The following is a 115,343-nucleotide window of genomic DNA, read 5'->3' on the forward strand; positions in this document are numbered from 1 at the left end:
CTCCGGCGATGGCACCACCGTCCGCTGGATGGCCGAACGGCTCGGCATGTTCGACGGCCTCGACCGCCCGGCGTCCGGGCGGCAGGCCGCCGACCAGGACTCGCCGCCGGCCCCCGGCCCGCTCCCCGGCCTGAGGATCCGCCCGCCGTCACCGTCCCCGAACTGGACGACGACATCCCCGGCGAGCTGCGCGAGCGGCGGGAGCCCGATCCGGCCATGGTCGCCGCCATCCTGGCCCGGCCGGAGGGCGAAGGTCCGAAGGGCGTCTTCCCCTGGACCGTCAACGAGTACGAGGAATTCCCCAACCTCAACCCCGGCCCGGTCAGCCGCCGCGCCGCCGGTCCCTTCTCCCACCCGCGCTGACGGCTCCGCCGGCCGGTGCGACATCCGCCCAATCCTGTTCCACGCCGTTCCACCCCCGGATGAGGCCGCCGATAAGCCCACCCTGACCGGCCCCGCCGGACTGTCCGACCGGGATGCTTGATCGCGCCGCCGATCTGTCCGACCCTGCGTGTCCGTTCGAACACCCGAGGATCACGCGATGACCGCCGGCCCCGCCTCCACCCCAGGCTTCACCTGTGTGCTCGACGCCCGTGCCAAGCTGGGGGAGGGGCCGGTCTGGTCGGTGGACGATCAGGCGCTCTATTGGGTCGACATCAAGGGCCGGGCGCTGAACCGCTTCGATCCGGCCAGCGGGACCAATCTTGCGATGGCCCTGCCGGAGGAGATCGGCTGCGTCGCCCCGCGCAAGGGCGGCGGCTTCATCGCCGGCCTGCGCTCCGGCCTGTGGCAGCTGGACGGGGAGGGGGGATTGGTCACCTGCCTCGCCGCCAATCCGGAGGACCAGGGCGCCAGCCGCTTCAACGACGGCAAGACCGATCCCACCGGCCGCTATCTGGCCGGCACGCTGGACGAGCCCAAGGCCGGCGGCAAGGCGCATCTCTACCGCTACGACCGGCGCGGGCTGGCGGTGCTGGCCGGCGGGCTGCTGACCTCCAACGGTCTGGCCTTCAGCCCGGACGGGCGAACCCTGTACCATTCCGACACCCCGACCTTCACCGTCTACCGCTACCGCTACGATCCCGCCACCGGCGCCGTCTCCGACCGCGAGGTCTTCGTCCGGCTGGAGCCGAAGGACGGCGACCGCGGCCGGCCGGACGGGGCGGCGGTGGATGCCGATGGCTGCTATTGGTCGGCGCTGTACGAGGGCGGGCGGGTCGCGCGCTTCTCCCCCGAAGGCCGGCTGCTGTCGGAGCATCCGGTGCCGGCGCGCTGCCCGACCATGGTGGCCTTCGGCGGTCCCGACCTGCGCACCCTCTACGTCACCAGCGCCAGCGCCGGCCGCCCCGCCGACGAGCTGGAGCGCCTGCCGCAGTCCGGCGGCCTGTTCGCCATGACGGTCGATGTGCCGGGCCTGCCGGTCCCGCCCTTCGACCCGGACGCCTGAGCATGTTCCGGAAGTTCGTCTATCTGCTGGCCCTGGCGCGCGAGAAGCATTTCGGCCGCGCGGCGGAAAGCTGCCACGTCTCGCAGCCGACCCTCTCCAACGCCATCCGCCAGCTGGAGGAGGAGCTTCAGGTCCCCATCGTCGAGCGCGGCCAGAAGTTCGAAGGCTTCACGCCGGAGGGGCTGAAGGTCCTCGAATACGCCCGCCGCATCGTCGGCGAGCGCGACAACCTGCGGCACGAGCTGCTGGCGCTCGCCCAGGGCGTCACCGGCCATCTGCGGGTGGGGGCGATTCCCTCCGCCCTGCCGGTGGTGCCCCATGTGCTGACGCCCTTCACCACCCGCTTCCCGCACATCCGCTCCACCGTCGTCTCGCTCAGTTCGCGCGAGATCCAGCGCGGCCTCGACGAATTCGAACTCGACGCCGCCATCACCTATCTCGACAACGAACCGCTGAACAACGTCCGCACCCTGCCGCTCTACACCGAGCGCTACCACCTGCTGGCCCACCGCGAGGCGTTGGCGGAGGAGCTGATCGCCCAGGGTGCCGTGACCTGGGAAACGGCGGCCGGTCTCCGGCTCTGCCTGCTGACCCCGGACATGCAGAACCGCCGCATCGCCGACACCGCCTTCCGCATGACCGGGCGGACGGTGCAGCCGGCGATGGAGACCAACTCCATCGTCACCCTCTACACCATCGTCCGCGCCGGCAGCTGCGCCAGCATCGTCCCCGGCCAGATGCTGACCTTCGTCCCCCCGCACCCGGACATCGTCGCCCTGCCGCTGGTCGACCCGGAGCTGAGCCACGTCGTCGGCCTCGCCTACGCCGACCGCGACCCGCCGCCGCCGCTGGCCAAGGCGCTGGCGGTGGCGGCATCCGACGCCGACATCGCCCAGCGCGTGGCGATCAGCGTCGCCGAGGCGATGATCCCCTGGCGGGTGGCGATCCGCTGACGGGCCGCTCTTGATAGCCAAAAGCTATTAGCCAATCGGAAAATACAATTTGCTGGCATTCCGTATCCTCCGCCACTCTGACGGTGCCGGGCGCTGAGAGACGCCCGGAAAAAGCCAACAGAGCCAAGCCAGAACGACGCCCACCTCAAGTGCGGCGCGGACGATCGCAAGGAGGGACACCCGTGAACGCTAGCCATCCGTGGAGCGCTGAGCGCGCCAGGACGATTGTCGAAGACAATCGGCATCTGCGCGGCGCCCTGCTGCCGATCCTTCACGCCCTGCAGGAAGAGTTCGGCTATATCGACGAGGAAGCCATCCCCCTGCTGGCGACGGAGCTGAACCTCTCGCGCGCCGACGTGTATGGCGTGGTGTCCTTCTATCACGAATTCCGCCGCGAAAAGCCCGGCCGCCACATCATCAAGGTCTGCCGGGCCGAGGCCTGCCAGTCGATGGGCGCCAACGCCCTGGTCGACCACATCAAGAGGCGGCTCCAGGTCGATTTCCACGGCACCACCGCCGACGGCGCCTTCACGCTGGAACCGGTCTTCTGCCTGGGCAACTGCGCCCTCTCCCCCGCCGTCATGATCGACGAGAACCTGCACGGCCGGGTCTCCCCCGACCGCTTCGACGAGCTGGCGGCAGAGACGCGGACCAACCCGCACGCCCATCAGCAGATCCCCCGCGCCCTCAGCCATAAGGGTCACGCGCAATGATCGGCCATCTGATCACCGTCTTCGTCCCGCGCGACTCCGCCGCCCTGTCCGTCGGCGCCGACGCGGTCGCCGCCGCTATCCGCGCCGAGGCCGCCAAGCGCGACCTGCCGGTGCGCATCGTCCGCAACGGCTCCCGCGGCATGCTCTACCTGGAACCGCTGGTCGAGGTGGAGACCCCGGAAGGCCGCGTCGCCTACGGCCCGGTCACCCCCGCCGACGTGCCCGCCCTGTTCGACGCCGGCTTCCTGACCGGCGGGGAGCATACGCTCGGCCACGGCCTGACCGAGGAAATCCCCTATTTCAAGAAGCAGGAGCGGCTGACCTTCGCCCGCTGCGGCATCATCGATCCGCTGTCGGTCGAGGATTACCGCGCTCATGGCGGCTTCCGCGGTCTGGAGAACGCGCTGGCGATGTCCCAGGCGGAGATCGTCAAGGTGGTGACCGACAGCGGCCTGCGCGGTCGCGGCGGTGCCGGCTTCCCCACCGGCATCAAGTGGAACACGGTGATGCAGGCCAAGGCGGACGAGAAGTTCGTCTGCTGCAATGCCGACGAGGGCGACAGCGGCACCTTCGCCGACCGCATGATCATCGAAGGCGACCCCTTCTGCCTGATCGAGGGCATGACCATCGCCGCCATCGCGGTGGGCGCCACCTCCGGCTACGTCTACATGCGCTCGGAATACCCGCACGCCACGGCGACCCTTCGCCATGCCATCAAGCTGGCCTATGACGAGGGCTGGCTCGGCGACAACATCCACGGCACCAACCGTACCTTCCATCTCGACGTCCGCGTCGGCGCCGGCGCCTACATCTGCGGCGAAGAGACTGCGATGCTGGAAAGCCTGGAGGGCAAGCGCGGCATGGTCCGCGCCAAGCCGCCGCTGCCGGCGCTGGAGGGCCTGTTCGGCAAGCCGACCGTGGTCAATAACGTGCTGTCGCTCTGCTCAGTGCCGATCATCCTCGACAAGGGCGGCGAGTATTACCGCGACTTCGGTGTCGGCCGCTCGCGCGGCACGCTGCCCTTCCAGCTCGCCGGCATCATCCGCCAAGGCGGCATCGTCGAGAAGGCCTTCGGCATCACCCTGCACGAGCTTCTGTACGACTTCGGCGGCGGCACCATCACCGGCCGGCCGATCCGCGCGGTGCAGGTCGGCGGCCCGCTCGGTGCCTATTTGCCGCCCTCGCAGTTCGACCTGCCCAAGGATTACGAGGCCTTCGCGGCTCAGGAAGCAATGGTCGGCCATGGCGGCATCGTCGTCTTCGACGACAGCGTCGACATGGCCCAGCAGGCCCGCTTCGCCATGGAGTTCTGCGTCGCCGAATCCTGCGGCAAGTGCACCCCCTGCCGCATCGGCTCGACCCGCGGGATGGAGACGCTGGACAAGATCATCGCCGGCAAGAACGTCGACGCGAACCTGGAACTGCTCGCCGACCTCTGCGACGTGATGGTGGACGGCTCGCTCTGCGCCATGGGCGGCATGACGCCCTATCCGGTGCGCAGCGCGGTGAAGCACTTCCCGGAAGACTTCCGCAAGAAGCAGCACGCCGTCCGCGTCACCCACATCGCCGCCGAATAACGAGCGACCCAGGAGCACCCGAGATGACCCTCATCCACGAGACCGACTACGGCACTCCCGCCCGCGTCTCCGAGACCCTGGTGACGCTGGAGATTGACGGCCGCGCCATCACCGTTCCCGAAGGCACCTCCGTGATGCGCGCCGCGATGGACGCCGGCATCACGGTGCCGAAGCTCTGCGCCACCGACAGCCTGGAGCCCTTCGGCTCCTGCCGCCTCTGCGCGGTGGAGATCGAGGGACGCCGCGGCACCCCGGCCTCCTGCACCACCCCCGTCGCTCCCGGCATGAAGGTCCACACCCAGACCGACAAGCTGGCCAAGCTGCGCCGCGGCGTGATGGAGCTGTACATCTCCGACCATCCGCTCGACTGCCTGACCTGTGCCGCCAACGGCGATTGCGAGTTGCAGGACATGGCGGGTGCCGTGGGGCTGCGCAACGTCCGGTACGGTTTCGACGGCGAAAACCATCGCGCCGCCGCCAAGGACGAAAGCAACCCGTACTTCACCTTCGATGCCTCCAAATGCATCGTCTGCTCGCGTTGCGTCCGTGCCTGCCAGGAGACCCAGGGCACCTTCGCGCTGACCATCGACGGGCGCGGCTTCGCCTCGTCGGTGTCGCCGGGCGCCAAGGAGAGCTTCATGGACAGCGAGTGCGTGTCCTGCGGCGCCTGCGTCCAGGCCTGCCCGACCGCGACCCTGACCGAGAAGTCGATCATCGAGCACGGCCAGCCCGAACACAGCGTCATCACCACCTGCGCCTATTGCGGCGTCGGCTGCTCCTTCAAGGCCGAGCTTCAGGGCACCACGGTGGTCCGCATGACCCCGTGGAAGAATGGCGGCGCCAACGAGGGCCATAGCTGCGTCAAGGGCCGCTTCGCCTGGGGCTACGCCACCCACAAGGACCGCATCATGAAGCCCATGGTGCGCGAGCGGATCACCGACCCGTGGCGTGAAGTCTCGTGGGAGGAGGCCATCGCCTATGCCGCCGAGCGGCTGAGGGCGGTACAGGCCAAGTATGGTCGGGGCTCCATCGGCGGCATCACCTCGTCGCGCTGCACGAATGAAGAGGTCTATGTCGTCCAGAAGATGATCCGGGCTGCCTTCGGCACCAACAACATCGACACCTGCGCCCGCGTCTGCCATTCGCCGACCGGCTACGGCCTGTCGCAGACCTTCGGCACCTCGGCCGGCACCCAGGACTTCCGCAGCGTCGACAAGTCCGACGTCATCCTGGTCATCGGCGCCAACCCGACGGACGGTCACCCGGTGTTCGGCTCGCGCATGAAGAAGCGGCTGCGCGCCGGGGCCAAGCTGATCGTCATCGACCCGCGCCGCATCGATCTGGTGCGCAGCCCGCACGTCAAGGCCGAGTACCATCTCCAGCTCCAGCCCGGCACCAACGTCGCCGTGGTGAACGCCATCGCCCACACCATCGTCACCGAGGGGCTGGTCAACCGCGCCTTCGTCGAGGAGCGTTGCGACCCGAAGGAGTTCGCGAAGTGGGAGGCGTTCATCGCCGAGCACCGCAACTCGCCGGAATATCTGGAATCGCGCACCGGCGTCCCGGCCGATCAGGTCCGCGCCGCCGCCCGCCTCTATGCCACCGGCGGCAACGCCGCGATCTACTACGGCCTGGGCGTGACCGAGCACAGCCAGGGCTCCAGCACGGTGATGGCGATCGCCAACCTCGCGATGGCGACCGGCAACATCGGCCGCGAGGGCGTCGGCGTAAACCCGCTGCGCGGCCAGAACAACGTGCAGGGCTCCTGCGACATGGGCTCCTTCCCGCACGAGCTGCCGGGCTACCGCCATGTGTCGGATGACGCCGTCCGCCAGGAGTTCGAGGCCGCCTGGGGCGTCACGCTGGACCCGGAACCCGGCCTGCGCATCCCCAACATGTTCGACAGCGCGCATGACGGCAGCTTCCGCGGCCTGTTCGTGCAGGGCGAGGACATCGTCCAGTCCGATCCCAACACCACCCACGTCACCTCGGCGCTGGAATCGCTGGACATCGTCATCGTCCAGGACCTGTTCCTGAACGAGACGGCGGCTTTTGCTCACGTCTTCTTCCCCGGCACCTCCTTCCTGGAGAAGGACGGCACCTTCACCAACGCCGAGCGCCGCATCAACCGCGTCCGCAAGGCTATGCCGTCCAAGGTCGGCAAGGACGAGCATTGGGTCGCCTGCGCGCTGGCGACGGCGATGGGCTACCCGATGCATTACAACAGCACGTCGGAGATCATGGACGAGATCGCCCGGCTGACACCGACCTTCCGCGGCGTCAGCTTCGAGAAGCTCGACCGCGTCGGCAGCGTCCAGTGGCCCTGCACCGGGCTGGAGGACGACGACACCGGCATGGCGATCATGCATGGCGAGAGCTTCGCCCGCGGTCTCGGCCGCTTCGTGATCACCGAATATGTGCCGACCGACGAGCGGACCACGCGGATGTACCCGCTGGTGCTGACCACCGGGCGCATCCTCGCCCACTACAATGTCGGTGCCCAGACCCGCCGCACCGCCAACGTCGCTTGGCATCCGGAAGACGTGCTGGAGATCAACGCGGTGGACGCCGAACTCCGGGGCGTCAAGGATGGCGACATGGTGTCGCTCGCCAGCCGCATGGGGGCGACGACGCTGCGCGCCGTCATTTCCGACCGCATGCCGGCCGGCGTCGTCTACACCACCTTCCACCACCCGGTGACCGGCGCCAATGTCATCACCACCGAGAATTCGGACTGGGCGACCAACTGCCCCGAATACAAGGTGACGGCGGTGCAGGTCGCCCGCAGCAACCAGCCGTCGGATTGGCAGGTCGACTACGCGAAGAACGACGTCGAGCGCAAGCGCATCGCCGCCGCCAACGTCCTCGCTGCCGAATAACGTCCTGGGGAGTGGGAAGCATGACCGCGATGCCTTCGGGTTCCATCCGTCCTGACGACAGCCTCATGTGCTCCATCGCCGTCACCGGCACCGGCTTTCCCGCCGGTGTCGGGGCGGAGGAGGGTGCGGACGTCGAATGGCAGGTGCCGGAGGAAACCGCGGTCGCCTTCGAATACAACGGCCGGTCCCATGCCGTGATGATGGCGACCCCCGCCGATCTGGAGGACTTCGCGCTGGGCTTCAGCCTTGCCGAGGAGATCGTCGGGTCCGCCGCCGATATCGAAAAAATTTCCGTGCGGGAAACGCCGCTGGGCTTCGTCGTCAACCTGACCGTCGACCCGCTGCGGCTCCTGCGCGGAAGCCTTCGCAGCCGCTCCATGGAGGGGCGGAGCGGCTGTGGCCTGTGCGGCGTGGACAGTCTTGTCCACGCCGTTCGGGAGCCCCGCAAGATCGAAACCGCGCTGGAGGTCGACCCGGCCGCCGTGGCCGCCGCCTTCCGCGCCCTGCCGGACCATCAGCCGATGAACCGGGCCAACCGCTCGGTCCATGCCGCAGCGTGGTGTGCGCCCGACGGCGCTATCCGGCTGGCCCGCGAGGATGTCGGTCGCCACAACGCGCTGGACAAGCTGATCGGCGCCATCTCCGGTTCGGGTGCCGACCCGGCGACCGGCTTCGTGGTGATGACCAGCCGCTGCAGCTTCGAACTGGTGCAGAAGACCGCCGCGGTGGGCATCCCGCTGCTGGCGACCATCTCAGCCCCGACGGCGCTGGCGCTGGAACTGGCGCGCAACGCCAACCTGACCCTGGGTGCCCTGTCGCGCCGCGACACCGTCATCCTGTTCCGCTGAAATCAATCAATCCGGAGACACCGATGAGCCACACGAACCATGCCAAGGATCTGGTCCGGATGGCGAACCAGATCGCCGTCCATTTCGCCACCTACCCGCATGAGGAGGCGGTGACGGAAACTGCGACCCACATCCGCAAATTCTGGGATCCGCGCATGCGCGCCGGCCTGTTCGCCCATGTCCAGGCCGGCGGCGAAGCCGACCTGCACGAGGTGGCGCGCGGTGCAGTGGGGGTGCTTCAGGCACGGTGAGGGGACAACGCCCTCAGACGTAATTGGCGATCTCGACCAGATTGTCGTCGGGGTCGCGGATGTAGACGGACCTGATCGGCCCGGTGGCGCCCGTGCGGCTCACCGGGCCTTCCTCTATGGCGATGCCGTGGGTCTGGAGTTCGGCGATCACCTGCTCCAGTGGGGTGTCGGAGATCAGGCAGAAATCGCCGCTGCCGGCGGTGGGCCGGGCGGCCTTCGGTTCGAACTCCCGCCCGACTTCGTGCAGGTTGATCTTCTGCGCGCCGAAAGACAGGGCGCGGCGGCCGCCGGCGAAGGTGACGACCTCCATTCCCAGAATGTCGCGGTAGAAGGCGCAGGTCACCTCGATGGAGGCGACCGTTAGCACGAAATGGTCGATGCGGTTGATCCGCAATCCGGCCTCACATGCCCGTCGACGCCGGCAACGGCTTGGCCGGTGCCGGGACGGAGGCCGACGACAGCGGCGTCGGCGCATGGGCGGCCGGGACCGGCAGCGGCGCCGGCTTGGACAGCGGGCGCGGCGTCGACACCGGGGTCGCGGCAGTGCCGCCGGCCGGATTGGCCGACATCGCCGGAGCCGCCGAACCGGACTGGCCGGCCGGGGTGGAGAGGGTGGGCGGATCCTCGTAGATGTCGGGATGGACGCGCACCACGCCGGCGGTGTCGACCGACGCGTTCCAGTAGACGAAGCGCACCGGGATGGCGTTCGGCAGCCGGATCGTCTTGGTCTCTCCGGTGTCGAGCTGCTGGCCGATGCTGGCCGGCGTCATCTTCGCCGCACCCAGCAGCGTCTCCGCCATCATCCGGGCATCCTCAAGCCGGACGCAGCCGGAGCTGGCGGCGCGCAGATCGCGGCTGAACAGGCGCGGGTCGTTGGTGCCGTGCAGGAAGATGCCGTCGCCATTGGTCAGGTTGAAGCGGAAGCGGCCCAGCGCGTTGTCGTCGCCCGGCTTCTGGACGATGCGGACGCGGCCGGGATCGACCCCCCACCAGTTGACCGACTGCGTGTTGACGACCTCCGTGCCGTCCAGATAGACGGCGGCGTTCTTGATGCCGGTGGTGCCCTTCTTGCGCAGGGCCGGCAGCTTGTCCTCGCTCAGCACCGTCGGCGGGACGGTCCAGGTCGGGTTGATGGTGACGCTGGTGACCTTATCCTGCAGCAGCGGAGTCTTGCGCGACGGCCGGCCGACCACAGCCCGCATGGTGAAGCTCGGGCGGCCATGCTCGATCAAGGTGACGGACTGGCCGGGCAGGTTGACCAGGATGGTGGTCTCGGGGATGGAGGCCTGCTGCGCCCGCATCGCGGCGGCGGCGCGGCGCAGCAGCGCCACGGTTTGGGCCGGCGTGCGGTCCATCGCCTGGCGGGTCACCTCGCCCACCTTGCCGTCGGGCTGCAGCCCTTCGGCCAGCTGGAAGGCACGCACGGCGGTCTCGACATCGTCGTTGAAGCTGTCGGTCCACTTGTCGGCGGGCAGGAAGCCCAGCTCGATCAGGCGGCGCGACACCCGGCCGACGCGGTCGGCCAGCGGCGAGCGCACGGTGATGACCACCGGCGGGGCGGGCTCCACCGGCTCCAGGCCGGGCAGGGTGGGGGCCTGGGCCTGCTGGACCTCCGCCGGCGGCAGGTCCACCGCCGGGGCGACGCTCTCGATCATGCCGCCGTCGCCCTTCTTGACGACGGCGCCATATCCGACGCGGGTGGCCTGCACCTTGGGCGCGTTCTGGATCTCCAGCGCGCGCTGTTCCAGCGCCGCGGCCCAGCCGGCGACCAGCGGAGGCTTGGCGGCATGCGCCGCATCCTTCTGCGGTGCGGCCAGCGACGGACCGCTCAGGATGACGCCGGCCAGCCCGCCGACCATCAGAAGAGCGGCGGAGCGGCGGGAGATCAGGCGGCGGTTGTCATGCATGGCGATGGGACCGGAACGTGAACGGATAGGATCGAGCGCTGTATCCTTCAGCCAGCCATCGGGGATCCGCAAGCGACATTTGGTGTCGGCAGCTCTGCTGTTCACACTGTTGCTCCCGTGCATCGCCGCGTCACTCGCGGGCGCCCGTCGTCGTTACACGCGTTCATCAGAAAGTGGACGCCGCAGCACCGGTTTTATTCCGGACCTTCGCCGGTGGTACCGCCGGATAAGCCCGGCCGTGGCCGTATGTGTCATTTGACGTAGATACGGCTTTTCGCATGCGCGGTAGCCTTCCTTCCGACGATGTGGCGAAGCCCCGGAGCAACCGGGGCGCCAAAGGAAGGGGGCAACTTCATGCGGACCAAGCAACTGACGTCGAGCTTCGGGATCAGCGCGCTGGCCGGTCTGGCCATGGGCGCGATGGCTGCGATGTCCGCGCCGGCGATGGCGCAGGACACGATCAAGGTGGGCATCCTGCACTCCCTGTCCGGCACGATGGCGATCAGCGAGACGACGCTCAAGGACGTCATGCTGATGCTGATCGACGAGCAGAACAAGAAGGGCGGCCTGCTGGGCAAGAAGCTGGAGCCGGTGGTGGTCGACCCCGCCTCCAACTGGCCGCTGTTCGCCGAGAAGGCGCGCGAGCTGATCAGCAAGGACAAGGTGTCGGCCGTGTTCGGCTGCTGGACCTCGGTCAGCCGCAAGTCGGTGCTGCCGGTGTTCGAGGAGCTGAACAACATCCTCTTCTACCCGGTCCAGTATGAGGGCGAGGAGTCCTCCCGCAACGTCTTCTACACCGGCGCCGCCCCGAACCAGCAGGCGATCCCGGCCGTCGATTACCTGATGCAGAAGGAAAAGGTTCAGCGCTGGGTGCTGGCCGGCACCGACTACGTCTATCCGCGCACGACCAACAAGATCCTTGAAGCCTACCTGAAGAGCAAGGGCGTCAAGCCCGAAGACATCATGATCAACTACACGCCGTTCGGTCATTCCGACTGGCAGTCGATCGTGGCGGACATCAAGAAGTTCGGGTCGGCCGGCAAGAAGACCGCCGTCGTCTCCACCATAAACGGCGACGCCAACGTTCCCTTCTACAAGGAACTGGGCAACCAGGGCGTGAAGGCCCAGGACATCCCGGTCGTCGCCTTCTCGGTCGGCGAGGAAGAGCTGGCCGGCATCGACACCAAGCCGCTGCTGGGCCATCTGGCCGCCTGGAACTACTTCCAGTCGGTCGAGACGCCGTCGAACAGCGACTTCATCAAGGCCTGGAAGGCCTACACCAAGAACGACAAGCGCGTCACCAACGACCCGATGGAAGCCCACTACATCGGCTTCAACATGTGGGTGAAGGCGGTCGAGGCGGCCGGCACCACCGAGCCGGACAAGGTCATCGACGCCATGATCGGCGTGGCCGTTCCCAACCTGACCGGCGGCTATTCGGCGATGCTGCCGAACCACCACATCACCAAGCCGGTGCTGATCGGCGAAGTGCAGGAGAACGGCCAGTTCGACGTCGTCTCCAAGACCTCGGGCCTCGTCCCGGGCGACGAGTGGTCGGACTATCTGCCGGACAGCAAGGACCTGATCGCCGACTGGCGCAAGCCGATGTCCTGCGGGAACTTCAACGTGAAGACCGGCAAGTGCGGCGGCAAGGGGTCGTGAGGGTTAGCGTTCCCTCGCTGATCTGAGTGGTTGCGACGCTTGCCCTTTCCCCTTTCCCGCCGGGCGGGGAGGGGAGAGAGCAAGCGTTTCGCGTTGTTAGCACCCCCTGCACCGAAGGACCCGCGATGCGACGCGCTCTCCGCTGGCTGATGGCGCTCTGTGTGGTGGTCGCCACATCGACCGCCGCATTCGCCGCCGATCTCCGCCCGCTTGTCCAGGCCCTGGGCAGCGGCGGCTATTCCGGAACCGAAAAGGCCCTGGCGCAACTGTCGGAGGCCGGCGACCCGGCCGCCGTGCCGGTGATCGAGGCGCTTCAGGCCGGCGACCTCTATGTGCGCAAGGCCGACGGCACCGTCGTCATCGCCCGCAAGGCCGGCGACGCTTTCACCCTGACCGACCCGCTGACCCGCGCCGCGCTGGGCGACGCGCCGGCCGCCGCGGTCGAGAAAATTCGCATCAACAATGCGCTCCGCCGCGCCATCAGCGCCTCGCTGGGTGCCCTCACCCTGATGAGCCCCGATGCCGGCGTCCGCCGCTCCGCCGCCGACGCGGTGTTCAAGAGCCGCGACGCCTCCGCGCTGGAGACGCTGAACGCCGCCATCGCCAAGGAGCAGGACAAGGCCGTGCGCGCCGCCATGGAGCAGGCGCGCGCCGCCATCCTGCTGACCGGCGAGGCGGCGTCGAAGATGACCGACGCCGATGTCCAGGCGGCGGTGGATACGCTGACCGCCCGCGGCGACCGCGACGCGCTGGTCCTGCTGAACATGGTCGCTGGCACCAGCGCGGCCGAGGTGACGAAGAAGCTGGCGGCCTCCGCCGCCGCGACGGTGGAGCAGAAGCTGGCCTTCTGGGCCGCGCTGCAAAATCTCTGGTACGGGCTGTCGCTGGGCTCGGTGCTGCTGCTGGCCGCCATTGGCCTCGCCGTCACCTTCGGCGTGATGGGCGTCATCAACATGGCCCATGGCGAGATGGTGATGATCGGCGCCTACACCACCTTCCTGGTGCAGGAGTTCTTCCGCGCCTACGCCCCCGGCCTGTTCGACCTGTCGATCCTGGTGGCGCTGCCCGCCGCCTTCATCGTCTCCGGCGGCGTTGGCATCGTCATCGAGCGCAGCGTGATCCGCTGGCTCTACGGCCGTCCGCTGGAAACGCTGCTCGCCACCTGGGGCCTGTCGCTGGCGCTGCAGCAGGCTGTCCGCTCCATCTTCGGCCCGACCAACCGCGAGGTGGGGGCACCCAGCTGGATGTCCGGCGCCTTCGAACTGGGCGGCCTGACCATCACCTATGGCCGGCTGTGGATCGTCATCTTCGCCTTCGCCGTCTTCGCGGCCCTGCTGGTGGCGCTGAAGCGCACCTGGTTCGGCCTGTCGATCCGCGCGGTGACGCAGAACCGGCCGATGGCCAACGCCATGGGCATCCGCACCGCGCGGGTGGACGCGCTGACCTTCGGTCTGGGATCCGGCATCGCCGGTCTGGCCGGGGTGGCGCTGAGCCAGATCGACAATGTCAGCCCGAACCTCGGCCAGGGCTACATCATCGACAGCTTCATGGTCGTGGTGTTCGGCGGCGTGGGCAACCTGTGGGGCACGCTGGTCGGCGCGCTGACGCTGGGCTCCATCAACAAATTCCTCGAACCCTACGCCGGTGCGGTGCTGGGCAAGATCCTGGTGCTGATCTTCATCATCCTGTTCATCCAACGGCGTCCGCGCGGCCTGTTCGCGCTGAAGGGCCGCGCGGTGGAGGCCTGATCCGATGCTGCTGCGCTTTTTCCTGATGGGGCTGGACCGCAAGGCCGGGATCGTCCTGACGATCCTCGCCATCCTGGCGGTGGCGGTTCCGGTGATGACGCTGTGGGTGCCGGCGGATTCGCCCTTCCACCTGTCGGTCTTCACCGTCTCGCTGCTGGGCAAATACCTGTGCTTCGCGCTGCTGGCGCTGGCGCTGGACCTTGTGTGGGGTTATTGCGGCATCCTGTCGCTCGGCCATGCCGCCTTCTTCGCGCTGGGCGGCTATGCCATGGGCATGTACCTGATGCGGCAGATCGGCCCGCGCGGCGTCTATGGCAATCCGGAACTGCCGGACTTCATGGTGTTCCTGAACTGGACGGAGCTGCCCTGGTACTGGTGGGGCTTCGACCAGTTCTGGTTCGCGGCGCTGATGGTGCTGGCGGTGCCGGGCGCCCTGGCCTTCGCCTTCGGCTGGTTCGCCTTCCGCAGCCGCGTCACCGGCGTCTACCTGTCGATCATCACCCAGGCGCTGACCTTCGCCCTGCTGCTGGCCTTCTTCCGCAACGACATGGGCTTCGGCGGCAACAACGGCCTGACCGACTTCAAGGACATCCTCGGCTACGACATCCAGGCCGACACCACCCGCGTCGCGCTGTTCGTGGCGACGGTGGCGGCGCTGGCACTGTCCTACATGATCGCCTCCGGCGTCATCGCGTCCAAGCTGGGCAAGGTGCTGGTGGCGTTGCGCGACGCCGAAAGCCGCGTGCGCTTCATGGGCTACGACACCGAAAGCTACAAGCTGTTCGCCTGGACGCTGTCGGCCTGCATGGCCGGCGTGGCGGGCGCCCTCTATGTCCCGCAGGTCGGCATCATCAACCCGTCGGAATTCGCACCGGCCAGCTCGATCGAGGCGGTGATCTGGGTCGCCGTCGGCGGGCGCGGCACGCTGGCCGGCGGCATCCTGGGTGCCGTCCTGGTCAACATGGGCAAGAGCTATTTCACCGGCGCCCTGCCGGAGCTGTGGCTGTTCGCTCTCGGCGGCCTGTTCGTGGCGGTGACGCTGTTCCTGCCCAAGGGCCTGCTCGGCCTGTGGGGCCAGCTGACCGCGAAGCTGCCCCGCCGCAACAAGACCCCATCCCTTCCCAACGCCCAACCTGCAAACCAGACCGCCGGCCAGAAGGGAGCCTGACCCATGAGCGCGGAATCGACCCTTCTCTATCTCGACGGCGTGTCGGTCAGCTTCGACGGCTTCAAGGCGCTGAACAGCCTGTCGCTGGTGATGATGCCGGGCGAGATGCGGGCGATCATCGGCCCCAACGGTGCCGGCAAGACCACCATGATGGACGTCATCACCGGCAAGACCCGCCCCGACACCGGCACCATCCTGTTCGAGGGCGACACCGACCTGACGAAGCTGCGCGAGGCGGCCATCGCCAATCTCGGCATCGGCCGCAAGTTCCAGCGCCCGACCGTCTTCGAACCGCACACGGTGTGGGACAACATCGAACTGGCGCTGAAGGCGCCGCGCCGGCCGCTGAAGACGCTGACCTACGCCATCAGCCGCGACGACCGCGCCCGCATCGAGGAGATCCTGGACATCACCCGCCTGTCGGCCCTGCGCAGCCGCCAGGCCGGCAGCCTGTCGCACGGGCAGAAGCAGTGGCTGGAGATCGGCATGCTGCTGGCCCAGGATCCCAAGCTTCTGCTGGTCGACGAGCCGGTGGCCGGCATGACCGACGCCGAGACTGAACAGACCGCCGAACTGCTGTGCAGCATCGCCGGCAAGCATTCGGTGATCGTGGTGGAGCATGACATGAGCTTCGTCCGCGCGCTCGGCGTCAAGGTGACGGTGCTGGCCGAGGGCTCCGTGCTGGCCGAAGGCTCGCTGGACGCGGTCAGCGCCAATCAACAGGTCATCGACACCTATCTCGGCCGCTGACGGGAGACCCCATGATGCTCGACGTTCGCTCTCTCGATCTGCATTACGGTGCCGCCCAGGCCCTGCGCGGCGTTTCCATGAAGGCCGAAATCGGCAAGGTCACCTGTCTGGTCGGCCGCAACGGCGTCGGCAAATCCAGCTTGCTGCGCGCCATCGTCGGGTTGAAGCCGGTGTCCGGCGGCTCCATCGGCTGGGACGGCGCCGACGTGACCAAGTTGGCCCCGGCCGACCGAGCGCGGCGCGGCATCGCCTATGTGCCGCAGGGGCGCGAGATCTTCCCGCTGCTCACGGTGCGGGAAAACCTGCTGACCGGCTACGCCCCGCTGCCGCGCGCCCAGCGCTCGATCCCCGACGAGGTGTTCGAGCTGTTCCCGGTGCTGAAATCCATGCTGGAGCGCCGCGGTGGCGACCTGTCGGGCGGCCAGCAGCAGCAGCTCGCCATCGGCCGCGCCCTGGTGACGCGCCCGCGCCTCCTGGTTCTGGACGAGCCGACCGAAGGCATCCAGCCATCGATCATCAAGGACATCGGCCGCGCCATCTCCTATCTGCGCGACAAGGGCACCATGGCGATCCTGCTGGTGGAGCAGTATTTCGACTTCGCCCGCGACCTTGCCGACGACTGGGTTGTGATGGAGCGCGGCGAGGTGATGCTGTCTGGTCCGCGCAGCGGCCTGGACGAGCAGGAGGTGCGCAAATACCTGACGGTATGATGCCGCTGGCGGCGATCTCCTATCGGTGACCCGCGGAATAACCGCGTCTCCATTGCGTCCTTCATCCATCGGGTTCGCCGTCCGGCGGACCGGTTTTGGGGAGCAACCACGCAATGAAGTCCGCACTCCGTGCCACCGCCGCCGTCGTCGGCCTGGGCGCCATCCTGTTCGGCGCTCCGGCCATCGCCCAGGACAAGGAGCCGGCCATGGCGGGGCAGACCGCGATGGGTCCCGTCCTGACCGACGCGAAGGGCATGACGCTCTACGTCTTCGACAAGGACACGGCCGGCAAGTCGGCCTGCAACGGGCCCTGCGCGACGAACTGGCCGCCGCTGATGGCTCCCTCCGCCGCCAAGCCGATGGGCAAATACAGCGTCGTCACCCGCGACGACGGAAGCCGGCAATGGGCTTATGACGGCAAGCCGCTCTACACCTGGGTCAAGGACGCCAAGCCCGGCGACACCACCGGTGACGGGGTGAACAACGTCTGGCACGTCGCGAAGCCATAACGTCCGTTCCATTGCTGCGTCGCGGCACCTGCCGTTCAGTGCCGCGACGCCGCTTTCGCCGGCAGTATACTTATCCGGTCGAGGTAATGCGCAAACGTCGTCTTCGCAGGCGGCGCTCTTTAAAGGTCGTTAAGGATCGAAGCCGCATGATGGCCTCACCGTCATCTTGCTCATGGAGCAGCAGGCCATGTCGATCTACAACGCCACCTCTTTCGAAGCCGCCCCGTCCGCCGAGCCGAAGGTCCGCAAGATGCGCGGATTGCCGCGTCTGGCCGTGTGGGCGGTGATGATCGCCGCGCCGTGGGTGGTGATCGTGGAGGCGGTGCGCCTGATCTTCTGAGATGTGATCGTCTCAGACCGGCGCACCCTCCCCACCAGCCGGTTCCTTACTGGGCGGGCGCCACCCAGGGTTCCAGCGCACCGATCTTCTTGGCCCGCTTCTCGTCGGCCGAGAGCTTGAAATTATGGCCGTAGGGCGCGCTCTCGAACGAGCCGTATCCGGGATTGGCCAGCATCAGCCAGTCGCGCCCGAATCGCTCCTTCGCCGCTTCATAAGCCTTCAGCCGCTCCGCCTCGCTGCCGTTGTAGGCGTCGGAGAAGTCGCCGAAATTGTCGCCGAACAGCAGGACGATCCGGTAATCCTTGGCGATGTGGGCGCGCCGCGTGCTCTTCGCCGAACCCCAGTCGGGCTTCTCCTTAGACATCAGGAAGGTGTCGACGTTGCCGCCCATCGGGAAGCCCAGCGCCTGCGCGTTGCGGCGGGTCGGCTCTTCCTGGTCGGCGCTGCGGTTGGTGACGTAGAAGACCTTGACGCCCTTCGACTCGGCATACTGGGTGAACTCCACCGCGCCCGGCACCGCCGTGGCCTTCTCCGCCTTCACCCAGGCGTCCCAGGTCTTGGGCGAGAAGTCGGTTCCCGTGGTGACGAGCCCGGTCTGATAGGCGGAGTTGTCCATCGCCGTCTCGTCCAGGTCCAGCACCACGGCCGGCGGCAGGTCCAGGTAATTGCCGGTCTGCTCGGTCGCCGCGGTCCAGGTCTTGTCGGCCAGCGCCTTGTCCAGCTGGATCCTGCCCAGCGCGTAGACCGCCAGCGCGTTGGCCTTGTATTCGACCGAGCGCTGCATCCACAGCTCGGCGTTCAGCAGGTCGTTCTGGGGCACTGGATCTGCAGCCAGGGCAGGCCCGGCCAGAAGCGAGAGGGCAACCGCACCGGACAGCAGCGACCAGCGCCCGGGAAAGGCGGATTTGCGCATCGACACACCCATCCATCAAGTGTCATGGAACCGTCATCGAAGCACAGATTCAGGCACTTGGCGACGGTCCCGTGACGCTTGCGTCACGGTATCCCGGTACGCACGGGGTCGCGGTCTTCCGGTGGCGCCCTCAGAAGTCGCGGACGACGCGGAAGCCGTAGGCGGCAAAGCCGATCTCGGCCTCGTTCTCCCGCTGCACGGCGGAGCGGAGATAGCGCGGATGGCTGTGCCACGACCCGCCGCGCATCCGCCGGCGCGGGCAGGTCTCTCCCGCCTCGCCGGACGCTGCCGATCCGTCCGCCGCGCAATCCTCCACCCATTGCCAGACATTGCCCAGCATGTCGTACAGGCCGAAGCCGTTGGGCCGGTAGCTGCCGACCGGGGCGGTGAACAGGGCGCCGTCGCGGCAGGCCGCCACTTCCCAGTCGGTGAAACGGTCCTTGGCGGTCAGGTCGGCGCCGTTCGCCGCGCCGCATCCCGCCGCCGGATCGTCGCCCCACCAGCGGGCGGTGACCGTGCCGCCGCGGGCGGCATATTCCCACTCCGCCTCTGTCGGCAGGCGATAGGCGTGGCCGGTCCGGCGGCTGAGCCAGTCCACATAGGCCTTGGCGTCGTGCCAGCTGATGCAGACGGCGGGGTGGGCGTTCGTCTGGTCGAAGCCCGGCCGGCGCCAGGAGAAATGCCAGCGCGGCAGCAGTTCGGTCTCGCCGGCATAGCCGCGGCAGACGGTGCGCGACCTGTATCCGCTGTCCTCGACGAAGCGGGCATACTCGCCGCGGGTGACCGTGTATTTGCCGAGGGCGAACGGGTGCCGGATCGTCGCCGGCCGCTGTGGGGCTTCGCCGGGGAAACGCTCCGCCTCCGTCTTGGGCGAGCCCTGGAGATAGCTGCCGGCCGGCACCGTCACCAGCAGCGGGGCGTCGGGATGGTCCCAGATCTCGCGCGCCGGGCTTCCTACCTGCCAGGCTTGGAAGGCGGCCAGCCGTTCGGCCCGCCAGCCGGTCAGGTCCTCCGCCCCGGTCCGGCGCCAGGCGGTCAGCCCGGTCAGCAGAAGGGCCAGGACGATCACGGCGCCCACCGAGCCGGGCAGGGCGGATCTCATGGTGCGGCGGTCTCTTGCGGGGGAAGTGCAGGGGGTCATGCCGCCATTTCTCCGGCGCAACCCGCATCCGGCAACCGTGCGTCCGTGTCCTTGTCGGGGCACCTCCCGGCCGGTCCGGCGGGAAGGGGAGTCTCCGCCTGTTCCTTCGGGCTAGGGCCAAAGCGGTAGAGCGTCGAAAGGGTGGCCGCCCTGTTGGTGCGGGCAGACGTTCAACGGAGCGTTGATACCACAGGAGCATACTCATGGCTGCCTATCCCGCAGACCTCACGCGCGCGCTGTTCGTCACCGGACTGCGCAATGCCCATGCGGTCGAACAGCAGGCGCTTGCACTGATGGACCGCCAGTTGGACCGCCTGGTGAACTATTCGGAAGTCTCCGACCACCTGCGCATGCACCGTGGCGAGACCGAGGCGCAGATCACCCGTCTCGACCAGATCCTGGACCAGCTGCAGGAAAGCCATTCCGGCATGAAGGACACCGCCCTGTCGATCATGGGCAATCTGGCGGCGCTCGGCCACAGCTTCGCCGAGGACGAGATCCTCAAGAACTCCTTCGCCAACTATGCCTTCGAGAATTTCGAGGTGGCGAGCTACCGGTCGCTGCTGACGGTGGCCGACGCCGGCAACTTCGCCTTCGCCGTGCCGCTCTTGCAAACCTCGCTGCGCGAGGAGGAGGCGATGGCTTCCTGGGTGATCGAGAACGTCCCGGCCCTGACCCTGAAATACCTGACGCTGAAGGCCGGCGACCAGACCGCCGGCCGCTGATACGGGCCGGATAGCAGGCAATGAAACGGCCGGGGAGGGCGGACCCTTCCCCGGCCGTTTCATGTGCGCGCCCAACGTGGCGCCGTGTGTCGCTCAGACGTCGTAGATCGGGCCGGGGCTGTTCTTGTTGGCGCCGCCGGCCTTCTCCTCCGCCTTTTCGGTCAGGGTCTTGTCGCGGTCCTGGTCGGTGCCGGCGGTGGACGGCTTGGCGCCGGACGGATTGCCGGGCTTGGCCGCATCGCTTTCCGGTTTCCCCTGCTTGGACGGATCGTTCATCGTGGTTGCTCCCGGTTGTGACGATGCCTTGCCAACAGCGCAGGAGCCCATCCATCGCGCCGCCATCATCGCGGCGCCGCAATGCAGCCTTCCGGCCCCGTCCGGATTTTGCCCGGTGACGAGCAGGCTTGCTTTGCCGTAAGAGACAGGACGGGTCTCAATACGGATGGATCCCTCCCCGTGCTCCGATCGGTCTCCTTCTGCCTGTTCGCCGCCCTGGCCGGCGGTCTTGCGGGCTGCACCTCCGACTATTCCCCCAACACCTATTCCGCCAGCGCGGTCCAGCAGGCCAACAAGGTCGAGCCGGCGACGGTGGTCGGATTCCGGCAGGTGGCGATCAGCGCCAACGGCACGGTCGGCGCCGTCAGCGGCGGGGCGGCCGGCGGCATCCTGGGCGCGCAGGTCGGCTCCGGCGGCATGAACTCGGCGCTGGGCACCGTCGGCGGCACCGCGATCGGCGGCCTGCTGGGGACGGCGATCGAGCATATCGCCGGCGACACCACCGGCTGGGAATACATCGTCCGCAAATCCAACGGCGACCTGCTGTCGGTGACCCAGAAGGAGCCGCAGCCGCTGCCCATCGGCCAGAAGGTGCTGGTCATCACCGGCAGCCAGGCCCGCATCGTGCCCGACTATTCCTCGCCCGCCGATCACGCGAAGCCGGAAGCCGCGGTGGAAGCCCCGAAGCCGGAAGCCCCGAAGCCGGAAACGCCGAAATCGGACATCAGGGCGGTGCCGCTCGCCCCGCCCGCCGAGCCGGCCCCGTCCGAATCCGCCGCCGGCACCGCGCCGTCCAGCGGCGGCGGCCCCATCCGCCTGACCGCCCCCACCGACACCCTTCCCGCCGACAACGCTCCGGCACCGGCAGCCCCTGCTCCGGCAGCCCCCGTTCCGGCGGAAGTGAAGCCGGCCGAGTAGCTCCATACTTGTCCGAATGGACGGGATGGCGCACAGTTCGGTGATCCAACCGTAAGTTCACCGGCCGAGGGTCCATGTCCGCCGTCGATTCCGCACAGAGCGCCGCCCCAACTTCCGCCCCCGTTCCCGCCATGACCAGGGAGGAGCTGGAGGAACTGATCCGCGAGGGGGTTCCCCTGGTCGGCAGTTTCGGCATCGTCGTCGACAGCCTGGGCGCCGGCACGATCCGCCTGCGCCTGCCCTACAAGGACGATTTCGTCCGGCCCGGCGGCACCGTCACCGGCCCGGCCATGTTCGGGCTGGCCGACGTGGCGCTCTACGGCGCGGTGCTGAGCCTGATCGGGAGGGTGGAACTGGCGGTGACCACCAGCATGACCATCAACTTCCTGCGCCGTCCGCCCCCCGTCGCCATCGTCGCCGAGGCGCGCGTCCTGAAGCTGGGCAAGCGTCTGGCCTATGGCGAGATCCTGCTGTTCTCCGAAGGCGATCCGGAGCCGGTCGCCCATGTCACCGGCACCTACTCCATCCCCCTCACGACCCCGTCGCCGTTGCGGTATCCCATTACCGCATAGATGGGGAATCCTGAAAAACTCTTTCATATCAATGGGTTTGGGGGAACGGTATCAAATTACCGCGCTCGCAACGCACTGATAATAAAGGGAAATTTTTCGGTTGACAGGGCGCGCCGCTGCCCGTAGAAAGCCGTCCGCTTCGGCGCCCCGGATTCGGCGGCCTGCCGATCCGTATTCGAAGAAACGAGTGTGGCGATGAAGACCTTCAATCTGAAGCCGACCGAAATCGAGAAGAAGTGGTACGTCGTCGACGCCGACGGCCTCGTTCTCGGCCGGCTCGCCAGCATCCTGGCGAACATCCTGCGTGGCAAGAACAAGCCGACCTACACCCCGCACATGGATTGCGGCGACCATGTCGTCGTGATCAACGCGGAAAAGGTGAAGCTGACCGGCAACAAGCGCGACGCCGACATCTTCTACTGGCACACCGGCTATCCGGGCGGGATCAAGGGCCGTTCCAAGGGCCAGATCCTGGACGGCAAGTATCCGGAGCGCGTGATCGAGAAGGCCGTGGAGCGCATGGTTCCGCGCGGTCCGCTCGGCCGTCAGCAGATGACGCACCTCAAGGTCTACAAGGGCGCCACGCATCCGCACGATGCGCAGCAGCCGGTCGCCCTCGACATCGGCGCCCTGAACCCGAAGAATAAGCGGAGCGCGTAAGCATGGCTCAGGTCACCACCACCCTCTCCAGCCTGAAGGATCTGACGGGCGCCGCCGCCACCGCGACCGTCACCGAAGAGCTGGCCGCTCCGAAGCTGGACGCCCAGGGCCGCGCCTACGCCACCGGCAAGCGCAAGGACGCCGTCGCCCGCGTGTGGATCAAGCCGGGCACCGGCAAGGTCACCGTGAACGGCCGCGACCAGACGGTCTATTTCGCCCGTCCGGTGCTGCGCATGATGATCGCCCAGCCGTTCGGCGTGACCGAGCGCGTCGAGCAGTTCGACGTGGTCGCCACCGTCACCGGCGGCGGTCTGTCGGGCCAGGCCGGTGCCGTCCGTCACGGCATCTCCAAGGCGCTGACCTACTTCGAGCCGGCCCTGCGCCCGCCGCTGAAGGCCGCCGGCTTCCTGACCCGCGACGCCCGTACGGTCGAGCGTAAGAAGTACGGCCGCGCCAAGGCCCGCCGCAGCTTCCAGTTCTCGAAGCGCTAATCCCTACACGGACCCGCGGCTTTACGGTACAAGCGAGGGGCGTCCCGAAAAGGGGCGCCCCTTTCTTTTTGCCTGTCATCACAGTTTCGCTTATCCCGGATACAGGTTCCCCGTCGTCAGATCGTCTTTTCAGCGAAGGACAACGCTTTCATGGCCTCGATCAGCACTTCCGGCGGTTCGAAGATCCGCGTCGGCATCCTGGGCGCTTCCGGCTACACCGGCGCCGAACTGGTGCGCATGCTGCTGCGCCACCCGAACGTCGAGATCGCCGCGCTGACCGCCGAACGACAGGCCGGCAAGCCGATGGCGGAGGTGTTCCCGCATCTGGGCGGCTATGGCCTGCCCGATCTGGTGAAGATCGAAGAGCTGAAGTGGGACGGCCTGGACTTCATCTTCTGCGCCCTGCCGCACGGCACCACGCAGGAGGTGATCGCCGGCCTGCCCAGCGGCCTGAAGGTGGTCGACCTGTCCGCCGATTTCCGCCTGAGCGACCCGGCCGAATACGCCACCTGGTACGGGCATGAGCATCGCGCCGTCGACCTGCAGAAGGAGGTCGCCTACGGCCTGACCGAGTTCAACCGCCAGGGCGTGCGCAAGGCGCGGGTGGTGGCGAATCCGGGCTGCTACCCGACCAGCTCGCTGCTGCCGCTGTTGCCGCTGCTGCTGGAGAACCAGATCGAGCCGGGTGGCATCATCATCGACGCCAAGTCCGGCGTGTCGGGCGCCGGCCGCGACGCCAAGCAGGCCAACCTGTTCACCGAGGTGTCGGAAGGCTTCAACGCCTACGGCGTCGGCCATCACCGCCACATGCCGGAGATCGAGCAGGAGCTGCGGCTGGCCGCCGGCCGTCCGGTCACCGTCTCCTTCACCCCGCATCTGGTGCCGATGAACCGCGGCATGATGGCGACCATCTATGTCCGCATGGCCGACGGTGTCACCGCCGACGACCTGCGCGCGACGCTGGCCGCCCGCTATGCCGACGAGCCCTTCGTCGGGGTGACCCCGGCCGGCGTGGTGCCGGCAACCCGCCATGTCCGCGCGTCCAACCACTGCCTGATGGGCGTGGTCGCCGACCGCACCCCTCGCGGCGCCATCATCGTGTCGGTGATCGACAATCTGGTGAAGGGCGCCTCGGGCCAGGCCATCCAGAACATGAACGTCATGATGGGCCTGGGCGAGACCACCGGCATCGATCAGGCGCCGCTTTTCCCGTGACCGGTCGGGGCAGGGGGCTGTGACAGCGTTGTGGCCCCCTGTCCGCACTGTTGCACGGAGGCACCAATCGGGATTTGCTTTGCCCTGTCAATGCGAAATCAGGTGGTGCCTTAAGCCTTCCGGTGCTTCAATCCCGCCCGTCATGCACGACTTCGGTACGACCTGATGACCGGCCTTGTCCGCGCCTTCAACGGCATCCTGCCCACCGTCGACCCGACCGCGTTCATCGCGGAAACGGCGGCGGTGATCGGTGATGTCGTGATCGGGGCGAACAGCAGCATCTGGTACGGCTGCACCGTGCGTGGAGACGTCAACGAGGTCCGAATCGGCGCTCGCACCAACATTCAGGACGGCACCGTGATCCACGTGGCCTCTGAAGGGCAGGGCACCTACATCGGCGACGACATCACCGTCGGCCATATGGCGATGCTGCACGCCTGCACGCTGGAAGACGGCTGCTTCATCGGCATGAAGGCCTGCATCCTGGATGGGGCCTATGTCGAGTCGCGGGCGATGGTCGCAGCCGGTGCTCTGGTGACGCCCGGAAAGCGGGTGACGTCCGGATTCTTGTGGGCCGGCAGCCCTGCTAGACCGGTTCGCGAGCTTACGGAAAAAGATCTCGCGGTTTTTCCTGTGCTCAGCCACCGTTATACGGATTTGGCGGAAACCTACCGGAAAAGCTGCTATGGAAGTGGAGCATAGGTCAAGGTTCAGGTAGGGTTCGGTCGAACGGCTGAGGTGTCGGAACGTTGCCGCACACCACATGTTGTGAAGGTCGATACCGCGCTTGCACGTGGGCAGATGCTTCGATTGATAGGTTCATCCCCCGCAGGCACTCTGATGGGGAAGGGTTCTGGAAGGGAGTGAAGACAATGAAGACTATTGTTCGCGCGGGTCTGGCTGCCATCCCGGCCGCCATCGTCGCTTTCGGTCTGTCGGCGGCCGCCAATGCCCAGGACGCGAGCCTGGTCGGCAAGGGCACCGAGTGGTGCAACCCGGTCATCGGCTGGGGCAATGTCGCCGCCCGCACCGGTGACGGCGGCTACGTCATCCACCAGGGCAGCTATCCGTGCCCGCCGGCCGCCGCCGCTCCGGCTCCGGCCGCCGTCGCTGCGGTCCAGAGCGAATACCTGGTGTTCTTCGACTGGGATAAGTCGAACATCACCCCGGCCGCCGATCGCGTGATCGGTGACGCGGTGTCGGCCATCCTGAAGAACGGTGGCGCCAAGATCCACGTCGTCGGTCACACCGACACGTCGGGTTCGCCGGCCTACAACCAGCGCCTGTCGATCCGTCGCGCCGACGCGGTCAAGAAGGCCCTGGTCGCCAAGGGCATCCAGGCCGCCAACATCACGACCGAAGGCAAGGGCGAGAGCCAGCTGCTGGTCCAGACCGGCCCGAACGTGCGCGAGCCGTCCAACCGTCGTGCGCAGATCCTGCCGCGCCTGCTGAACGCTCCGTCGTCCTAAGGACGGTTGGCAGGGGGCCGCTCCGGGGGTTTCGGAACGGCCTTCCCGCCAGCGGAAGAAACCGCAGGAAAAAGGCCGCGCCGGGCTTCCCGGTCGCGGCCTTTTTCCGTTTTCGGCCGATGTTCAGCCCAAGCTTCTCAGCCTGCGACCTGGGCCGGGTCCTGTTCCGGCTCGCCGGCGGTCAGCCGCAGCGGCACCACGCCTGCCCACACCGGGTGGTCCATATCCTCCGGATCGTCGCCGGGCGGGCCGGAGCGCCGCTTGGCCGACGCCTCCGCGATGGGGAAGGCCAGAACGGCGGTCGCCTTCAGTTCCTGCACGTTGGGCGCCCGCACCTTGGCGCTGCGGCCGGGCTCGATCTTCTCCATCAGCGCGTCGAGTGCCGCGCGCTTCTCCGCCTCTTCCGCCACCAGCCTGGGCCGGCCGAACAGCATCACCGAGCGGTAGTTGACGGAATGGTGGAAGGCCGACCGCGCCAGCACCCAGCCGTCGATCAGCGACAGGGTGACGCAGGCCTCGCCCCCTCCTGCAGCCGCCGGATCATCCGGCTGGAGGAGGCGCCATGGATCATCAGCTCGTCCCCCACGCGCCAGGGGACCGTCGGGATCACCATGGGAGAGGGCGCGGCATGCCCCTTGATGGCGTCGTCGACGAAGCCGACGTGGCAGATCGGCGCCTCATCGATGATGGCGTGGATCAGGGCGACGTCATGGCTGCCGCGGTCGCCCAGCCGCACCGGCCGGGTGCGCGGGGTTTGGGCCAGGGCGGCGGGGGACTCGGTGGCGGAGGTGTCGGCGAGAAGGCTGGTCATGGTCGTGCTCGAGGCCGGAACTGTTGCGATGACCTAGAATGACCGGCAGAATGGCCCCCTCGAAAGGTCCGGAATGTCGATTCCATAGGGACCAATTCTCCAACCCTCGGGAAGGATCCTCATGGCCCGCCCGGCGCGTCCGGTTCTGTCCAGCCTGGGACCGGTGGCGCTCGACCGCGACGGAGCGGAGCCGCTGCACCGCCAGCTCTACCGCGCGCTCCGTCAGGCGGTGCTGGACGGCCGGCTGCGCCCGGGGGAGAGGCTGCCGCCCAGCCGGGCGCTCGCCGCCGATTGGGGGCTTTCGCGCAACACGGTGGTGACCGCCTACGACACGCTGCTGGCGGAGGGGTACGTCACCGGCCGGGTCGGGGCCGGCACCTTCGTCGCCACCTCCCTGCCCGATGCGCGGCCCGGCGGCGTCGCAGCCCGCGGCGAAGCGCGGAGGGAGTCGGCCTGTCCGCACGCGGCCTTGCGCTGGCCCAGGCGCCGGCCATCGCCCGCGACCGGGCGGGCCGGCCCTTCGCGCTCGGCACGCCGGACCTCGGCGCCTTCCCCTTCGAGCTGTGGGCGCAGTTGCTCGGCCGCTGCTGGCGCCAGGGCGGGCGGGTGCTGGCGACCGACCCCGACCCGCTCGGCTACGCTCCGCTGCGGGTGGAGATCGCCGCCTATCTGCGTGCCGTCCGCGCCGTCCGCTGCGAACCGGAGCAGGTCGTCATCGTATCCGGCGCGCAGCAGGGGTTGGCGCTGATGGCCCAGCTTCTGCTCGATCCCGGCGATGCGGCCTGGGTGGAGGAGCCGGGCTGGCCCGGCAACCGCGCCGCCCTGCTGGGCGCCGGGGCGCGGCTGGTGCCGCTGCCGGTGGACGGGGAGGGCATCGACGTCGCCGCCGGCATGGCCCGCGGGGCCGACGCCCGGCTGGCGCTGGTCACCCCCTCCCACCAGTTTCCGCTGGGCGTGACCATGAGCCTGGCGCGCCGCCTGCGCCTGCTGGACTGGGCGGCGGCCCGTGACGCCTGGATCGTCGAGGACGATTACGACAGCGAGTTCCGCTATGCCGGCCCCCCGCTGGCCGCCCTCCAGGGCTTGGACGGCGCCGGCCGGGTCATCTATGTCGGCAGCTTCAGCAAGGTGATGTTCCCGGCGCTGCGTCTCGGCTATGTCGTGGTGCCGCCCGATCTGGTGGAGCCGGTGCGCGCCGCGCGCCGCCATTTCGACGGCGGGACCAGCGTGGTGCCGCAGGCGGCCCTGCACCGCTTCCTGGCCGACGGCCATTTCGCCTCGCACCTGCGGGCCATGCGCTCCCTCTACGCCGCCAAGCGCGCCGCCATCCTGGAGTCGGTCGCCCGCGCCTTCGCCGGCTTCGCCCATGCGGAGGCCGGGGAGGCCGGAATGCACATCCTGCTGCGCCTGCCGCCCGACTGCCCCGACCATGCCCTGGCCGAACGCGCCGCCCGCATCGGCCTGACCACGCCGGCCCTGTCCGGCTACCACCGCGATGCGGACGGCGCCGCCGGCAACGGCCTGCTGCTGGGCTTCGCCGCCCACGACCCGGCGGCGCTCGACCGCGCGGTGCGCGATCTGGCGCGGCTGGCGGCCGGGTGATGGCACTATGCGGAAGCCAAGCCCAAGAAAGGTAGCTTCTATCCGGCACACCAGCTTAGTTTTTGATACTCAAGTTCAGTATCTGCTGATACATTTTGGGACATGATGATTGTAAGGATAGTTGAGGATCGGCAATAAATTAAAGTGTGATGTGCGAGAAGTTGGGTGGGGCTTTGTCCCATTTATGATGATGAATTTTCATCAATATGGCGATATGTGATTTTTTATTATTAGAGCTGCCGCAGTATCCATTGCCCGGTAGCCCCGTTGTGCCATTGACCGCAAGCGCCTGCAAAGGTGGAATGTTTTCGGTCTTACAATATTTCTGAATCACACCAAGATACAGGCTCGCAACACGCCAATGTACACCTATAGCATCGCTTAATTGTTTATAGGTGAGGGGCGTGTTGCGTCTTGCAGCTTCCACGAGGATCGGCCACGCTTCCTTGGCGCGTTTTCTGTGCAAATCCATGTCCATATCAATCTCCACGTGTTTATAATAGATATATAGCGCGGAAGAATGGGAGTTGCCAGAAAAGTTGCTGCTAAGGGTTATGGCTAGGTCATTGCCCATGCTGTCTCAAAAGAGAACAGCCTCACCCACAGCTTCAGGAATAGCCAAGAGTGAACTGGTTGGAGAGTTCGATCATCGGACAGGATCAGTCCGCGTCCTCGTGATGGTTCGCCGGAGGCGCGGAGATCCGTTCCAGGAACCGGCGGGCGGCTTCGGGCGACTCCAGTGCACGTTCCGTCGCCTGCCGGATCGCTTCCTTCATCGCTTTCACATCCTCGTCGGTCATCGCCGGGCCCCTGTTGAAGGTTGCCATCTCGCATTCTCCCCGCAGGTCACGTCAGGAAATCGACCGGCACCGAAAGAAAAATAGCATGGAACTTTGCGAACAGGAGGGCAGACCGCTAAACCGCTTCCGCCACCTGCTCCACCGCCGGCACTTCCCAGGCGGGGTAGCGCAGGCTCAGCTGGTGGGTGCGGTCCTGCATGTCCAGCACCGGACGCAGCACCGACGGGTCGGCGCGCATGGCGTCCTCGCCGGCCATGTGAACGATGCCCAGCCGGCGGTTTGGCAGGTAATACTCCACCAGTTCCCGCCGCTCCGGGTCGAAGCGCCAGGGGCCGATGTAGTTGCACCATTCCGGCAGCAACTCCACCGGCAGCCCGTCCAGATAGACCGCCCCGGCCATCGCCAGCTGGTCCGACGTGAACAGCCGGCCCTTGCGCAGCACCCGCTTCTGCCAGCGCTGGAACGCCTCCCAATGGGGCGCGTCCGCCTTCAGCGCATAGGCGCCGGCATTCAGCGTCGGGCGGGTCGCCAGCGCCCGGCATTCCGCCTTGCTCAGGCCGGCGCGGCAGGAGTTCTTGAACAGGATGGAGCGCACCCGCGCGAAGCGGCCGAACAGCCAGTCCAACCGCAGTTCCGTCTCCGAGAAGCGGCCGAACTGGGCGACGATGGCGAAGCGGTTCAGCGCCGCCCCCCGCCGCAGCATCTCCACCGCCTCCCAATCCTGCACCCAGGCGTCGGCGTCGATCCAGATCAGCGTGTCGTAGCCGGGGAAGTATGTCGGCAGGTGCAACTTGGCGAGGTTGGCCTTCAGGTGGATGCGGTTGCGCAGCTTGTGCGCCGGGATGCTGACCGGCCAGGGCGGCGTCACCACCGCCGCACCCTGCGCCTTCAGCTCCGCGATCTGATCGTCGGTCAGGCCGGCGTCGATCACCCCGACGGGGCAGTCCGCCGCGGGCCGGAGCGCCCGCAGCGACGCGATCAGCTCGCGGATCATCGGGTGATAGCGGGAATCGCCGCCGGTGACGACGATGAAGGAACCCAGCATGATGTATCCGGTACGCCTTAGGCGTTTGGTGGTACGTACACCCACCCTGCCTGCATTATCCTTCTACGTCAACCGCTGTCCAGACCGGGTTGCCGCGCTTTCGAAGGCCGGCGCAGCACGCCCCCCTGTTCGGTGTACGCCTTGGGTCTGATCGTCCTGCCTATCCGGAAGTCAGGGGTTGCCGGATGGCCGTTCGGGTGAAACCTTCGACCGCGTGGCTTGTTTCCGTTCCGTGTTCCCGCGACACGTGTTCCGTCAATCGCTTCTCGAAAGTGCTGGACCCATGATCGATCGGCAGGACCGGCTCTGGTACAAGGACGCCGTCATCTACCAACTTCACATCAAGGCGTTCTTCGACGCCGACAACGACGGCATCGGCGATTTCGCCGGCCTGACCCAGAAGCTGGATTACATCCAGGAACTGGGCGTGACGGCGGTGTGGCTTCTGCCCTTCTATCCGTCCCCGCTGCGCGACGACGGCTATGACATCGCCGACTACACCTCGGTCAACCCGACCTACGGGAACCTGGAGGATTTCCGGCGCTTCATGGAGGAATGCCACAACCGCGGCCTGCGGGTGATTACCGAACTGGTCATCAACCACACCTCCGACCAGCATCCCTGGTTCCAGCGCGCGCGGGAGGCGCCTCCCGGCTCCAACCACCGCGACTATTATGTCTGGTCCGACAGCGACCAGAAATACCAGGGCACGCGGATCATCTTCTGCGACACGGAAAAGTCCAACTGGACCTGGGATCCGGTCGCCAACGCCTATTACTGGCACCGCTTCTATTCGCACCAGCCTGACCTGAACTTCGACAATCCCGAAGTTCTGGAGGAGGTGCTGAAAGTCATGCGCTTCTGGCTGGACATCGGAGTGGACGGGCTGCGGCTCGACGCCATCCCCTACCTGAAGGAGCGCGAGGGCACCAACAACGAGAACCTGCCGGAGACGCACGACGTCCTGAAGGCGATCCGCGCAGCACTCGACGCCGAGTACCCCGACCGCATGCTGCTGGCCGAGGCCAACCAGTGGCCGGAGGACGTGCTGCCCTATTTCGGCGATCCCGAGAAGGGCGGCGACGAATGCCACATGTCCTTCCACTTCCCGCTGATGCCGCGCATCTACATGGCGGTGGCGATGGAGGACCGGCATCCCATCGCCGACATCATGCGCCAGACGCCCGACATTCCGGCCGACTGCCAATGGGCCATCTTCCTGCGCAACCACGATGAATTGACGCTGGAGATGGTCACCGACAGCGAGCGCGACTATCTCTGGAACTTCTACGCCGCCGACCGGCGCATGCGGATCAACCTCGGCATCCGCCGCCGCCTGGCCCCGCTGCTGGAGAACGACCGCCGCAAGATCGAGTTGCTGAACAGCCTGCTGATGTCGATGCCCGGCACGCCGGTGCTCTATTACGGCGACGAGATCGGCATGGGCGACAACATCTATCTCGGCGACCGCGACGGCGTGCGCACGCCGATGCAATGGTCGATCGACCGCAACGGCGGCTTCTCGCGCGCCGACCCGGCGCGGCTCTACCTGCCGGCGGTGCTCGACCCGATCTACGGCTTCATGGCCGTCAATGTCGAGGCGCAGGCGCGCAATCCCTCCTCGCTGCTGAACTGGATGAAGCGGCTGGTGGCGGTGCGCAAGCAGCGCCAGAGCTTCGGCCGCGGCAGCTTCTCGCTGCTCTATCCCGGCAACCGCAAGGTCCTGGCCTATGTCCGCTGCCTGGAGACGGAGAACGGGTCGGAGATCGCGCTGTGCGTCGCCAACCTGTCGCGCTCGGCCCAGGCGGTGGAGCTGGACCTGAAGACCTGGAAGGGCCGCATCCCGGTAGAGTTGCTGGGCCGCACCGTCTTCCCGCCGATCGGCGACCTTCCCTATCTGCTGACGCTGCCGGCCTACGGCTTCTACTGGTTCGCGCTGACCGCGGAGGCGGAGCTGCCGACCTGGCACGAAACGCCGCCGGAGCCGGTGCCGGACCTGCTGACCGTGGTGGTGCGCGACGGCTGGCACAGCCTGACCAGCGGCAAGGCGGCGGACGAGCTGGGCCGCGACATCCTGCAGGCCTTCCTGCCCAAGCAGCGCTGGTTCTCCGCCAAGGACCGCCGCATCACCCGCTCGCACGTCACCATGGCCGCCCAGCTGCCGGGTCCGGGCGACGGCTTCATGCTGGTCCGCACCCAGGTGGGCCTGAGTGGTGCCCCAAGTGGAGGCGCGCAGGATGGCGACGCCGCCGACCAGAGCTATTTCCTGCCGCTGGCGATGAGCTGGGAGAACGGGGCGGGCGGCACCGGCTGGCCGCTGCTTCCCTACACGCTGGCCAAGGTGCGGCGGGGTCCGCGGACCGGCGCCATCTATGACGCGGTGCAGGCCGACAGCTTCGCGCTCGCCCTGATCGAGGCCCTGCGGCGCGGCGAGACGCTGCGGGCGATGTCGGCGCCGGGCATGGACGGCGGCGACGGCATCCGCTTCACCGCCACCGACGCGCTGGCCGCCATCGACCTGTCGGAAGAGGCCGAGGTGCGGCGGCTGGGCGTGGAGCAGAGCAACACCTCCGTCCTTGTCGACAGCCAGATCGTGCTGAAGGTGCTGCGCCGTCTGGTGGAGGGCGAGCATCCCGAGGTTGAGATGGGCCGCTTCCTGACGGAGGTCGGCTTCGCCAACACCCCGGCCCTGCTGGGCACGGTGGAGCAGGTGGCGGCCGACGGCACGCCGACCGCGCTGGCGGTGGCCCAGGCTTTCGTCCGCAACCAGGGCGACGGCTGGGCCAGCACGGTTGAGGAGCTGGAACGCCAGTTGGAGGACATCCGCCTTGGCGTCGCCGGCACCACCGAGGACGCGGCGGAGGCGGGCGAGCCCTTCGGCATGCATCTGGTGATGATGACCACGCTGGGCCAGCGCACCGCCGAACTGCACCGCGCGCTGGCGCAGGGCACCGGCAGGCCCGCCTTCGATCCGGAGCCGATCTCGGCAGAGGATGTGGCCGGCTGGGCCGATGCCGCCCGCGCCCAGGCGGAGGCCGCATTCGCCGCCCTGCCCGGAACGCTGGACCGCCTGCCGGCCGACGTGCGCGCCGACGCCGAACAGCTGCTGGCCCGCCGGGCCGAGGCGATGGCGCGGCTCGACGCGCTGGCGGCCATGCGCATCGACGCCGTCAAGACCCGCATCCACGGCGACTACCACCTGGGACAGGTCGTGCGGGCGCAGAACGACTGGTACATCCTGGACTTCGAAGGCGAGCCGGCGAAGACGCTGGAGGAACGCCGCGCCAAGTCCAGTCCGCTGCGCGACGTGGCCGGCATGCTGCGCTCCTTCAACTATGCCGCCTGGGCGGCGCTGTTCCGTCTGGACAGCGCGGGCGAGGGGTCCAACAGCGGCGACAGCCCGGCGCTGGCCGCCGCCCGCGACTGGGAACGCCGCAGCATCGACTCCTTCCTCGACGGCTACCGCACGGCCATCGAGGGCTGCCCGGTCTGGCCCGCGCAGAATGGGGCGGGCGATGAGGCTGCGCGCGGCCTGCTGACCCTGTTCCTGCTGGAAAAGGCCTTCTACGAGATCGGCTACGAGGCGGCGAACCGGCCCAACTGGATCGGCATCCCGGTGAAGGGCGTTCTGGGCCTCCTCGACGATGCCGAAAGGGGCTGAACACAGAACCCCGGCGGGAATGGTGTGACGAAACCGCCGCGGGTATGTTCACGTCCGGAGAAGGCGACCCGGTGTCAACGGCTGCCCCCTCCCCAACCCTCCCCCGCTTTGCGGGAGAGGGTGCCTTACGCAAAGCGGCGGCAGTCCCCTCTCCCACCGCAGGTGGGGGAGGGTTAGGGAGGGGGCCATCCGCTGCACCGTTCCGGGCTGGACGGCGAGAGATCGACAGTCCATGAAGACGATAGGGCCTCCACGAAGAAGGGCACTTGGCCAATGGCGAGCGACATGACGACGGACACCCGCAAGGACCAGGCGCAGACCGGCGTCCCCGAAGGCCGTGACGGCGGTCAGCCCCGTACCGATGACCGGCCCGATCATCGGAAGGAGGCCCTGCGTGCGGCGGCCGACGCCATCGCACGGGCCGACCATGGCGATCCCTTCGCCGTGCTGGGCATGCAGCAGGAGGCCCCCGGCCGCCCGGTGGAGGTCCGTGCCTTCGTGCCCGGCGCAGAAAAGCTGTGGGTGATCGACAGCGCCACCGGCGAACCGGCGGGCGAGGCCGAGCGCATCCACCAGGACGGCTTCTACCTCGCGGTGATGCCCGACCGGACGGAGCGCTTCCGCTACCGCCTGCGCGCCCAATACCCGCTGGCGACCCAGGAGTTCGAGGACGCCTACCGCTTCGGCAACATGCTGGGCGAACTGGACGTCCATCTGCTGGCCGAGGGCACCCACCTGCGCAATTACGAGAAGCTGGGCGCCCACCCGCGCGAGGTCGACGGCATCGCCGGCGTGTCCTTCGCCGTCTGGGCGCCGAGTGCGCGCAGCGTCAGCGTCGTCGGCGACTTCAACAACTGGGACGGCCGCCGCCTGCCGATGCGCCGGCGCGTCGAGGTCGGCGTCTGGGAGATCTTCGTCCCCCACGCCCATGCCGGCCAGCGCTACAAGTTCGAGATCCGTGGGCCCAACGGCAACCTGATGCCGGCCAAGGCCGACCCCTACGCCTTCCAGGCGGAGATGCGCCCGGCCACCGCCTCGGTCGTCCACGGCCTGCCGTCCTACGAGTGGCGCGACCAGGAGTGGCAGAGCCGCAAGGTCGCCACATCGGACCGCACCGCGCCGATCTCCATCTACGAGGTCCATCTCGGTTCCTGGGCGCGGGTGCCGGAGGAGGACAACCGCTTCCTGACCTACCAGGAACTGGCGGAGCGGCTGATCCCCTACGCCAAGGACATGGGCTTCACCCATATCGAGTTGCTGCCGATCACCGAACATCCGTTCGACGGCTCCTGGGGCTACCAGCCCATCGGCCTCTATGCCCCGACCGCCCGCCACGGCTCGCCGGAGGACTTCAAGGACTTCGTCAACGCCTGCCACCGCGCCGGCCTGGGCGTGCTGCTGGATTGGGTGCCCGGCCATTTCCCGACCGACCCGCACGGGCTGGGCGAGTTCGACGGCACGCATTTGTACGAGCATGCCGACCCGCGCCAGGGCTTCCACCAGGATTGGAACACCCTGATCTACAATTTCGGCCGGACGGAGGTGCAGAACTTCCTGCTGGGCAACGCGCTGTTCTGGCTCGACCATTACAAGCTGGACGGGCTGCGCGTCGATGCCGTCGCCTCCATGCTCTATCTCGACTACAGCCGCAAGGAAGGGGAGTGGATCCCCAACAAGTTCGGCGGTCGCGAGAACCTCGAATCCATCGCCTTCCTCAAGCGCATGAACGAGCTGGTCTATGGCCAGCAGCCGGGCGCCATGACGGTGGCGGAGGAGTCCACCTCATGGCCGATGGTGTCGAAGCCGACCTACCTCGGCGGTCTCGGCTTCGGCTACAAATGGAACATGGGGTGGATGCACGACACGCTGCACTACATGCAGAACGACCCGATCCACCGCCGCTACCATCACCACCAGATGACCTTCGGGCTGATCTATCAGTTCTCCGAAAACTTCGTGCTGCCGCTCAGCCATGACGAGGTGGTCCATGGCAAGGGCTCTCTCATCAACAAGATGCCGGGCGACGACTGGCAGAAATTCGCCAACCTGCGCGCCTATTACGGCTTCATGTTCGCCCACCCCGGCAAGAAGCTGCTGTTCATGGGCGGCGAGTTCGCCCAGTGGAGCGAGTGGAGCGAGGCGCGCAGCCTGGACTGGCACCTGCTGGACCTGCCGATGCACCGCGGCATGCGCGACCTCGTGCGCGACCTGAACGGCGTCTACCGCGATCTGGAGCCGCTGCACAAGACCGACTGCGACCCGTCCGGCTTCGAGTGGATCGAGTCGAACGACAACGAGAATTCGGTCTTCACCTTCCTGCGCAAGGCCGACGACCCCGAGCACATCGTCATCGCCGTCTGCAACTTCACGCCGGTCCCGCGTCAGGGCTACCGCGTCGGCGTGCCTCTGCCCGGCCGCTATGTCGAGCGCATCAACACCGACGACGGCAGATACGGCGGCAGCGGCGTCGGCAACCCCGGCGGCGGAGTCTATGCCGAGGAAGTCCCCTGGCACGGCCGCACCCACTCGCTCGACCTGACCATCCCGCCGCTGTCGACGCTGATTCTGGAGCGGAAGGCGGAGTAGGGGTGAGGAGGCGCGGACCCGGCCCGGCCGGATTGCCTTGCCGGGCTTACCGCCGTCGCCCATCCGTGATAGGAAGAGTCTCTGATGGGACGAAACTATCCCCGGATGAAGGAGGCCTGCGCATGTCCGCCCCGATGACCGACTGCCGGATGCGCCGTTTTCCCGCCGGGACGATGGATGGAACAGTGGAACAGGTGCCGGAAAACTGTTCCATCCTGTTCCAAGCGCCCATCGCGACTCCATCGACCCAATCCGACGGATCACGGCGGCGCCCATGAACGACTATTGTATCGCAAGCGGTTACCGCCACCGGCTCGACCCCGCCTACACCGAGGATACCGAGGACAGCCGGGTGGTCTGGCAGCCCGACGTCTACGCGGTGGCGTCGGTGCTGGCCGACCGCTATGGCGCCCGCACCATCATCGATATCGGCTGCGGCGGCGCGAAGAAGCTGGGATTGCTCGCCGGGCGGTTCTCGGTGGTCGGCATCGATTACGGCGGCAACATCGAGTATTGCCGCGCCACCTATCCTTCGGCCGCTGGCTGACCGTCGATTTCGATGGGGAGGAGGCGCCGGCGCTTGCCGAAGCCCTGCGGTCGCTTGGGCCGGAAACCCTGGCAGACGCCGTCGTCGTCTGTTCCGACGTGATCGAGCATCTGGTCCGGCCCGACGGGCTGCTGAAGGTGCTGGCCGGTATCGCGCCCGCGGTTCGGGCCTGCCTGGTTTCCACCCCGGAGCGCGAGCGCACCCATCACCCCGGCCATGCCGGGCCGCCGCCCAATCCCTGCCATGTGCGGGAATGGACCCTGGCGGAGTTCCGCGCCCTGCTGGACCGTTTCGGCCTGCCCGTGATGCATGCCGGACTGACCGCTTCGCACAACCGCGGCCGGCCGAAGAGCACCATTCTGGCGGTGATCGACCGCAATGCCCGCCCGGCCGCGCCGCCCCGGCAGGAACGTCCGGTGACCGCGCTGCTGGTGACCCGCGACGATGCCGATCATGTCGAGGGTCTGGTCGGCCGGCTGCACGCCGACGGCATCCGTATCCATGCCATCGATCTGGGATCGACCGACGGCACCCACGAATTGCTGGTCGGCCAGTCGGCGAAGCTGGCGGCGCTGGAACGCATCGCCACCCCCCGGGTCGCCGACGACGGCAAGCTCGACAGCTTCTGGCACCATGCCGAGGATGTGGCCGCCTCCTGCCCGGGCCATTGGATGCTGCTGCTGGAAGGCAACCAGCGGGCGGTTCCGACCGGCTGCGGGCCGTCCCTGCGGTCGGCGCTGGCCACGGTCGAGGCCAGCGGCTTCAACGCGGTCAGCTTCACCGGGCTCGATTTCCATCCCGTCGACGGCGGCTTCGGCAGGACGCTCGATGCCGAGGCCTATTTCGGCATCTGTTCCTTCGCCCGCTCGACGGCCTCCCGCCACCTGACGCGTGCCTGGATACAGCCGGACTCCCATCCGGTGGGATTGGCCGACACCGCCGGCTGCGCACCGCTGTTCATCGGCCGGCGCGATTTCCCATACCGTTTCCTGATGAAGTCCTATCCGAAACGCCGGTTCCTGCCGGCGGATCCCTGGCTGCCCGCCCGCATCGTACACAATGCTTCCTGGGGCTTTCCGCCGGGCGGGCTGGACCTGATCGACGTCCATCAGCCCGATTTCATGGACCGCTACCTTACGGAATGCGTCTTCGGCGTCGGGGTGCTCCGCCATGATTTCGGACTCTAGCGGGGATCGGGCAATCCGGTCCGCAGGCGTCCTGAACTGCGGAATTTACGCGATCCGCCCGTGCCTGGTCGCGTATCCGCTTGATCCGGCTGTTGTTTTCCCGCCATCCTGTTCCGTCTTCCCACACCGGTAGTCCGCATGCCCTCCACCCCCGCCCGCACCCCGGTCTGGCCCGGCAAGCCCTATCCGCTCGGCGCCACCTGGGACGGGTTCGGCGTCAACTTCGCGCTCTTCTCCGCCAATGCCGAGCGGGTGGAACTCTGCCTGTTCGACAAGACCGGCCAGCGCGAGCTGGAGCGGGTCACGCTGCCTGAGCACACCGACGAGGTCTGGCACGGCTACCTCCCCGACGCACGCCCCGGCCTGCTCTACGGCTACCGGGTCCACGGGCCGTACGAGCCGGAGGAGGGGCACCGCTTCAACCCGAACAAGCTGCTGATCGACCCCTATGCCAAGGCGCTGTTCGGCGGCTTCAAATGGTCGGACGCCCATTACGGCTACCGGGTCGGCTCCACGAAGGAGGATTTATCCTTCGACCGGCGCGACAATGCCCGCGGCATGCCGAAATGCCGGGTGGTGGACGGCGCCTTCACCTGGGGGCACGACCGCCACCGCCGCGTCCCCTGGACCGACACGGTGCTGTACGAGACCCATGTCCGCGGCTTCACCATGCGCCATCCGGACGTGCCGGCCCATCTGCGCGGCACCTTCGCCGGCATGTCGACCCAGAGCGTCATCGAATATCTGCGCGCACTCGGCATCACCTCGGTGGAGTTCCTGCCGGTCCAGGCCATCGCCGACGAGCAGCATCTCGTCACCCGCGGCATGACCAACTACTGGGGCTACAACACCATCGGCTTCTTCGCGCCGGAGCCGCGCTACATGACCACCGGCGTCCTGTCGGAGTTCAAGACGATGGTGGCCCGCCTGCACGAGGCGGGGATCGAGGTCATCCTCGACGTCGTCTACAACCACACCGCCGAAGGCAACCATCTCGGCCCGACCCTGTCCTTCAAGGGCATCGACAATCTCAGCTATTACCGGCTGATGCCGGACAGCCCGCGCTATTACATCAACGACACCGGCACCGGAAACACCCTGAACCTCAGCCACCCGCGCGTGGTCCAGATGGTGATGGACAGCCTCCGCTACTGGGTGACGGAGATGCATGTCGACGGCTTCCGCTTCGACCTCGCCACCGTGCTGGCGCGGGAGCCCTACGGCTACGACCCCGGCTCCGGCTTCCTCGATGCGGTGCGGCAGGATCCCGTGCTGGCCGACGTGAAGCTGATCGCCGAGCCGTGGGACGTCGGTCCCGGCGGCTATCAGGTCGGCAACTTCCCGCCGGGCTGGGCGGAGTGGAACGACCGCTACCGCGACACCGTGCGGCGCTATTGGCGCGGTGACGACGGCATGCTGCCGGAACTGGCCGGCCGCATCGCCGGCTCCGCCGACCTGTTCGAGAAGCGCGGGCGCCGGCCCTGGGCCAGCGTGAACTTCATCACCGCCCACGACGGCTTCACCCTGCACGACCTCGTCGCCTTCAACGACAAGCACAACTGGGCGAACGGCGAGGAGAACCGCGACGGCCATTCCGCCAACTGCTCGTGGAACCATGGGGTGGAGGGCGAGACCGCCGACCCCGGCATCAACGAGCTGCGGGCGCGGCAGAAGCGCAACCTGCTGGCCACGCTGATGCTGTCGCAGGGCACGCCGATGATGCTGGCCGGCGACGAGCTGGACCACAGTCAGAAGGGCAACAACAACGCCTATTGCCAGGACAACGACATCACTTGGCTGGACTGGGCGAAGCGCGACGGGGCGCTGGTGTCCTTCGTCCGCCGGCTGATCGCGCTCCGGCGGGTCCATCCGGTCCTGCGCCGGGCCACCTTCCTGCATGGGCGCGAGACGGCGGCCAACGGGCTGAAGGACATCGTCTGGTACAATGCCCAGGGCGTGGAGAAGACCGCCGAACATTGGCGCAACACCCAGGCGCGCTGCATCGTCCTGCTGCTGAACGGCCGCGCCGGGACCCATGCCGGGCCGGATGGGCAGCCGCTGTCCGACGGCGTGATGCTGATCGTACTGAACGCCCATGCCGACATCCTGACCGTGACCCTGCCCGACGTGCCGGGCGGGCGGGGCTGGCGCTGCGTGCTCGACACCCGCGTCGCCGACGGGGCGGGGGACGAGCGCATGCATCTGGCCGGCCGGTCGGTTCTGGTCGACGGGCGGACGGTGCTGGTCTTCACCCTGGTGGAGCAGGCGGGCATGTGAGCGGTGGGGCGGCAGCGGTCACCGCCCTGCGATCCTTTGCCCACTGTTCTTTTCCCCGGTGAAGATGCTACCGCGACGGGCGGAGACAAGGCGTGCTACCCTGCACGGTGTGTTGCCGTCACGGTCGCAGCGGAGCTTCGGGTAGGGCGATGCCGGATTACGATTTTTCGCAGGTCGACGCCGCGATCATCGACAGCCAGCTCAACACCGCGCGCGTGTTCCGCGACGTGCTGATCCGCCTGGGCTTCCGCCGGGTGGAACTGTTCGATTCGGTGCGGGCCGCCGCCGGGCTGCTGACCGCGGCGATGCCCGATCTGGTGCTGGTCGATGCCGATGGCGAGGACTCGGAAGCCTTCCGCTTCATTCGCTCCCTGCGCAACGAGCCGGCCGTGCCGAACCCCTTCGCCTGCGTGATCGTCACCACCTGGGCGCCGACCCCGGCGCTGCTGACCCGCGTCACCAACGCCGGCGGCGACGATCTGCTGATGAAGCCGGTGTCGCCCAAGCAGGTGCGCGACCGGATTGTCAGCCTGATCGAGGCGCGCAAGGGCTTCGTCGTCACCGCCGACTACACCGGCCCCGACCGCCGCAAATCCCCGCGCGAGGGCGCCCAGGTGCCGGTTCTGGACGCCCCCAACACGCTGCGGCTCAAGGCCACCGGCCAATGGACCCAGTCCGGCGCCCGCATGCTGCTGAACGAGGCGGTTTCGACCGTCACCACCCAGAAGCGGCTGCGCGCCAGCATCCAGGTCGCCTTCCTGGTGGAATTCGCCCTGGACGGGCTGGCGCGGCCGGTGCCGGACCGCATGGCCATCGACCATGTCGGGCGGATCGGCGGCTTCCTGGACGACCTGCTGCGCCGGCTGGGCGAGGACGGCGACCACGCCCCGGTGGAGGCGGTGGCCCGCGCCGTCAAGACTCTGGCCGACAAGGTCCGCGCCGCGGCGGAGAGCGGGCCGGTCCCCGCCGACGACCGGGATCAGCTGCAGGCCCTGTCGCGCGCCCTGATGCAGGCCGTCGATCCCGACCGCCCGCTGGAGGCGATGACGCGCGAGGTCGCCGCCGCCGTCGCCGGCTACCGCAGCCGGCTGGAGCAGATCGCCCAGGCCAAGGCCGCCGCCGCAGCCGCGGCCCTGACGGCGCCCCCTGCCGACGAGGTGTCCGTCTCCGCCGCCGTCCCGCCGCCGGGTGCCGGAGGGCAGGCGGCATCCGCCCTTCCGGCCGGGTGACGGGGGAGGCGCCGATGGCATAGGCCGCCGGTCTGCATTGACGCCACGCGCCGCACCCCCCAATCCCTTAGCCCCAACACCCTTTCCGTACAACCCGCGGGGACCCTGCATGAGTGATCTCGACCGGCTGGCCGATCTGCTTGGAGTCGAACCCCTCTATCACGACATCTGGGGCAACCGGCGCGAGACGTCCGCCGCCACCAAGCGGGCGCTGGTCGCCGCCATGGGGCTGGCGGCCGCCACCGACGAGGAGGTCGCCGCCAGCCTGCGCACGGTGGAGCGTCGGTCCTGGAGCCGCCCGCTGCCGCCGGTGCTGGTCACCGCGGAAGGGCAGGGGGTCGCGCTGGGCGTCGCCCTGCCGGCCGGCCTCGACGACGCCACGCTGGTGTGGGAACTGACGCCGGAGGGCGGCACCGCCCAGGGCGGCCGCGTCGCGGTCCGCGACCTGCCGGCGGAGGAGCGCGCCACGCTGGACGGCACGGCCTATGAGCGCCGGGCGCTGGGCGCCCTGCTGCCGGTGTCGCTGCCCATCGGCTACCACCGGCTGGCCTTGCATGTGGAGGCGCCCGGCGGCGCCGGCCCATCCGGCGCCACCACCCTGATCGTGGCGCCCGAACGCTGTGTGACGGTGGAGGAGATGGTGCCGGCCGGCCGCAGCTGGGGCATCGGGCTGCAGGTCTATTCCCTGCGCTCCGACCGTGATTGGGGCATGGGCGATTTCGCCGATCTGTCCAGCTTCGCCGAGGTCGCCGGCCGGCTGGGCGCCGGGCTGGTCGGGCTGAACCCGCTGCACGCCCTGTTCCCGGCCGACCCGAACCATATCGGTCCCTATTCGCCGTCCAGCCGCCAGTTCCTCAACATCCTCTACATCGACCCGGCCTCCGTTCCCGAACTGGCCGATGCCGACGATCTGCGCGCCCGGATCGCGGAGCCCGACTTCCAGGCCGCCTTGGCCGCCGCGAGGCAGGCGGAACTGGTCGATTACCCCGCGGTCGCCGCGCTGAAGCTGCCGGTGCTGGAAGACCTGCACGCCCGCTTCCGCAGCCTGCCCGACAACCACCCGCGCAAGGCCGCCTACGCCGCTTTCCGGCAGGAGATGGGGGCCGCGCTCGACCGCCATGCCCTGTTCGACGCCCTGCACGAGCACTTCTTCCGCAAGGATCCGGCGCTGTGGATGTGGCGCAGCTGGCCGGCGGCTTTCCAGGACCCGGGGAGCGCCGAGGTCGCCGCCTTCGCCGCCGACCATGCCGACCGCGTCGATTTCTTCGCCTGGGCGCAGTTCGAAGCCGACCGCCAGCTGGGGGAGGCGGCGGCGCGCGGCCGTTCCGCCGGGCTTGCCATGGGCTTCTACCGCGACCTCGCCGTGGCCGCCCATCCCGGCGGCGGTTCCGCCTGGGCCGACCCGTCGATGCTGGTGCAGGGCGCCAATGTCGGCGCGCCGCCCGACCAGTTCAACCTGAAGGGCCAGAACTGGGGTCTCGCCCCTCTGTCTCCGCTGGGTCTGCGCGAATCTGCTTATCGTCCCTTCGTCGAGCTTCTGCGTGCCAACATGCGCCATGCCGCGGCGCTGCGCATCGATCATGTGATGGCGCTGCAGCACCTGTTCTGGATCCCGGAGGACGGCAGCGACGGCGCCTATGTCGCCTATCCCTTCCACGACCTTCTGCGCATCGTGGCGCTGGAGAGCCGCCGCAACCGCTGCGTCGTGATCGGCGAGGATCTGGGCACCGTTCCGGAGGGTTTCCGCCCGGCTCTGGAGCAGGCCGGCATCCTCAGCTACCGCGTGCTGTATTTCGAGCGCACCGCCGACGGCGGCTTCAAGCCTCCCGGCGACTATCCCGCCGGCTCGATGGCGACGGTCAGCACGCATGACCTGGCGCCCTTCAAGGGCTTCTGGACCGGCCGAGATCTCGACTGGCGCCAGCGTCTCAGCCTTTATCCCGACGATGCCAGCCGGGACAAGGACCGCTGGGATCGCGGCGTCGACCGCTGGCGCCTGTTGCAGGCCCTGTCCCGTGAGGGGCTGCGCCCGGACAGCTATCCCACCGACGACGGCGACCAGCCCTTCCGTGTCGAACTGTCCGCCGCCGTCCACGCCTATCTGGCCCGCACGCCGTCCCGCATCGTGATGGTGCAGGTCGAGGATGCGCTGGCCGACGACGAGCAGCCCAACCTTCCCGGCACGGTGGACCAGCACCCGAACTGGCGCCGCCGCCTTCCCCGCAAGCTGGAGGAGTTGGAGAGCGACGACGATCTCCGCCGGATCGTCGCGCCCATGGCGGGAGCCGTCCCGCACTGAAGAAAAGTGCCGCCGGCCTGTGGAAAATCGGGCCGGCGGCCTGTGTTGGGAAAAAATGCACCGGCAGTGAAAAAGCTCTTCACAGCCCGGCATGTGGTCGCTATAAACCCGCCCACACCACGGGGCACGGCAAACGAGCCGCCCCGGTGACGGTCTGGGGGATCGTCTAGCGGTAGGACAGCGGACTCTGACTCCGCCAGCCTAGGTTCGAATCCTAGTCCCCCAACCACCTTCTCCAAACGGCCAGTACTTTCAGGAACTTACGGGCTGCGCGCACCCCGCAACGCCGGGCGTGTGCGAAACTGACTCGCAACGCTGTCGCACATCGCGCACCCCGGCCGGCCTGGAGTGACCGAGCGTGGCGAAGCTGGCCCACCTCTCTCTGCGTTCCGGAATCTGGTATTGGCGGCGACGCTGCCCGCGCGCTCTTCCCTGCGGTGATCATCGGACGACATACGAGATGTCGCTCAGGACGGGCGACCGACGCACGGCCATTCGACGAGGGCTTGCGCTCGATCTCGCGTTGGAAGAGGTCATGATCATGGATGCGCCGCCGCCCGGTCTCACTATGCGCACGCTGCTGGTCAACCTGCGCAACGAGCTGGTGCTTGAGGGCGAGATGGAGCGCGCGTCGCGCCCGACGGCGCCCAGCGCGGCCTTCGGAACGCCTCCCGCGTCGAACCCGACGTGCTTGGCTGAATCCTCCCTGGCCGATCTGATGGCACTCAGCACAATGCCTTCGGTTCCAGATGAAGACCTGATCGAGGAGCATCCTCTTGGCCGACGCTCGTCTGGCGATGCGCCGGCCGCGGGCGCATCTACGGCAACGGACGGGGTGCCCCCGCCAGATCTCGCCACACCGGCACGGCGCGCGGCCTTCTTTGCGGGACTGTCCCACTACATGACGCAGGCGGTCCGCAGGAATGACCTCGAACTGGCGGATGGCGTCGTGGAGCGCTTGCTTGGCGAGCACGCCTCCGGGGTTCCGCTTGACGTTTCCGCGCGGAACCTGCTTCGACGCTCGGCGCTGCGAACATTGGCAGAAGTGCATGGGATCAATGCCCGTCGGGAGCGCGGAGATTACGGCGCCTTTCCAGCCGATGATCCCACGCTGGATATGCCCCTGGCACCCGCCACCGTGTTTCCCGGAACCGCAGAGCAGGTCGAAGCCACCATAGAGGCGCCTACCTGTCAGGGACGAGGGAAGCTCCTGTCGGAGGTCTACGCCGAATATGAGCGCTTCATGACGTCGCCGCTGGCCAAGGCGGCACGGTGGACCAATCAGACGAGCCGCCAGAACGCGATGACTGCGCGCCTCTTCATCGAATTCGCTGGCGACCGGACCCTCGACGCTTACAACAAAGACGACGCCCGCAATTTCAAGGTCGCGCTGGAGCACCTTCCGACCCTACATGGGCGGTCGCCCGCTTGGAGGATGCCAATGCGCGATGCAGTTGCGCAGGTGAAGGCTCTGATCGGCGCCGGCGAAAACCCGCCTGATTGCTTGGCGGCCAAGACGGTCAAGCGGCATATGTCGGCTCTCTCCGGCCTGCTCTCCTGGGTGGATGAACGGCCTGATGACTACGGCTACAAGGGCCCTAATCATTTCCAAGGGCACAGCTATGGCCGCTCTGAGGCCAAGCGTTGGATGTGGGAAACCGACGATCTGAATGCTCTGTTCCACACGCCGATCTGGACTGGCTGCGAACCCACCCGCCGGGCCAAACCGGGCACCACCGTGATTTATGACGCGTATTACTGGCTTCCCTTGCTCGCCACATATCACGGCCTTCGCCAGGAGGAGATTGCCCAACTCCGTGCCTCCGACATTCAGCAGGACAGTGGCGTCTGGTTCATGAACATCCATGCGGACAATGGCAACCACGTAAAGACCGATGCTGGGGTACGACGCGTTCCGCTCCACTCAGTCATCATTGCTCTGGGTTTCCTCGATTATGTCGGTCTTTTCCGTAACGGCGCCGATAACCACCTTTGGCCAACTCTGAAACGCGGTGGTCCCGACGGGAAGTTCGCTCATTACTATACCCAGCGATTTACCGCATATTGTCGGCATACGAACATCTACGATGCGTCGCGCCCGTTCCATGCACTGCGGGCCTCATTCCGGACCTTTCTGGAGGACACGCAAGCAAAGTCGGTCCACATCTCCAAAGTGGTTGGTCACAGCTTGACCGCTGTACTGGGGGAAGGTGGTCGGTACACCAAGCGGATCAAGATGCCTACGCTCAAGGACGTGGTGGATATGTTCGATCCCAATGTAAATCTTTCCCATCTTGTGCCCTTCGATCCTGCCAAGCATCGAATTAAGCCTTGAATGAGCATCCAGTGTTTCCGCATCAGACGGGAGCGATCCAGGATCACTCATCAGTACCTGGCAACTGCCAGCCGGAGGCCTGCCGGCGGGTCGCGCCGCGGGCGGGCGCCGAGGATCTTGCATGGTGCGGGGATGGATTCTGTTCCAGAGCAAAATGCCTTGGCTTTCATTGCTACAGCTTGGCAACGCGAGCCGGGATCAGGAGCCGAAGCGCGGTGGGTCCTTATCGCGGAACCCACCGTGACGCTCCGGTGCCCCCACCTACTGCGCAGCGCCCTTGCTCACGAGATGGACACGGATGACCGGACGATCGAATCCGGGGAGCAGTACCAAGCCGGCATCGAGAGCGGCGTCGAGGTCTTCTACGATGTCAAAGATGTCCTGCACGGTCAGGGAAAGTCGGTAGCCCATCGCCTCTGCTGCCTGGACGATCATGTCCAGTTTCCTACGGTCAGCTGCGCAGCGCTGCCCGCAGGCCCAGCGCTGCAGGGCTTCCTGAAGCCAAACTGCGAACTTCATGGTGGCCGCGCTCTGTTCCGCCAGAATCACACGGATGATCGCATCGTCTTCGATGCACGCGGCCAAGCCGGCGCCGCTCCGCACTGAGGTGGTCATCATCATCACGGGTCGTCCTGAGTTGCGACCGCCCGGTGTGGCGGCCCGCAGGGCCGCCGCCACACCGGGTGGACGCAACGCCGACGTATTCTAACTGTTGCCTGTCACCCCGCATATTCGTCGCCGATCCGGGGTAAGGTGGTCCCCGACTCTCGAACAGTTTGGCCGCTTGGTTAAGTTTGGTTCGCCCCCCAAGTCGATGCCCCGATCAGATGGCCACATAGGCCTCCGACACGTCACGACCAAGCTCGGACGGCGGGGACGTGCCGGTCGGCGAAATCTCCATTTGCAACCACCGCCCGTCGCATTAGGTTCTCGGGCCGAGTCGCGCTCCTTCAGGGACGCGCTCCGCTCGCCCCGCTATGGAACCGAAAAAAGCACAGTGATGATTGCCGACCATCTGACCGACATCGACCGTTTCGACGCCGAGCTGTGGAAGCTCGCCGACGACCTGCGGGCCAACTCCGGCTTGGCGTCGAACGAGTATTTCATGCCGATCATGGGGCTTTTGTTCCTGCGGCAGGCGACCAACCGCTATTACGCCGCGCTGGCGGAGATCGAAGCCGACAAGGCCGCCGGCCGGATGCCCGACCGAGCCCCGATCGAGGATGATTTCAAGAGGCGCCGGGCGATGATGCTGCCGGACGCGGCGCGGTACGACGCCATCCTGGAGCGGCGGACTACGGGGACGCTGGGCGAAGCGCTGAGCAAGGCGATGGAGGAGATCGAAAACCACCATCTGCCGCTGAAGGGACAGCTGCCCAAGGATTATCAGCGCTTCGAGGACGATCTGCTCGACAGCATGATGCGCAAGTTCGACAGCGACGCCCTGCGCAAGGCCGGCGGCGACGTGTTCGGGCGCATCTACGAGTATTTCCTGGCGGAATTCTCCAAGCAGGGCGCCCATGACAATGGAGAGTTCTTCACCCCGCCGTCGATCGTCCAGACCATCGTCAACGTCATCGAGCCCGACCATGGCATCGTCTTCGATCCGGCTTGCGGGTCCGGCGGCATGTTCGTGCAGTCCAGCCACTTCATCGAGCGGCATGGCAAGGACACGATGAAGCAGGTCACCTTCTACGGCCACGAGAAGAACGAAACCACCGCCCGGCTAGCGCAGATCAATCTGGCCGTCCACGGCTTGCAGGGGACCATCCAGGCGGGCAACGACGCCATCACCTATTACCGCGATCCCCACGATCTGGTCGGCAGGTGCGATTTCGTCATGGCCAACCCGCCCTTTAATGTGGACGAGGTGGACGCCGACAAGGTCAAGGCCGACAAGCGGCGCCTGCCCTTCGGCCTGCCGGGGGTGAACAAGACCAAGAAGATCTCCAACGCCAACTATCTTTGGCTGTCCTATTTCTACAGCTATCTGAACGAGAACGGCCGGGCCGGGGTGGTGATGTCGTCGCAGGCGTCGAGCGCCGGGCGCGACGAGGCGGAGGTACGGCGCAAGCTGGTGGAGACCGGCGCGGTCGATGTGATGATCGACATCCGCGGCAACTTCTTCTACACCCGCAGCGTTCCCTGTCAGCTCTGGTTCTTCGACCGCGCTAAGGAGCGTGACCCTCAGCGCGCCGACCATGTGCTGATGCTGGACGCCCGCGCCATCTTCCGCAAGGTGACGCGCGCCATCTGCGACTTCTCGCCGGAGCAGCAGCGCAACATCGCCGCCATCGTCTGGCTGTATCGCGGCCAGGGCGACCGATTCCTGGGCCTTCTGGCCGACTATCTCCATCGTGCGGTCGCCGATGCCCAAGCGGCCACCGCCGCGCTGGCGGCGTTCGAGGAGGGGCTGGGCCGCCTGATCGACCAGATGGAGCCGTTCGCCACCGCCCGCCGCACCGACAACCCGCTGGCTGCGAACTGGGAGGAGCTGACCTCGCAGCAGGCGATGCTGTCGGCCGCCGTCGAGGCCTTCGGGGCGGAGGCGACAGCCCAGGCCGCCGCCGCGTCCGGCGCCGCGGTTCCCGAGAATGCCCAACTGCATGCCGTGCGAACCGGCCTGCACCCCTTGGCCGACCGTTGCCGCGACCTGACCAAGAGTATCGACCTCGCCGCCAAGCTGACTGGGCAGATCATTGACACCGCGGTGAAGGCGATGGAGGCGCGGGCCTCCGACCTGTGGAACGGCGGCGAGATCGGGAAGACGCGCAAGGCGCTGGAGACTCTGCGGGCCGATGCGGTCGAGGCGCTGCGGTGGCCGCGCTATCTTGTCCGTCAGGCCGACTGGCTGCATGACCGTTTCCCCGACGCGACCTATCGCGACGTGGCCGGGCTGGTGAAGCGGGTCGGGCGGGCCGACCTCGCCGACCATGACTGGAGCCTGACCCCTGGCCGTTATGTCGGCACCGCGCCGGCGGTGGTGGACGAGGATTTCGATTTCGAGGAGACGCTGCGGTCGATCCACGTCGATTTGCGCAGCCTGAACGAGGAAGCGGTGCAATTGGCCGCCATGATCGCCCGCAACTTCGAGGAGTTGGGGATATGAGTTGGCGGGAATACAGATTGGGTGAGGTTTGCTCTCTGTTCTATGGCAAAGCACTTAGCGATTATGTGGAAAGGCCGGACGAGGATTATTCGTTTCGTGCGTTCGGAACGAATGGTCCGATCGGGTGGGCAAGAGATCCGCTTATTGATGAGCCGACAATAATTGTTGGAAGAAAAGGCGCTTATAGGGGGATCCACTATAGCAATGAACCTTCGTGGACGATAGACACCGCTTTTTTCACGAAAATCAATCGCGGACTAGTTTATGCTAGATGGTTATATTATAGGCTACTTCTTGTTGATATCAATTCGATGAATTCTGGGGGTGCTATACCTTCGACAAGCAGAGATGATTTTTACTCGGTATCTATTCACGTCCCTGATCAACAGACTCAGTCACGCATTGCTTCCATTCTCTCTTCCTACGATGACCTGATCGAAAACAACCAGCGGCGGATAGCGTTGCTGGAGGAATCGGCACGGCTGCTATACCGCGAATGGTTCGTGCATTTCCGCTTCCCCGGTCACGAACACGTCAAGATCGTTGATGGCCTGCCACAGGGGTGGGCATCGGCAAGCCTCGGCGATTTGCTGACGCTCAAGAGGGGATATGACCTGCCGGAGGCCCAAAGGGTTCCCGGCTCCATACCGATCGTGTCCTCCTCCGGCATCTCCGGCTATCACGACACCAAGAAGGCCGACAAACCGGGGATCGTTACTGGGCGATACGGAACGTTGGGTGATGTGTATCTGGTAGACGAAGATTTCTGGCCCTTGAACACTGCCTTGTACGTGTCCGACAAGAAGGGAAATCCCGTCACCTATCTGTTTCATGTTCTGAAGCACGTCCTTGACGGCGTGCAGAGCGAAAAGGCGGCAGTCCCAGGGCTGAATCGCAACACCTTACATATCATCAGCGTCGCACGGCCACCCAGGAAACTGATGGCCGATTTCGAGAATGCGGTCGGCGGCAACTATGAGCAAATCAGCACCCTGAAAGCCATGAACCAAAAGCTCGCCCAGGCGCGCGACCTGCTGCTCCCGCGGTTGATGAGCGGGGAGATTTCCGTTTAATGTGACGGTTGTAGGCAGCAGGAGAGCATCCCGCCATGGCGGTGACCGGCATCAACAGCGAGGATCGTTTGGTACAGGCGACCTTCGCGGACTACCTCGAAAACACGCTGGGCTGGGACAGCGTCTATGCCTACAACCGCGAGACCTTCGGCCCCGACGGCACGCTGGGCCGCGCCGATCCCACCGAAGCGGTGCTGAAGCGCGACCTGCGCGCCGCGCTGAACCAGCTCAACCCCGGCCTGCCGGCCGCCGCCATTGAGGAGGCAGTGCGCAGGCTGACCGTCTATGACGCCAGCCGCTCCCTGATCCAGCACAACCGCGATTTCTACAAACTGATCCGCGGCCAGGTGCCTGTGGAGTATTTCGATGCGGACGGGCGGCGCAAGACGGCCCGGCTGCGGGTGATCGATTTCGACAACGCGCCGGGCATGAACCGCTTCCTGGCGGTTCGCGAGTTGAAGCTGACCAGCATGCGCAACGGCATCTACAACCGCCGCGCCGATCTCGTCTGTTTCGTCAATGGCCTGCCGCTGGTCTTCATCGAACTGAAGGCGGTGTACCGCAACATCCGCGCCGGCTTCGAGGACAATCTGCGCGACTACATGGACGAGGACATCATCGCCCATGCCTTCCACCACAACGCCTTCCTGGTGGTGTCCAACGGCGACCGCGCCCGCTACGGCTCGATCACCAGCGGGTGGGAGCATTTCTATGAATGGAAGCGGCAGGACGAAACCGAGCGCGGCCGGCTGGAGGCGCTGGCCCTGCTGGACGGCATGCTGGCCCATGACCGGCTGCTCGACATTGTCGAGAACTTCATCCTGTTCGACGACAGCAAACCGGACATCACCCGCAAGGTGGTGGCGCGCAACCATCAGGTGCTGGGCGTCAACCGCGCCGTCGCCGCCGTCGCCCGCCAGGAAGAGCTGAAGCGGGAATTCCCGCCGGAGGAGCGGCTGCGCTACCGCACCGTCGATCTGAGCAAGGATCTCCGCGAGCCGGTTGCCCGGCGGAAGGGCGGCAAGAGCGCCCGGAATGCCCAAAACATGGCCCTGCTGGAGACCGCCGCTTCACCCTCCCCTATCTGCCGGCGGGGCCGACCCTGCTGGTGGAGCGGGCGCACCCCGATCTCGGCCGGCTGGGGGTGTTCTGGCATACCCAGGGCAGCGGCAAATCCTACTCCATGATCTTCTTCACCGAGAAGGTGCGACGCAAGCTTGAGGGCAGCTTCACCTTCGTGCTGATGACCGACCGGCTCGACCTCGACGGCCAGCTCTATCGCAGCTTCGTCGGCTGTGGCATCGCCGATGAAAAGACGCCGCGCCCGGCCTCGGGCGCCGCGCTGGAACAGGCTCTGACGCAGAACAACACCTACATCTTCAGTCTGGTCCACAAGTTCAACCGGTCGGTGTCGCCGGACAAGCCCTACAGCCGGCGCGACGACATCATCGTCATTTCTGACGAGGCCCATCGCACCCAGGCGGGCCGGCTGGCGCGCAACATGCGTCTCGCCCTGCCCAACGCCGCCTTCATCGGCTTCACCGGAACCCCGCTGTTCAAGCAGGACGAGATCACCAAGCGGCTGTTCGGCGATTACATCTCCCGCTACGACTTCAAGCGGTCCGAACAGGACGGCGCCACCGTCAAGCTGATCTACGAGAACCGCGGCGAAAAGCTGGGCGTCGCCCGCACCGACCTGAACGACCGCATCGCCGAGAAGGTCGAACGGGCCGAACTGGACGCCGATCAGGCGGCCTTGCTCAACCGGCTGCTCGGCAACGATTACCCGGTGATCACCGCCGATGACCGGCTGGAGAAGATCGCCGCCGACTTCGTCGAACATTGTGCGTCCCGCTGGGAATCCGGCAAGGCCATGCTGGTGTGCATCGACAAGATCACCTGCGGGCGGATGCACAAGCTGATCATCCCGTTGTGGCAAGCCAAGGCGAAGGCGATCCGGGCGGAGGCGGAGGAGAAGCGCGGGGCGCTGGCGGAGGCGACCGACGCGATGGAGCGCGCCGTTCTGGGCGAGGCCGCCGACAGGCTGTCGAAGCAGGCGGAATGGTTGGACGAAACCCTGATCGCGATCATCGTCAGCGAAGCGCAGAACGAGGTCGCCGATTTCCGGAAATGGGATGTGGACATCATCCCCCACCGCCGGTTGATGAAGGAGGGGTTCGAGACGGCGGACGGCAAGCGCATCGATGTCGAAACCGCCTTCAAGTCACCCGACCATCGCTTCCGGGTCGCCATCGTCTGCGCCATGTGGCTGACCGGCTTCGACGTCGAATGCCTGTCGACGCTCTACATCGACAAGCCGATGAAGGCGCATACCCTGATGCAGGCGATCGCACGGGCCAACCGCGTCTATCCCGACAAGGATTGCGGCCTGATCGTCGATTACAACGGCATGCTGAAAAGCCTCCGCGAAGCCCTTGCCCGTTATGCGCTGGGCGACGATGCGGAGGACGGCGGCGACATCGTCCTGCCGATCGAAGAGCGCGTCCAGGCACTGATCGAAGCCGTCGAAGCGGCCGAGGCGCATCTGCGGGCGCTGGGCTTCGATCCCGCCAGCCTGATCGGCAAGACCGGCTTCGACCGCATCGCAGGGCTGAAGGCGGGCGAGAACGCTGTCTATCTGACCGACGAAACCAAGGCCAGATTCGAAATCCTTGCGCGCCAACTGTTCATCCGCTTCAAGGCGCTGATCACCGAGCCCAGCGCCTGGGCCTATGCCGAGCGCCATGACAACATCGAGGCCATCTACAAGAAGCTGTCCGAGCGGCGCGACACCGCCGACGTCACCAGCCTGGTGAAGGAGTTGCAGCGGATCGTCAACGACGCCATCGAGGCGCGGGCCCCCGGCGACGATCAGGCCGAAGGGCTGATTTTCGATCTCAGCCGGATCGACATAGAACGGTTGCGGGACGAATTCGCCACCAAGGTCCGGTATCAGGCGACCGTCATCGAAGACATCCGCACCGTCGTCGCGCGGAAGCTCGCGGCGATGCTGGCTCGCAATCCGATGAGGCTGGACTATCAGATCAAGTATGAGGAAATCGTCGCGGACTATAATCGCGAAAAGGACCGGACCACCATTGAGGAAACATTCCGCCGATTGGTCGAATTGGTTGAAAGCCTCGACGAGGAAGTAACGCGGCATACCAGGGAAGGGCTGAGCGAAGATGAACTGGCTCTGTTCGATCTGTTGCTGAAAAACGATCTCGACAAGTCGTCGCGGGAGCGTGTCAAGCAGGCAAGCCGGGAATTGCTGGCAGCGATAAAGAGTCAGGTGGCAAGCCTAAACCGTTTCTGGGAAAAAGAGCAGACCAAGGCTGACGTGAAAGTGTTCATCCTTGACCGGATTTACGCAAGCTTGCCAAGCCCGCCTTTTACTCCCGAAGACAAGGATGCGGTTGCGAACCAAGTCTACCACCATGTCTGGCGGCAGGCGATGTCTGGTGGCTTCGCCATGGCTGCATGAGCGTAACGCATGGATCTGTGGGGCCGGGCCCTCACCCGTGCCATCGGTGCTGATGCATAGTCGATCTCAGTCCAAGTAAGGGTGGCGACGTTGGAATGGACACTCGTGCAGGCCTGCACGACGGGTGCTTCGGTATCGGAACCGGACGACCGCGTGAGCGATGACACCACGTTGGGAAAGGGCCGGTGACCTGAACCGCATTCCCTCAAGGCGAGGTTAGGGTTGCCTGTTGCTCCGCCGGCGCAGCGGCGCCAATCTCAACCCGAAACTCTGGCTTCGTTTAGATGAACGACGGGGGCACCTCATTGAGCTCCCGGCCTCCAGAAGATGATCGGCAACGCACGCCGAAAGCTATGCAGCTGTAAACAGTCATAGATATCAAGATCGGAAGATGTCAAAAGAAAGCGAATTTAAGAAATGGCTTGAACAGGGTGGCGCCCAAACGGAAGGAGGGCGTAATTCACGTGCCTATGCTGTGCGCACGATCGAACGGAATCTCGCCGCTCTCGGCATGGCATACCGAAACCTCGACGAAGCTTGGGAGGCTGATGGGTTCGAGGCGCTGCGTGAGCGTCTTCGGAAGATGCGGGAAGACGCAGGCAAGGGCGGACAGGACTACCGGATTCTGATGCCGGATTCTGAAACCCCCCACAATAGGCTCTCCAACTGGGGGAGATGGCTGGGTCAGTATGGACGGTTTCTGGCGGGAGAACCTCCAAGTGCAGCAAAGGACGCCGACCGTATACGAGAATACGTCCTTGAGCAATACATCGAACCGGCGCGTGAGGAAGGGAGCGAGCACGTCGAGGTGCTCGTCCGTGATGTAAACTCGGCACTTGGTCTTAAAGAGGCATGGCCGAATATCTGCCAAGCGCTCGGCGGACGGATGTTTCAGGATTTGGCTCAGGTTCCACCCCCGAACGGATTGGCGCCAACCAGAGTTCAGCAACAGTATTTCGGTTCAAGGTTGAGGACGCATCGACCTTCGGAAGCAATCGCCCATTCGTCCTTTTTGACGCCGCCGGAAGCCCTTTCCAGCCGGTCAGAAAATTCAATCGAGCGACCGGGATCTCTGCCTTCCGCATCAAGCCGCGAGGCGCGCGGAACACCGTAGCTGAAGCTATTGAAACGCAGGACATTCGTGCTGTTGCCCGAGCGATGCTGATCGAAGGGCTGGCGTCGAGGATCAAGGCAAATTCTGGCGGCCCCGTGAACTACCTGACATATGGTCGTGACAAGTTGGTTCGCTATGAGCTCGATTCTGAAATCGCGCACGCGATTGGCGTTCCGCCGCGAGGCAGTGTCGCCGGCACAGTGGACTTGGAAGAGATGGGTGTGACGAGTGCGGAAACGAAAAGGGAAATGCCGTCTATGAACCTCATTCTGTACGGCCCGCCCGGCACAGGGAAAACCTATACGACCGCGGCCGAGGCGGTGCGGCTGTGCGGCGAGCCCGTGCCGGCGGACCGCGCGGAGCAGATGGCCGTTTATCAGAGGCTCATGGCGGCAGGGCGTATCGAGTTTGTCACCTTCCACCAATCGATGTCCTACGAGGATTTCGTCGAAGGCCGGCAACCCATGACCGGGTCGGACGAAGACAAAGGAACAACGTCCGCGGGGTTTCGCCTGGAAACCGTCCCTGGGCTCTTTCGGCGTATTGCGAAACGTGCCGAGACGAGCTGGGGTCCGTCTTCCCGAAGCGACGCGATCACTGTTGCCGGACGACAGGTATTCAAGATGTCGATCGGTCGGGCGAGCGCCGAGGAAGACGCCCAGTTCTTCGAAGAGGCGATCGAAGGGGGCACGCGCTGCTTGGTTGGGAGAACATTGACTGGAGTGACAAAAAATACGTGGAAGCCTCTGAAATTCTGGAGACCTGCCAGAAAGAAGGAAGAAATCCCGGCCCGGTGACGGCCCAGTCTGGGCAGGTCCAGCATACCGACATTTTCCGAAACCGTCTTAGGGTCGGAGATATCATCGTTGTCTCGAAGGGCAACATGTTCTTTCGGGCGATAGGGGAAGTTACCGGAGAATACGAGTATCATCCCCGTCCTGAGGGGATATACACCCACAGGCGCTCTGTGCGGTGGCTTTGGGTTGACAGTGACGGAGCGCCGGCAAAGGAGATCTACCAGAGCAACTTCATTCAACCGACCATCTACCGGCTCAAGAAGGACGGCCTCAACATTTCAGCCCTAGAGCGATACATGAACAGCGGGCGATCGGAGGGGCCGGTCGAGCCAGAGTCCTTCGTACTGATCATTGATGAGATCAACCGGGCGAACATCTCCAAGGTTTTCGGCGAACTGATCACTCTTCTCGAACCGGACAAGCGCCTAGGTCAGCCCAATGCGCTGAAGGTCCGGCTGCCCTATTCGGGTGATGAATTCGGAGTGCCTTCGAACTTGCATATCCTCGGCACAATGAACACGGCCGACCGTTCGATTGCCCTTCTCGATACCGCCTTGCGACGGCGGTTCACCTTCCGCGAGATGATGCCTGAGCCGTCAGTTCTCGCGGACGCTGCCAGGAATTGCGGAATCGACCTGCCACGCCTTCTTACGACTATCAACGAGCGTATCGAGTATCTCTACGACCGCGAACATCAGATCGGGCATGCATATTTCACCGGATGCACATCACGCGCTGATGTTGATATGGTCATGCGCCACAAGTTGGTTCCGCTTTTGGCCGAGTACTTCTTCGAGGACTGGGCGAAGATCGCGGCCGTTCTGGGTGATCTTGAATCCCATGACGGCCCGATTTCTGGCGGATTCCTCAAGCGTTCGGTTCTCAAGGCGCCGCCGGGACTAGATGATGGTGACGCACTTCCCCGGTTCCGTTGGCAATTGCGCTCCGAAGCTGAAGGCTTCGACTATGTGAGGCTCGCTGGCGCATGATCCGCCGCACGATCCGCGAATGGGAGCACATCGGCTACGGATCTGACAACGCCACGATCTCCGAAACGCATGCAGACCGCATCGCTGCGGTGGCACGGACCTCGGCCTTTTCCGGACGCGGGGGCGAAGGGGTGTTGGAGCATGGGCGCAAGGGACTGCGTGCGCATGGCGTGGTCGGTGTGATCGCCACGCCCGGTTGCCAACTCGAGATCTTGCCAAAGATCGAGGGCGGAGGCGAAGTTGGTGTCACGAACGCCACGTTGCGGAATCGGCTGATCCACATGCTCGCGGTAGTACACAATCTGCCCATCGAAGCCGGAGCCATGACGCAACTGGGATGGCAGCGGGATACTGTGCTGGAACTCCTCATTCGCCTTTTCTGTGCCAAGCTTGCTGACGCAGTGCGCCAAGGCATCCCACGCCACTATCTCGCGCATAAGGACGACCTCCCCGCTTTGCGGGGGCGCATGGATGTGACGCGACAGTTTTCCACGCTCGCAGTCTCGCCCCAGAAGCTTGCCTGCCGCTTCGACGCACTTTCGCACAACATTGCCCTCAATCAAGTGATGCGCGCGGCGGTCAATAAGCTCTCACACCTAGCCGTGTCGCCGGACAACCAGCGCGCGCTGCGCGAATTGAACTTTGTCTATGCCGATGTCGCTGAGACTCCTGCTCGCGCGCTGCGCTGGGAGGAAATCGTTCTCGATCGAACGAACAAGCGTTGGCGGGATCTCCTTTCGCTGGCCCAGCTGTTCCTTTCGGATCGGTATCAGCAGACGAGCGCAGGTTTGGTCGACGGACATGCACTGCTCTTCGAAATGAACGTCCTGTTTGAGCAGTACGTCACACGGACCCTCTCCTATGCGCTGGCCGGCACAGGCTTGCGTGTCTCTGCACAGGGCGGGCACCGCGACTGTCTTTACGAGGGCGACACCGGTCGGTTTCGGACGCGTCCAGACGCGATCATCCGTCAGGATGAGCGGATTGCCCTCATCATCGACACCAAGTGGAAGCGCATGACGCCTCACATTGACGATCCTAAGCAGGGCGTAAGTCAGGCGGACGTGTATCAGTTGATGGCCTATGGTCAGATCTACGACTGTGCGAACGTCATGCTACTCTATCCGCACCATGCCGAATTGCCGATCAACCCAATCCGTCGGCGATATTCGATCGCTGCAGCGAATTCCGAGAAGACTCTTTTCGTGGCAACACTGGACCTCGCAGGCTCGCAGCGCGTTCACAGAACCGCACTGCGAAATTTGATCAGCGATTGCCTAGTGCCCAGTGCTACGCTGGAAACACACGGTTTCAGCGCCGGATGAACACTGGTTCTCCTGGGGCGCGGCACGGTTCGCTGAGACACTCGGCTGCGGTAGATTGAACCGCAGCCGGAGGTCTTCCAGATGGAAAAGCAACAGGGGCGGCAGCCCAAAGGGGCGCCGGAGCGTGCCCATCACACTGGCGCAGGCCCCCTCGGGCGGTACGCCTCCAGTGAGCGCCGCCTTGGCAAAATAGGGCTCGACGTCTGAGTTTCGCGTTGCACCTCATCGCGCGGACGCAAACGAGTTGCAAACGTCATGGCTTATTAACGGGTCGAAGTTCTGACGGGGGGCGGAGGGACGTCGGAGCTACATACCGGCGAAGTAGACGCGGATGGTCGAGGAGGCGTTCCATCCCGGCGTGGTCATGACAGAGGCAGCCCGTCGGCGGGACGTGCACGAAAGCCAGTTGTATCGGTGGCGGAAACTGATGAAGGCGACGGGGACCGCCGTGGCCGAACCGTCCAGCTTCGTCGCGGTGACCATCACGCCAGAGTCGAGCGTAATGGAACCGCCTGTAGCGGAACCCCGTGTGCCATTGCCGGCTCCGGCGGCACCGGTCGCGAGCCCGGCAATTCTCGAGGCCAACCTATCCAACGAGGCGCGCCTCCGTCTGGAGGGGCCGGTCGATCCAGCGTAAGCGGTGTTTTCAGGCCACGGCAGTTTCGGCCTGCTGGGCATAGCTCCAGGGCAGCAGCTCATCGAGCCTGGTGATCGGATGTCCGCCGGCGAGTTTGGTCAGGACATCGGCGAACCAGGGCTGCGGATCGACACCGCTGAGCTTGCAGGTTTCCACCAGCGACGCGATGGTCGCCCAGTGCTCACCGCCGCCGTCGCTGCCGGCGAACAGAGCATTCTTGCGCGTGAGGGCCAGCGGGCGGATGCTGCGCTCCACGCTGTTGCTGTCGATCTCCACCCGGCCATCGTCGAGGAACAGCGTCAACCCCTCCCAGCGGCTGAGCGCGTAACGGATCGCCTCGGCCAATGTCGATTTGCGCGACACGGTCGCCAGTTGCTTTTCCAGCCACGTCTTCAGTTCCGCAATCAGCGGCGTCGAGCGGGCTTGGCGCTCCCGGCGGCGCGCTTCGGAGTGATGGCCGCGGATCTCGGCCTCCACCGCGTACAGCTGGGCGATGCGCCGCAAGGCTTCGCTGGCGATCGGCGCCGAGCCGCCGGTCTGGAGATCATAGAAGCCGCGGCGGACGTGCGCCCAGCAGAAGGCGAGGCGCACGGCTCCGCCCTCGGCCAGCTTGCGATAGCCGGCATAGCCGTCGACCTGGAGCACGCCGGTGAACCCCTGCAGATGCATCACGGGGCGTTCCCCCTTACGATCGGGAGCATAGACGTAGGCCACCGCCGGCGGCTCCGGTCCGTTCCAGGGGCGATCGTCGCGTGCGTAGGCCCAGAGCTGGCCGGTCTTCGTGCTGCCCCGTCCGGGGTCGAGCACCGGCGCCGTCGTCTCGTCGGCGAACAGCTTGCCCGACCCCCTCAGGCTGGCCAGCAATCGTTCATGAAGAGGCCGCAGATACCACGCCGCCCGTCCGACCCAGTCGGCCAGGGTGGAGCGGTCGAGATCGACACCCTGGCGCGCGTAGATCTGGACTTGGCGGTAGAGCGGCAGGTGATCGGCGTACTTGGACACCAGCACGTGGGCGATCAGCGCCTCGGTGGGGATGCCGGCGTCCACGATGCGCGCCGGCGCCGCGGCCTGCACGACGCCCTCCTCGCACTGGCGGCAGGCGTATTTCGGCCGGCGGGTCACCAGCACCCGGAAGCGGGCCGGGATGAGATCCAGACGTTGCGAGACATCCTCGCCGATGGGATGCAGCGTGCCGCCGCAACACGGGCAGGTCTTGTCGGCGACATCGATGAGGATCTCCTCGCGCGGCAGATCGGCCGGCAGGTTGCCGCGGTTCACCCGACGCCGTGGCGGCGAAGGGGCCGGCTTGGCCGCCGCGGAGCCGGCGGGCTCGGCCTCCTTGGCGGCCAGCGTCTGCTCCAGGTCCTCCAGCGCCAAGGCCAGCTGGTCCGGATCAAGGCGCTCGGCCCGCCGGCCGAAGCGATGGCGCTGCAATTCCCAGATGATCTGGCGCAGCCGGGCGATCTCCTCCTCGGCCGAGGAGCGGGCCGCCGTCAACTCCGCGGCATGCCGGAGCCGTTCGGCCAGCAGCAGGGCACGCAGTTCGTCAGGATCGCTGGGAAGGGTTTCAGGCGCGGTCGTCACGTCCACCAGTATAGCGGCGGCTTGCGCAGTCCTCGCCTGCGAAAAGGCAAGCGAGTCGCTGTGTCGCAGCTCAGCCGGCGGACGTCGGCCGAGGCACCCGCACGCCCCGCACCCGGGTCCAGTCCAGCCCCTCGACGAGCGCCGAGAGCTGAGCCGGGGTCAGCCGGATCACGCCGTCGCGGATCGCTGGCCAGCGGAACTGGCCGGCCTCCAATCTCTTCGCGATGAGAACCAGTCCGGTGCCGTCCCAGTGCAGGAGTTTCACCCGGTCGGCTCGCTTGGAGCGGAAGACGTAGATGACCCCGCTGAAGGGATCAGCCCCCAGCTGCTGCTGCACCAGGGCGACCAAACCATCCATACCCTTGCGGAAATCGACCGGCTTGGCGGCGACAAGAACCCGCACCGCGCCCTCGATGCCGATCACCGCGACGCCCTCACCGCGCGCAACACCGCCTTGACGGTGGCGCTGTCCATGCCGGCCGGTACGCGCACCACCGCATCGCCGATCTGCACTTCGATGGCCGGGAGTTCCTTCGGTGCGGCTGGGGGCGGCGTGGTGTCCAGCACCACCGGCGCAAACACGAACCCCTCTTCCTGGAAGCGGTTGACGGCACGCGCTTCCCGGCGCCAGCCGAACACCTGCTGGGGCCGCAATCCGTGACGCCGGGCCACTTCGGAGACCACGACCCCGGGTACCGCCGCCTCAGCCAGGATCCGCGCCTTCTCCTCTGGCGACCAGGTCCGGCGCCCTACATCGCCCGTGATCACCTCCATGCGGCGCACCCGGACGGGCTCCTGGTCAAGCGTAAGGTCGAGCGTAGACACAAACCGTTCTCCCGATCATGCGATCCGGGAGATTCGCTCCACCCCGATCCCGCCGAAAGGTGGGACCAGAACACCGCTTACGATCCAGCCCTCGCGGTGGCCGTCATTGGCGCCCTGGCGTGATCCCGTAAGCATCCGGTGAGTACCGCCTGACGGACGCGATGAAGACGGCGGAGTTTTGCGTGGCGCGCGTCGTCGCGCGGACGCAATCGAGTGGCAAGCGTCATGGCTTACTAGCGGATCGAGGTTCTGACGGGCAAGGAGCGGCGGCGGGGCTACACGGCGGCGCAGAAGGCCCGGATGGTGGAGGAGGCGTTCCAGCCGGGCGTGGTGGTGACAGAGGCGGCGATGGCGTTCCTGACCGCGACCATCACACCGGAGTTGGAGGAGAACCTTGCGGCACCACCTTCGACCGTTGTAAGCATTCGCCACATAGCTCGTGGGTTGAGAAACATGTGTCCTCTTGTAGGCGTAGCTAAGCTTGGCATGGCCATATGGACAACTAGCTGGATAGGCTCGCCAGCCGGAGTAGTGGTCGTGAGGAAAGCGGGACAGAGAACAAATTGTGATGCCAGGAAGTTCCACCGGCTCGCCGCTGAGCGAGGCTGATGTCATGGTCCAGAGGATGGCGCAGGATTACGTCTGGGGCTGGGTCCAGCTGTGTGCGCAGCAAGGTATGACCCTTTTCAATTTTGGGGTGGCAATCCTTGGCAGCATCGCCTATGTCGCGAGCAACCTCCTCCACCAAAAAATTTACCTCCTTGCCGCGGTCGTGGCCGTTCTAGGGATGTTGGCGGTATCCGGCTTCGCCAACCTTGACCGCCGGAACTCGCAGATGACGAAGCAGGCCGAGCGCCTCCTGCGTGACGAGGTGGAGGATTTCCTGTCTACGCACGCGGGCCAATCTGCCCGGATCGCGTCGGTGTCGGCCAACCCGGCGCCGCCGGGCACGAAGAGCGTCGGGAAGGTCGCCCAGGCCGCTTTCCGAGTCTACTGGTGCTTGGCAGCCATCATCCTCCTGGTCGCCACCCTAGCGGCGCTGTGCCCGTTCATCGCCACATGGTTGGCGACGCCCCTGCTCCCCGGCGGCACTCGATGAGCACCCCAGCCCCTAGTCCCTACGAGGCGGACCCAGCTCTCTGGAAACCCCTCGTCGCCCTTGAGGGGCCGAGCGGCTGCGGCAAGTCAACACTCATCCCCCTCGTCCGCGACCTGTTGGGCGAAATGGGCATCCGCGCGTCGGTGGAAGCTAACAACGCTGTCAGCGGGCTGGGCGACGACATACGGCGGCTCGCTGGCAACCCTGGGGGAGCGCTGAGCCTAGCATACCTTACGGCCGCGGCGCGGGCGTTGATGAGGCAAAGGTGGACCGACGCCGACGTTGTCCTCGCCGACAGGTTTGCGCTGTCATCGTTCGTCTACCAGGGCTTCGCGGGCATCCCATTGGAGACGCTCCACCGCCTCAACGCCCCTCTCATGGCCGGCGCCACCACTGTCCTGCTGGAGGTCGGGGAGGGCGAAGTCCGAATTAGGCGCGAGGGGAGGCCGGCGGTCGGCACGGACTGGTACAAGAGGAACCTGCCTCTGGGCGAAGAGCTGCGCAGGTACGACGAGGCAGCCCGATGGGTCGCAGGCCAGGGCCACCCGGTGAGGCGCGTGGCAGCGGGCGGCAGCCCCGGGGACGTGGCGGCCAGGGTCGCCGTTATTATTGCGGAGCTGGCGCGTGGCGGCCCGGTCTGACGTGGGGCAGGGCGGGCTGGCGCCGGACCTTTTGCTCCTGAACACCCCGCTCAAGGACTACGGGCGGGTCCCGAAACGGAATGACTTCACGCTCCCGACGCTCGGCCTCGGGTACATCGCCACATGTGCCGAGGCTGAGGGCTTTACGGTGGAAGTGGTCGACGCCGAGGCGCTCGGGCTCGGGCTCGCCGAGGCGGCGGAGTTGGTCAACCGGCGCCGGCCGCGCTGGCTCGGCATGAACCTGTTGGCGCCGACGTTCCAGAACAGCGTGGATATCCTCCGTCGGGTCTCGCCGGAAACGAACGTTATGCTCGGGGGCCACCAAGCCAAGGCCATGCCGGGCGAGATCCTCCGGGATCCGCGCATACCCCGGATCGACGCCATGGTCCTCGGCGAGGGCGAGACTCGTGTCCCCCGGATCCTTGCGGACACCGATGCCCGCGAACGCCTCCCGAAGGTCTACTGGCGCGAGCGGGGACAGGTGATGATGCCGTCTGTGTCATGCACGGACCCGGAGTTCTTGGCGCCGGACCTGAACAACATGCCGTTCGTCGACCGCCGCCACCTCCACCAGGATCCCTACCTGGACGGCGGCGTCCTCGAGGCGGCAATGGTCGCGTCGCGCGGGTGCCCCTTCGACTGCTCCTTCTGCGGCGCAGCCGTAAGCGCGAACCCCGACGTCACCGTCAGGATGCGAAGCCCTGGCAATATCTTGGCGGAGATAGGCGGGCTGAGGAAAAAGTATGGCGTGGAGCGGGTCCGCTTCGTCGATGACCTGTTCCTGGCCAACCGCAAGGTGATCCGGGAGACATTGGGCACGTTTGTCGCGGCTGGGAGCACGCTGCGCTGGGACGCGACCGGCCGCATAAATGTGCTGGCCAGTGCACCTGACGACCTGGTCGACCTTATGGCGCGGTCCGGCTGCCGCGAGGTGGCGCTCGGGATTGAGAGCGGGAGCGACCGCCTTCTCCGCCATATCGACAAGAAGATCACTGTCCAACAGGTGCTGACGACAGTGTCACGCCTTTGCCGTTCTGGGATCGACGTAAAGGGATACTTCATCCTGGGGCTGCCCACGGAAACGCGGGCTGAGATGGCGCAGACCCTGGACTTGATCTCGCGGCTCCGGGAACTGGCCGCGCCGTTGCCCGGCAGCTTCCGTTGCAGTGTGTTCGAATACCGGCCCTACCCCGGCACTCCCGACTGGGACCGGCTCGTTTCCGCTGGCTTTCCGCCCGAGGCGATGATTCAGTACGACCCCGTAACCACCACCGCCTCAGACGACGCGCTCTCGCCCGACCGTGACGAGTTCAACTTCTCCACCGGCCTGCAGTTCGGGGAAGTCCCCGTCTCGGAAGTCCGGCGCGCCGTTGCGGAGGCTATGCGGAGGCAACGGGAAAGATGACCAAGACAACGTTGATGTTCCTTGGACCCTGCCGGAAGATCGACCGGCGGACTGGTGAGGCGTTCAGGCCGTTCTGCGAGAGGTCCCGGTCGGGCAAGTTCCTGCGCGACATGGTCGCGCAGACCGGCGTGGGGGCCCGCGCCCGGATCCTATTCGACAACGTGCTCCCACATCCCTTTCTCAATTCCGCTGGCGTCGAGTGCAACCCGGACTGGAAAGACCTGGAGGATGACCTGCGCGCGCATCACCTCTGGTCGCTCGGTACCAAGGACATTGTGGTCGGGCTCAGCACGGTCGTCAGCAAGGCCCTCGTAGCCGAGCGCGACCGCCGGGTATCCATCTGCGCCGCACCGGGACCCCAGTTGATGTTCCTTGCCCACCCCTCCTTCATTTTGCGGCAGAAGCTTCCCCGGCGTGAGGATTACGTTCGGGAGTTCGAGGAGGCGTTCAGCCGGGCGGTCGCCAGCGCCAGGGTCTGATACGGACGGCGCGTGAAGGCTTCCATCGGCGGGCTTTGCGCTGAGTTTCATGCGAAGGCGGGCCACCAGTGGAACAATGTCTGGCCACGCAGGCGGTCCGGGTCGTCGGCGAAGCCGCAACACCGCTCGCCGACGAGCGCGTCGATCTCGTCCAGGTCCTCGAAGTGGCGGTTGGCGACGACCTCGTCCGTCAGGGGCCAGAGGCGCTCCGCCGGCTGGAGCTCCGGCGAATACGGGGGCAGGAACTCCAGTTCCACGCCCTCGGGTACGACAAGGTCGTCGGCGACGTGCCAGCCGGCGCCGTCGAGCACGAGAAGGATGCGCTTGCCCAGGCCGACGCCGACCTCGCGGGCGAAGGCGACCAGTGCCTCCGAGAGCATGGCCGCGTTCACCGCCTCGGCCAGGAACCAGGTGGCCTCGCCCGTGACCGGCCGGACGAAGCCGTAGACCCAGAGCCAGCGGAAGCGGTGGTGCCCGCGCGCCAGTGGGCTCGAGCCGCGCGGCGCCCACACCCGGCGCGGCACCAGCTTGAGCCCGAGGCGATGCTCGTCGAAGGCCCAGGCCTCCAGCGGCGTCTCCCGGTCCTCCAGTCGGCGCGCCTGCACGCGAGCGCGGAAGTGCGCCTTGAAGCCCTCCTGCGCCGCGAGGTCGGCCCCGGCGTGCCGCGGGCGCGGCACCTGACGCGAGAAGCCGAAACAGGCAGCTTCCCTGCCCGTCGTGCCAGACAACCTTCACCAGGTCGCCGCGCCGCCCCCGGAAGATGAAGATATGGCCGCCGTGGGGATCCTGCCGGAAGCGCTCCTGCACCAGCAACGCCAGCGAGGCCCAGCCCTTGCGCATGTCGGTGGCGCCCATCGCCAGGTAAATCCGCACGCCGGCGGGGACCGGGATCATCGGCGCTCCAGAACGGCGAGGACCCGACGCAGGGCGCCTGCATCGTAAGCGTTGGGTGACGACACATCCGACGTGATCGTGGTTCATGAAATATTCCGCTGGTCGCAGTTTAGCGGGGTAAGAGGATGTCGGCTCAGCACCTGCCGCTACTGCGATCATCTATCCTTCTACCGCCAGGCGCAGATCCTGGCCCGCAACGGCTTCCCTGTCGACCGTCCGGTTCTGGCGGGCTGGGCGGGGCAAGCCTGCTGGTGGCTGGAGGCGCTGGATGAGGAGCTGGCCAAGGCCCTGTTCGCCTCGGCCAAGCTGTTCGCCGACGACACGCCAATGCCGACGCTGGCGCCGGGAACTGGCCGGGTGAAGACAGGACGGCTGTGGGCCTATGCCCGCGATGACCGGCCCTGGCAGGGGCTGGACCCGCCGGCGGTGATTTACGCCTACACCAGCGATCGCAAAGACGAACGCCCAGCCGCCCACCTGCGGGAGTTCCGCGGGGTGCTGCAGGTGGACGGTTACGCCGGGTTCGAACGGCTGGCTGCCGGCAACCGGGTCGTGCTGGCGGCCTGCTGGAGCCATGCGCGTCGACGTTTTTTACGACCTAGCCGAAAACGGCTCGCCGATCGCCGCCGAGGCGCTGCGCCGTATCGCCCGGCTCTACGCGATCGAAGAGCGCATCCGCGGCCGCACGGCCGATGAGCGCCGGCAGCTTCGGCAAGCCGAGGCCGCTTCCCAGGTGGCGGAACTGAAGGCGTGGCTGGAGCACGAACTTCCCCGCCTGCCGGGCCGCTCCAAGCTGGCCGAGGCGATCCGCTATGCGCTCGGCCGAAGGAAGGCGTTGTGCGTCTAAGTGGATGACGGCCGGGTGGAGATGGATACCAACACGGTGGAGCGCTGCATCAGGCCGGTAACCCTTGGCCGGAAGAATAGCCTCTTCGCCGGCTCGGAGGGCGGCGGCCATCGCTGGGCGGTGATCGCCTCGCTGGTTGAGACCTGTAAGCTCAACGGCGTCGAACCCTTCGCCTACCTGCGCGACGTCCTGGAGCGCATGGTGAACGGCTACCCCGCCGCACGCCTTTGGCGATCTGCTCCCTGGAACTGGAAGCCCGCCGTCAACGCCTGATTCGGTGCGATCACGCTCCGCTTACTTCTCTTCCGGGGCCACTGCGGCGATTTGGTGAAGGTAATTTGGTATGACGGCCAGGGCAGTTGCCTGTTCACCAAGCGCCAGGAGAAGGGCGGCTTCGTGTGGCCGACCATTCGCGAAGGTGTAGAGATGCACACCCCGGCCCAGCTTGCAATGCTCCTCAATATGTGCAGGCGGAAAGCATCAGCCCATCTGATTTCAGCGCGCGTCATCGTCATTGCGGGTGCGATCGGATTGTTTACGATACCGTTCAAGCTCTTGTAGAAGATCAGAAGCAGACTTGATTTCAGCCGGATGGGGTTGAACGGGGCTGGAAACTTGCGCAACTTCCTGCTGCTTTGGACCCAGCGCCTTGGATTTCGGGCTGTAGAGCTCCAAGAGCTTCGTAGCCATTTGGCTGACCATGCTTTTCAGCCGCTTGACCCAAGCCCAAAGCTGCTTCACCTGCTCTTCGGCCACACGACGAGCGGCCTGCTCACGATCGCGCTCGGCCTCGACTTTCAGGCGCAACGCGCGTTCGACGTCTCGCTGTCGTTCGGCTGCTACTTGGGCGCTGCGCGCAGCCTGCAGTTCGGCTTCGTTTGCCCTGTGGAGATCCTCCACGATGTTGGCCAACTCCCGCTTCATCTCATGGAGTTGCACGGCCTCGGCGTCGCGTCGTCGTCGTTCCTGATCATCCCGACGTCTCCGCTCTTCATTGGCGATCGTGCGTGCCTGCTCCTGCTGTGCCTGAAGCGACGAAAGTTCGCGGCGGGACGCCAAGAGTTCAAGCTCAACCGCTTCGCGGCATGCCCGTTCTGCTGCCTCAGCCCGTTCAACGAGCGCATCACGATCCCGACGCTCCTGATCCAGCATTCTGGCTGCCGCGGCAGCTTGCTCGCGCCAATCCGCCTCCTTCCGGTCTGCCTTCGCACGGCCATGCTGTTCCATCGCCGCGCGTTGTTCCGCAGCCTCTCGAGCCTTGCGCTCGCCAGCAACTTCACGTTCCAACTCTTCGCAGCGGCGCCGTTCAGCGGCCAGCGTGTCGCGCATCATGGCAGCGTACTCCTTCGCTTTTGTCTTCGCGTCGTCAAATGGTGAGAGCGGCACGTCGCCCAGGACTCTTCGGACCTCCGCCGCGCGCACGCCTTCAAGGCGGCGGATCAGGCCGTGCACACCCCCGGTCTCGTCCACCAGGACGATCGCCGCGCGTTGTCGCCGTCCGCCATCGCCTCGCGCGACGAACAAGCCAGCCTCCGCACAAAGGCTGTGGAAGCGGGCGCTGTTGCCTTGAGCACGGCGCCAGGCGGAGGAGGCAATGCAGGTGACGTCCTTGATGCTGATGGCCGTGCGCTGAGCCTGCTGCTGTTCCCAATGCCGGGCCTCCGCGACCGGGCGCTCATCGAGATACCGCCGCCCTCGACGGGTCCGACGGGTGCCATGGGCTTCCCGCCGGCCGGTGAAGGCGCCGCGCACGGCCTCCAGGCCGAAGGTCGTCTCGGCCCACCGCGCCACCTCCTCATGGATGCGGTAGTTGTGTCCAAGGTGAGCGGCGCGCGGACGTTCCGCGAGCGGATCAACGCGCGCCCAGACAACATGGTAGTGTGACCGGCCGTTCTTACCGTGCCCGACAACGACGCGAGGATGGCCGGCCAGACCAAGGCGCTGCTCCAACTCGTCGATGGTGCGGAATGCCTCCCCATCGCCGTAGCGACCGGTAGCGCGCCCTTCCGGCTCCGGTGAGATGGCCGCGTGGTAAAGCGTTTGGCGGCAGCGGGTGCCAACGCCGTAGACGTCGAGATCCGCCAAGCTGCCGGGCAGATCGGCCGCCGCCGTACCCCGCACCTCCAGCAGGCGCATCGCCGGATCGGCGGCGAGGTGCTCAGCCAGTTCGACCGGAGCGCCTCGCGATTTCCCGATGATGATCATCGTCCACTCCGTTGCGGAGCATGCAGCGCAGCGGCGACGGTCTCACGGAGCCCGGTCAACTCACGCCGTATAGCTTGGATCTCGTCGGGCCCGGGCTCGGTCGGTCGGCGGGCAATCTGGTTGACGTTGCCGCCAATCTTGCCGAGATGCCCCAGGATGCGGGCCAAGGCTTCGTGATCAGGCGGTGGCCGGCGCCGCACCAGCGGCGCCCCGATGCCCGCGCTCTCCAGCAGCGCCTGCCGGGCATATTGTCCGGCGCTCATCGCGTGCCGCTCCGCTTCGCGCTCCAGAACGGCCCACTCGTCTTCTTCGAGACGGAAGGCGACAACATGTTGCCGCCTGCGAACCTCACTTCCGCTCATGTCGTCTGCTCCTCGGCCAGAGAGCCCGCCGACGGTGTTCGTTTCCGTGCGGAGGGGGTGCACGGGGGGCGGAGCCCCCCTGCCAGGGGAGCCCGAGGGGACAGCGTCCCCTTGGCAAGCCGCACGGAAACCGCTTGGCGGTTTACCGTGCATGGCTTGCGTCGCTCCTAACGGCACCCAAAGCCAGGTATTCGCAGGCCGAGAATCCCGCAACACGGGTGGATCGGATCGATCAGCATTCCGCCCGGCGAAGGGGATCGGCATTCTGGTTGAAGGATACAGAGCTACGTGGGCGGCAGCCGGCGCTGTCCCCCGATCCCGGTACGCAATCCCATCACGATGCCGCCGGGGAAGGATCAGCAACGCCCTCCATGTTGAGAGTCCGCTGCTTGCTCTGCCGCGGGCTGTTCATCACATGATCCCCGGCACGATTGGAGGCGGCACCCCGGCGCTGCGCGACCGGGAGATCAGGCTGAAGTTCCTGGATGGGGTTCCGCGCCTCGTCACGTTCCGCTTGTGCCAGCCGGAGGTTCACAGTCAGTTCGGCGATCTGCTCGCGGAGCAGCGCCGCAGCGCCGGCCTCGCGGGCGGCGTCGTTCCGCGCGAGTTCAACCTGGGCGCCCAGCGCGCCATTCTCCAACTGCAGCTGTTCGACGCGCGCCCTCGCGGCAGCGAGATCTTGCTCGCAACGGGCCATCACCGCCGCTGCCGCCGCCTGTTCAGCACGCGCCTGGTCGTGCTGGCGCTTCACCTCCCGGAGCCGCTCTTCGGCTGCCTGCCGCGCCGACCGTTCTTCATCGAGTTCGCTTTGGAGAAGGTCGTAGAGTTCCGCCAGCTCCGCTTCCTCCCTTCGGCCTGCCGGATTCTCTCCTCGGCGTCGCGGGAAAGCCGGTCCGTCTCCGCGCGCTGACGCTGCGTCAGTTTGTCCATCAGGGTCTGTGCGAATGCGACGATGTCGCTCTGGTCCTCGGGACTGAGGTGAGCGGAAGCCGGGCCACCCTGCTGCTGCCACGCCTTCATGCCGTTGCGGATGGTCGTCAGGCTACCTTGGTCGCCCACCAACTGTCGAACGGCCTTGTACGTCACCTCCTTCTGAGCGTTTCGCAACTGGTTGCAAGCGTTGGCGACCATCTGATCAGAAACCTTCCGCGTACTCATACGTCAACTCCTGCTACGACAGCGCTACGGTCACGATAATTACGGTAACGCTACGGTCCATACACGTCCGGAGGGCGGCGCGACGCCCTGGATGCCCAGCAGGAGCGCCACGCCGACCCGGTCGCGGCGGTATATGGACCTCCATCACGGCAGGTCAAAAAAGGAGCTATCTGGAAATCGCGTGGACGCGGGCCGCTCGCATTTCGGCTGGTCGCGTCCGGCGCGAACGGCGACCACAAGGCGGATGAGCGGCGGAGTGAGACCCATGCGGACGCCTTCCTTGTCTCCTTGGCGCCTCGGTGGGGATCGGCACAATTGGAAGGTCAAACCAGCAAGAAGCCCTGCCCAAACAAGGATTTGACCCCGAAGCGCGGATCGGCGGGAAAATCGGCAAAACTTAGCGCTTGTTGCCGAATCATGTATGCTTTACAATGCGTTAGAAGAAATGACGATCGGCATACGATGAGCGGAACAGGGGCAGTGCCCGACTAGATCGAGCCCTGTCGTCTGGCCTCGGTTGCGGAAGAGATCACCGATCTGATCGCCGTGAGGGCGGCCCGTTCCGCCGTGCTTGGTGTCCGCTTGCATCCGAGGACTGCGGCAAACCTCGCTGATCCCGTGCGCATCACGGATCCGTAATACAGCATACGGCGCGAGCGTGCAGACAGCCAATAGGTCATGCCTCTGGGTGGCAGATAGGAAGCCGTCCAGATCTTTTTCAACAGACCCCGCTCGATGATATGAACTGACGCTGACCCCCGGGTGCTTTGTGTATGAAGAAGCACGCCACTGACGCTGGGCCCAAGCCGCCGTCACGAAAGATTCCATGCACCATTGAGAACCGCGCTGCTTCCATCGGTGGTGTTTCCGCCACCCGTAGGCGTCAGCCGTAGAGCACGCCGATCACCTCCCGCGCACCCGCGAAGCGGGGCAGGTTGCCGCCGTCCTCTTCCGCGGACTCCATCTCAATGACGCGGGAATCACCTAGCCCGCCCACGCTTTCAAACAGGCGCAGTCGCGGGAAGCCGGGCAACGGCTCGCCGACACGTTTGAAGAACGCCTCGCCGTCGCCCGTGCACACCGCCACGAGGCGGCGACTGTACTGGTCGATGCCGTCCGGGCCGATCGAAACGCCGCCGAGCACGGTCTGCCCGTCCAACACCAGCGGCACGCCGCTACTGCCGCGCGCCTGGTAAAGTCGGCTGATCTCGTTCAGTCGCGGATGGAAGCCCTGCGCGAAGGCCTCGTTGCTGTTGCGCGGGAACACCGGCCTGGCGGCGAACAAAACGCCGACGACCTTGTGCAGCCGGACCTCCTCGGCGGGCAGCACGACGGGGGGCAGGCGGTGCATCGGGTCCTCGGTCTCGGCTACCAGGACCACGCGGCCGGGCAGATCGGGGCTGCGCAGCAGACGGCGGGCGTATACCCGGCCATCGTGCAGCGCCACCACCAGACGGTGGTCCTCCACCGGCGTGTTGGCGGCCTCGACGATCAGGGCAGATCCTGCTGGAGCGGCAAAGCCCAGCGTGTCGGCGCACAGCACGAACAGCGCCTTGTCCGAGAACCACGCATCGGACAGCGCGTTGCCATCCCCGTCGCCGCCACCGTGGCCTTCGGCGGCGGAGAAGGCCGCCAGATCCAGCGCGCGGCGCAGCACGCCGAAGCTGGGCCGGCGCATGGCGTCGAGGACGTGGACCGGAGCGGCGCCGCGCACCGCGGGATCGCGCCGCAACCAGCGCCGGTGTTCCTCGTGCGCGTCGAGGATAAGGCCGCGGACCCGGTCGAAATCGTCCTTGTGGTGCGAAACGTCCGCCCAGGTCACCTCGTGTGCGTCCGGGTGATGGACCCGGTTCAGCAGATCCCGGAAAGCGCTGCCGGAGTGCAGGGCTGGATCGGCAAGCAAGGCCCCGAAGGCCGGGCTGGACAGTCCCTCGGCCGTGCGCGACTGGCGCTTCAGCTCGTCCAGCAGGTCGTTCAGCATCAGCTTACGTGGCTGGGCGCAGGCGGGCCGGTCGAAGAAGTCGGAGATCCGCGACTCGACGAAAATGCGGAATTCATTCGCGTAGCTCCGCGCCGCCTCGTGCGCGTCGGCGGCGTTCTCGAACGCCTTGCGCTTGCGGTCGAGGTCAGTGACCGAGGGGGCGAGCTGCACGCACGGGCGCTTCTCGTTGCGGCCGTGGACGGAGCGGTGGTCGAGGCCCACGCGGCAGCGGCGGCTGGCGCACACCTCCTGGGCAAAGCGGCTGTCGTGGGTGGAGGCCAGCAGCGTCGCGCCGACACCGAGCAACTGACCCAGGGTATCGGCAAGTCGCCGCCGGTTGTTCGGGTCGAGCAGCTCCTGCGGATCGTCGAGGACCAGCAGCGACAGCCCACCGCGCGCGTCGCGTACATGCTTCCAGAAGGCGATCAGGAACGCCATCAGGTAGGCGCGCAGGAACGAAGCATTGCCGATGTGCTCGGCCGGGACCAGCGTTCCGTTGCGCTCCACCACCACGTCCAGCTTGCCGGCCGGATCGACGGCCGAGCGGCGGGGGTCGGCGCCGAGCCGGCGGTGGCGGCGAGGTACAGGCGCTCCATCCACCGCGCCGTCTCGCCGTCCAGCCGGCGGCGCAGACCGTCCAGCTGCTCGCGCACCAGATCGCCGATGGGGAACAGTTCCTCCAGCCGCTCCGCCGCTGTGCGGGCGCGGACGATCTCGGCCGTCTTGGTGCGGCGCAGGGCATGCTCGCGCTGCATGTCGAGGGCGCGGCTCAGCGCGATTCCCGACGGGGTCGCGGCGCGGACAATGTCGGCCAGCGCCTCGACCTGACGGGACAGCGGCTGCTGGTGCAGCGGGTCGGCGGTCGTGGCGGCCTTCGGCCGGCCGACGATGGCGAGGAAGGCCGCCATGCAGTCGACTTGTGCGGCCCGGCGCCAGCGGGCGAACGCGATGGCGCGGGTCAGGTTGCGGAGCGCCGTGTCGAGGTCCGCGAAGGCCGGCTCGGCCGCTAGCGTGCCGTCGGCCTGCGGTTCCGTGAAGGTCGGCAGCGCCACCAGATGGGTGTCGCACAGCGCTGCGGCGTGCGCCCGCAGCGGTGCCAGCACGCCGGTGAAGGCCGGGCCGGCGAACAGGTCGTCAGTGAGCGCGGTGCGGAGCAGAGCGGCCGGCGTCTGCGGCAGGCTCTTGCGCATCGCCTCGACCAGCGCCTCGGGGAGGTCGTGGGCGAGTTTGGCGAGCGCGTCCCCCGCCCAGGTCTTCAGCGTCTTTTCATGGAAGGCCCGGCCGCCGTTCCGCGCCTCGGCGAGGTGGTCGCAGGGAGGCCGTCCGGTCGTAGGGTCGATGCGATCGTCGAAGGGCTGGAGGCAGGTGGGGCAGGTGTCGGGGGGCATTGGGTGCGCGGCATCGCGCTGCCAGTTTCCGACGCGGGCATACAGGCGCAGCCGGCTCTGCCGCGCCAGGTCGGCCGCCAGGGCGAGCAGCTCCCGCGCCTCAGCGCGGAAGGCGTCCATGAGGGCCTCGCAGCGGCCCAGTTCGGCCTCGTCCAGCTCGCCTAGCCGCTTCAGCGTCGCCGCGCCTTCCAGCGCGGCGAGCGCGGCCCCGTCGAGAGCCGCGGTGGCGAGCGTGACCGAGCGGTCCAGTTGTTGGCGCGCCGTCGGGTCCTGCGGGTTGAAGTCCTCCCCCAGGATCGTACGGGCATCGGCATAGGCGTCCGCTTGGCGCCGGCGGATGTCGGCGATGATGGCGGTGAGCCGCGCCTGGGCATCGGTGGCGGCGGGCTGGAGCGACGGGGCGTCGGCCGGCGCGACGTTCGGGTGCTCGGCAAAGAGGCCCGCCAGCTCGCCGCGCGCCTTGAGAAAGCGCTTGTCCGCCGCCTCGATAGCGCCCTCCAGCTCCTGGCCGATCAATTCCTTCTCGATCCGCTCGCTGGCGCGCCGGGCGTGCTTGACCATCAGGCGTAGCGGGGCGAGGCCGGTAAGCTCGGCGATGGTCTTGCCCAGGTCGGACTCGGTACCGATCTGGATGTGCGGCAGCAGGCCGGGCATGGTGGTGCCGACCGCGAAGGCCACGGGATCAAGGCCCAGGTCTTCGAGGCCGGAGGTCTCGATCTCCGGCTTGGCGGCCCTCTTGGATGACGGCCTGTGAAGGCGGCGGCGCACGGTGATTTCGCGCCCGCTCTCGCCGTCGTGGAAGGTGATCGCCACCGAGGTGTCGAGCGGCAGCGACTTGCCGTCGAGGGCGTCAAGCACCGGTTTCGGCGGCACCGGGCAAACCAGGGTGCTGGCGACGGTGGCGTCGTCGGAGTCCTCGTCCTCGGTGTCGCGCACCGCCAGCGGCATTGTTTCGTGCCCGTCGGCGGGGGCACGCTGGGCGCGGTACAGCTTGCCGGTCAGGCACCAGACCACGGCATTGAGGATGGAAGTCTTGCCGCTGCCGTTGTGCCCCTCCAGGAGCAGCAGCGGCTTGTTCAGGTCGATGACCAGCGGCTCGTCGCAGTCGTATTCCTGCACGCCCCCGAAGCGGACGATCTCAATCCGCACGGGCACATAGTGGCGCGGCGTCGTGGAGGTCGCCGCGACGGCTGTCAGGACCGGCGGGGTCTTCGCCGCCGCAGCCACCAGGAGCGGCAGCAGATCCCTGGCGACCGGCTTCGACCACGCCGGCTGGTTCTTCCGGTACCAGTCCAGCAGGGCCCGCGCCTCGTCCGACTCCAGGGCGAAGCGGCGTCGTCCATCCGCATCCAGCCCAATCGGCCGGCCGCTGACCAGATCGGCCAGCAGGCTGTCCAGGGAATGGAGATGCAGGCTGCGGATTTCGGCAGCATCCAGCATAGAGTGGTCCCGCTCAGCGATGAACGGGCGAAAGGCTAGCGTGACCTTGGCTGCCGATGCAACCGCCGAACACTAAAGGCCGCTGGGATTCGCTCCTCATGCGGGCGCGCCGTCGTCTGAAGGGCGTGAATTGGTGTTCTTCGGCGCATGGATCCGTCTCGACACACGCTCGTATCAATAGGACCCCTCGGTCGGTGGCAACCGGTCATCGAAACCATACAAGCGCCCGGTCTCGTTGAGCTCACGAATGAGACGCATGGCCTCCGGCTCGTTGGTCTTTTCACGGAACTCACGGAAGAGGTGCATGTACTCACCGCGGAGGCTGCACGCGAAGATGCCGGGGTCGTCACTGCCGACACTTACGGATGGCCGCGGACCGCTCGCACCCTTGGGGTCCAGCCCTACCCATCGGAGGACGTGATGCTCGCCGTGATGGCGATAGAACGAAATCCGGACGTTGCTGGTGGGTAAGGTTTCCAACACTACGCGCCGCCGAACCACGTCCGCAAGGATGCGATCCTGCATCCAGCGAAGATCGGCGGCCGGGATGAAACCGGTCTCCACCTCGACGAACTCGTCGCGAGCGCGCCGCACCGTCTCCTGGGCATGGTAGTTGGCGAACAGCAGTAGAGCCGGTTCGTTCTCCCGCCACTTGTCCCGCAGCAGTTCGAGTTCCGCAACTGCGTCGTCGGGCAGCGGCTCCGGTCCGCCACGGCGCAGCGCATCGAGTTGCAGCGGATCGAGGTGACGCAGGCGCCAAGCGCTGAGCAGCAGGTTGAGATCGACCCGGTCCCGGTAGACTCGCCAAGCAAGACCGCCGATCTCGTGGGCCAGCTGCGGCAGGAGCTTCCCGTCGCCCCGCTGCATCAGCATGCCGTAGGCAAAGAGCAGGTTGTCGAGATGGTCGCCCAAGCGCAGAGACAGGCGCGGCGGCATCCGCTCCAGCCACAGTTCCGGATCGATGCCGATGGCCGTGGCGTGCCCCATCCGGTTGCCGTCACGCAGTTCGAGGAAATCCATCGCCTCCTGGATTGCCCGCATGCCGCCCAGCAGGTGTTCGAAATCCTCGCCCACATGGTAGGTGAAATGGACGAATCTCGCCCGGCGCGCGGCGCGGAACAGCGGCGCGAACACCTCCGGCGGCGTGTGGATCTCGTTCGCCGCGGCGTCGATGCCGGTGACGTAGTGACGGATCAATGTCCGCTCGTCGCGGATCTGCCGCAACAGGAGCCAGCGGCGGAAGATGTCCTGGCGTAAGCCGTAGAACCGGCAAGCTGGCGAGGGCCCAGGATGGGTCAGGTCGTCGCGCTTGATGAAGTGGGCGACGAGGCGCAGGGTCGGCCGGCTGCCGCCACCCACCGACTCGACATCGCCTGGAAGGGTGGCTAGGGTCATGCACTGTGGGCCACTGTCATCACTGGACTTGTTGTCATCGCCGAAAACCGCGCGGCGATAGGCGACATAGCCCCGCAGAATGCTAACGAACAGGCGCTCCGCCTTGTCGTAACGGTCCGGTGGCGAGAACCGCCCTTCCAGCAGGGCGATGTCACCGGGAGCGTCGCTGCACAGCTGGTGGAACCGATTCTCATACTCCTTCTCGTCCTTCGAACGGACGTTGGTGAAGGTGAACTTCTGGAACTGGTCGAACCCCTTCTGCGCAACCTGCTGGACCGTGAGCGGCAGCACGGTCGCGTTGAGCACTAGGAGATAAGCGTGCAACGCCATTGTTAGCCAGTCGTCCCCCGGCGAACGCTCAATGGCGTCGATGACCGCGATCAGGAACAGCAACTCGGTTTGCAGCGGACTTGTCCCTTTCAGCCCTGTCAGTTCGGTTAGGGGGTGACCGTTGCCCATATGGCGTTCGAACGCTGGCCGCTCACCGTCACTCATCAGCCGCTCGACTGGCCAATGGCCGCCATCCTCTTCCCGGCCATAGAATAGGCGGCGCACCATCGCCATGCGCAAACGGCGCGCCCGTTCGATCCGGATCGCGACCTCGGTGGGATGTAGGCCCGGCTCAACCTGCTCGTAGAGTTCGTACAGCATTTCCCGGTCGGTGGGATGCCAGGGGGAAAGAGCTTCCAGCAACTCCCGGGAGAAGCCGGCCGGATCCCGCAGCGCCGTTTGCCAGATGGTGTCGAGTTCCGTCGATCCGTTCAGGTGCATGTGCGTTTCGTACAGCCCGTCCCGCCTGATCAGGTCGTCGACCGGCTGGGCGTGCGGCGTGAGCAGCGCCGTATAGCGGAATCGCCCAAGGCGTGCCCGTGCGTAGTCCTCCAGCGCGCCGACTCCGAAGCCATCCGGCGCGCCGAAGCGGCGCCTCAGGGCATGGGCGATGAACGGCAGAGGCGACAGCCTCGCCACCTCGTCCTGCCAAGCGCCGAAGCGGTCGAAGATCACATGCAGCCGATCGCCACGGAACTCTAGATATTGGGCGCTGTAGTACTCCAAGACACGCAGCACCAAACTACGGACATCCGCAACGGATGCCAGCCGGTGCCGGCGCCAGTTGCGGAAGACGTGGTCCGGCAGGTCGGTGTTGCCGCCGCGTTCGGCTACGAAGGCGCGCCGCAGCAGGACCTCGGTCGACGGGGCTGTCCCGCGCGGTAGCCCCGCAGCACTTCCCGGTCGCACAGGATCTGACGCAGGATCTCCGTACTCATTTGCCTTCGCCCGCGACGCCCTTGCGCTGCGCACCCGGGCGGACATCGACACCAAGCACGTTTACCGAGTTGAGCACGTCGTAAAGGTTATCGAAGGAGGCGGTGGCCTTCGCTTGCGCGACCTTATAGTCCACCTTCGCGATCCACCGCGACCCTTCGACTTGTTTCAGTCCCGCGACCGCCATGTGCGAACGGTAAACAAAGGAACTCGGGTTTAGATAAGCCCCCCACAGCGGGCACGAAAACAGCCTGCTGAAGAACGGAACCGTTTCTAACGACTTTGTGTCTGGAAGTGCAGTGAACAGCACATTGGGGCCAAAAGCTCTTTTTACGTTTTGCGGTTTAGCCCACTTACGGAGGTTGAAGACAAATACACTATCTGCAGTGATCGCATTCCGCAGGTCGATGCTCCCCGGCACGGAGCGGAACGCCGCTTCCTCGACCAGCAGAGCGTTGAAGAAAGCGACAATCTGCCGGTGCAGCAGGTGGCCGAGAAACCGGTCGCGAGGCTTGGTCGCATCGTCGATCGCGGCTAGCGCGTAGAAGAAGCGGGTCATCACGCGGGCCAGGACGGCAGGCGGTAACACGGCGTCGGCAGGCGTACTTTCTGACGACCACTTGCGTAGGGCCTCAATGACGGTCGGCTCTCGCTGGGCGGTCACAGTTGCCCCTTCCTCGTCATCCTCCACGTCCTCGTCGTCTTCTTCGGATTCCGCCTCCTCCGAGGTCTTTCCAGCGGACGACGCCCCTGGCTTGTCGCCAGCCAACCAAGGAGGGATGGGATAATCACGAATCAACCCTTCGTTGGAAAGCAGGGTCTGTACGGCGCTGACATCCCGTCCCATTTCCGGCTCAAGAAGGCGGCCAACCACACCTAAAAGCCGATAGACCGATAGGAAGGTTGGGCGTGTACCCTGCGGTGTCAAAACCCGGCAGACAGGCAGAGCCGCCAGATCCTGCATCAGGCGAGATGCCAAACGGGGGATGAGGCTCTCCACGGTATTGTAATAGTTTCCAAGCATAGAAGTTTTGGAGTTATCATCACCACCCAAGGAGTTGGCTATCTTGCCAAAAAACACTGATAGATGCTTGCCCACCTCTTCGGGATCTTGAACATTTGGAACAAAACCGTACATTTGCTTCACAATGTTTTGGGTGTTGCGGCCGGCGCGCTTGCGTGCTTGGATAATGCCCAGCCTCAGGCCAGCAGTGGTTTCTGCAGCGCCGATGACCGCCACCAATCGGCCCGCCATGCCGGTGAGCGTGCGATGGCGATCGATCTCGATGTATCGGATGAACTCTTCCGGGCTCTGCGACAGACTGGGCAGCCGCGCCACCAGAACTTCGCGCGCCAGGGAAATCTGGATCATGTAGGCGATAGCAAGGTGCGGGTGGGCTTTGATGAGGCTGTTGAGTTGGACGGCGAGCACCAGAAGCGTCTGGTTCAGTTCGTCCGACTGTTGGTCGGAGCGTAGCGCGTGTCCGGTGGGCCACAGCTTGTTCTCAGTCAGGAACCGCACGAGGCGTACGAGGAACTGCGCGCCCGACGCCTCCTGCAACTCGTCGGGCGAAAGGTTGTACCGGAGCATGACTTCGGTGAAGACGGGGGCGAGTTGCTGGGCTATCCCATACTCTTCGTTACGATCGGCGTACAGCAGCATCAACTGCATGACCGTGCGCAGGGGTTGCCGCAGGAACAACGCAACGATGTCGTCTTCCATACCCCCGCGCAGCCCGAGCCCGTCCCGGACGGCGGCGCCGAGGAAGTCGTCCAGGTTGCTTCCCTTCTCATCCCGTTGCGCTCGCACCTCGATGCGGGATCGCTCCAGTTGGTTCAACGGCTTCAGCGCGACCCGATTCTGCGGTGGCAGAAGCTTCAGCAGGTATTGGCTCTGCAGATGGCTGACCATGGTGGCGATGGAGCGCTCCTGCTCCCGATCGTAGCGCAGGTGCTTCTCGTCGAAGTTCGCCCAGGTACGCCCCCGCACCAGCATGGCATAGAGGTCCATATCACCGGACATGATGATGATGAAGTGCGGTGACGTTAGGTAGCGGCGCAGAACTTCCAGCACCGGCCAGCCACGCTGGAAATCGGTATCGATGTCGTCCAACGCCAGAACGAATGCCTTCTTGCCGATGAAAGCGAGGCTCTTGCGCACGAACGCGTGGAAGTTTTGTTCGAGCTTGGTGCCGGCCTGCGCCTTTTCCAATCCTTTGTCGGTGACGTAGTGAGGGTCTTCCCAGCCGTCACCCATCATCCGTTCCGGTCCGATGTTGTCCAGCAGAGTCAGGCCCTGCGCCATCTCCTTCAGCGATTCCTTCCAGTCCTTGAAGCTGATCGCGCCGCTTGCCCCGTGTTCCCCCTTTTCCTTCTTCACCCTCTCGACCGCTTGGCGAAGCTTGTTCACCACGATGATGAAGATGTGTTCCTTTCTCTCGATCAGGGTCGGGTCGACGACACCCAGAATGGAAACCGATTCCCTTAAATCCTTAAACGGTTCTCCGCCTCTTCTAATAAGGTGAAAGGCGTTGCGGATGAATGTCGTCTTACCGCTGCCGCGCCCGCCGTGGATCAGGATGGTGCCGTGCCGCCGATCAAGGAAGAGGGGTGAACCGTCATCCTCGACCTCGACTGGAGCATCGTTCGCCACCGGGGCACCGGCCGACCGCGCCCGTTTGTCCAGCAGCGCCGCCAGACGACGCATGGCGCCTTGCTGAATCACCTCATTGAATTCAAGCGCCTGGACGTCACGCTTGCTTAGGTCGATCACGGTACCGGTCACGGCGGCGTCGCTCATCTCTTTTGCCTCGTTTGCGTCATAAACAGCGGTTCACTCGCCGAGAAGCCGGGACGCACAAGGTCGACTTAACTGCGCTAAAAAGGACGGAGAGAATACCGCTGGGGTTGAAGACGGTCCAGCCAAAACGCCACGTCGGCGTTGCAGCATGAATGATGGCATACCGCCGTATGCCCCGCGCTATCCAATGCACGTTCTGCGCGTCACCCGTCCTCGTAGCTGCGGACGAGGAGCGGCGTGGTGCGTTGCAGAGCCTCCGGGGTGCGCAGCGTGGCGTAAGCGCTACGAGCGCACCCTTCTTCCCGAGTCCGGTTCCGTGACCGAGATTGCGCGGGTTCACGAGAGACGGAGAGTGCGATTGCAGATGGCCTTAGGCTTTATCGCAGGCTTGAACCCATGGATGAGGGCAGGCCGTATCAGCGGGTCGCCCCGTCCTGGATCGGCGTCCAAGGGAATGCTCCGTCCTCGAGCCATTTTGTTGCGAGAATCACCCCGGTGCCGTCCTAGACCAAGAGCTTGAGCCGGTCCTTGCGCTTGGAGCGGAAGACGAAGACGTCGCCTCAGTAGGAATCGGCTTTCAACGCTTCGGCCATCAGGGCGACCAAGCCGTGGGCGCCTTTGCGGAAATCGACTGGCTGCGTGGCGACTACAACCTTGAGGTCGGGATGCGGCGTGATCATCCCTGTCCCCGGGCGGCCCCGACGACCGCGGCGGCGAGGGCGGGGTCGACGGCTCCGTGGGGGAGGGATCATGTAAACCAATCCGGCCCGGTACGGCGACGCTCTCTCCGCGCCAGGTGACGACCGACGCCGGACTGGCGTATTATCAGGAAGCACTCCTGTCACACTTGTCTGTCGCACAAGAGCATGCGATATGTGGCGGAGAAGCGCGCAACCCGTTGATTTCTCTTCGTGCGGCGCCGCGCCGGTGAACGTAGTTGGGGGTCCTAGTCCCCCAACCAACTCTCACGACTTCCCTTTAGAAACAGCCACTTGGTTCCGCCGCTCCTGCAATGACCCGCAGGTGGTGCCCATGGCTGTAGTGATCTTGCCCCGGTTGGGTGGACACGGGTTCACGCAGATCTTAGCTCGGCCTGTTCGGGGGCGATGTATCCGATAGCCGAGTGGGCGCGTTGGCGGTTGTAGTAGGTTTCGATGTGTGCGAACACCTCCCGGCGAGCCTGGTCGCGGGTTTCGAACCGAGTGCGGTGGACCAACTCGACCTTGAGGGTGTGGAAGACGCTCTCCATGGGAGCATTGTCGTAGCAGCAGCCCTTGCGCGACATGGATTGCCGCATCCCGGCCGCCTGCAACAGGTCCTGGTAATCCCGGGAGGCATACTGACTGCCACGGTCGGAATGCTGGATGAGGCCCACCGGCGGCCTTTGGCGCTGCATGGCCATGACCAGGGCCGAGGTGGCGAGTTCGGCGCGCATATGGTCGCGCATCGCCCAGCCAACGATCTTCCTGGTCGCCAAGTCGAGGATAGCCGCCAGATACAGCCAGCCTTCAGCGGTGGGCAGGTAGGTGATGTCGGCAAGCCAGACCCGGTTGGGCTCGGCCACCTGGAAGGCTTGGCCCAGCAGATCGGGAGCGACTGGCAGGCCATGGCGGCTGTCGGTCGTGACGGGCCGGAACCGGCGTGCGGCGAATCGCATTTGAAAAAGAGGAGTAGCGTCGTGCGCGGAAATGGATTCTGACTATCGGCCCAAGGCAGAGGAACTGGGTCGATGGCCGGTCTGTTTCGCATTTCCTTTCAAGGGCTTCCCGATCCGCGAACGGGCAATGCCCGTCGGGACGACCTGCTGGAGGTGATGACCATCGCGCTGACGGGATCGATCTGCGGGGCGGAGAGCTGCGTGGACTTCGCCCTGTTCGCCCGCGACCGGCGGGCGCTGTTCGCGGAGTTTCTGGATCTGGCGGGCGGGTTGCCCAGCCACGACACCTTCTGACGCATCTTCCGCTTGCTGGACCCAGTGGCGCTCGCGCGCTGCTTTGAGCAATTTTTCGGCCAGTTGGGCGAGGATGGCGTCGGGGTGCTGGCGATCGACGGCAAGACGCTGCGCCGCTCCTTCGATCGGGCCGCCGGCCGCTCGGCCCTGCAGGTCGTCACTGCGTTTGCCTCCGGCGCCCGGATGGTGGTGGGGTAGCGGGCGGTGGCGGCGGGCGAGAACGAGATCACCGCGGCGCGGGCGTTGCTGGAACTGTTCGACCTCAACGGCGTGCTGGTCACCGGCGACGCCCTTCATTGTCAGGCGCAGACCGCGCAGACCATCCTGGAGCGGGGCGGCGACTGGCTGTTCCCGCTCAAGGACAACCGCCCGGCGCTGCGGGCCGAGGTGGAGCGCTACTTCGTCGACCCGGCGGCGGCGTTGGGCGACGCCCACGTCACCACCGACGCCGATCACGGCCGCATCGAGGTCCGCCGGCACTGGACCAGCTCGGAGGTGCTCCTCCGCTCGACTGGATGCCAAAGCCCTGGCCCGGGCCGTGCGCGCCCATTGGAGCATCGATGCCGCCGTCCATTGGGTGCTCGACACCAGCTTTGACGAAGACCGCGCCCGCAACCGCAAGGACCATGGCCCCGAAAACCTCGCCATCCTGCGCAAGCTCGCCCTCAACGTCGTGCGCGCCGCGAAAAACGACGACTCCATCCGAGCCAGACGCAAGCGCACCGGATGGTCCGACGACTACGCACGTTCAATCCTCGATCAAATGCGATAGCCGTGGCAACCGGGGCAAGATCAGGTTGCCTGCAGTCCGATTCACGCGACAATGCTGGTTCATGCTTGAAACTCGCGCATCAGGATCAGCGACTTGGGTCCTCTGGGTCGGCTCAGCCGTTCACCCCAGAAGATCAGGACATCGGCGAGCGTCGGCTGGTCATGCCGTATCTGTCCTATCGATTGGCCCAATCGTTCGATCACAAATGCCTGATCGCTTTCCGCGAGGAGAATGGCCGCCCCGTCGGGCTTGGCCTCCAGAAGCAGCCCTTCCACCACGCGGCGGGCATGCGACCGTTGCAGCAGCAGGAAGCCCAGGCTGCGGACGCTCCAGTGCCTGAGGTCCTCGTAGCGCGGCAGCGTGGCGTTGCGATCGAGAATCTGTGCGACGCTGCCTCTTGGAAAGCGGTGTGTCGAGAAGAACGTCCTGACCGCGAGGGCGGCGTAGACGGCTCCCAGCACCGCGAGGATGAGCGGCAAACAGCTTTCCAGCGCCTCCCAGGCCCTGGGTTCGATCCGGATGGGGACGGTCGTCGGCACCGGTTCGAGGTCGTCGATGAACTGGTAGCTCACGGTGACGCGATCGGGAAGAGCGCCGACCAGATGCCGGAACCACAGCGCGCATGCGCAATGGTCGCTTCCCACCCTCAGAGCCAGCCGGCTGTCGTTCAGCTCAATGCCGACGTTCAACAAGCCGCCCGGCGAGTCGACGCGGATCTGCTCGGCCCGGGGCGGAAACGGGGCATTCGCGATCTCGAAGAATAGCCTTTGGTCGCCCGCCTCCAGGTCCGCTCCGGTCAGCAAGATCGGCGGTCCCGACGCGGGTCCGCGGGAATGGCCGGCATAGGTCAGGGAGACATCCGGTGGTTCGAGAATGATCGTCATGGGCTTGGCCGCCTCGCCCACATATGGCGGCAGCGATCTTACCTCGATCGTGATCCGGTTCTCCCGACGCCCGAGGCCGATCGCGTCGGACAGATCGCGCCTCAGTTCCAGCGTGATCGGCTGTCCGGCGGACAGAGGCAGCGGCCGGTCGGGCGGAACGGGGAGGCCCGCGGCGTCGACCAGCCCCAGCCAGGCGGGAGCATCGCGCAAGGCGACGGTCACCTGCGCCGCGCGGCCCTGTGTCTGGGACACGGTCAATCGGCCGACCGTGTCCTTCGTCACGCCGGGGTGGAGCGGCGCCATCACCTCGTCCGGTCCGCAAGCGGGGCACGGGACGGCGCTCTGTACGCCGATGTCATAGGCGACGGCAGGGCTGACGACGCGCAGCTTCAGCCTTGCGCCTTCCTGTATGACGAACCCGGGAACGCTGAAGGTGCCCCCTGCTTCGTATGAGCCCGTGGCGTCGGTGGGAAGCGCCCCGTGGGCGCGATTGTTCGGAACGTCCAGCGTGAGCGGCAGACCGGACCGCCGTCCTCCAGGGTCCGTCCAGGCCGTGAGCCGAGCCGATGACGGCAGCTTCGCGAAGTCGAAGATCTCGCGCTGGTCCGGTCGGCCCGCCGGTTCGCTCAGCGTGGCGTTCAGCGCGTAGGGATGCCCCTGCATAAGCTCGATCACCCCGTCGGCCCCGGGCGGCACGACGCCCCCCTTGCATCGCGCACGGAAAGTTCCAACCGTGTGCCGGTCTCGAACAGCAGCATCACCTTGTCCTCGACCGGCCGGTCGTAGCGCAGGGCGACCGGACCGGCGGGCAGGGCGGGGTGAAAGCGGAAATGGGTGGTGGTGGCCCGCAGCCGCTCGTTCCGCCAGCCCTCGGCCGTGTCGGGTCCGCGCATGGCGCTGGACAGCGTCATTGCGGGCGTCGCGGCGAAGCTTGTCTCGGCCAGTTCGGGAACCGGCCGGTCCGCCGCCCCTGCGGCGACGCTGACGATCCGGGTTATCGAGAAGGGGCTGGAGACGGCGATGCGGTCGCCGCCGATCCGGACGAGATCACCCCTCCCGGATCGGTCGGTCGAGGCGATGCGCGCCGTGATGTCGAACAGCGCGCGGCGCAGATCGTCGACGGTGTCGACCTGATGATTGCCGTCGCCGGCACCCCCGTTGAAAACGGAAAGCAGGCCGTCCCGAACGCCCTGTTCGTCGACCCGCCTGCGGGTGTCTGCGTCCGGGCCGATCAGGACGAACTCGACCCGCAGGCTCCCCTTCAAACGCTGCTTGTAGGACCGGAACGCCCGCTCCAGGGCGGCGGGTCCGGGACCCGGCCTATTGCCGTCGAAGAAGGCCCCGTCGGTGAGGACGATCAGGAAGGCCTGGTCGTCCGTGCCCGTGCGTTCGACCAGCTGGCGTAGGATAAGCTCCAGCGGCTCGTACGGCGTTCCGCCCTGGGCCCGGACCCAGCCACTTGCGATGGTATCGAGAAAGGCCTGATGCATGGCGGGGGTTTCAAAACTCTCGCGATGCACGAAATCGACACCGAGCTTCTCGGTCGCCTCGATCGCCGCGGGAGAGGCCTCGCCATACCGGTCCCGCAACTTCGAGATCATGCCGCCCGAACGCTTGAGTTCGGCATTGAAGTCCGACAGCCTCGCGCTCAGCAACTGGTCGTGGCCCGGCCGCCCATCGAGCGTCGAGGCGAGAACCTGGGCGCCGAACGCCGGCAGATGCGTGCGGCCGGCCATGCTGCCGGAATCGTCGTACAGAACCCCGACGATCTTGGCGGCGGCGGCCGGGGGCGCCGAAGCAAGCGCCAAAAGCAGCCCGAGGACGGCGAGCGGGAAACATGCCGCCAGCCGGAGCGTGGCGAGGGCCGTCATGGCGCCTCCTCCTCCCGCGCGCATGTTGGCGGCGGCCTGGGCGATGTGGGCCGCTCCCTGGAAATCGAAGGCGTCAGGCAGGCGGTCGGTGCCGAAGCGGTAAAAGAGCGTCTCCTCCTCCGCCTTCCCGGCCAGCCAGGTTGCGAACAGAGCGAGCGCGCGTTCGACCTGCGCCGAGTAGGCATACACTGCGCGCGCGACGCCCAGGTCGGCCGGCCAGTCTTCGACCACCAGCAGGTCGATGCAACATCCTCCCTCGCCTCCATTCGGGCCGGCATTCGGACCGGACACCCCGCTCCGCATGTCCGCCCCGACGATGCCGGCGCCGTCGATCAGGCGGCCGACCGCGTCCTGAACGTCGGCCGCCGGCACGGGGGGCGCATCGTAGCCGGACGAAGGCGAGGCCGTCATGCGCGGGTACCGCTGCAGCAGGACTTCGGCCAGCTTGTCGTCGCGCGACCGGGCCTGGAGGCGCTCGACGACCGGTTCGGCCTGGGGCGACAGGACGGCAACCCGGTGGCCGAGAGCCGGGAACAGGGTCTCCAGGAGATCGCCGAGAAGCGCAGCCAGGGTGAAGGCGATGCGTGACGGGTCGGTGCCGTCGGCCTGCGTAACGTGATAGCGGAATGCGGCCACGTTCACGCTCTGGAGGTTGCGGCGGACCATGCTGTCGCCATTCAGACGGACCGTCATGGCGTCGGGGCGCGCGGTGCCGCCAAGGGTATCGGTGACCTCGTAGCCGACTGTCGCGCGTTCCAGCGGCGCATGGAACAGCATCGCCGTGCGCCCGATGCCGATCCACTCCCGGCGCGGGGCTTCGGCCAATACCGTCCGCTCGTCGAACAGCAGACGGTAGAGGCGCCAGAAACGGAATCCGACGCTGCCCCCGACATGGAAGCGGCCCCGGAGATCGGTGAACGCCTGGACCGCGACCTCGGCGTTGGAAACGCGTGTGACCAGGTAATGGCGCCCACGGACCAGGATCGCGGTGCCTGCGACGAAAGCCAAGCCGTAATCGTCGCGCGCCACCCAGCCTACCTCCTGCTTATTGACGCCGCCGTCGGTCAGCGGAATGAACGGCTTCATCGCTTCGGGAAGCTGGGAATGTCCGGCACAGAAGTAGCGGACATCGTCGTCCACATCGCTTCCGCTCGCCAGAGACGGGGTGGCCGACGTCTGGTCGGCTTGGCGCCGGTCCATCTCGACGGTCAGCCGCTCCCTGGGAAACTGGATCTTCAGCAGGGTTTCGATGCCATGGCGTGTCGGAGACACCTTGAAAGCGCGCAGAAGCGCCGGGTTGCCCAACGCGTCGAAATGGCGTGCCGCTTCCATGCGGGTCAGCACCGCGGCGCGCGAATTCCGGCCCGCGGCGGGCGGCGACAGGAGGCGAAGCAGAACCACCAGCGCCAACTCGCGCAGGCCGCCGCGCGGCCGCGGGGCGATCGGGTGGAAGGGCGAGTTGCTGGACCCCTGGATCGCCCGGTTCATCCGCTCGGGATCGAGCAGGAAGTCCCGCAAGGGATAGGCGTGCGAGGCGACCAGCACCAGGAATTCCGCCGGAAGCTGGGCTTGGTAGAGGTTCAGGAGCGAGTCGTGCAGGTTGCCCCGATCTTCGATCAGCGCCACCGTCGGCTCCCGCCCGAAGACCGGCTGCTGCTCGGTCCGCACCTTCGAGATCGAGACGCCGCCCTGCAACCGATCCTCCAGTTCGGCCCAGCGGACCTCCTCCTTCCTTTCCCAGGCGTCCAGGTAAACGCAGTCGTTGCCAAGCCGCAGGGCTGGTAGCAGCAGAAGTGGAACGAGGTCGATGCCGTCGCGCTCTCCGGTCGCGACGACACCGTTCAGAAGGGCGTCGCGAGCCGCGCGTGTCCGGTCCCAGACCAGGGTGTACAGCTTCGTAGCGGCTTCCGAGCGTAACGAAGCCTCCTGCCAGGTGCGGCCGGTGGCTCGAAAAAGATCCTCGTGCAGGTCGCGCGCTGCCGCCCGCGGCGCGCCCTGTGTGATCACCCGCACGCGCTCGGCCGGGACGCGCATCCACAGCAGCGCCAGATGCTGGTGGAGAAGCGACGGGTCGAACCGATGGACATCGATCAGGACGATCAGCCGGAGCCGCTCCAGGACACGGTCGAAGTCGGCCGCGCTCCGGCCCAGGATATGCTGTTGAAGCCCTTCGTGCGTGACAAGCAGAAGGGACGGAATGGTGGTCGGATCGAACTTGCCGTCGTCCTGGCCCCACCAGGTCTGGGTAACGTCGGTGCAGTGCTCCCCGAAAACGCGCCACAGGCTTCTCTTCACCCATCCGTATGCGAGGTCGGGACACAGGACAAGGGTCGCGCCGCCCTCGTCCTGGGACAGCGACACCGTCTCGGCCAGGGCGCGGAAATGCAGTTCACCAAGCGGCTCTTCGAAGTAGACGTTCACGTTGGGCCGGTCCTGCCCGGCAATCCTCGCGATGTCGTTACGCCCGATGGCGACCAGAAACTGTTCGAGCCTGCGCGCCTCGTCAGCACTGAGGCGCATCTCATCCGACGTCCGCTGCACGAAGCGGCCGAGCGCGGCGCCCAGACGTTCGCTCGGAACGAAGCCGCCCCTGGTCCGCCGCGCGGATGAAAGGTCGCCGACCTGGCGCTCATCCGAAAACAGCAGCCCCTTTCCCGCCCCTGCCTTCACGTAGGCCTGGAACAGCTTCGGCAGCGCCGCGGAAACACTGGCAGGCACTGCGCCCGCCGGGCCCCGGAGCCGCTTGGCCGCCACGCCTCCCGGCGTACGGGCCCAGAAGACCAGCGCCATGAGCAGGATGCCGCCCCAGAAGAAGCCGATGGTCCGTTCGAACGCCCCGTCGTCTCCGAACCAATTGGCAAGAGCCTGCACCGCATGGATGAGGAGGATGAAGAGAATGGTGGCGATCAGAATCTGTCGGGTCACGGCGCGCGCGCCGGAGCGGGGGCGCATCGCCTCGAATTCGTTCCGGGGGCGGATTCCCGGAAACCACCAGAACAAGGCGAGGACCAGCGCCGCCGGGCCGGCCGCCGCGGCGGCGACGGCCATGTTCAACACGACGTCCAGCCAGAAATAGGCGCCGGCCAGGCTCAAGCCGGTCCGGGCGATGATCCAACGGGCGGAATGCAGTGCCACCCCGGCGACGAACCCTATGACGGCAAGCCCCCCTGGCCGGTACGCCGGATCGCATCCAGCGCGTTGAAGGGCGCGATGTCCCGGCTCGCCGCCTCGTAGCTGAGCCAGCCGGCGGCGGCGGCGGCGACCACGGCGGCGGGAATCAGCGCGCGGTTCGTCCACCAGCGTTCGCGCATGCGCACCGGCGGCGGTGGGGGAGCGGCATGGTCAAGTGACATGGGTCACCTCGTCGCTGGTCACGTCGGTGAGCAGCACCTTCGTCTCGGCCAGGAACACCGTCGCATCCAGGGTGAAGCGGCTGCCATCGGCGCCCAGCGCGAATTCGAGGGGCGCGGGCCGCAGATCGGCCGACGGATCGGTCTTGACGAGGATGCCCGGCAGCCAGCGCGTGACGCGCAGCCCCGCGACGTCCTTCTGATGACGGCTGTGGAAATGCCTCTCCTCGTCGGAGGAGAGCCGGACCTTGCGGTGCGCCCGCGGCCGGACCAGCGCCAGCGCCCGGGCATAGGCGCCCTGGTCGTTCTCGGCGCCGCGCCGGTCGAGTTCCTGGTGAAGCAGATCGAGCCAGGGGATGCGGCTGGTGAGGATCACATAGTTGAGGGCCGCCCTCATCGCCAGATGGACGCTCTCGGCCAGTCGTCCCCTCGCCTTGTGCAGGTCGTCGATGGCCTCGCGCAGGGCGTTCCTCCGTGCCTTGATCACGCGGCGGACCAGGAGGAATCCCATCCCGGTCGCCAACGCCCAGGCGATCGGCAGGATGGGCCAGCCATTGAGTAGGAGCGTGTCGAGGAAGCCGGCCTGCTGCATCGTCGCCCGTGCCGCGCCATGGGCGACGATGGTGCCCAGCGCCGCCGCCGGGACCAGCCATGCCAGCACGAGATAACCCCGCGGCACGAGCCGTCGCAGACTTGTCTGCGCCTTCTTCGCAGCGTTCCTGTAGTCCGCGTATTCCTGCATGTTGCGCAACGCCAGCCGGTCCACGGGCACCTCGGCCTGCGGGGTCGCGGCCATGGTCGTTTCCGAGGCGATGCGGACGAACAGAAGCTTCGCCCGGCTGTCGCTGGCCATCGCCAGAAGATCGGCGCGCTTGCTCCATACCTTGTCCTTCATGCGTTTCAGCACCTGGGCGGCTTCACCCGACAGGCCGGCGTTGACGAAGGTCAGGCGGCCGATCATCTCGCGCACCTTCTGCTCGCGCGTCAGGGTGACGGTCTGATGCAGGCTCATCTTCCGTTGCTCGAGCGTCTGGAGGCTGGTTTTGCTCCATTCTTCGAGCGTGTCGAGGTCATCCCGCAGTTCGTCGGCGAACCGCTTCTCCAGTTCGGCCGACCAGTAGGTCGCGTCGTCCAGATAGCGGTTCCAGCTCTGCGGCGCGGGACGCGGCGGGGCAATCTCCTGCTCGCGCGCCTGAACCTCCTCTCCGATCACCTGAAGAATCGCGTCGACCTGCGTCTCCTCGTCGTTCGGCGCGTCCGCACCGCCATCACCGACCGGATCGCCGCCCGTGGCCGGCTGGTTGACCGCCTGTCCGTAGAATGCGTTGAGCAGCTCGCCGAGCCTCTCTGAGGACAGGATCGGATGATTGCCCTCCAGATCGAGGGCCACGATGCGGCCTCTCAGGTCGCGGCGGGCTGCCGCGACGGCCTCCTTCGCCGTGCCGGGTCGCTCCCCGGAGGAGCGTTCGTGGCTGCGCCCCATGATCTCGAGCAGGCAACGCAGCAGAATGAACTGCCGGGCATGCACCTCTTCGGCATCGTTCCGCACGCGCGGCTGAAGCAGAAGGGCGATGCTGTCGAACGGCTGACCGCCCCGGCGTTCCGGATCGGTGAGGAAGCGCTCGCCCATCGATCCCAACACCGCCCGGACCACGTTCTCCGGGACGTGGGACGCGTCGCGGACGGCCACGTAGCGGCCAAGGTTCTGCAGCACCTGCGGCGCGGTGGCCAACCGCTCCGCGAAGCGCCGGCCCAGCGCCAGAGCCTCCTCCGTCACGTGCGACGCTTCGGCGGGATGGGGAAGCACCATGACGACGGTGAGGTCGCGCAGGCGCCCTTCGTGGAGAAGCGCAAGATCCTCGAAAAGGTCGGCCAACAAGGCTTCCGTGTCGTTGCCGTACATCCGCGGCCAGCGGGTCCCCCAGACCAGGCTGTCCTGATCCCGCCGCGCGCGCTCGCCGCCGATGGTCCGGAACTCCACCGCGCCGGTGATCCCGCGCCCGTACAGATCGAGCGCAAACCGCCGCACCAGATCGGCGAAGGGCCAGCTCGGGTCGAGGTTGACGACGACGAGGCGCCCGTCCGCTTCGGTCGCGGGGGCGTTGTCCGGGATGATTCCGTCATGCCGGCGCCCAGGCTCTCTGAAGGCCGGCGACGGCGCCGTCATGGACCTGGCGAAGGCTTCGGGCGGTCTCCTCGCGCGTGCCCTGCGCCTGGAATGCGGCGAAGCCTTCCTCCCAACTCCGGGTTTCGAAATCGGCCACGACCGCGTCGCGGCCCGGCGGTTCGAGATGGCCGAGAACCGCGTCGGCGATTTCGGAAAGCAGTATGCGCCTGGCGGTGAAAAGGTTGGCGCAGGCGAACTCCCGCCGCTCGACCTCCTGACGTTCGCGCCCGATCTCCAGGATGTGCAGAACCGTGCCCACACCGCAGACCTCGTTCACGAGGGCCAGCGCGTTCATGTCGGAGCCCGGCAGAAGCGCGCCCTTTTCCGCGCTCCAGGCGTCCAGCGAAGCGCGGATGATGTCGGCGCGCTGCTCGAAGGCGTTGAGGATGTCCCACAGCCGGCTGGTTTCGGCAAGCCGGCCGCGCAGCCCGCCATGCGGAACCCGTCCGATGGTGGAGAAGTTGGCAACGGGGCGGCCGTAGTCGCTTTCGCGCTGGATGAGCCCGAGCCCGAGCGCGACGATGAAGGCGCGCGCTGAATCCAGCTGCTCCCTCTGCTGGATCTCGGGGAAAATCTCGGGAAGCCGGCCGCCGCGGTGCCAGTCGCGGTGGATGTGCGGGGTGACGGTGGAGGTGTAACGCCGGTCCGAACCCAGCGCGCGGGAGGTGATCTCCTCGTCGATGAGCCGGCCGATCCTGTCGGCGTAGGCGCCGAAATAGCGGCCGCGCGGCGTCTCGTTGACGTTGGCGGACGGCAGCCCGCCGGGATTCAGCTTCGCCAGGTGGCGAAGCTCGAGATTGACGCGGTGATTGACGCACAGCAGTTCGTGCTTGGAGAACTCCGGCAGGACAAGCGGTTGTTCGCCCTGCTTGAGCGTGAACAGCGCGTCGAACTCGGCGTCGTCGTTGTATTCCTCCTTCACCGTCGGCGACACGGCCCAGAAAATGATGCGCTGGCCGCGGCCCTGGTCGTCGAAGGTCAGGAAAGGCTCGGCCTGGGACGATACGATGTCGACGGCCTCCTTGATCCGCGTGCGCCAATCGGTTCCGCGCCGCTCCGCTTCGCGCTTGGCCGCCTCGATGACCGACAGGTTCCAGACCGAAGCGTAGTCGGTGCGTACGGTCTTCGCCGCGAACCCGTCGATGACCGAGGATTCGAACAGCGACCGCAACTCGCGGAAGCCCGGCGAGCGGCGCTGCTTGCGCGCGTCCCGGTGCTGGCGGTAGATCGCCCGGTTCAGCCCCCGGTTCGCCGTTTCGTTCTGCCTCAGGCCGGCGGCCCGCAGGCGCAGGTCGTCCCAGGCGGCGCGCTTGCCGTCGGCATCGGCGTTGATGAACAGATTGCCGGAGAAGGAGCCGGCACCCGGCGCATGCCTTTGCTCCTCGCGCTCGACATCGGCCCCCAGCCGTTCCAGCACCCGTCCGACTTCGGTGAAGAGCCCGGTGTAGGTATCGGCGAGCGCGGCGGTTTCGGCGACCAGCAGGTCGAGAACCTTCGCCGTCACCGACGCTTCGACATAGCGGCGGATGTGCATGACGCTGGTGTTGTAGAAGGACGTGTACTTGCCGACGAACGCCGCCGACTTGTTGGTGAACCGGTCCAGGATTCCGGGATTGGCGAACCGGCGCGCCTGGTCGAGAATGCGGGCGTGCCCGCGCGTCGAATCGTCGTGCTTGTCCGCCATGCCTTCGTCGAAGACGGATGCCGCAGCCATGATCCGCTGGCGAAACACCGTGATGTCGATCTGGTTGCGCCGGCGGATCGCCTCGTTGCGCAGGGCGTAGAGAAAGGCCCGCACCTGCACGGGGTGGGGGCCGCCCTTCACGATGTAGCTTTGCAGGTGATATGGGCGCAGATCGCCCTCCGCAAGGTCGTCCTCGGTGGCGATGACGTTGACGAAAAGGTCTTCGGGCCGTTGGAAGAGGCTGGACTCGGCCGTGCGGAGATCGTCGTCCAGAACGTTCTCGTTGGTCCGGACCAGTGATTCCAGACGGTCGCGCGCGCGGAAGACGGAGGAGTCGATCGGCGGCCTGTCGCGGAGTTGCCGCAGGCGCTCGGTGCTCCAGAACGTCTCCAACAGATGGGACAGCAGCGCGTCGAGGTAGGTGACATGGAGCGGCGCTTCGTCCTCGCCCCCTTCCGGGTTGGCGACGACGGGATGGAGACCGCGGCGGATTTCGGCGAAGAACGCGATGCGCTCGCGCAGGGCAAGCTGATCGAGATCCTCCAGATAGGCATCGCCCTGATCGGCGAGCTGCAGGGTGAGATTGCCCGCCGCGCGCTGTTCCTCGTGGCGCCGCACCCGGTCGATATACATCCGGTCCAGGCGCAGCCAATCGCCCGAAAGCACCTCCAGCGCGAACCGCAGGCCCAGGTAATCGGCGACTTCCTGCGCCGGGTACGCCACCGCCGAGATCCCGACCCCGCTGAACATGTTGCTGGTGCTGGCGGCGGCGGCACCGAGCTTGGCCAGGGCGTCGTTGATGGTGACGCTGGCGATGCGCGACCCGATGGGCGTGAAAATCTGCTGATAAACGGCGCGGGCCACCATCTCCTTGTAGTTGGCGATGCTGGATCCGAGGTTGCCGCCGGCCGAGTTCTCGAAATCGACGAGGGTAACGCTCTGGAACGGGACCTCGCCGTCGCGCAGCACCATGTCGGGGCCGAACTCGTACATGAGGTTGCGTGCCGCCCGCTGTCGCTCGGCACGGGCGATCGCGCCGTTCAGTTCCTTCAGGCTGGCATAGCCGTTGGCGAGGACGTTCCCGATCTGCCCGGCCGGCAGGTTGGCGCCGCGCACGAACACGTCGGGCATCAGGAAGATGCCGCGGACCGAGGCCTTGATCGTCCGGTCCTCCGCCAGGCGGCGCAGCAAAAGGGCGATCTGCAGGAACGAGCCGGATCCGGTGGCGCCGGCCAGGGAGCCGGTGACCAGGATGTTGATCGCTCCATCGAACTCCATGCGGCCGTCGTGCCGGCCCAGTTGCGACAGGACGTCGCCGACCCGGTTCTGCACCGCGCCGGCCTTCAGCGACGTGAACAGTGCCAGATGCGACAGCATCCGGATCTGCGCCGCCCCGTCCAGCAGCCGCATGTTGAGCAGCGTATCCGGCAGCTCTTCCCGCGCCAGGCAGAACGACTGTTCGACCTCGGGATATTTGGACAGGATCTGGTAGATCGTATCGGTGGAACTGGTCTGGATGCGGTTGCGCCCGCCGATGGCCTGCAGGCGCGACATGTCATTGGCGTCCGTGTCGAAGCCGACCACCGCCAGGCGTCCCGCCGACACGGCGCTCATGGCGTTGGCCCGTGCGTAGACCCGCTCGGCGATTTCGCATCCGGTTCCGCCGACCCCAACCAGCAACGTCGGCCGAAAGCGCGCCTGCTCTACCATGCTCGTCATCCCCATGAACGGCGCCGAACGCCGGGCTTGTCGATTGCCTGTCCAGAAGCGGAAGGGAGCGCCCGAGAGGGGGCGACCCGGTCATTCGCCGATAACGTTCGGTGGATCCAGCAGGTTTGCTTGCAAAGCCCCATGTGCTTGGCCGCCGTCCGCTTTTCTTCTATTGCGGATCACCACCGCCAACATCGCAAATGAGATTCCCAAAGCCGAGCTGAGAAGATAGCCGAACATAACCGAATAAGCAGAACTATAGCCGGGAGAATGAGACTTTATTTTTATCTGCATATCATCTACAAAAGAGTAAACCTTGTTTATTCTCAAGCTATGATCTTGGTTGCTGCAAGAGTCTGGCTTTTCCAATTGCTCAGGTAAATTCTCTGATTTGAAGCACTTTTCCCATGATTCCATATCCAACTTAAAGTTTTCAATGTTCTTGATGGTCGCTTCTGCGTCTCGAACTCTTGCAACGAGAAATTTATGCTCAATCCTCTCCATGGCATCTTTGAACTTCGCAAGCTCACGAGAGATAATCTGCAACTGAGATCCTCGTCTTGAGTTCATCTCGTTCAGATGGTCCAACTCCTCAATACTTGTTACAAATCTCGCATATCCCTTGAGGCCGATCATATAAGGTAGGCAGCCATTACTTTTAGCAATACTTTCAAATTTTAATATCTTTTCTTCAGAATTTTTGTTTTCTATTCTATCAGGAAGCATCGTTCCGTGATTCTTCGCGGCCAGGAGAGCAAATGCACTTACGGCAAATAGATTTCCATTCTTTGCATTCTCAACCAAAGGGCTCAGGCACTGGCGCAATTTAGCCATTAACTTTGTTGAAACTACATATTTTCTTTCTTCGTCCGACACGCTCTGTGACTTCAGGCTTGATATAACGAGAGAGCCTATTTCAAATTCAGCATCCCTGATAATAATATTATATATTGTCCTGTATTGGAAGCCTTCCAGGGTGCTTAAAGAATAGTTGTCGAGATATTCGTTTACAACCTGTTCGGTTGCTTCGATTATATTTTCGTCTGTTGGGGTGAATTCTTTTTCGATGGGATATTTCTGTCCATTGACGTACCAGAACAGCCCAACGAGCGTGGACACGATAAGCCCAAGCACCCCAATCCCATAGGGCTGTGCCCGACGTAAAATGGTCCAAATCATATGGCCACCAATCTTTCGCATTCCCACAGACAATCAATTGATAAATTGACACGCGAATTCGGACATCACAAGAGTTGATTCGCAATTTTATCTTATACACAATAGCATTTCCACGCGCTCGCCGGGATGAAGCTCGGTTCATTCATATGTATGTTAGGGGATTTTCTGGTTATCCTCGCTGATATCGGAACGTACATTGCCAGGAGGTCAAGTATGTCTATGAAACCTTTGAGTTTCGTTGCACTGCAGCGCCTCGCGGCGGCAATCCTGATGGGCGGGGCGTTGGCGGTCGCGGCGGGTCCATCGCAGGCGCAGGATCGGACCGCCACCGACACGGGTGCCTTGCCGACGGTTCTTCGTTCCGACCGCGAAAAGTCGATGATCCTGCGTGGACAGGTGGGCATTGTCACCGGCCAGCCCACCGGGGTCTACGCGCGGCTGGGATCGGACATGGTCAGGCTGCTGAACGACCGGAAAGGCAGCACGCTGCGGGTCGCCGCGGTTACCGGACACGGCTCGATCAGCAACATCGACGACCTGCTCCACCTCGGCGGGATCGACTTCGCGATCCTGCAAAGCGACGTGCTCCAGGCCTACAGGGCCACGCCGACGGGCGAAGAGCTGGGCAGGCGGCTGCGCTACGTCAGCCGCCTGCATACGGAGTACCTGCATGTCCTGACGCGCCAGGAGGTCATCGGCGGGCGGGCGGCCGACGTGTGCGTTCTTGCCGGGAAACGGATCAACGTCGGGGGACAGCTGTCCGGGACGTGGCTGACCGTACGCTCGGTCCTCCAGGGGCTGCTCGGGCTCGACCTCGCTTTCGACGCAAGCACCTCGACCGACGAAGGGATCGAGCAGTTGAAGGCCGGCAAGGTGGACGCCGTGGCTTTCGTGGTGGGCAAGCCGGCCCCGCTGTTCGCCAAGCTTTCGGCAAAGGAGATCGTGGAGAACAAGCTTGAACTGCTGGCGATCGGGCCGGAACTGTTCACGAAGGGCTGCGACGGCCGGGCACCCGCCGGTGGGCTCGACAGAACGCCTTATGAGCTGGGCACTTTCAGCGCGGACGACTATGTCGAGTTCGTGCCGGCGGGGCGAAGCCTGCCGACGATCGGCGTCCCGTCGGTCCTCGCCGCCTATGCCTGGGCCGGCGGAGCCCCGCGGTTTGAGCCGACCGCCGCCTTCGTCCGCAACTTCTTCGAACGGGCGCCGGAAGCCATGTCGAAGGAAGGGAACGGTTTCGCCACCAACTGGTGCGGCGTCGATCTGGGCCGCGAGGTCGGCGGCTGGGAGCGGATGATCGCCGCGCAGGACTGGATACGCGCCAACCCGGGCCGGTCCTTGCGCATCGAATGCCGCAAAGCCCGCCTGCCGCTGTGCGACGACAAGACGATGTTCAACACCGCGTTCGAGGACTGGCTTGGCCAACAGCCTGGGCCGCGTCCTTCGGTTCGCGAGATCATGCGGAAATCCGACGAATTCCGTGCGCAGCAATGTGGTTCGTGAGGCCGGATTTGCCACGTTTCATCCTCTTGGTGTCGCTGTTCCTCCTCGGCTGGGCGCCGACCGCCGGTGGAGCGGCGCCCCCTCTGGAGCCGCTGTTCCATATCTATGTCCTGGACACGCGCCTGCTGCGCAATCACGACAGCGATGTACGACTGTACATGAAGTTGAAGTGGCGGAACGGGCTCGACCAGGGAGACCCCTCATGGAAGGACCCCGCGCGGCATCGCGGGCTTCTGGTCGCCAAAACACCGGGAAAGCCCTCAGCCTCGATGATAGCGCCCATCGATGGCGATGCGGACAGCTCCGGCAAGGCCATCGACGACCACATCGACATGCTGAAGCTCCAGTTGCCGCCCGACCTGCGGAACGGCTATATCGACATCGGGGACGCGCTGAAGGCCGCCCGCGACGATGTCAAACTCGTGCTCGGCCAACTTGCGCAACGGGTGCGCGACACCAACACCCCGCAACGCCTGACCTTCGTGGTCCATTTCCTGGGCGACGACCTGCGTTTCCGGCCGCCGGGCAGCAATAGCGCGATCCCCCTGCGCGACTACGAAATGCAGAAGTCGTGTTTCACCGGAGCGGGTTTGAATGGGGTGGTGACGGACTGGGCAAATGGTTTCGAGAAAAGTCACCTCGCCCGCCTCTCGATCCATGTGTTCACGCGGCTCTTCGGGACCGAAGGGTTGCCCCCCGGCATGCTGGAGGACGTGGCGTCGGCGACCACCGGTCATTCCACGATGCTGGGGCAGCCGCTGTCTTTCCTGGACAGGCTCGACATGCTCTGCGAATCCGAGTCGCAGGCGCCGGGACAACCCGTCACAGGCACTTGCGGACAAAGCCCAATTCAGGAACGTAAGCAGAAAACGGAAAGGGTGAACTGCTTCCGGCCGGATACGGAGGAAGGCAAGCGGCTGGAAGCCCGCCGGCGTGCCGCCATCACAGCCGCTGTTTCGGGAGCGCCGCCGCGGAAGCCCGGCGTTGCCGGCGCCGCTGGCGGGCAGCTCCAAGTCGCTGGCCTCCCCCCAGCCGCAACCCCAATCCCAGAGTCCGGCCGGTCCCGCGATCCGGCCGACCGGTCCCGGCGCTACGCCGCCGCCTTCCCCGGATCCAGTTAAGGCCGAACCACCCAAGGCCGAACCACCCAAACCGGAACCGGCCAAGCAGGAACCGCCGGCACCGTCCCCGCCTGCCGCCCAGCCCGGCCAGACCGCTCAATCGACGGCCCAATCGAACGCCGCACCGCCTCCTTCCCCAACACCGGAGCCGCCCAAAACGGAACCACCCAGAACGGAGCCGCCGGCACCGCTCCCCCTCCTGCCGTGCAGCCCGGCCCGACTGCCCCGGCGGCCGCCATTCCGACGCGTAAGCGGTCGCCCCGCGTCGACTCCGTATTCCGGCGCGGCGTCGACGCGCCCCCTTCCGGACCAGGGTCGAGATCACCGTTCTCGAGGCTGATCCTCCGGGGATAGAACGGTCGATCGCATTCGCGGCATTGCCCGACCGGCCCGCGCCGGGTGGAGCGGGAACGGCAAGCCCGTTCCGGATTGAGGCATCGACTGCGACCGACAAGCGTGTCTCAGGGGAGTACACGTTGGCGATCGAGCCACGGGACAGGCTGCAGTGCCGTCTCGACAACAGCGCAAGGCTGCGCCTTGTGGTGACGGGGATTGCCGTCGAGGGCGACAGTCGCGGCACGTACGATGTCACGCTTCACGACATCTGCGGCTATGCCGACTCGACACTGCCATTCGGAAGGATGAACCTGCGATGAACCCGCTCTCTCTGCTGCCCATTGCCGGCTTTCTCGCCGTTGTCCTGTGCGCGACCGCCACGCCTGCCCTGGCAGGGGATCGCGGAGTCGTGGTCGTTTACGACAGTTCGGGAAGCATGCGGGCCCAGACTTCCGACCGGCACGGCAAGAGGGAGGTGGCGCAAGCCGCATTCCGCCACTTCACCGGCGGTCTGTCCGAGCAATCGCCCGGCAGCATCGTGAGCGTGGTTTCGTTCGGTCATTCGGTCACCTACGTGCCGTCCAGCGGCGCGGCACGGGTCGCGGGTTGCAAGGACATCGACGTCGTGGCGCCGCCGGTGCGCCTGGACGCCGGGCAACTCGACCGAATGGACCGCATAGTGTCGGGGCTGCCGGCCAAAGGCTATTCGCCCATTACCGAGACTCTCGCAAAGACCGCCGAAGTTCTGGGTGCCGACGGCGGCATCATCGTTCTCATCAGCGATTTCGAGGATACTTGCGACCAAAATCCAAATGCCCCCTGCGAAGCGCTTCATGCCATCAATCTCGGGCGCGACAAGAACCGGGTGGAGATCGATGCGATCGTCGTTCCCCGCGCAGGAGACATGCGGACGGAAGCCGTCGATCGGCTGGCGGCATGCTCTGGCGCGAAGCGGATCGATCTGACGAGACCGGAGGAAGCCCAAAAAGCGATGGTCGAACTGGCCAGAAGGGTGGCGGAGAAGCAGCGGCAGGCATCCTTTACCCAACCGACGCTCAAGGTGCTGGGGCTGGACCTGGGTTCCGGCGCCGTGCTGCGGGACGGCAAGCTGCGCGTGGAAATCCAGCGCGCCGGCGAAAGCAGCAGCGTCTTCGCGACCCCGATCCCGATACCCACCGATCCGATCGCTCTGCCGTCCGGAACCTACGAGGTCTCACTGTGGTCGGGAGAGGAGGAGATCATGCGGCGCAATGCGGTGTCCTTGGCGCCCGGCGAGCAAAAAACCGTCTATTTCGCTCCCTGATCCGGGACGGAAATCGGGTGGCTCCGGTGCCGCTTCGACCGGACTGCCGGAGATCCGCCGAACCGCCGGACGGGCGAGGTCTGTGCGATCATCGGAGCGTCCGGATCGGGTAAGTCGACGCTGCGCAACCGCTGCATCGGCTTCGTCTTCCAGTCCTTCCACCTGCTGCTCCGGCTATCGGCCCTGGAGCGGTTGGGGCGGTAGTCGGAGGCGGCGCGGTGATCGCGGCGCAGGACGTCAGCTTATCGGTCACCAGCACCCGCGGCGCGCGGCCCTGCATTTTCAGCTTGGCCGCCTTGGCATCGCGCCGGCTCTGCACCAGCACATCGAGCACGAAGCCACCGTGGACTTGACGGTGCCCGGAGCGGTTCAAACGTCGAGCGTCCCTCGGCAGGGCTGGAGAATACCCTCAGCCGTTCAGCAGGTCGTCGATGCGGTCGCGCAGGGCCTGCAGCCTTTCGCGATGCTCGCGCTGCAGGGACTGGGCGACCGTGTCGATGGCGGCCAGATCCTTGTCCATACGGTTGATCGCCTTGCCCAGCACCCGCAGCGGCTCGGCCGTGGCGGATGCCGCCGGACGCGCCGCCCGCACGGCACCCACGGTCAGGCCACCGGTGCGCGCCGTCTGCCAGAGCCGGCGCAGCTCCGCCTCGTCCTCGACGAAGGCCAGCTCGACCAGGGCGGAGCGGGACACCGCGTCGGGGTTGGCGCGATAGTCGGCCAGGATGTCTTCGGGCAGGCGCAGCACCTTCAGCCGCTTGGAGACCTCGGCCTCCGAACAGCCGACGGCCGCCGCCACCTCCGCCTGGGTGTAGCCGTGGGCCTCGATCAGCTGGGACAGGCCGCGGGCGAGATCGATGGCATCCAGATCCACGCGCTGGACATTCTCGATCAGCGCGATCTCTTCCGGCCGGCCCCTGGTGATGATGGCGGCGATGGTACCGCGGCCGAGCATCCGGTGGGCGCGCAGCCGCCGCTCGCCGGCCACCAGACGGTAGCGGCCCTTCTCCGCCCCCTCCTGCACCAGCACCGGTTGCTGCAATCCGTGGCGGGCGATGGAGTCCGCCAGCGAGCGCAGGGACTCGTCGTCGAACACCGTGCGCGGCTGGCCGGGATTGGTCTCGACCGCATCCAGATCGACCTCGACCAGCCGGGGCAGCACGCCGGTCAGCCCGAACATGCGGTCGGTCTCGGGGGCGAAGCCGGCCTCCTTGGCCTGGAGCACGGTGGCGGCGGTCTGTCGGGTCAGCTTCTTAGGCGGCATCGACGGTCTCCTGCAGGCGGCCCATGGCGGTCAGCAGCGCGGCGGCGATGGCGGCATAGCTCTCCACGCCGGGGGCGCCGATGTCGGCATCCAGCGTGATGACGTTGGCGCCGGCCGCCTGGGCATAGATGGTCGCGCGCGGCACGGGCGGGAACACGCGGCGGTCGCTCCCCCACAGCCGCTCGATGTCCTCCAGCGACGACCGGTCCTGGGTCTGGCGCGGGTTGACCATGGTCGGCAGGATGCCCAGCACCTCCAGCCGCGGGTTCAGCCGGCGCTGGATCTTGGCGACGGTGTCGAGGAAGGCGCTGACGCCGAGGATGGCATGCGGTTCCGCCTGACAGGGCACCAGCACATAGTCGGCGGCGGTCAGCGCGTTGATCGTCACCGCACCCAGGTTGGGGGCGCAGTCGATGACGATCACGTCATAGCGCGCCCTGACCCCGTCCAGGATCTCGGCCAACGCCGTCTGGGCGTTGGTCAGGTTGCCCGGCAGTTCGGTGTCGGCGCTCGCCAAGGCGATGCTGGAGGGCACGATGTCCAGCCCCTCGACGCTGGTCGGGCGGATCACCGCGTCCAGCATCGTCTTGCCCATCAGCGCATGGTACAGGACCTTGCCCTGTTCGGTCAGCGCCACCACGTCGTCCTGCGGCACGCCGATATGCACGGTGGCGTTGCCCTGCGGATCGGCATCGACCAGCAGCACGCGGTTGCCGGCCCGCGCCAGGATGAAGGCGAGGTTGATGGAGGTGGCGGTCTTGGCGGTGCCGCCCTTCTGCAGGCCGACGGCGACGGTGGTGCCGCGGCGGGGCAGGGGGCTTTCCGGCCGTTCCAGATTCAGCAGCAGCAGCCGGCCCAGCACGTCGCGGGGCAGGGCCTCCTTGCCGGTTTCCCATTTGCTGAGTCGCTGCTTGTCGTATTTGCGGCCGGTCAGTTCGTTGACGAATGCCGCCATCTGCGTCTGGGTCAGGCCGCGCCGTTCCCGCAACGCCTTCAACTGTTCCCCTGTCACGCCCCGTCCTCCTGCCCCGGCACCGGTTGCGGCGACCCTAGCAAGTCGTCGCCACTCCGGCAACGGGTGTCTACCGGATGGAGGTGACCGAAGGAGCAGTGGTCAGGCTGCAGGACAATCGCTTGAACGCGACGCGCGGGAGAAGCAGGCAATGGTCAACACGGATTACACGGATTGAAAACGGATTACACGGAGCCGCGCGGTTCATTGCGCTCCATCTCAGCGGCCATCCAACTGGACAGGCTTCCCGGAAACCGCCTGATCCGATCAATCCGTGTCAAAATCCGTGAAATCCGTGTTCTATCTTGCTTCCAAAGGCATGACGCGACTTTCAAACGATTGTTCTCGATCACACCGTCTCGTCGTATTCCACCTTGGGAACGTCGATCCAGTTTTCCGGCTGGCCCTGGTCCTTCTTCCAGAACAGCACCGGCAGGTCGGCGTTCAGGACGCGGCCCAGCACGGCGCCGCGCGCCTTCATCGTCTCCTTGTATTCCGCCGTCTCGACGATGCGCACGCCATAGCCGGGGATGCGGTCGGCGGCCAGCACCGGACCCAGCGCGTTCTTGAACTTGCGCAGGTCGTTGTCGGAGCCGACGCGCTTGCGCAGCGGCTCCAGCGCCATCCAGAAGGCATGGCCGCGGGCGAGATGGGCGCGGGCGATCTCGTAGAGGCGTTTTTCTACCGGCTTCAGGGCGAAATACTGGTCGTCGTAGCTCAGCAGATTGTGGCCCAGCGCCGCGCGGGTGACCCAGCCCGACAGGGTCAGCTTCAGTCCGCGCACCGCACGTTCGCCGTCCTTCTTGCGCTGGTACAGCAGCTTGTAGTCGGAAATCCACGAGAAGGCGCCGCTTTCGCCCTCACCGCCGGTCTCCAGGTTGGTCTTGATCTGCGTGCCCTGCAGCCGTTCCAGCGCCCCTTCGATCTTGTCGTAGGCGCTGCCGCCGGCAGTCTTGCCGACGATGCGCTGCAGGTCGCTGGTGGTGAAGTGCAACTCGCCCAACTTGGCCGGGGTCTTGCCGGATTCCATCTTCTCGCGCAGCAGCGAGATGGCGTAGAGCAGCACCGCCTTGTCCCAGATCGTCGCGACGCCGACATTCTTCGGCGCCCGCACCTCGATCCGCACCTTGCCGTCGTCGTAGGTCGGCAGCGATTCCGCCTTGTCCTTCGACAGGCCGAACAGGCTGTAGACCATCATGTGGCGGTCGTTCTGGACGTCGCCGGTCAGCGGGGAATCGAGCCGCAGAGCCAATTGCAGCGGCCGGTCGAGCAGCTCGGCGTTGGTGGTCTGGGACATGCGATCTCTCCGCGGGTGCTGTGCGGCGTGAAGTTGATTGCAGCCATAATCCACAAGCCCGCCCCCTGTTCCACAGATCCGGCTCAAACGTCGCCGTTCTGCCGAAAGATTCCCGCGGGTGGCGCGATTTGCCCGGTCGAACGTCGCCGTTCTGCCAGTTTTCCCGAGCGGGGCCGGCGGGAGGAGGCAGAGCCCGCGATTGACGGCCCCGACCCTCCCGGCGGCGGGGTCAACGTCTGCGTTCTGCCGTGCCGGGAGGTGGCGGAGCGGCTGGATTTTCATCTAACCCATTGCAATCACTTAGATAATGTCCTTATCCGCTGCCCCGGTCGGGGTCGAAAGGCCCCCTGGACGGCCCTCGACTGGCAGAACGACGACGTTCGGACGATCCGCCGAAGGGCCGATTCCCGCCCGATTCTCCGCCGATTCCGGCCGGCCGGCGGTGGGGGAGGGGAGGGAGGGGCTCCATTATTCGGCAGAACGGCGACGTTCGTGGGCGGGATCCGGCGGACACAAAGCTCCGATCCCCAAGAATCTTTCGGCACAACGGCGACGTTCGGACCCGAATCTTTCGGCACAACGACGACACCCGCGGCGGACCGGCCGACACTGCGGCGACACAAGTGATTGATTCCCGCAGGAGAATCCCGATCCACCCGGTTGGAACGTCGCCGATCCGCCAGTTTCCGAAGACCGTGGACAGACGCGCAACGGGACGTACACATTTCAAAAAACGGGCGAAAACCGCCCTCACGCCATCATCCTGCGCTCCTGCCAGTTCCTGGCCGGCGCCACGGGTTTGCGCATCCTGAAGGAGAGCACCATGACGTAACGGAGGACCGACCTCCGCAAACACAAAAGGCCCGGATTGCTCCGGGCCCTTCGTGTCGGACGGAGGAGACCGAGGGAAACCCGGGCACCCCACATCTGGCTGTTTGGCGACTCCATGATGGCAGGGCAGGCCCTTGATGCCAAGCGGATTCACATCGAGTCCGTCGACGCTCTCCCTTTGTCTCCGCCCGTCCACGGATCGACCGACAGACGGGTGTCTCAATGAAGCCATACATCGACATGTACAGGCGCTGGATTGCCGTGCCCGGCATCCAGGCCGCCGACATCGCGGTGTTGTCCGCGCTCTATGCCCATGCCGACCGCGACGGTGTCTGCACCGCCACGCAAGGGGAGCTGGCGGAGGAGCTTGGGCAAAGCCGCGCCTGGTTCAACGCCGTGCTGAAGGGCCTGCAAGGTTCGCCGGCCCCGCTGGTCTGCGCACAGCCGCGGCGCGGACTGCGCGGTTTCGCCTATCGGCTGACGGGAATGGAGGGCGTCACCGCCGGCATGTCCTGTCAGCCGGCAGACATCGGCGGTTCGCCGGCCGGCTTCTCCTTCTCCCAGAATCCTGAATCCTCCTCCTCCCCATCGGGCGGGGAGATTGCGCGGCAGGATGGGGCTTTGCCGGCGGACTGGCAGCCGGATGCCGGCGACCTTGCCTGGGCAGCACAGGAGCGGCCGGAGGTCGATGCCGGCCGGGTCACCGCGAAGTTCGTGGCCTGGTGCCGGAAGGCCCATGCCCGCAACGGCTACCGCCCGCCGGATCCCGGGGCCGCATGGCGGCGCTGGATCCTCCGGGAACTGGTCGCTCCGCCCGATGCGGCCCGCGCCCCCGCCGCCGAAGCTTCTCCGTCCATTCCGTCCGCCCTCCGCCACCCCCGCCGGGAGCCCCGCCATGATCGCCGTTCCGTCCTTCCCCGAAGCGGATCCGTGCCCGACGCTGCTGTCCGCAACCGCGAAACCCTCGCTGCCCTGCGGCTTCGCCTCGCTGGCCAGTCTTGAGGTCGCCGACCTGCGGTTCGAGACGCAGGATCTGTCGCCCGAGGAGATCGGGGCGCTGGCCGAGCGGGTGGAGCAGGCCATCGGCGCGCTGACGCCGCCGATCGGGATCGAGAATGTGCTGATCGGGCTGGAGAAGCTGGCCGACCGCTTCGCGCTGGAACTGCCGGACGCCGACCTGCTGGAGGCGGACGTGCGGGCGATGGCCGACTGGCCGGCCGATCGCTGGATGGCGGCCTTCGATGCGGTCTGGGCGAATTTCCGCAGCGGCTGGAGCCGCTTTCCGACGCTGGGTGACTTCCGCGACGCGCTCGCCGCCCTGCCGGCGATGGCGGAGAGCCGGGCTGCCGACGATCTGCGGCGTCTGGCCTCGCGTCTGCGCCAGGAACAGCAACTGCGCGCCCGTACCGAGGAGCAGCGCCGCCGTGCCCGTGCCCGCGAAGCGGCGATGGCCGAGCGGCAGCGGGAACTGGCGCGCTGCCGGCTGGCGGATCCGGGGCCGCGGCTTTTGGCTTCTTCCGCGGAGGAACAGGAAGCCGGCGAAGGCCCGGATCCGGCGGCCGGTGAGGACCGCCGGGTCCCGGACCGGCCAGTATCGGACCCGGGGGTGTCAGCCTGCGGGAGTCCAGTCCGGCTTCAGCCCCTCCTTCCAGGCGAAGCGGATCAGATGGTCGTCCACCACCGCCTTGACGCGGGCCAGCGCCTCGGCGTCCGCCGCCTCGGCCCGCAGGGTCAGCAGGCCGTCGGACGCCGTCATCGCGCAACGTCCCCAGGGGAATTCCGCCTCACCACTGGCGGCGTCGTACCGCACCGCGATCTTGTGGGCGAAATGCTTGCAGAGCTGCTGCAGATACCGGCTGGCAAGGGCGGTCGGGATCGTGGCCGTTTCGGTCAGCATGGATGCGCTCCCTATCGTGACGGGGTCCGGCCCGCTCAGAACTTGACGGTGGAGGTGAGATAGAAGGTCCGCCCCTCCGCGAGCGCCGGCTGCACGGTGGAGGTCTGGCCGTAGCTCGACCGGCTGACATAGGCGGCGTCGAAGATGTTGTTGGCCTCGGCACGCAGGGTCCAGTTGGGCGCCGTCTCCAGCGGCTTCCATTCGGTGAAGAGGTTGACGACCTGATAGCCGTCGATGGAGCGGAAGCCGTTGGCCCGCAGCGCGTCGTCCTCGACCTTCAGCGCGATCTCCGCCGAGGCGCCCAGCGTCAGCCGCAGATCCTCGAAGCCGTAATGGCCGCGCAGGGCGAAGAGGTCGCCGACCGGCACCGCCGTGTTGTAGTCGGACGACAGCGCCATGCGGTTGCCGTACTTCACGTCGGTGTGGGTGTATTTCGCGCTGATCCCGGCATTGCTCCAGTCATAGCCGGCGGTCAGGTCGAAGCCCCGGCTGCGCAGATCCTCGCCGTTGACGCGGGTGTAGGTGGTGTAGTTCCAGGCGACCGGATTCTCCATGTAGGTGAGGAAGGCCGCCGCCTCCAGCCGCAGGCCCTGGTCGGCATAGCGCAGGCCGGCGCGCATGTTGTGGGCGGTCACCGGCTCCAGGTCGCTGGAATAGCGGTAGTTGGCGGCGTGGAACAGGGCGGCTTCCGCCATCTCCAGCCCGCCCCAATTGTAGCTGTAGCCGCCGAAGGCGGTGAGCCGGTCGGTCACGGCATAGTCGGCCGACAGGTTGGGGCTGATGCCGGTGTTGTCGAAGGTCTTCTTGTCGACCGAGCGGTAGCTCTGGTGGTCGATGCGGACGCCGGTGGACAGGCGCAGCCGCTCCACCGGGGCGAGGCGGGCCTGCAGGAAGCCGCCGACATTGGTGATCCGCTCGTCCGCGTCGGTGGTGAAGTGGAAGCGGTCGATGTGGATGTCATCGCGGGACAGGTCGAAGCCGGCGGTCAGCGTGCCGGTCGGAATGGCGAAGCTGTTCTTCACCGTCAGGCCGATGGTGTCGATCTGGCTGTCGAAGGCGCCGTGCGCGGTGGTGCGGCGGTTCTCGTTCGGCCGCTCCAGCCTGTTGCGGGTGTAGGAGACGGTGACGCCGGGATTGAACCAGTCGGTCGGCTGCGTGGTCTCGTAGCTGACGACGGCGGTGGTGCGGGTCGCGCTGTTGCTGTTCATCAGCGGCCCGGTCGGCCCGCCGACGATGCCGAGGTTGGAGCGCAGGCGGCGCACCGCGTCGTCGCGCACATGCTCGCCCGACACCGAGATGCGGTGGCCGCCGTCGGACTCATAGGCCAGCTTGCCCAGGCCGCTGACCAGATCGGTGCCGGTGCCGGCCTCGGTCACGCCATTGCCGTTCTCGTAGTTCCTGCCGCGCGACAGGGTGCCGATGCCGAGGATCTCGAAGCCGTGCTTGGCGGCATAGCCGGCGCCGGTGGTCCGCCATGTCCTGGAATTGGTGTCGTAGCCGAGGATGGCGGTGGCGCCGACATCCTGCCCCGGCAGGAGCATGTCGGTGGCGTCCTTCGTCCTGAAGGCGACCGCGCCGCCGAGCGCGCCCGGACCGGCATCGGCGGGAGACACGCCGGGATCGACCTGCACCGACTTCAGGAAGGTGGGGTCGAGAGTCAGGTTGCCGTTGTGGTGCCAGATGCCGGCGCGCTGTGCCGCACCGTCGATGGTGACGTTCAGCTTGCTCTGGTCGATGCCGTGCAGATAGATCTTCTGCGCCGCGGTGCTGCTGCCGGGGACGGTGATGCTCGGCTCGTCCTGGAACAGCTCACGCAGGTTTTGCGGCAGCTCGCGGTCGATGGTCTTCCGGTCGATGACGGTCGCCGCCTCCACCGGGCGGGGCGCCTCGCCCTCCACCGCAACGGAGGGGAGGGTGACGGCCTTGTCGGTCGTACCGCCGGCCTGGGCGAGGGCCGGGGCCGCCTGCGCGATCAGCGACAAGGTGAGGAGGGCGGTGGTGCTGGTGATCCGGTGACGGAATCGGCTGGTCATGGTCGGCAGTCCATCCTTTCGCGTCACCCCCGGACCACGCCCGCTGGACCATCGGCCGGCACTGTGATATCCGAGAATGCGACGCATTCGCAATATGGGTTCAGCGTTTCGGACGCTGTTCACGCTGGTATAGCCCGCGCTGCGCCGACGATGCCTTTGCGCGCCGGTCAAACTCCTTTGCCGGTTCGCCAGATGATGGGGAGGGGCCGGTGACGGAGGTCGACGTGATGGAGGCGGACTGCCCGCTCCGCTGGCGGGATCTGGTGGCGCGCGGCAACCGCGGGGAGAGGCGCTGCCGGCCATCGTGCCGTCGCTCGATCCCGACGACATCGTGCTGCGCGGCCGGTTCCGCATGGAGATGCTGCGCAGCGGCCTGTCGCTACATGCCACCGACGCGGTCGATCTGCGCGACATGACGACGGCCGCCGCCGCCGGGCCGGGTCTGACGGTGGCGCTGTTCCTGCGCGGGGAGGTGGACATCTCGCTCGGCGAGCGCCGCTACGCCCTGTCGGCGGCGCGCGAGCCGGTGCTGTTCCTGCTGTCCCGCACCGAGGAGGACCGGTTCCAGCGCCGGGCGATGCGCGGCAACCGGGTGCGCAAGATCACGCTGGGCCTGCCGCCGGACTGGCTGGATGGCGACGGCTGCGCGTCGGCCGGTCCGGCGGCGGGGGAGGGCGGCCTGCAGCGCTTCCGCCGGACCCATGGCGCCAGCCTGATGCTGCGGCCGACGGCCCGGCAGGTGGCGCTGGCGGAACGGCTGACCGGCCCGATCGCCTGCCCGCCGATGCTGGAAAGCCTCTATCTGGAAAGCCACGCGCTGGAGATCGTCGCCGATGCGCTTGGCATGGTGGACATGCCCGCCGCCAATCCCTTGAGCAGCCGGGACCATGCCCGCCTGCGCATCGCCTGCGACTATCTGGAAAGCCGCGACCCCGACGACGACGCGCCGCTGCGGCTGGAGGAGGTTGCCCGCCATGCCGGGATGAGCGTCAGCACGCTGCACCGGCTGTTCCGCGCCGGCCATGGCATGTCGGTGTTCGAGTATGAGCGGGCGCGGCGGATGGAGCGGGCGCGGGCGGCGCTGGAATGCGAGGGCGTCAGCGTGACGGAGGCGGCCTATCTCGCCGGCTATTCCAGCCCGGCGAATTTCGCCACCGCCTTCAAACGGCGCTTCGGCCGCTGCCCGCGGGAAGCGCGGGCGACCCGCATCGCCCTTCCATCGGCCGCGGGCAGAAGTTGAATCACGATACGGGCTGATATCCGCAGAAGTTGCTTTCGAAAAGGAAAGTGACCGGCAAAGAAAATGGGCGGATCCGCGGTGAAGCGGATCCGCCCGAGGCGAGGAGACTGAAATCGGCGCCCGAACGTGCCTGCAAAGGCGCCGGCGTTCCGGCGGCCCGGCTGCGCAAAGCTGCGCGACCGGGCCGTCCGAACCGAGCGTCTCCTATCCCGTTGGTCCCTGTGTCCTCGTCACCCCGCGATCAGGCCGCGAAGCTGCCGGTTGGCGACCGCCAGCATGGCGAGGTCGACTGCCGGCTGGGCCCGCAGTTCGGCCAGAAGCTGCTCGACACGCTCCACTACGAGGCTGCGGCTGGCGATCCAGGCATCGACCGCCGCGGCCTCGTCGCCTTCGCTCTCCAGCACGCGGATGGTCAGCGCGCTCTGGTGGGCGAATAGGTCGTCGATGATCGCGGCGACCGCCTGACGCTGCCAGTGGTTGTCCACCTTGGCGCCGCTGGCGCGGTCGCGCAGCCATTCCAGGCCGAAGCGGCGGCCCAGCCCGAAATAGACCGAGGCGACGCCTTCCACCGCGCGGCCGGTGCGCTCGGCGATCCGCACCAGATCCGGGGCGGCGGCCAGCACCGGCAATGCTGCGACCCGGCGGGCCAGATCCTCCGGCACGCCCTGGGCGGTGGCGTCGGCGACACGGGCGGCGAGGCGGGAGGATTCCTCGGCGTCGAGGAAATGATCCAGCCCGGCGGCCAGGGTCTCCACCCCCGGACGGAAGGCGGCGGATTCGCGGCCCAGATCCAGCGGGTGCGGGCTGTGCGCCAGGAACCACGCCACCGCACGATCCATCAGATGGACGGTCTCCAGCATCAGCGTGGTTTGCAGGGCGGCCGGAACGAGATTGTCCAGACCGTCGATGGCATCCCACAGCGGGCGCAGCTGGAACACGTCGCGGGTGATGGCATAGGCGCGGGCGACGTCCGCCGGTCCGAGGCCGGTCTTCTCCACCATGTCGCGGACGAAGGTGGGGCCGACGCGGTTGACCAGGCTGTTGGTGACGGCGGAGGCGATGATCTCGCGGCGCAGACGGTGGCGGAAGATCGCCTCGCGATGGCCGTCGCGCAGCGGCTGCGGGAAGTAGCGCAGCAGATCCTCGACCGTTGCCGGATCGTCCGGTAGTTCGGACGCCAGCAGGTCGTCGTACAGCGTGATCTTGGCATAGGCCAGCAGCACCGCCAGCTCCGGCCGGGTCAGGCCGCGGCGCTCGGCCATGCGCTGGGCCAGCTCCTCGTCGGTCGGCAGATACTCGATGGCGCGGTTCAGGCGGCCGCTGCGCTCCAGGTTGCGGATGAAGCGCGACTGCGCCTCCAGCAGGGCAGCGCCTTGCGCCTCGGCGATGGTCAGCGCGCCGGTCTGCCGGTAATTGTCGGCCAGCACCAGCCCCGCCACCTCGTCGGTCATCGCCGACAGCAGGGTGTCGCGCTGCTTCAGCGTCATGTCGCCCCGCGCCATGACGTCGCCCAGCAGGATCTTGATGTTCACCTCATGGTCGGAGGTGTCGACGCCGGCCGAATTGTCGATGGCGTCGGTGTTCAGCCGCACGCCCTTGCCGTCGCGTCCCTTCTGGGCGGCTTCGATGCGGCCGCGCTGGGTGACGCCCAGGTTGGCGCCTTCGCCGACCACCTTGGCGCGGATCTGGCCGCCATCGACGCGCAGGGCGTCGTTTGCCTTGTCGCCGGCTTCGGCATTGGTTTCGGTCGAGGCCTTGATGTAGGTGCCGATGCCGCCGAACCACAGCAGGTCGACCTCCGCCGTCAGCAGGCGGCGCATCAGCTCGGTCGGCGACAGGTGGGTCTGCTCGATGCCGAAGCGGGCGCGGACCTCCGAAGACAGCTCCACCGTCTTGGCGCTGCGTTCGATGATCATGGCGCCGCTGGACATCCGCTTGCGGTCATAGTCGGCCCAGGAGGAGCGGGGCAGGGCGAACAGCCGGTTGCGCTCCTCCCAGCTGGTCTCGGCGTCGGGATCGGGGTCGAGGAAGATGTGGCGGTGGTCGAAGGCGGCCAGCAGGCGGATGTGGCGGGACAGCAGCATGCCGTTGCCGAACACGTCGCCCGACATGTCGCCGACGCCGACCACGGTGAAGTCGGTGGTCTGGATGTCGGTGCCCATCTCGCGGAAATGGCGCTTCACCGATTCCCAGGCGCCGCGGGCGGTGATGCCCATCGCCTTGTGGTCGTAGCCGGCCGAGCCGCCCGAGGCGAAGGCGTCGCCCAGCCAGAAGCCATGGTCGACCGACACCCCGTTGGCGATGTCGGAGAAGGTGGCCGTGCCCTTGTCGGCGGCGACCACCAGATAGGGATCGTCGCCATCATGGCGCACCACGTCCTTCGGCGGCACGACGGAGCCGTCGGCGGCCAGATTGTCGGTGATGTCCAGCAGGCCGCGCATCAGCGTCTTGTAGCACTCGATGCCTTCGGCGAGCGCCGCCTCGCGGCCGGCGCTGGGGGGCGGCGGACGCTTGACGACGAAGCCGCCCTTGGAGCCCACCGGCACGATGACGGTGTTCTTCACCATCTGCGCCTTCATCAGGCCCAGGATCTCGGTGCGGAAATCCTCGCGCCGGTCGGACCAGCGGATGCCGCCGCGGGCGACCTTGCCGCCGCGCAGATGGACGCCTTCCATGCGCGGGCTGTAGACGAACACCTCCACCCACGGGCGGGGCAGCGGCAGCTCTTCGATGGAGCCGCTGTCCAGCTTGAAGGACAGGTGGGGCTTCGGGCCGCCGCCGGCGGCGGTCTGGTAGGCGTTGGTGCGCAGCGTGGCGCGGATCAGGTTGGCGAAGCGGCGCAGGATACGGTCGTCGTCCAGGTTGGTGACGGCGTCCAGCGCGTCTTCGATCTGTTCCAGCACCGGCGCCTCGTCGGCGCGGTTGGCCGGGTCGAAGCGGGCGGCGAACAGGCGGGCCAGCAGGCGGGCGATCTGCGGATGGCCGGCCAGCGTCGCCTCGATGGTGTCCTGGGCGTAGGCGAAGCGGGCCTGCTTCAGGTACTTGGCATAGGCGCGCAGCACGACCACCTCGCGGCCGGTCAGGCCGGCGCGCAGGATCATGCGGTTGAAGCCGTCATCCTCCATCCGGCCGTCCCAGACGTCGGCGAAGGCATCCTGGAAGGTCTGCTTGACCTTGACGCAGTCCACCGGCAGGCCGGTCTGGGTGCGGGCGGTGAAATCGTGGATCCATACCGAAGGCACGGACGCGCCGCCGGCCGGGCGGACCTCGTAGGGTTGTTCGGTGATGACCTTCAGGTCCATGTGCTCCAGCATCGGCAGCACGTCGGACAGCGGCACCGGCCGGCCCTGGTGGTAGATCTTGACGTGCAGCTCGTCGCTGTCCGCCTCCAGCGGGTGGAACAGCACGATGCCCAGCCGCTGTTCGGCCAGCACCCGTTCGATGCGGTCGATGTCGTGGACGGCGGCTTCGGCGGTGAAGGTCTCGCGGTAGCCGGCGGGGAAGGCGTCGGCATAGCGGCGCAGGCGGGCGTTGCCGGTCTCCTCGCCATGCGCCTCGACCAGCGCGTCGCGCAGACGGTCGGCCCAGCTGCGGGAGACCTGGACCAGCCGCGCCTCGATCTCGCTGATGTCGGCGGGCGGGATCTTGCCCGGCTCCGTCTTCACCATCAGGTGCAGGCGGGCGAGCGCGCTGTCCGACAGCTGGGTGAAGTAGGAGGTGCAGGTGCCGTGGAAGGCCGTTTCCAGCACGCCCTGGATCTTGCGGCGCAGCGCGGTGTCGTAACGGTCGCGCGGCACGAAGACCAGCGCCGAGACGAAGCGTTCGAACGGGTCGCGGCGGACGAACAGGGCAAGGCGCTGGCGTTCCTGCAGGTGCAGGATGCCGAGTGCGGTCTCGAACAGCTCGTCCGACGGGGTCTGGAACAGCTCGTCGCGCGGATAGGTCTCCAGGATGTTCAGCAGCGCCTTGCCGTCATGGCCCGACGGGTCGAAGCCGGCGCGGCCCATGACGCGGGCGACCTTGCGGCGCAGGAACGGGATCTCGCGCGGGCTGCGGTTGTAGGCGACGGAGGTGAACAGGCCGACCGCCAGCGTGACGCCGACCACCTTGCCGTCCCCGTCGAAGCGCTTGACCAGGATGGCGTCCAGCGGGACCGAGCGGTGCACGGTGGCCTGCCGGGTGCCCTTGGTCACCAGCAGCGCCCGCGGCTGGTGCAGGAAGGCGCGGATTTCCTCCGGAAGGACGGCGGCATGGCCGTGTTCGTCGAACACGGTGATTTCCGGGTCGCGCAGCACGCCCAGCCCGCTGCCCTCCACCAGCTCCAGCCAGGGTTCGCGGCCTTCCCCGCCGACGGTGGCGATGTAGAGGCGGCTGCCCAGCAGGGTCATGTTGCCGTCGTCGACCCAGGTCAGGAAGTCGGCGGCCTCCTTCGATTCCTCGGCGTCGGGGGCGTGGGCGATGTCGTCGCGGGCGGCGCGGACGCGCTCGCGCATCGGGTTCCAGTCCTCCACCGCGGCGCGGACGTCGGCCAGCACCCGCTCGATGCCCTCGCGCAGGCGGGCCTGGGCGGCCGGGTCCGACAGCGGGTCGATGGAGCAGTGCATGAAGGATTCGTCGCGGGCGCCGTCCTTCTCCTCACCGGGCTCCAGCAGCTCGACGATGCGGCCCTCGGCGTCGCGGACGACGCGGGTGACGGGATGGATGATGAGATGGACGGTGACGCCCTGCCGGTTCAGCTCCGCCGTGACGGAATCGACCAGGAAGGGCATGTCGTCGTTGACGATCTCCACCACCGAGCGTTCGGACTGCCAGCCATGCTCGTCCAGCCGCGGCGCATAGACCCGGACCTTGGGCTTGCCGGGCGTGCGCTGCTGTGCCCATTGCCACATCGCGAGCGCGGCGCCGTAAAGCTGTTCCGGCGTGCCGCGCAGCAGGTCGTCGGGGGGCACGTTGGCGTAGAAGCGCTTGACGAAGCGCTCCGCCCGCGCGTTCGGAACCCGGCTGCGCACCAGCTCGGCCAGCTGCTGCCGCAAGTCGCCTGCCAGATCCTTCGTCGCCGTCCGCATGATGGTGGATGTCTCCTCTCGGGGTTTTCTTTGGATTGGTAGTACCAAACCCGTTTCGACAATTCGACGGCAAATAAACGGCAGGATTTCTGACCAAGCGGCGATTCGCACCCCTTTCGGGGTATTTCTCCAAAGATTCGGACAACCCAGTGACATATTCGCCGAATTTATCCATAGCCCGTTCACATCCCCGCCATCGCCGCTCCACCCGCGGCACCGCGGCAAAGACGCACAGTGCCCTTCTGCCGCACCTCTCGGTGGTCGCGGAGCGGTCGGGGGGCCGGCGAAGCCGAATCGATTCGTATGCTTCGGCGGTCCGCCGGCAAAATGGCGGAAATCCTGGAAAGTGGCGCG

Annotated in this window: 83 protein-coding genes, 1 tRNA gene and 9 pseudogenes (1 of these 93 only partly in view); 54 read left to right on the plus strand and 39 right to left on the minus strand. The window is 66.4% G+C overall.

The window, feature by feature from the left end; all coding sequences use genetic code 11:
• The 8 genes from AB8P05_RS19745 to AB8P05_RS19780 form a co-directional block, all read left to right on the plus strand.
• A protein-coding gene (locus tag AB8P05_RS19745; protein WP_472760549.1) for a hypothetical protein crosses the window boundary here: on the plus strand, positions 1–484 show its 3' portion. 332 nt of this gene lie to the left of the window's left edge; the window shows 484 of its 816 coding nt (coding positions 333–816); its start codon lies off the left edge, out of view; its stop codon occupies positions 482–484.
• Between the two features lie 57 nt (positions 485–541).
• Positions 542–1,447 (plus strand): SMP-30/gluconolactonase/LRE family protein, encoded by a 906-nt coding sequence (locus AB8P05_RS19750; RefSeq protein ID WP_472760550.1) that lies wholly within the window; start codon positions 542–544, stop codon positions 1,445–1,447.
• Positions 1,448–1,449: 2 nt separating this feature from the next.
• A complete protein-coding gene (locus AB8P05_RS19755) occupies positions 1,450–2,400 on the plus strand; it encodes a LysR family transcriptional regulator (RefSeq protein WP_472760551.1) in 951 nt (316 codons plus the stop codon).
• A gap of 182 nt (positions 2,401–2,582) precedes the next feature.
• Positions 2,583–3,113 carry a formate dehydrogenase subunit gamma gene (locus AB8P05_RS19760; protein ID WP_472760552.1) on the plus strand — a complete coding sequence of 177 codons (531 nt, stop codon included), beginning with the start codon at positions 2,583–2,585 and terminating at the stop codon, positions 3,111–3,113.
• Positions 3,110–4,690 (plus strand): formate dehydrogenase beta subunit, encoded by a 1,581-nt coding sequence (locus AB8P05_RS19765; protein ID WP_472760553.1) that lies wholly within the window; start codon positions 3,110–3,112, stop codon positions 4,688–4,690. The genes AB8P05_RS19760 and AB8P05_RS19765 overlap by 4 nt, the downstream gene beginning before the upstream one ends.
• A 23-nt stretch (positions 4,691–4,713) precedes the next feature.
• Positions 4,714–7,569 (plus strand): formate dehydrogenase subunit alpha, encoded by a 2,856-nt coding sequence (gene fdhF, locus AB8P05_RS19770; protein ID WP_472760554.1) that lies wholly within the window; start codon positions 4,714–4,716, stop codon positions 7,567–7,569.
• A gap of 20 nt (positions 7,570–7,589) precedes the next feature.
• On the plus strand, positions 7,590–8,417 hold the full coding sequence (gene fdhD / locus AB8P05_RS19775; protein ID WP_472760555.1) for a formate dehydrogenase accessory sulfurtransferase FdhD: 828 nt from the start codon (positions 7,590–7,592) through the stop codon (positions 8,415–8,417).
• A gap of 23 nt (positions 8,418–8,440) precedes the next feature.
• Entirely contained in the window at positions 8,441–8,668 is a 228-nt protein-coding gene (locus AB8P05_RS19780; RefSeq protein WP_012975453.1) for a formate dehydrogenase subunit delta, read from the plus strand.
• 13 nt (positions 8,669–8,681) lie between these two features.
• Here AB8P05_RS19780 and AB8P05_RS19785 read toward each other — a convergent pair whose 3' ends face one another.
• Together AB8P05_RS19785 and AB8P05_RS19790 are read right to left on the minus strand one after the other, a co-directional pair.
• A complete protein-coding gene (locus AB8P05_RS19785) occupies positions 8,682–9,062 on the minus strand; it encodes a VOC family protein (RefSeq protein WP_472760556.1) in 381 nt (126 codons plus the stop codon).
• Between the two features lie 7 nt (positions 9,063–9,069).
• Positions 9,070–10,575, minus strand: coding sequence for a L,D-transpeptidase family protein (locus tag AB8P05_RS19790; RefSeq protein ID WP_472760557.1), 1,506 nt, complete (start codon positions 10,573–10,575; stop codon positions 9,070–9,072).
• Between the two features lie 411 nt (positions 10,576–10,986).
• Here AB8P05_RS19790 and urtA point away from each other — a divergent pair, with 411 nt between their 5' ends.
• The 7 genes from urtA to AB8P05_RS19825 all read left to right on the plus strand — a co-directional run bounded on the left by urtA (position 10,987) and on the right by AB8P05_RS19825 (position 17,462).
• Positions 10,987–12,237, plus strand: coding sequence for an urea ABC transporter substrate-binding protein (urtA, locus tag AB8P05_RS19795; protein ID WP_472760702.1), 1,251 nt, complete (start codon positions 10,987–10,989; stop codon positions 12,235–12,237).
• 125 nt (positions 12,238–12,362) lie between these two features.
• The gene (gene urtB / locus AB8P05_RS19800) at positions 12,363–13,985 is read left to right on the plus strand and encodes an urea ABC transporter permease subunit UrtB (RefSeq protein WP_472760558.1); all 1,623 of its coding nucleotides are present in this window, start codon (positions 12,363–12,365) and stop codon (positions 13,983–13,985) included.
• Positions 13,986–13,989: 4 nt separating this feature from the next.
• The gene (urtC, locus tag AB8P05_RS19805) at positions 13,990–15,153 is read left to right on the plus strand and encodes an urea ABC transporter permease subunit UrtC (RefSeq protein ID WP_455174592.1); all 1,164 of its coding nucleotides are present in this window, start codon (positions 13,990–13,992) and stop codon (positions 15,151–15,153) included.
• Between the two features lie 3 nt (positions 15,154–15,156).
• Positions 15,157–15,903 carry an urea ABC transporter ATP-binding protein UrtD gene (urtD, locus tag AB8P05_RS19810; RefSeq protein ID WP_472760559.1) on the plus strand — a complete coding sequence of 249 codons (747 nt, stop codon included), beginning with the start codon at positions 15,157–15,159 and terminating at the stop codon, positions 15,901–15,903.
• A gap of 14 nt (positions 15,904–15,917) precedes the next feature.
• Positions 15,918–16,613, plus strand: coding sequence for an urea ABC transporter ATP-binding subunit UrtE (urtE, locus tag AB8P05_RS19815; protein ID WP_472760703.1), 696 nt, complete (start codon positions 15,918–15,920; stop codon positions 16,611–16,613).
• Positions 16,614–16,726: 113 nt separating this feature from the next.
• A complete protein-coding gene (locus AB8P05_RS19820; protein ID WP_472760560.1) occupies positions 16,727–17,122 on the plus strand; it encodes a COG4315 family predicted lipoprotein in 396 nt (131 codons plus the stop codon).
• A gap of 187 nt (positions 17,123–17,309) precedes the next feature.
• Entirely contained in the window at positions 17,310–17,462 is a 153-nt protein-coding gene (locus AB8P05_RS19825; protein WP_472760561.1) for a hypothetical protein, read from the plus strand.
• A 46-nt stretch (positions 17,463–17,508) separates the two neighbouring features.
• Here AB8P05_RS19825 and AB8P05_RS19830 read toward each other — a convergent pair whose 3' ends face one another.
• Entirely contained in the window at positions 17,509–18,375 is an 867-nt protein-coding gene (locus AB8P05_RS19830; protein WP_472760562.1) for a 5'-nucleotidase, lipoprotein e(P4) family, read from the minus strand.
• 130 nt (positions 18,376–18,505) lie between these two features.
• The gene (locus tag AB8P05_RS19835; protein WP_472760563.1) at positions 18,506–19,477 is read right to left on the minus strand and encodes a formylglycine-generating enzyme family protein; all 972 of its coding nucleotides are present in this window, start codon (positions 19,475–19,477) and stop codon (positions 18,506–18,508) included.
• 242 nt (positions 19,478–19,719) lie between these two features.
• On the opposite strand from AB8P05_RS19835, the gene AB8P05_RS19840 reads away from it, so the two are divergent.
• Complete coding sequence (locus AB8P05_RS19840) at positions 19,720–20,241, plus strand: ferritin-like domain-containing protein (protein ID WP_472760564.1); 522 nt, start codon at positions 19,720–19,722, stop codon at positions 20,239–20,241.
• Positions 20,242–20,334: 93 nt separating this feature from the next.
• Here the strand turns inward: AB8P05_RS19840 and AB8P05_RS19845 are convergent, their stop codons facing one another.
• The gene (locus tag AB8P05_RS19845; protein WP_472760565.1) at positions 20,335–20,517 is read right to left on the minus strand and encodes a hypothetical protein; all 183 of its coding nucleotides are present in this window, start codon (positions 20,515–20,517) and stop codon (positions 20,335–20,337) included.
• Between the two features lie 180 nt (positions 20,518–20,697).
• On the opposite strand from AB8P05_RS19845, the gene AB8P05_RS19850 reads away from it, so the two are divergent.
• The 7 genes from AB8P05_RS19850 to AB8P05_RS19880 all read left to right on the plus strand — a co-directional run bounded on the left by AB8P05_RS19850 (position 20,698) and on the right by AB8P05_RS19880 (position 25,842).
• Positions 20,698–21,435, plus strand: coding sequence for an outer membrane lipoprotein (locus tag AB8P05_RS19850; protein ID WP_472760566.1), 738 nt, complete (start codon positions 20,698–20,700; stop codon positions 21,433–21,435).
• Positions 21,436–21,509: 74 nt separating this feature from the next.
• Positions 21,510–22,007: a PaaI family thioesterase gene (locus AB8P05_RS19855; RefSeq protein WP_472760567.1), complete on the plus strand. Its 498-nt coding sequence runs from the start codon at positions 21,510–21,512 to the stop codon at positions 22,005–22,007.
• 195 nt (positions 22,008–22,202) lie between these two features.
• Entirely contained in the window at positions 22,203–22,667 is a 465-nt protein-coding gene (rplM, locus tag AB8P05_RS19860; protein WP_014187880.1) for a 50S ribosomal protein L13, read from the plus strand.
• Positions 22,668–22,669: 2 nt separating this feature from the next.
• Positions 22,670–23,158 (plus strand): 30S ribosomal protein S9, encoded by a 489-nt coding sequence (gene rpsI / locus AB8P05_RS19865; RefSeq protein ID WP_455174582.1) that lies wholly within the window; start codon positions 22,670–22,672, stop codon positions 23,156–23,158.
• Positions 23,159–23,308: 150 nt separating this feature from the next.
• Entirely contained in the window at positions 23,309–24,373 is a 1,065-nt protein-coding gene (gene argC / locus AB8P05_RS19870; protein WP_455174581.1) for an N-acetyl-gamma-glutamyl-phosphate reductase, read from the plus strand.
• Positions 24,374–24,538: 165 nt separating this feature from the next.
• Positions 24,539–25,075, plus strand: coding sequence for a gamma carbonic anhydrase family protein (locus AB8P05_RS19875; RefSeq protein WP_455174580.1), 537 nt, complete (start codon positions 24,539–24,541; stop codon positions 25,073–25,075).
• A 170-nt stretch (positions 25,076–25,245) separates the two neighbouring features.
• A complete protein-coding gene (locus tag AB8P05_RS19880) occupies positions 25,246–25,842 on the plus strand; it encodes an OmpA family protein (protein WP_455174579.1) in 597 nt (198 codons plus the stop codon).
• Between the two features lie 137 nt (positions 25,843–25,979).
• Here AB8P05_RS19880 and AB8P05_RS19885 read toward each other — a convergent pair.
• A pseudogene (locus AB8P05_RS19885) lies at positions 25,980–26,653 on the minus strand (pyridoxamine 5'-phosphate oxidase family protein).
• A gap of 121 nt (positions 26,654–26,774) precedes the next feature.
• On the opposite strand from AB8P05_RS19885, the pseudogene AB8P05_RS19890 reads away from it, so the two are divergent.
• Positions 26,775–26,978, plus strand: a pseudogene (locus AB8P05_RS19890) (GntR family transcriptional regulator); the annotation flags it as partial.
• Complete coding sequence (gene pdxR / locus AB8P05_RS19895; protein WP_472760568.1) at positions 26,945–28,255, plus strand: MocR-like pyridoxine biosynthesis transcription factor PdxR; 1,311 nt, start codon at positions 26,945–26,947, stop codon at positions 28,253–28,255. The pseudogene AB8P05_RS19890 and the gene pdxR, both read left to right, overlap by 34 nt.
• 139 nt (positions 28,256–28,394) lie before the next feature.
• Here pdxR and AB8P05_RS19900 read toward each other — a convergent pair whose 3' ends face one another.
• From AB8P05_RS19900 to AB8P05_RS19910, 3 genes are all read right to left on the minus strand, one after another.
• Positions 28,395–28,733 carry a hypothetical protein gene (locus AB8P05_RS19900; RefSeq protein WP_472760569.1) on the minus strand — a complete coding sequence of 113 codons (339 nt, stop codon included), beginning with the start codon at positions 28,731–28,733 and terminating at the stop codon, positions 28,395–28,397.
• A 181-nt stretch (positions 28,734–28,914) separates the two neighbouring features.
• Complete coding sequence (locus AB8P05_RS19905; protein ID WP_455174575.1) at positions 28,915–29,082, minus strand: hypothetical protein; 168 nt, start codon at positions 29,080–29,082, stop codon at positions 28,915–28,917.
• An 88-nt stretch (positions 29,083–29,170) separates the two neighbouring features.
• The gene (locus AB8P05_RS19910) at positions 29,171–30,100 is read right to left on the minus strand and encodes a glycosyltransferase (RefSeq protein WP_472760570.1); all 930 of its coding nucleotides are present in this window, start codon (positions 30,098–30,100) and stop codon (positions 29,171–29,173) included.
• A 283-nt stretch (positions 30,101–30,383) separates the two neighbouring features.
• Between AB8P05_RS19910 and treS the strand changes: the two genes are divergently transcribed.
• The 9 genes from treS (at position 30,384) to AB8P05_RS19955 (ending at position 46,221) form a co-directional block, all read left to right on the plus strand.
• Positions 30,384–33,761 carry a maltose alpha-D-glucosyltransferase gene (gene treS, locus AB8P05_RS19915; RefSeq protein ID WP_472760571.1) on the plus strand — a complete coding sequence of 1,126 codons (3,378 nt, stop codon included), beginning with the start codon at positions 30,384–30,386 and terminating at the stop codon, positions 33,759–33,761.
• Between the two features lie 285 nt (positions 33,762–34,046).
• Positions 34,047–36,347 (plus strand): 1,4-alpha-glucan branching protein GlgB, encoded by a 2,301-nt coding sequence (gene glgB, locus AB8P05_RS19920; protein WP_472760572.1) that lies wholly within the window; start codon positions 34,047–34,049, stop codon positions 36,345–36,347.
• A gap of 274 nt (positions 36,348–36,621) precedes the next feature.
• On the plus strand, positions 36,622–36,894 hold the full coding sequence (locus AB8P05_RS19925) for a hypothetical protein (RefSeq protein WP_472760573.1): 273 nt from the start codon (positions 36,622–36,624) through the stop codon (positions 36,892–36,894).
• Entirely contained in the window at positions 36,861–38,081 is a 1,221-nt protein-coding gene (locus AB8P05_RS19930; protein WP_472760574.1) for a class I SAM-dependent methyltransferase, read from the plus strand. The genes AB8P05_RS19925 and AB8P05_RS19930 overlap by 34 nt, the downstream gene beginning before the upstream one ends.
• A 138-nt stretch (positions 38,082–38,219) precedes the next feature.
• Complete coding sequence (glgX, locus tag AB8P05_RS19935; RefSeq protein ID WP_472760575.1) at positions 38,220–40,358, plus strand: glycogen debranching protein GlgX; 2,139 nt, start codon at positions 38,220–38,222, stop codon at positions 40,356–40,358.
• A 149-nt stretch (positions 40,359–40,507) separates the two neighbouring features.
• Positions 40,508–41,587, plus strand: coding sequence for a response regulator (locus tag AB8P05_RS19940; RefSeq protein ID WP_455174569.1), 1,080 nt, complete (start codon positions 40,508–40,510; stop codon positions 41,585–41,587).
• 109 nt (positions 41,588–41,696) lie between these two features.
• On the plus strand, positions 41,697–43,886 hold the full coding sequence (malQ, locus tag AB8P05_RS19945) for a 4-alpha-glucanotransferase (RefSeq protein ID WP_472760576.1): 2,190 nt from the start codon (positions 41,697–41,699) through the stop codon (positions 43,884–43,886).
• Between the two features lie 155 nt (positions 43,887–44,041).
• A tRNA-Gln gene (locus tag AB8P05_RS19950) sits at positions 44,042–44,115 on the plus strand.
• A gap of 129 nt (positions 44,116–44,244) precedes the next feature.
• The gene (locus AB8P05_RS19955; RefSeq protein ID WP_472760577.1) at positions 44,245–46,221 is read left to right on the plus strand and encodes a DUF6538 domain-containing protein; all 1,977 of its coding nucleotides are present in this window, start codon (positions 44,245–44,247) and stop codon (positions 46,219–46,221) included.
• A gap of 261 nt (positions 46,222–46,482) precedes the next feature.
• On the opposite strand, the gene AB8P05_RS19960 is transcribed toward AB8P05_RS19955, so the two are convergent.
• Positions 46,483–46,842 (minus strand): hypothetical protein, encoded by a 360-nt coding sequence (locus tag AB8P05_RS19960; protein ID WP_472760578.1) that lies wholly within the window; start codon positions 46,840–46,842, stop codon positions 46,483–46,485.
• Between the two features lie 379 nt (positions 46,843–47,221).
• Between AB8P05_RS19960 and AB8P05_RS19965 the strand changes: the two genes are divergently transcribed.
• From AB8P05_RS19965 to AB8P05_RS20000, 8 genes are all read left to right on the plus strand, one after another.
• Entirely contained in the window at positions 47,222–49,330 is a 2,109-nt protein-coding gene (locus tag AB8P05_RS19965; RefSeq protein ID WP_472760579.1) for a class I SAM-dependent DNA methyltransferase, read from the plus strand.
• Positions 49,327–50,403, plus strand: a complete 1,077-nt coding sequence (locus AB8P05_RS19970; protein WP_472760580.1) for a restriction endonuclease subunit S — start codon at positions 49,327–49,329, stop codon at positions 50,401–50,403. Before AB8P05_RS19965 ends, AB8P05_RS19970 begins: the two co-directional genes overlap by 4 nt.
• Positions 50,404–50,438: 35 nt before the next feature.
• Positions 50,439–51,590, plus strand: a complete 1,152-nt coding sequence (locus tag AB8P05_RS19975) for a type I restriction endonuclease (RefSeq protein WP_472760581.1) — start codon at positions 50,439–50,441, stop codon at positions 51,588–51,590.
• The gene (locus tag AB8P05_RS19980; RefSeq protein ID WP_472760582.1) at positions 51,512–53,887 is read left to right on the plus strand and encodes a type I restriction endonuclease subunit R; all 2,376 of its coding nucleotides are present in this window, start codon (positions 51,512–51,514) and stop codon (positions 53,885–53,887) included. Before AB8P05_RS19975 ends, AB8P05_RS19980 begins: the two co-directional genes overlap by 79 nt.
• 852 nt (positions 53,888–54,739) lie before the next feature.
• A complete protein-coding gene (locus AB8P05_RS19985; RefSeq protein WP_472760583.1) occupies positions 54,740–55,798 on the plus strand; it encodes a hypothetical protein in 1,059 nt (352 codons plus the stop codon).
• Positions 55,738–56,787 (plus strand): AAA family ATPase, encoded by a 1,050-nt coding sequence (locus tag AB8P05_RS19990; RefSeq protein ID WP_472760584.1) that lies wholly within the window; start codon positions 55,738–55,740, stop codon positions 56,785–56,787. Before AB8P05_RS19985 ends, AB8P05_RS19990 begins: the two co-directional genes overlap by 61 nt.
• Positions 56,784–58,112 (plus strand): McrC family protein, encoded by a 1,329-nt coding sequence (locus AB8P05_RS19995; RefSeq protein ID WP_472760585.1) that lies wholly within the window; start codon positions 56,784–56,786, stop codon positions 58,110–58,112. The genes AB8P05_RS19990 and AB8P05_RS19995 overlap by 4 nt, the downstream gene beginning before the upstream one ends.
• Positions 58,113–58,443: 331 nt before the next feature.
• Positions 58,444–58,749, plus strand: coding sequence for a transposase (locus tag AB8P05_RS20000; RefSeq protein ID WP_472760586.1), 306 nt, complete (start codon positions 58,444–58,446; stop codon positions 58,747–58,749).
• A 9-nt stretch (positions 58,750–58,758) separates the two neighbouring features.
• On the opposite strand, the gene tnpC (AB8P05_RS20005) is transcribed toward AB8P05_RS20000, so the two are convergent.
• The 4 genes from tnpC (AB8P05_RS20005) to AB8P05_RS20020 all read right to left on the minus strand — a co-directional run bounded on the left by tnpC (AB8P05_RS20005) (position 58,759) and on the right by AB8P05_RS20020 (position 61,583).
• A complete protein-coding gene (gene tnpC / locus AB8P05_RS20005) occupies positions 58,759–60,333 on the minus strand; it encodes an IS66 family transposase (RefSeq protein WP_472760587.1) in 1,575 nt (524 codons plus the stop codon).
• A 70-nt stretch (positions 60,334–60,403) separates the two neighbouring features.
• The gene (gene tnpB, locus AB8P05_RS20010; protein WP_472760588.1) at positions 60,404–60,757 is read right to left on the minus strand and encodes an IS66 family insertion sequence element accessory protein TnpB; all 354 of its coding nucleotides are present in this window, start codon (positions 60,755–60,757) and stop codon (positions 60,404–60,406) included.
• Positions 60,754–61,158, minus strand: a complete 405-nt coding sequence (gene tnpA / locus AB8P05_RS20015) for an IS66-like element accessory protein TnpA (RefSeq protein ID WP_472760589.1) — start codon at positions 61,156–61,158, stop codon at positions 60,754–60,756. Before tnpA ends, tnpB (AB8P05_RS20010) begins: the two co-directional genes overlap by 4 nt.
• 275 nt (positions 61,159–61,433) lie before the next feature.
• Positions 61,434–61,583, minus strand: a complete 150-nt coding sequence (locus tag AB8P05_RS20020; protein ID WP_472760590.1) for a hypothetical protein — start codon at positions 61,581–61,583, stop codon at positions 61,434–61,436.
• 200 nt (positions 61,584–61,783) lie between these two features.
• Between AB8P05_RS20020 and AB8P05_RS20025 the strand changes: the two genes are divergently transcribed.
• Genes AB8P05_RS20025 through AB8P05_RS20040 form a run of 4 tightly spaced genes read left to right on the plus strand, consistent with a single transcriptional unit; the run spans position 61,784 to position 64,782 of the window.
• Positions 61,784–62,257: a hypothetical protein gene (locus AB8P05_RS20025; RefSeq protein ID WP_472760591.1), complete on the plus strand. Its 474-nt coding sequence runs from the start codon at positions 61,784–61,786 to the stop codon at positions 62,255–62,257.
• Positions 62,254–62,898, plus strand: a complete 645-nt coding sequence (locus tag AB8P05_RS20030; RefSeq protein WP_472760592.1) for a dTMP kinase — start codon at positions 62,254–62,256, stop codon at positions 62,896–62,898. Before AB8P05_RS20025 ends, AB8P05_RS20030 begins: the two co-directional genes overlap by 4 nt.
• Complete coding sequence (locus AB8P05_RS20035) at positions 62,882–64,303, plus strand: B12-binding domain-containing radical SAM protein (RefSeq protein ID WP_472760593.1); 1,422 nt, start codon at positions 62,882–62,884, stop codon at positions 64,301–64,303. The genes AB8P05_RS20030 and AB8P05_RS20035 overlap by 17 nt, the downstream gene beginning before the upstream one ends.
• Positions 64,300–64,782 (plus strand): hypothetical protein, encoded by a 483-nt coding sequence (locus tag AB8P05_RS20040; RefSeq protein ID WP_472760594.1) that lies wholly within the window; start codon positions 64,300–64,302, stop codon positions 64,780–64,782. The genes AB8P05_RS20035 and AB8P05_RS20040 overlap by 4 nt, the downstream gene beginning before the upstream one ends.
• 47 nt (positions 64,783–64,829) lie before the next feature.
• On the opposite strand, the gene AB8P05_RS20045 is transcribed toward AB8P05_RS20040, so the two are convergent.
• Positions 64,830–65,510 (minus strand): IS630 family transposase, encoded by a 681-nt coding sequence (locus tag AB8P05_RS20045; protein WP_472760595.1) that lies wholly within the window; start codon positions 65,508–65,510, stop codon positions 64,830–64,832.
• A 25-nt stretch (positions 65,511–65,535) separates the two neighbouring features.
• Positions 65,536–65,835: pseudogene (gene tnpB, locus AB8P05_RS20050) on the minus strand (IS66 family insertion sequence element accessory protein TnpB); the annotation flags it as partial.
• On the opposite strand from tnpB (AB8P05_RS20050), the pseudogene tnpC (AB8P05_RS20055) reads away from it, so the two are divergent.
• Positions 65,815–66,796, plus strand: a pseudogene (tnpC, locus tag AB8P05_RS20055) (IS66 family transposase); the annotation flags it as partial. The pseudogenes tnpB (AB8P05_RS20050) and tnpC (AB8P05_RS20055) sit on opposite strands and share 21 nt — an antisense overlap.
• Before the next feature lie 21 nt (positions 66,797–66,817).
• Positions 66,818–67,084, plus strand: a pseudogene (gene tnpB, locus AB8P05_RS20060) (IS66 family insertion sequence element accessory protein TnpB); the annotation flags it as partial.
• Here the strand turns inward: tnpB (AB8P05_RS20060) and AB8P05_RS20065 are convergent.
• From AB8P05_RS20065 to AB8P05_RS20110, 10 genes and pseudogenes are all read right to left on the minus strand, one after another.
• Entirely contained in the window at positions 67,019–68,728 is a 1,710-nt protein-coding gene (locus AB8P05_RS20065; protein ID WP_472760596.1) for a relaxase/mobilization nuclease domain-containing protein, read from the minus strand. The pseudogene tnpB (AB8P05_RS20060) and the gene AB8P05_RS20065 sit on opposite strands and share 66 nt — an antisense overlap.
• Positions 68,725–69,090, minus strand: a complete 366-nt coding sequence (locus AB8P05_RS20070; protein WP_472760597.1) for a plasmid mobilization protein — start codon at positions 69,088–69,090, stop codon at positions 68,725–68,727. The genes AB8P05_RS20065 and AB8P05_RS20070 overlap by 4 nt, the downstream gene beginning before the upstream one ends.
• Positions 69,091–69,424: 334 nt before the next feature.
• Positions 69,425–69,841, minus strand: coding sequence for a hypothetical protein (locus AB8P05_RS20075; protein ID WP_472760598.1), 417 nt, complete (start codon positions 69,839–69,841; stop codon positions 69,425–69,427).
• Entirely contained in the window at positions 69,838–70,248 is a 411-nt protein-coding gene (locus AB8P05_RS20080) for a DNA-binding protein (RefSeq protein WP_472760599.1), read from the minus strand. The genes AB8P05_RS20075 and AB8P05_RS20080 overlap by 4 nt, the downstream gene beginning before the upstream one ends.
• Before the next feature lie 883 nt (positions 70,249–71,131).
• Positions 71,132–72,742 (minus strand): hypothetical protein, encoded by a 1,611-nt coding sequence (locus tag AB8P05_RS20085; RefSeq protein ID WP_472760600.1) that lies wholly within the window; start codon positions 72,740–72,742, stop codon positions 71,132–71,134.
• Positions 72,667–75,057, minus strand: coding sequence for an AAA family ATPase (locus tag AB8P05_RS20090; RefSeq protein ID WP_472760601.1), 2,391 nt, complete (start codon positions 75,055–75,057; stop codon positions 72,667–72,669). The genes AB8P05_RS20085 and AB8P05_RS20090 overlap by 76 nt, the downstream gene beginning before the upstream one ends.
• 174 nt (positions 75,058–75,231) lie before the next feature.
• Positions 75,232–77,772: a hypothetical protein gene (locus AB8P05_RS20095; RefSeq protein WP_472760704.1), complete on the minus strand. Its 2,541-nt coding sequence runs from the start codon at positions 77,770–77,772 to the stop codon at positions 75,232–75,234.
• On the minus strand, positions 77,717–80,518 hold the full coding sequence (locus tag AB8P05_RS20100) for an AAA family ATPase (protein WP_472760602.1): 2,802 nt from the start codon (positions 80,516–80,518) through the stop codon (positions 77,717–77,719). Before AB8P05_RS20100 ends, AB8P05_RS20095 begins: the two co-directional genes overlap by 56 nt.
• A 425-nt stretch (positions 80,519–80,943) precedes the next feature.
• A pseudogene (tnpB, locus tag AB8P05_RS20105) lies at positions 80,944–81,198 on the minus strand (IS66 family insertion sequence element accessory protein TnpB); the annotation flags it as partial.
• A gap of 392 nt (positions 81,199–81,590) precedes the next feature.
• Positions 81,591–82,166 (minus strand): annotated as a pseudogene (locus tag AB8P05_RS20110) (IS3 family transposase); the annotation flags it as partial.
• 81 nt (positions 82,167–82,247) lie between these two features.
• On the opposite strand from AB8P05_RS20110, the pseudogene AB8P05_RS20115 reads away from it, so the two are divergent.
• Positions 82,248–83,241 (plus strand): annotated as a pseudogene (locus AB8P05_RS20115) (ISAs1 family transposase).
• Between the two features lie 59 nt (positions 83,242–83,300).
• Here the strand turns inward: AB8P05_RS20115 and AB8P05_RS20120 are convergent.
• The 6 genes from AB8P05_RS20120 to AB8P05_RS20145 all read right to left on the minus strand — a co-directional run bounded on the left by AB8P05_RS20120 (position 83,301) and on the right by AB8P05_RS20145 (position 96,086).
• Positions 83,301–84,800 (minus strand): hypothetical protein, encoded by a 1,500-nt coding sequence (locus tag AB8P05_RS20120; protein ID WP_472760603.1) that lies wholly within the window; start codon positions 84,798–84,800, stop codon positions 83,301–83,303.
• Positions 84,797–89,131, minus strand: coding sequence for a hypothetical protein (locus tag AB8P05_RS20125; protein WP_472760604.1), 4,335 nt, complete (start codon positions 89,129–89,131; stop codon positions 84,797–84,799). Before AB8P05_RS20125 ends, AB8P05_RS20120 begins: the two co-directional genes overlap by 4 nt.
• 14 nt (positions 89,132–89,145) lie before the next feature.
• The gene (locus AB8P05_RS20130; protein ID WP_472760605.1) at positions 89,146–89,349 is read right to left on the minus strand and encodes a hypothetical protein; all 204 of its coding nucleotides are present in this window, start codon (positions 89,347–89,349) and stop codon (positions 89,146–89,148) included.
• Positions 89,339–91,513, minus strand: coding sequence for a hypothetical protein (locus tag AB8P05_RS20135; RefSeq protein WP_472760606.1), 2,175 nt, complete (start codon positions 91,511–91,513; stop codon positions 89,339–89,341). The genes AB8P05_RS20130 and AB8P05_RS20135 overlap by 11 nt, the downstream gene beginning before the upstream one ends.
• Positions 91,467–94,907 (minus strand): tubulin-like doman-containing protein, encoded by a 3,441-nt coding sequence (locus tag AB8P05_RS20140; RefSeq protein WP_472760607.1) that lies wholly within the window; start codon positions 94,905–94,907, stop codon positions 91,467–91,469. Before AB8P05_RS20140 ends, AB8P05_RS20135 begins: the two co-directional genes overlap by 47 nt.
• A 90-nt stretch (positions 94,908–94,997) precedes the next feature.
• Positions 94,998–96,086: a hypothetical protein gene (locus AB8P05_RS20145; protein ID WP_472760608.1), complete on the minus strand. Its 1,089-nt coding sequence runs from the start codon at positions 96,084–96,086 to the stop codon at positions 94,998–95,000.
• A gap of 213 nt (positions 96,087–96,299) precedes the next feature.
• Between AB8P05_RS20145 and AB8P05_RS20150 the strand changes: the two genes are divergently transcribed.
• From AB8P05_RS20150 to AB8P05_RS20160, 3 genes are all read left to right on the plus strand, one after another.
• A complete protein-coding gene (locus tag AB8P05_RS20150) occupies positions 96,300–97,589 on the plus strand; it encodes a TAXI family TRAP transporter solute-binding subunit (protein WP_455174562.1) in 1,290 nt (429 codons plus the stop codon).
• Positions 97,590–97,597: 8 nt separating this feature from the next.
• On the plus strand, positions 97,598–98,710 hold the full coding sequence (locus AB8P05_RS20155; RefSeq protein ID WP_472760609.1) for a hypothetical protein: 1,113 nt from the start codon (positions 97,598–97,600) through the stop codon (positions 98,708–98,710).
• Between the two features lie 652 nt (positions 98,711–99,362).
• A complete protein-coding gene (locus AB8P05_RS20160) occupies positions 99,363–100,349 on the plus strand; it encodes a vWA domain-containing protein (protein WP_472760610.1) in 987 nt (328 codons plus the stop codon).
• A gap of 223 nt (positions 100,350–100,572) precedes the next feature.
• On the opposite strand, the pseudogene AB8P05_RS20165 reads toward AB8P05_RS20160, so the two are convergent.
• The 4 genes and pseudogenes from AB8P05_RS20165 to AB8P05_RS20180 form a co-directional block, all read right to left on the minus strand.
• Positions 100,573–100,689, minus strand: a pseudogene (locus tag AB8P05_RS20165) (IS6 family transposase); the annotation flags it as partial.
• A gap of 69 nt (positions 100,690–100,758) precedes the next feature.
• Entirely contained in the window at positions 100,759–101,613 is an 855-nt protein-coding gene (locus AB8P05_RS20170; RefSeq protein WP_472760611.1) for a ParB/RepB/Spo0J family partition protein, read from the minus strand.
• On the minus strand, positions 101,603–102,625 hold the full coding sequence (locus AB8P05_RS20175; RefSeq protein WP_472760612.1) for an AAA family ATPase: 1,023 nt from the start codon (positions 102,623–102,625) through the stop codon (positions 101,603–101,605). Before AB8P05_RS20175 ends, AB8P05_RS20170 begins: the two co-directional genes overlap by 11 nt.
• Positions 102,626–102,974: 349 nt before the next feature.
• Positions 102,975–103,922, minus strand: a complete 948-nt coding sequence (locus AB8P05_RS20180) for a replication initiator protein A (protein WP_455174557.1) — start codon at positions 103,920–103,922, stop codon at positions 102,975–102,977.
• Positions 103,923–104,975: 1,053 nt separating this feature from the next.
• Here AB8P05_RS20180 and AB8P05_RS20185 point away from each other — a divergent pair.
• A complete protein-coding gene (locus tag AB8P05_RS20185; RefSeq protein WP_472760613.1) occupies positions 104,976–105,755 on the plus strand; it encodes a MarR family transcriptional regulator in 780 nt (259 codons plus the stop codon).
• Between the two features lie 607 nt (positions 105,756–106,362).
• Here AB8P05_RS20185 and AB8P05_RS20190 read toward each other — a convergent pair.
• Complete coding sequence (locus AB8P05_RS20190) at positions 106,363–106,650, minus strand: DUF2218 domain-containing protein (RefSeq protein WP_472760614.1); 288 nt, start codon at positions 106,648–106,650, stop codon at positions 106,363–106,365.
• A 35-nt stretch (positions 106,651–106,685) separates the two neighbouring features.
• On the minus strand, positions 106,686–108,683 hold the full coding sequence (locus AB8P05_RS20195) for a TonB-dependent receptor domain-containing protein (RefSeq protein ID WP_472760615.1): 1,998 nt from the start codon (positions 108,681–108,683) through the stop codon (positions 106,686–106,688).
• A gap of 304 nt (positions 108,684–108,987) precedes the next feature.
• On the opposite strand from AB8P05_RS20195, the gene AB8P05_RS20200 reads away from it, so the two are divergent.
• Positions 108,988–109,923, plus strand: coding sequence for a helix-turn-helix transcriptional regulator (locus tag AB8P05_RS20200; protein ID WP_472760616.1), 936 nt, complete (start codon positions 108,988–108,990; stop codon positions 109,921–109,923).
• A gap of 230 nt (positions 109,924–110,153) precedes the next feature.
• Here the strand turns inward: AB8P05_RS20200 and AB8P05_RS20205 are convergent, their stop codons facing one another.
• Entirely contained in the window at positions 110,154–114,989 is a 4,836-nt protein-coding gene (locus AB8P05_RS20205) for an NAD-glutamate dehydrogenase (RefSeq protein WP_472760617.1), read from the minus strand.
• Between the last annotated feature and the right edge of the window lie 354 nt (positions 114,990–115,343).

Source organism: Azospirillum sp. VT-I1 (assembly GCF_055698305.1).

Excerpts from the sequence above, each read along its gene's own strand:
- AB8P05_RS19750 (WP_472760550.1), top strand. The coding sequence starts at position 542 with ATGACCGCCGGCCCCGCCTCCACCCCAGGCTTCACCTGTGTGCTCGAC.
- AB8P05_RS19755 (WP_472760551.1), top strand. The coding sequence starts at position 1,450 with ATGTTCCGGAAGTTCGTCTATCTGCTGGCCCTGGCGCGCGAGAAGCAT.
- AB8P05_RS19765 (WP_472760553.1), top strand. The coding sequence starts at position 3,110 with ATGATCGGCCATCTGATCACCGTCTTCGTCCCGCGCGACTCCGCCGCC.
- fdhF (WP_472760554.1), top strand. The coding sequence starts at position 4,714 with ATGACCCTCATCCACGAGACCGACTACGGCACTCCCGCCCGCGTCTCC.
- fdhD (WP_472760555.1), top strand. The coding sequence starts at position 7,590 with ATGACCGCGATGCCTTCGGGTTCCATCCGTCCTGACGACAGCCTCATG.
- AB8P05_RS19780 (WP_012975453.1), top strand. The coding sequence starts at position 8,441 with ATGAGCCACACGAACCATGCCAAGGATCTGGTCCGGATGGCGAACCAG.
- AB8P05_RS19790 (WP_472760557.1), bottom strand. The coding sequence starts at position 10,575 with ATGCATGACAACCGCCGCCTGATCTCCCGCCGCTCCGCCGCTCTTCTG.
- urtA (WP_472760702.1), top strand. The coding sequence starts at position 10,987 with ATGGGCGCGATGGCTGCGATGTCCGCGCCGGCGATGGCGCAGGACACG.
- urtB (WP_472760558.1), top strand. The coding sequence starts at position 12,363 with ATGCGACGCGCTCTCCGCTGGCTGATGGCGCTCTGTGTGGTGGTCGCC.
- urtC (WP_455174592.1), top strand. The coding sequence starts at position 13,990 with ATGCTGCTGCGCTTTTTCCTGATGGGGCTGGACCGCAAGGCCGGGATC.
- urtD (WP_472760559.1), top strand. The coding sequence starts at position 15,157 with ATGAGCGCGGAATCGACCCTTCTCTATCTCGACGGCGTGTCGGTCAGC.
- urtE (WP_472760703.1), top strand. The coding sequence starts at position 15,918 with ATGCTCGACGTTCGCTCTCTCGATCTGCATTACGGTGCCGCCCAGGCC.
- AB8P05_RS19820 (WP_472760560.1), top strand. The coding sequence starts at position 16,727 with ATGAAGTCCGCACTCCGTGCCACCGCCGCCGTCGTCGGCCTGGGCGCC.
- AB8P05_RS19825 (WP_472760561.1), top strand. The coding sequence starts at position 17,310 with ATGTCGATCTACAACGCCACCTCTTTCGAAGCCGCCCCGTCCGCCGAG.
- AB8P05_RS19830 (WP_472760562.1), bottom strand. The coding sequence starts at position 18,375 with ATGCGCAAATCCGCCTTTCCCGGGCGCTGGTCGCTGCTGTCCGGTGCG.
- AB8P05_RS19835 (WP_472760563.1), bottom strand. The coding sequence starts at position 19,477 with ATGAGATCCGCCCTGCCCGGCTCGGTGGGCGCCGTGATCGTCCTGGCC.
- AB8P05_RS19840 (WP_472760564.1), top strand. The coding sequence starts at position 19,720 with ATGGCTGCCTATCCCGCAGACCTCACGCGCGCGCTGTTCGTCACCGGA.
- AB8P05_RS19845 (WP_472760565.1), bottom strand. The coding sequence starts at position 20,517 with ATGAACGATCCGTCCAAGCAGGGGAAACCGGAAAGCGATGCGGCCAAG.
- AB8P05_RS19855 (WP_472760567.1), top strand. The coding sequence starts at position 21,510 with ATGTCCGCCGTCGATTCCGCACAGAGCGCCGCCCCAACTTCCGCCCCC.
- rplM (WP_014187880.1), top strand. The coding sequence starts at position 22,203 with ATGAAGACCTTCAATCTGAAGCCGACCGAAATCGAGAAGAAGTGGTAC.
- rpsI (WP_455174582.1), top strand. The coding sequence starts at position 22,670 with ATGGCTCAGGTCACCACCACCCTCTCCAGCCTGAAGGATCTGACGGGC.
- argC (WP_455174581.1), top strand. The coding sequence starts at position 23,309 with ATGGCCTCGATCAGCACTTCCGGCGGTTCGAAGATCCGCGTCGGCATC.
- AB8P05_RS19875 (WP_455174580.1), top strand. The coding sequence starts at position 24,539 with ATGACCGGCCTTGTCCGCGCCTTCAACGGCATCCTGCCCACCGTCGAC.
- AB8P05_RS19880 (WP_455174579.1), top strand. The coding sequence starts at position 25,246 with ATGAAGACTATTGTTCGCGCGGGTCTGGCTGCCATCCCGGCCGCCATC.
- AB8P05_RS19900 (WP_472760569.1), bottom strand. The coding sequence starts at position 28,733 with ATGGACATGGATTTGCACAGAAAACGCGCCAAGGAAGCGTGGCCGATC.
- AB8P05_RS19905 (WP_455174575.1), bottom strand. The coding sequence starts at position 29,082 with ATGGCAACCTTCAACAGGGGCCCGGCGATGACCGACGAGGATGTGAAA.
- AB8P05_RS19910 (WP_472760570.1), bottom strand. The coding sequence starts at position 30,100 with ATGCTGGGTTCCTTCATCGTCGTCACCGGCGGCGATTCCCGCTATCAC.
- treS (WP_472760571.1), top strand. The coding sequence starts at position 30,384 with ATGATCGATCGGCAGGACCGGCTCTGGTACAAGGACGCCGTCATCTAC.
- glgB (WP_472760572.1), top strand. The coding sequence starts at position 34,047 with ATGACGACGGACACCCGCAAGGACCAGGCGCAGACCGGCGTCCCCGAA.
- AB8P05_RS19925 (WP_472760573.1), top strand. The coding sequence starts at position 36,622 with ATGAACGACTATTGTATCGCAAGCGGTTACCGCCACCGGCTCGACCCC.
- glgX (WP_472760575.1), top strand. The coding sequence starts at position 38,220 with ATGCCCTCCACCCCCGCCCGCACCCCGGTCTGGCCCGGCAAGCCCTAT.
- AB8P05_RS19940 (WP_455174569.1), top strand. The coding sequence starts at position 40,508 with ATGCCGGATTACGATTTTTCGCAGGTCGACGCCGCGATCATCGACAGC.
- malQ (WP_472760576.1), top strand. The coding sequence starts at position 41,697 with ATGAGTGATCTCGACCGGCTGGCCGATCTGCTTGGAGTCGAACCCCTC.
- AB8P05_RS19960 (WP_472760578.1), bottom strand. The coding sequence starts at position 46,842 with ATGATGATGACCACCTCAGTGCGGAGCGGCGCCGGCTTGGCCGCGTGC.
- AB8P05_RS19965 (WP_472760579.1), top strand. The coding sequence starts at position 47,222 with ATGATTGCCGACCATCTGACCGACATCGACCGTTTCGACGCCGAGCTG.
- AB8P05_RS19970 (WP_472760580.1), top strand. The coding sequence starts at position 49,327 with ATGAGTTGGCGGGAATACAGATTGGGTGAGGTTTGCTCTCTGTTCTAT.
- AB8P05_RS19975 (WP_472760581.1), top strand. The coding sequence starts at position 50,439 with ATGGCGGTGACCGGCATCAACAGCGAGGATCGTTTGGTACAGGCGACC.
- AB8P05_RS19985 (WP_472760583.1), top strand. The coding sequence starts at position 54,740 with ATGGCCGAATATCTGCCAAGCGCTCGGCGGACGGATGTTTCAGGATTT.
- AB8P05_RS19995 (WP_472760585.1), top strand. The coding sequence starts at position 56,784 with ATGATCCGCCGCACGATCCGCGAATGGGAGCACATCGGCTACGGATCT.
- AB8P05_RS20000 (WP_472760586.1), top strand. The coding sequence starts at position 58,444 with ATGGTCGAGGAGGCGTTCCATCCCGGCGTGGTCATGACAGAGGCAGCC.
- AB8P05_RS20020 (WP_472760590.1), bottom strand. The coding sequence starts at position 61,583 with ATGCTTACAACGGTCGAAGGTGGTGCCGCAAGGTTCTCCTCCAACTCC.
- AB8P05_RS20025 (WP_472760591.1), top strand. The coding sequence starts at position 61,784 with ATGGCGCAGGATTACGTCTGGGGCTGGGTCCAGCTGTGTGCGCAGCAA.
- AB8P05_RS20030 (WP_472760592.1), top strand. The coding sequence starts at position 62,254 with ATGAGCACCCCAGCCCCTAGTCCCTACGAGGCGGACCCAGCTCTCTGG.
- AB8P05_RS20040 (WP_472760594.1), top strand. The coding sequence starts at position 64,300 with ATGACCAAGACAACGTTGATGTTCCTTGGACCCTGCCGGAAGATCGAC.
- AB8P05_RS20065 (WP_472760596.1), bottom strand. The coding sequence starts at position 68,728 with ATGATCATCATCGGGAAATCGCGAGGCGCTCCGGTCGAACTGGCTGAG.
- AB8P05_RS20070 (WP_472760597.1), bottom strand. The coding sequence starts at position 69,090 with ATGAGCGGAAGTGAGGTTCGCAGGCGGCAACATGTTGTCGCCTTCCGT.
- AB8P05_RS20080 (WP_472760599.1), bottom strand. The coding sequence starts at position 70,248 with ATGAGTACGCGGAAGGTTTCTGATCAGATGGTCGCCAACGCTTGCAAC.
- AB8P05_RS20090 (WP_472760601.1), bottom strand. The coding sequence starts at position 75,057 with ATGCTGGATGCTGCCGAAATCCGCAGCCTGCATCTCCATTCCCTGGAC.
- AB8P05_RS20100 (WP_472760602.1), bottom strand. The coding sequence starts at position 80,518 with ATGAGCGACGCCGCCGTGACCGGTACCGTGATCGACCTAAGCAAGCGT.
- AB8P05_RS20130 (WP_472760605.1), bottom strand. The coding sequence starts at position 89,349 with ATGTCACTTGACCATGCCGCTCCCCCACCGCCGCCGGTGCGCATGCGC.
- AB8P05_RS20135 (WP_472760606.1), bottom strand. The coding sequence starts at position 91,513 with ATGACGGCGCCGTCGCCGGCCTTCAGAGAGCCTGGGCGCCGGCATGAC.
- AB8P05_RS20140 (WP_472760607.1), bottom strand. The coding sequence starts at position 94,907 with ATGGTAGAGCAGGCGCGCTTTCGGCCGACGTTGCTGGTTGGGGTCGGC.
- AB8P05_RS20145 (WP_472760608.1), bottom strand. The coding sequence starts at position 96,086 with ATGATTTGGACCATTTTACGTCGGGCACAGCCCTATGGGATTGGGGTG.
- AB8P05_RS20150 (WP_455174562.1), top strand. The coding sequence starts at position 96,300 with ATGTCTATGAAACCTTTGAGTTTCGTTGCACTGCAGCGCCTCGCGGCG.
- AB8P05_RS20160 (WP_472760610.1), top strand. The coding sequence starts at position 99,363 with ATGAACCCGCTCTCTCTGCTGCCCATTGCCGGCTTTCTCGCCGTTGTC.
- AB8P05_RS20170 (WP_472760611.1), bottom strand. The coding sequence starts at position 101,613 with ATGCCGCCTAAGAAGCTGACCCGACAGACCGCCGCCACCGTGCTCCAG.
- AB8P05_RS20180 (WP_455174557.1), bottom strand. The coding sequence starts at position 103,922 with ATGTCCCAGACCACCAACGCCGAGCTGCTCGACCGGCCGCTGCAATTG.
- AB8P05_RS20185 (WP_472760613.1), top strand. The coding sequence starts at position 104,976 with ATGAAGCCATACATCGACATGTACAGGCGCTGGATTGCCGTGCCCGGC.
- AB8P05_RS20190 (WP_472760614.1), bottom strand. The coding sequence starts at position 106,650 with ATGCTGACCGAAACGGCCACGATCCCGACCGCCCTTGCCAGCCGGTAT.
- AB8P05_RS20195 (WP_472760615.1), bottom strand. The coding sequence starts at position 108,683 with ATGACCAGCCGATTCCGTCACCGGATCACCAGCACCACCGCCCTCCTC.
- AB8P05_RS20205 (WP_472760617.1), bottom strand. The coding sequence starts at position 114,989 with ATGCGGACGGCGACGAAGGATCTGGCAGGCGACTTGCGGCAGCAGCTG.